This window comes from Nocardia sp. NPDC019323 (genome assembly GCF_044389845.1).
Taxonomy (GTDB): domain Bacteria; phylum Actinomycetota; class Actinomycetes; order Mycobacteriales; family Mycobacteriaceae; genus Nocardia; species Nocardia implantans.
On sequence record NZ_JBIRYN010000001.1, the window covers coordinates 716,095 to 827,464 of the forward strand.

The window sequence follows — 111,370 nt, forward strand, 5'->3', positions numbered from 1 at the left end:
ACCCGCACGACAACCCCTCTCGCAGACACGAACAATTGTTCGAGAGTCTAGCGGAGGCTTCGCCTTTCACCCTCCAGCGACACAGCCCGGGCTATGCGCCGACGACCGTCGCCTCCCGCGCGGCGCCGGCAATCCCAGCAACTCCGGACGGCTCGCGCGCGCCGCCCAGTGCCGCGCGGGATCGGCCACCATGCGCCGCGCCGTCAGATCCAGCAAGCCGCTGACGGTGGTCACCGTCGCGGCGACCACGCCGTCGGCGCGGGTCAGCACGTGCTCGACCCGGTAGGTCTTGCCCTCCCCCCACTGCCAGGCGCACGACACGTCCACGACGTCGCCACCGCGTAGTTCGCGCTGGAAACGCAGCACGGTCTCGAGGTTGACCGGGCCGAGGCCGGACGCGATCAGGTCCTCGACCGACACACCCGCCGCCTGCACACAGGCGAAACGCGCGTGATCGGCGTATTGGTGATAGGCCGCGCCGGTGACGTGCAACTGGGAATCCAGATCGGACACCCGGACTTCGATGCGGGTACTGAACGACACGCGCCGACTATGCCGGCGGGCACCGACAAGTTTCGCCCACCGGCGACGCGGCCGCCGGAGCCGAGGTGTCAGAGCCCGGAGACCTGCCGCGCGAACGCACCGTGCGCCCGCTCGTCGAAAAGGACGAACCGCACCTGCGAGACCTCCGTCTCGGTCGCGCGAACGGTTTCCACGGCGATCCGCGCCCCGTCGTCCATCGGCCAGCCGAAGATTCCGGTCGAGATCGCCGGGAACGCGACCGTGCGCGCCCCCAATTCGTCCGCGACACGAAGGGATTCGCGATAACAGGAGGCCAGCAGCGCGGAGCGGTCCTCGGTGTCCGACCACACCGGCCCGACGGTGTGGATCACCCACCGCGCGGGAAGCCGACCCGCCGTGGTCGCCACCGCCGCTCCGGTGGGCAGTCCCCTGCCGTAGTGCGACGCCCGCAATCGCCGGCATTCCGCCAGGATCTCCGGGCCGCCGCGCCGGTGGATCGCTCCGTCGACTCCCCCGCCGCCGAGCAGCGACGAGTTGGCCGCGTTGACCACCGCGTCGACCTCCTGTTCGGTGATGTCACCGCGCACCAGCATGAGTTCGACCATGGTCGCATTCTGCCTCGCACGCCACGCCGACGCCGAGGACCCCGCGCCGACGTCTCCGGCGCCACCGCAGGTTTCCCCGGCAGGCCCGGGGGCCGAACCAGCAGCACACCTTTCATCACGGGATCTCCCTGCTGCACGGCTGGCTGCCGGTGACCGTCGCGCTCTTGGCCGCGCCGATCATGCTGGTCGCCGTCGCCCGGCGCGGGAGACGATGGTGGCTGATCCAGCTGCCGCTCTGCGTCGTGGTCGGCGTCGCGGCGGCGCCGGCGGCCGAGTGGTACGTGGCCGACGAGGGATTCGCGTGTTCCCTGCCATGGCCGGCCGGTCGCGTGGGCCTGCCCGCGCCGGCCGCCGACTGAACGCCGGCCCGCGAGCGCACCGGCGTTCAGTTCGCCGCCAGGTCGGCTCGCGTGCGGAACGTGCGCCGATAGACCTGCGGTGACACGCCGATCGCGGCGGCCAGGTGTTGACGCAACGAGGTCCCGGTGGCGAACCCGACCTCGCCCGCGATGCGATCGACGGTCAAGTCGGTGGTCTCCAGCAGATGTCTGGCGCGGAAGACGCGCTGCTGGATCAGCCAGCGTCCCGGGCTCATGCCGACCTCGTCGCGGAAACGCCGGGCGAAGGTGCGCTTGCTCATCCGGGCGCGCACGGCCAGTTCGTCGACGGTCAGCGGATGACTGAGGTTCTCCAGTGCCCACTGCCTGGCCGCGGCGGTCCCGGCCGAGGTCTGCGGCGGCACGGGTTGCTCGATGTACTGCGCTTGACCGCCATCGCGCCACGGCGGTACGACGCAGCGGCGCGCGACCGCGTTCGCAACGGCACTGCCGTGATCGCGTCGCACCAGATGCAGGCACAGGTCGAGTCCCGCCGCCGCGCCGGCCGAGGTGAGGACGTCGCCGTCGTCCACATAGAGCACGTCCGGGTCGAGACGCACCCGCGGAAAGGCGCGCCGGAACAAACCGGCCTGATTCCAATGCGTGGTGGCCGGTCTCCCGTCGAGCAGGCCCACGGCCGCGGCGATGAAGGCGCCGGTGCAGATCGCGACGATCCTCGCCTGCTCCGGAATCCGCGCCAACGCGTCGAGCACCGGCTGCGGCAGCGTGCCGGTGACCGCCGTCGTGATGTCGCAGGCGGGCAGCACCACGGTGTCGGCGTCGCACAAGGCGCGGCTGTCGTGGGCCACCGCGATGTCGAAGTCGGCGGCGCTGCGCACCGGACGACCGTCCACCGTGCAGGTGATCACCTCGTATCTACCTGCGGCACTGCCGAAGACGCGATTCGGGATACCCAGTTCGAAGGGGTAGACCCCTTCCAACGCCAGCACCACCACCCGATGGGGCGCGGTCGAAGTCATGGCACGATCATATCGAAGAATGGCAATCGTGCCATTTTCTTCGCCGCCGGGTCCCGGCAGGCTGACAGCCGTGACCGAAATCGACAGCACCGCGACCATGCGCGCGATCAGCCAGCAGACCCTTGGCGGACCCGAGGTGCTCACCGAAGTGAAACTGCCGCAGCCGGTGGCAGGCCCCGGCCAGATCCTCGTCCGGGTCCGCGCCGCCGGACTCAACCCGACCGATTGGCGCCACCGCGCCACCGCCGGACTTTTCCTCCCCGAACCGCCGTTCGTCCTCGGCTGGGACGTCTCCGGCGAGGTCGCGGCCACCGGCATCGGCGTGACCCTCTTCCGCCCGGGCGACGAGGTGTTCGGCATGCTCCCGTATCCGCACGGCCACGGCGCCTGCGCCGAATACGTCGTCGGTCCTGCGCGTGCTTTCGCCCCCAAACCGGCCACGCTCGACCACACCCAGGCCGCGGCGATCCCGCTCGCGGCGCTCACCGCATGGCAGGCGCTGGTCGACACCGCCGGGCTCGGCGCAGGACAGCGCGTCCTGATCCACGCGGCGGCGGGCGGCGTCGGCCACTTCGCGGTCCAGATCGCCAAAGCGCGCGGGGCGTACGTCATCGGCACCGCCAGCGCGCCGAACCACGCGTTCCTGCGCGGCATCGGCGCCGACGAGGTGATCGACTATCGCGACACCGACGTCGCCGAGGCCGTGCGCGACGTCGACGTGGTGCTCGACTCGATCGACGACGACAACAGCATCCGGTCGCTGCGCACCCTGCGGCCCGGCGGGCTGCTGGTGACGCTGCGGGCCTTCGGCGCGGTCGACTTGGCCGCCGAGGCGGAGGCGCTGGGCGTGCGTGCGATCCGGATGCTGGTGGAACACGATCACTCCGGCATGCTCGCCCTCGCCGGACTGGTCGAATCCGGCGCGCTGCGCCCGACGATCGCCCGGTCGTTCCCGCTGTCGGCGGCCGCCGAGGCACACGCGCTGGGCGACACCGGGCGAACCGTCGGCAAATTGGTACTCACTGTCCCATGAAATGTGCCACGATCAGGGCGTTCGCGCTTCTACCATCCGAGGATGAGCAAAGGCGCAAAAGCAGTCCTCGAAGGCGGGCCGCAAGATCTGCCCGCGCGCATCGTCCCGATCACCCCGCCGGGGGTGGAATTGAAGGTGCCGTTCCGCGGCGGATACGAGCACTTCAAGGTCACCCAGCGGGAACAGGACACGCCCGAAGGGCGGCTGCGCGTGTACGAGTGGTGCGATCGCACCAGGATCGCGGAGTGAGTCCGGCCCCACCTTCCCGGCGGCGGTGAAGCGCCGACCGGAAGGTGGCGGCGCGATCGCCGAACTACTCGAGGCGGCCCGTGCATGGACCGGCCGCCCCGATTTCGCGCACCATCATCCCGCGGTGCGGGGATGCCGCGCGAGGTGGACCGCTCAGTCCTCGAGTTCGGCGAGCACGTCGTCCGGGATGTCGACGTTGGTGTAGACGTTCTGCACGTCGTCGCTGTCTTCGAGGGCGTCGACGAGCTTGATCACCTTGCGGGCGCCGTCGAGGTCCACCGCGACCGACACCGACGGCTGGAAACCGGACTCGGCGGAGTCGTAGTCGATGCCCGCGCTCTGCAGGGCGGTGCGCACCGCGATGAGATCGCCGGGCTCGCTGATGATTTCGAACGAATCACCGAGATCGTTGACCTCCTCGGCGCCCGCGTCGAGCACGGCCAGCAACACGTCGTCCTCGGACAGGCCGTTCTTCTCCAGGGTGACGATGCCCTTGCGATGGAACAGGTAGGCCACCGAGCCCGGGTCGGCCATATTGCCGCCGTTGCGCGTCATCGCGACCCTGACCTCGCCCGCGGCCCGGTTGCGATTGTCGGTGAGGCATTCGATCAGCACCGCGACGCCGTTGGGGCCGTAACCCTCGTACATGATCGTCTGCCAGTCGGCGCCGCCGGCTTCCTCGCCGCCGCCGCGCTTGCGGGCGCGCTCGATGTTGTCGTTGGGTACCGACGACTTCTTCGCCTTCTGGATGGCGTCGTACAAGGTCGGGTTGCCATCCGGGTCACCGCCACCGGTCCGGGCCGCCACCTCGATGTTCTTGATCAACTTCGCGAACAGCTTGCCGCGCTTCGCGTCGATCGCAGCCTTCTTGTGCTTGGTGGTGGCCCATTTGGAGTGGCCGCTCATTCCCTACTTCCTTCAGGTCGGTGGCACGTCTGGTCGTGTGTACGGTACCGGCACGGCCGGGCGGACAACTTCCCCAGCCTACTCGGGCCGCCGCCGCGGCCGTGCAGAGCGGCCCCGACTACGCGGCGGCCGAGCGGACCATCTCCACGAACATGTCGTGCACCCGCAGATCACCGGTGACCTCGGGATGGAACGACGTCGCCAGCACGTTGCCCTGCCGCACCGCGACGATCCGGCCCGCGGCGGGACCGTCCGGCACGGTGGCCAGCACGTCGACGCCCGCGCCTGCCCGCTCGACCCAGGGCGCGCGGATGAACACCGCGCGCACCGGCCCTCCGGCCAGCCCGGCGAACGGCAGGTCGGTTTCGAACGAGTCGACCTGACGGCCGAACGCGTTGCGCCGCACCGTCATATCGATGCCGGACAGATGCTCGGCGTCCGGGCGGGTGTCGAGCACCTCCGAGGCGAGCAGGATCATGCCCGCACAGGAACCGAACGCGGGCATGCCGTCGCGCAGGCGCGCGCGCAGCGGCTCCAGCAGTTCGAAGACCTGCAGCAGCTTGCTGATCGCGGTCGACTCGCCGCCGGGCAGTACGAGCGCGTCCACGGCCGCGAGTTCCGCCTCCCGCCGGACCAGCACGGGTTCGGCGCCGCATTGCGCGAGTGCGGCGACGTGCTCCCGGACGTCGCCTTGCAACGCGAGCACGCCGATCGTGGGACGGGACTGCTTCTGTCCGGCGCCCGCGGCGGGTGCGGCGACCGAGGTAGCGTTCACGCCGGAAAGTTTACGAGCCCTGCCGATGTGGGCCCGCTCACGGTCGGCTGCGTGCTGGTTCAGTCCCGCAGCGTGCGGATGAGGCCTTCCTGCACCACGGCCGCGACGAGCGTGCCCTCGCGGGTGAAGATTTTGCCGCCGGTCAGTCCACGGCCGAAGGCGGCCGACGGCGAGGACTGGTCGTAGAGCAGCCATTCGTCGGCGCGGAAGGGGCGCAGAAACCACATCGCGTGGTCGAGCGAGGCGTTCTGGGTCGGCTCGTCGGGATGGATGACCTTCGAGGAACCCAGCAGCGTCATGTCGCTCATGTAGGCGAGGGTGCACACGTGCACCAGCGGGTCGTCGGGTAGCAGGTGCCGGTAGCGGAACCACACCTGCTGCTGGGAGACCACGCCTTCGCGGCGGGAGACGTTCTCCTGCGGGACCATGCGGATGTCCCAGTGCTCCCACTCGCGCATCGCCCACAGGCGTTCGGGGGACATCGTGGTGCTGGCGTCGGGCAGATCGTCCGGCATCGGGACATCGGGCATGACGTCCTGATGCTCGGGGCCCTCGTCACCGACGTGGAACGACGCCGACATGGTGAAGATCGCGGCGCCGTCCTGGATGCCGGTCACCCGCCTGGTGCAGAACGACCGCCCGTCCCGGATGCGTTCGACCTGGTAGACCGTCGGCTCCTGCGGATTGCCCGGACGCAGGAAGTATCCGTGCAGCGAGTGCACCTGGAATCGCGGTTCCACCGTCCGGACCGCGGACACGAGCGCCTGGCCGGCAACCTGGCCGCCGAACGTGCGCTGCAGCTGGGTCTTGGTGGACGCGCCACGGAAGATGTCCCGCTCCAGCCGCTCTATCTCCAGCGCCTCTTCGATTGTCGCCATGCGCTGAGATTATCCCGGCCGCTGCCCGCGGCGCCGCTCGGCCGCCGGTGAACGCCCGGCAACGCCCACACCGCACCGGCCGTGACGCTTTTGCTGAGATGGACGAGTGCCGCGCTTCCTGCCCATCACCCCCGACGCTCTCGTCGAGCAGGTGATCCAGCCTGTGCTGTCCACGACGTCGCACACGGTGATCACCGTCGACGGGGCGGATGCCGCCCAGCCGGTGGCCCTCGCGGAGCGGATCACCGAGGCGCTGCGCGCGGCCGGCCGATCGGCCGACGTGGTCTCCGTGCACGACTACGTGCGGCCTGCGTCCCTGCGCATGGAGTTCGGCCGCACCGATGAGATGTCCTATCGCACCGCGTGGTTCGACTACGCCGCGCTGCGCCGGGAAGTGGTGGACGCGCTGCGCGAGCACGGCCGGTGGCTGCCCGCGCTGTGGGACGAAGCGACCGACCGCTCCGCACGCGCCGCGATCCGCACGGCGCCACCCGCCACCACCATCGTGGTCGCGGGCCCGATGCTCGCAGGCCGCCATATCGACCCCGATCTGAGCCTCCGGCTGGACCTGTCCGAGGCCGCGCTCCGCCGCCGCACCCCGGCCGACGCGCAGTGGACCGTTCCCGCCCTGCTGCGCCACGATGCCGAGAACCCATGTACACCGACATTCTTCGTGCGGTGGGACCATCCCGATCGCCCGGCGCTGCGGGTCGGTGAGGACCGGGCGGACTGAGTTCCGCCCGTCCTTGCCGATTCCCGTTCGTCACGGTGCGGGATGTTTCTCGGGCCTTCTCATGTTTTGATGCGCATAGTCGCGTACCTATATGTGTGTCTCGACCACCGTCGCCCCGCGATCAGACCAACCGATGCCCGCCGTCCACGTGCAGGACCGTGCCGGTGATGAAGGGATTGCGCATCACGCCCAGCATCGCCTGCGCGATGTCGGAAGGGCGGCCGATGCGGCCGACGGGCAGTCGCGCGGCGAGCTGCTGATGACGTTCGGTTTTCGCGGGCCCGGCGATGGCGTCCCAGATCGGTGTGTCGACCCACCCCGGCGAGACCACGTTGACGCGGACCGGGCCGAGTTCGAGGGCCAGCGCGTAGGCCAGCGAGGCGAGGGCGCCGTTGACGGCCGCCACCATGGCGCCGCCCGGGGCGGGGCGATAGGCCGCGATGCCGGAAGTGAACGTCAGCGAGCCGCCGGGGGCCACCCGGGCGTGTTTGGCCAGCAGCATGGGCCCGATCAACTTGGCCGAGACGAGGTTTCGCGCCAGATCGGCGTCGAACCGGTCCAGCTGCTGATAGGCGCCGGTGACGTCGGCGGCGGTGGTGACGACATGATCGGCCGGTTCCGATCCGGCGAACAAGCGCTCGAGGTCGGCTTCGCGGGTGATGTCCGCGACGACCGAGCGCACCGTGCCCGGTCCCCCGGACAGAGTGCGCTCGGCCGCGGCCAGTCGTTCGGCGGAACGGCCCGCGATGGTGACCTGTGCGCCTTCGTCGATCAGCGACGCGGCCAGCGCCAGTCCCATGCCGGAGCCGCCGCCGACGATGACGACGCGTTCGGGTGTTGTACTGCTTGCTGTCATGACTCCACCCGACCATCGCCATGGTCGGGTGTCCATGTCGCGCTGCCGAATACGCCTTAGGCTCGGCCTAACATCGCGGGTCCGTGGACCGATTCGGCCCAAGGATCTCGGTGGACGGCCACCGCGAAGCGACCCGTCAGGCGGCGCAAGCCGGGGATTGCTGGTTCAGGTTGGCCAGCGCCTGGCAGGCCCAGGCCTTCTGGACCTTCCACTTGCCGTCTTCGAGGACGAACGGAACGTCGACCTGGTTCGGCTGCCCGTTGATGGTGAACGTGGCCTGGGCGGTGACAGTGTCACCGAAGGCCGTCACACCCGTTACCACTGCCGTGGCGTTGGCCTGCTGAAACGCCTGGGCCAAGCGGTTGGGCAGGCTCGGGTCGGCCTGGATGCCCTGCACGAGGTCGAGCTTCTCCTCGTTCGGCACCGAGGGGTCGAGCGCGCGCTGCAGGTTGGCGTTGAGTTCCTCTTTGGTGGGCGGGGCGGGTACGTTCGCGGTCGCCGACGCGGCGGCGGTGGTGGTGTGGCTGGAGCTGTGCGAGTCGCTCTTGTCGTCGCTGCCGCAGGCGGCCAGGCTCAGGGCGGCCGCAAGGGCCAGGCCCGCCGCTGCGATGCGTCCGGTCTCGAGAAGCTTCAACTGTTCGTCCTTTGCACTCGGATCGATCCGACGGTGGTGGGGCGCGATGTGGCCGGGGGGCCATCGAATGGCGAAGCTACTGAGCGTGATTGTGAGAACCATGAGACGACCTTCTGGCCGCCGTAAGAAGTGAACCTAGCATCGGAAGCGTCCCCGGCGGGCTCATTCCGGCGACAGTTCGGCCGTCAGTGCCGTGAGCAGCGCCGCCACGGCCGGATCGCGCACCGTGGCGCGCCAGGCGATCGCATAGGTCACCATCAGGGGCGCACCCCGCAACGGCCGCCAAACCAGACCGGGCAGTCCGTCAGCGCGCGCGGAGCTGAGCCCGATCGCGTCGGGGCGCGACGGCAGCACGGCCAGCATCTGGGCATGCCCCATCGCGCTGTCGCTGAGCCGTACCGCGGCGCCGTGGCCCGCGAGCGTCCGCAACAGCGAATCATGCAGCCCCGCAGCGGATTCCCGGGCGAACAAGATCAATTCCTGCCCGCTCAGCTCGGTGGGGTCCAGCGGCATGGCACCGGCGAGGGGATGCCGCTCGGACATCACGACGCCCAGTTCCTCGCGGGCCACCGGACGTTGCGCGAAGCGGTCGGGCAGGTCCACCGGGGCGCGCACCAAGGCGAGATCGACTTCGTCGTCGTCGAGAAAGCGAACCTGGTCGGCGGTGGTCCCCCCGGTGAGCACCATCCGCGCGCCGGGCAGCGCCGCGGCGAGCAGACTACCGATACGGGTGGGCAGCCAGGGCGGGACGCCGTTGAGCAGTCCCAGGCGCAGTACCGGGGCGCCTCCTACGGCGGCACGCCTGGTCGCGCGCATCGCCTCGTCCATCGCGCGCAGAACGTCGCGGCCGGAACGCAGCAGCACCGCGCCCGCGGGCGTCAATTCCACCCGCGGCTCCCGGACCAGCAGGGGACCGCCCACCTCCCGTTCCAGCACCTTGATCTGCTGGCTGAGCGTCGGCGTCGAGATGAACAATCGCTGCGCGGCCCGGCGGAAGTGCAATTCCTCCGCCAGAACCACGAAGTACCGCAACTGCCGCAACTCCACGCGGCAGACGCTACCGGCCGCGGATCACCAGCCGCGCTCGGCCAGGCGATGCGGCTGGGCGATCTCCTCGACGTTGATGCCGACCATGGCCTCACCCAGACCACGCGACACCTTCGCCAGCACATCCGGATCGTCGTAGAAGGTGGTGGCCTTGACGATGGCGGCGGCGCGCTGCGCCGGGTTGCCGGACTTGAAGATGCCCGACCCCACGAACACGCCCTCGGCCCCGAGCTGCATCATCATCGCGGCGTCGGCCGGAGTGGCGATGCCGCCCGCGGTGAACAGCACGACAGGCAGCTTGCCCGTCTCGGCGATCTCACGGACCAGCTCGTAGGGCGCCTGCAGCTCCTTGGCGGCGACGAACAGCTCGTCCTCGGGCAGGGACGACAGCCTGCGGATCTCCTGGCGGATCTTGCGCATGTGCGTGGTCGCGTTGGACACGTCACCGGTGCCCGCCTCGCCCTTGGACCGAATCATGGCCGCGCCCTCGGTGATCCGGCGCAGCGCCTCGCCGAGGTTGGTGGCGCCGCAGACGAACGGCACGGTGAAGTTCCACTTGTCGATGTGGTTGGCGTAGTCGGCGGGGGTGAGCACCTCGGACTCATCGATGTAGTCGACGCCGAGGCTCTGCAGGATCTGCGCCTCCACGAAGTGGCCGATGCGGGCCTTCGCCATGACCGGGATGGAGACCGCGTTGATGATGCCGTCGATCATGTCCGGGTCGCTCATCCGGGAGACACCGCCCTGGGCCCGGATGTCGGCGGGGACGCGCTCCAGCGCCATCACCGCGACCGCACCGGCGTCCTCGGCGATCTTGGCCTGCTCCGGCGTGACGACGTCCATGATCACCCCGCCCTTGAGCATCTCGGCCATGCCGCGCTTCACGCGGGCGGTACCGACGGTCTGGGTGGTCTCGGGGGTGGTCACAGCAAACTCCTCCAGGCATCGCGCCAATCGATCACTCGCATTCGAACGCCACGATTCTAGGTGGCCGCAAAAGGCCACCTGATAGCCAGTTGGAGCGCACTGGCCTGGTGCGATCCCGGTACGGACGCTTTACGCCGGGAAGGCTCGGCTGCCCAGCCGTCCCGGCGCCGCACCGGCCTTCCCGGTCCGCGCCCGGCGTCCGATCACAGCGGGCCGACCACCAGCAATTGCGCCCAGTACTCCGCGGCCGCGGGGCCGATCAGCGGCAACAGGAAATCGAACAGCAGGTACGACATGAATCAACTACCTCCACGACCGAACAGGAACAGCACCGCCGACGGCGGGACCACGACACCGAAATCACATGCGTCCCTGACATCGATACCCTCCGGCGCCCTGGATCATCGCGACGCTATCACGATCGTGAAGCACATCACATTCGTTCCCGGACCGGTCAGCGGATGGAGCGGACCTCCGGATCGCCGGTCCCCGACGCCGCCTCGGCCGCTCCGGCCAGCAGCTCGTCCAGGTGATACGGGTAGACCGTTTCGCCGGAGCGGTCCAGCGCGACGATGTCGGCGGCGGTGCACCATTTGTGCCCGGTGATGGAGCGGCGTTCGATGAGGGTCCGATTCGCCGCGTGCGGTTGGAATCCCCGCGTGCGCAGCGCGAAGAACAGCTCTTCGGAGCGGATCAGCTCACCGTCGAACGGAAAGACCGCGACCCGCCGCCAGATCGGGCCACGCAGGTCGGCCGGGTCCGCGCGATACCCGGTCTCTTCGTACAGTTCCCGGACCGCCGCCGCGCGCAGGGTCTCCCCCGGCTCGACGCCGCCGCCGACGGTGAACCAGAACGACACCTCGGGCGTCTTCGGATCGTTCCCGCGCATCAGCAGGGTCCGGTCGTTCTCGTCGAACAGCACGACACGGGCAGTGGTACGGATGGTGTCCACCGCGAGACCCGTGGACGCGGCGGGTGTCGCGCGCTCGGTGATCTCGAAGTAGGACGGTAAGGGGGCGGTACCCCCGAGGTGCAGCATGCGGACCGGGCGGCGCGTGCGCAGCGCCAGCGTGTCGCGCACGGCGTCGTTGTGGAAGCGGCGGGCGATCAGCACCCTGGCCTCGGCGTCGGCCAGCTCGGCGACCAGTTGCGGGCGCAGCGTGCCGATGTCGACCGCCGACAGCGCCGTGGACAACCGGTTCTCCACCGTCTCCCGCTCGGCGCGGCCCGCGCGCTCGGCCCGGTCCGCCAGCGCCGCCAGTTGAGCGGCCTGCTCCGCCATGGCCGGATCGGACACCGGACCCGCGATCGCCATCGCGACCGACCTGGCCACCACCGCGCGCCGCGCCAGCGCCGCGTCGAGCGCCTGCCAGGACTGGTCGGAGCGCACGTGCAGCCGGTCGAGCCGGTTGGCGGTGGAATACGCCCACAAGCCGATCGCGACGACCACAGCGGCGATCAGCGCGAGGACGAGAACGGTGGTCGCGGAGAAGGTGATCATCCTGCGGCCCGCACTCTCATGTCGCCCACGGTCACCGTCTCGTAGACGCGCAGGATCTGTTCGGCCACCACCGGCCAGTCGTACTCGCCGACGACCTGGGTGGCGGTACGCACCAAAGCCTCTCGGCGCACTTCGTCGGTGAGCACGGTGTGCAGCGCGGCGGCCAGGGCCGCGGAGTCGCCGACCGGGACCAGCATGCCCGCCGTTCCGTCCCGCAGCACCCGGCGGAAGGCGTCCAGTTCGCTGGCCACGACCGCGGTGCCCGCCGCCATCGCCTCGATCAGGATGATGCCGAAGCTCTCGCCGCCCAGGTTCGGCGCGACATACACGTCCGCGCTCCGCATCGCCGAAGCCTTCTCCTCGTCGGACACCTGCCCGAGGAAGCGCAGATGGCCGGCCAGCTCGCCGGCTTCGCGGCGCAACCGGTCCTCCTCGCCGCGGCCGACGATCAGGATCTCGACGTCGGGGTGCTCGCGCACCAGTTCGGGCAGCGCGCCGAGCAGCACCTGCATGCCCTTGCGCGGCTCGTCGTAGCGCCCCAGGAACAGCACCGTCCCGCCGGGCCGCGGATAGCCCGGCAGCATCGGCGCGCGAGCGAAGGCCGGGACGTCGACACCGTTGGGAATCTCGACGGCGTCCGAGCCGAGCGCTTCGACCTGCCAGCGGCGCGCGAGTTCGGACACCGCGATACGACCGAGGATCTTCTCGTGATACGGCCGCAGCACCCCCTGAAAAGTACTGAGCACCAGGGATTTCGTCGTCGAGGTGTGGAAGGTCGCCACGATCGGGCCCTCGGCGATCTTCAGCGCGAGCATGGACAGGCTGGGCGCGTTCGGCTCGTGGATGTGCAGCACGTCGAAGTCGTTGCCGTCGATCCATCGGCGAATCCTGGTGTAGGCCATGGGCCCGAACGACAGTCGCGCCACCGACCCGTTGTACGGGATGGCCACCGCGCGCCCCGCCGACACCACGAATTCCGGCAGTGGAGTGCCCTCCGAGGCGGGCGCCAGAACACTCACCTTGTGCCCGCGTTCGATGAGCACCCGCGCCAGTTCGACCACATGCGCCTGCACCCCACCGGGGACGTCGAACGAATAGGGGCAGACCATGCCGATCTTCATGGCGATACGTCTCCCTGCTCGGCTTTGATGCTCGCCTGCGCGGCGCCGATTCTGGCACGCCGCTGCGGCGAGAGATCGCTCTCCCACAATGGTTGCAGCATGTGCCAATCCGCGGGGTGCTCGGCGATATTCGCCGCGAAACGGTCGGCGAGCGCCTGGGTGGCCGCGGCCACGCCACCGGAAATATCCAGCGGCGCTTCGGTTTTCAGTCCCCAGTTCTCGCGGCCGTCGGCGTCCACCTCGAACCACGCGTGCACCGGCAGCAACGCCGCGCCGGTCTCGATGGCGAGTTTCGCCGCGCCCGCGGGCATCCAGGTGCGCTCACCGAAGAAGTCCACGGGCACACCCTTGCCGGTGAGGTCGCGTTCGCCCATCAGGCACACGATCTTGTTCTGCCGTAGGCGGTCGGCCAACCGGCCGAACGGCGGCTGCTCGCCGCCGGTCAGCGGGAACACCTCGAAGCCGAGGCTCTCCCGGTAGGCGACGAACCGCTCGAACAGCGACTCCGGCTTCAACCGCTCGGCGACGGTGGTGAAGCCGCCGTAGTGCTGCACCAGCCAGACGCCCGCCATGTCCCAGTTGCCGGAGTGCGGCAGCACCAGGATCACGCCCCGGCCGTTCGCGAGCCCGGCATCCAGGTGCTCGAGCCCGCCGACGTAGTAGTCGATCGCGGTGTGGTCCATCGTGGGCAGCCGGAACGCCTCCCGCCAATACCGTGCGTAGGAGCGCATACTGGCGACGATCAGTTCGTCGGGCACATCGGCGGGAAGGACGCCGAGCACGCGCGCCAGATTGCGCCGCAACTGGTCCGGCGCGCCGCCCGCGTGGAATTCCCGATTGGCGCGCCGGGCGATCCGGTCGGCGCCCCACTCGAACAGCCGCCGCGCCGTCGGCTCCGGCAGCGCACGCACCACCCGCCAGCCCGCCGCGTATCCGGCGGCGCCGAGTTGTTCCCCGATCGTCATCCCCGCTCCCGAGCCGCTGGTCCGCACGTGATCGTCGCGAATACCCGGGCGCCACCGTCGATCGGTTCGCGCCCGGCACCGAGTGCGGTCACGACGGAAGTCCCGAAGTGCCTGCGCTGCCCGCGCCGGGTCGCTGCACCTGCGCGGCCGGGATCACGGTGCGCGCCCCGGGCGAGTTGCGCACGGCCAGCACACGCTGCACCACGGTGACGATGCTCAGCACGGCGAGAATCCACATGGCCACATGCACGGCGTAGGTGAGCCACTCGATGCCCCAGTAGCCGCCGATCCCGGTGAGTCCGGCGCCAACCAGCACGATGATCAGCCGGTCCGGCCGCTCGATGATGCCGCCGTCCGCGGACAGGCCGCTGGCCTCGGCACGCGCCTTGGCATAGGAGATCACCTGCGAGGTCACCAGGACGACGAGCGTCGCGGCGAACAACGGCCTGTGCTGCTCGTGGTACACCGCCCACCAGGCCAGCCCGCCGAAGATGGCGCCGTCGGCCAGCCGGTCACAGGTGGCGTCCAGCACCGCGCCGTATTTCGTGCCACCGCCACGCGCCCGCGCCATCGCCCCGTCGAGCATGTCGAACATGACGAACAACCAGATCACCATGGTTCCCCAGAACAGGTGTCCGGTCGGGAAGAGGGTGACGGCGGCGAGGATGGAGGCGGTGGTGCCGATCAGCGTCATGCTGTCCGGTGTCAATCCGGTGGCGACGAGCGCGCGGCCCAGCGGAGCCGTCGCCTTGGCGAACGTCTCGCGGCCGAAGAAACTCAGCACGGCCGATCCGCTCGGTCGCTCATCTACGCCTCCTTCCAGGCCGCCGACAGCAGCGCCCTGGTCTCCCGCAGCAGTTGCGGCATCACCTTCGCCCCGCCGATGACCGTGATGAAGTTCGCGTCGCCGCCCCAGCGCGGGACGATGTGCTGGTGCAGGTGGTCGGCCAGCGATCCGCCTGCCACCCCGCCGAGATTCAGCCCCACGTTGAAGCCGTGCGGTCGGGACACCTTCTTCATCACCCGGATCGCCTGCTGGGTGAACGCCATCAGCTCGGCGCTCTCCGCCTCGGTGAGGTCCTCCAGGTTCGCCACCTTGCGGTACGGCACCACCATCATGTGTCCCGGGTTGTACGGGTACAGGTTCAGCACCGCGTACACCAGCTCACCCCTGGCGACGACCAATCCGTCCTCGTCCGACATCTTCGGGATGTCGGTGAAGGGATGGCCGGTCGAATCCTTGGGACCCGTGGCCGCCTCGGCGATGTAGGACATGCGATACGGCGTCCACAAGCGCAGCAGCCGATCCGGTTCCCCGGCGCCGGTGTCCACGATGCTGCCCGGATCGGCCGAGGCCGCGGTCCCGTCCAGATCCGCCAGCCCCTCCGGCACCGTCCGCTCGGTCATGCCCCACCCTTGTTCGCTGCTCGGATCTCGAAACCGTCGGCCGTCGGCGAGGCGTTCTCCCGATGGGCGATCCACTCGACGACGGTGGCCACCGCGTCGTCGACGGGCACGCCGTTGACCTGGGTGCCGTCGCGGAAGCGGAAGCTCACGGCGTTCGCGTTCACGTCGCGCTCACCGGCCAGCAGCATGAACGGCACCTTCTGGGCGGTGTTGTTGAAGATCTTCTTCTGCATCCGGTCGTCGCTGCGGTCCACCTGCGCACGGACGCCCTCGTCGCGCAACCGCTCGATCACCCCGTCCAGATGCGGCGCGAAAGCCTCCGCGACCGGAATGCCGACGACCTGCACCGGCGACAGCCAGGCCGGGAACGCGCCCGCGTAGTGCTCGGTGAGCACACCGAAGAAGCGCTCGATCGAGCCGAACAGCGCGCGGTGGATCATGACCGGCCGCTGCTTGGTGCCGTCGGAGGCGGTGTACTCCAGGTCGAAGCGCTCGGGCAGGTTGAAGTCCAGTTGGATGGTCGACATCTGCCAGGTGCGGCCGAGCGCGTCCTTGGCTTGCACGGAGATCTTCGGGCCGTAGAAGGCGGCGCCGCCCGGATCCGGCACCAGCTCCAGGCCGGAGGCCGAGGCGACCTTGGACAAGGTCTCGGTGGCCTCCTCCCAGATCTCGTCGGAACCGACGAACTTCTTCGGGTCCTTGGTGGACAGCTCGAGGTAGAAGTCGTCGAGGCCGTAGTCCTTCAGCAGGTCGAGCACGAACCGCAGCGTGTCGGTCAGTTCGCCGTGCATCTGCTCTTTGGTGCAGTAGATGTGCGCGTCGTCCTGGGTCATGCCGCGCACTCGGGTCAGGCCGTGCACCACGCCGGACTTCTCGTACCGGTAGACCGAGCCGAACTCGAACAGTCGCAGCGGAAGCTCCCGGTACGACCGGCCGCGGGCGCGGAAGATCAGGTTGTGCATCGGGCAGTTCATCGGCTTGACGTAGTAGTCCTGGCCGGGCTTGCGGACGGTGCCGTCCTCGTTGAACTCCGCGTCCAGGTGCATCGCCGGGAACATGCCGTCGCGATACCAGTCCAGGTGGCCGGAGACTTCGAACAAATGGCCCTTGGTGATGTGCGGGGTGTTGACGAACTCGTAGCCGGCCGCGACATGCCTGCGACGCGAGTACTCCTCCAGCTCCTTGCGGATGATGCCGCCCTTGGGGTGGAACACCGGAAGACCGGAACCGAGCTCGTCGGGGAAGCTGAACAGGTCCAGCTCCAGGCCGAGCTTGCGGTGGTCACGCCGCTCCGCTTCCGCGAGCAGGTGCAGGTGCTCGTCGAGCGCCTCCTGCGACTCCCACGCGGTGCCGTAGATGCGCTGCAAGTCCTCGCGGCTCTGATCGCCGCGCCAGTAGGCGGCCGAGCTGCGGGTCAGTTTGAAGGCCGGGATGAATTTGGTGGTCGGGATGTGCGGGCCGCGGCACAGATCGCCCCAGATCTTCTCGCCGGTGCGCGGATCCAGGTTGTCGTAGATGGTCAGCTCTTTGCCGCCGACCTCCATGACCTCCGGGTCATCGATGCCGGACTTGTCGCTGATCAGCTCCAGTTTGAACGGCTCACCGGCCAGCTCGACCCTGGCCTCGTCCACCTCGACCACCCGGCGGGAGAACCGCTGCGCACCCTTGACGATCTTCTTCATCCGGGATTCCAGCTTGGCCAAGTCCTCCGGGGTGAACGGGCGCTCGACGCGGAAGTCGTAGTAGAACCCGTCCTTGATGTAGGGGCCGATGCCCAGCTTGGCCTCGGGGAATTCCTGCTGCACCGCCTGGGCGAGCACATGCGCGGCGGAGTGCCGGATGACGTTGCGGCCGTCGGGGGTGTTCGCCGCGACCGGCTCCACTTCGACGTCCTTGTCCGGAGTCCAGGACAGGTCTTTGAGCTCGCCGTCGGCCCGGACGACGACCACGGTGTCGGGCCCCTTGGTGGGCAACCCCGCCTCGCGCACCGCGGCGCCCGCCGTCGTCCCGGCCGGCACCCGGACGAGGGCGACTGGGCTGATGGCGGCTGAGGTGGTCACGGCTGCGCTCTCCTTGGCGTTTCGTGTGCGGGCGGAGGCCCGCTGGATGGTGGCCGACCGCATGTTCGTCCGGCGCGACCATGCTACTGTCCCGCCGCTTCGGCCCGTCCCTCCGGGTTTTGCGCCGTAGCGGCCGGGTGGCGATCGGGTTCCCGGTGGGCGCGCCGCGGTGCCGCGCGGCGGGCGGTCAGCCTTCGGCGGCCAGGTCCGCCAGCAGTGCGATGCGTTCGGCGGCCGGGCGTTTCGGGCAGCTGGTGCACATGTCGCAGCCCGGGACCTCGAACACCAGGCAGCAGGAGATGCGCCGCACGAAGGTGCGTCCGCCGATCTCCACGAAACGCGGAACCGGAAGTTTGCCGCCGATCGCGGCGGCCAGCCGCGCGCCCGCCTCCGGCGACCCGGCGTCCAGGGCGCGGTTGCCGATCGCGTCGGCCACGATCGCCCACAACGCGGGGACCCCCGCGCTCGAGACCCGGGCCACCGGTGGGATGACGGTCGCCAGCGTCTCGTGCAGCGCCGCCGCGCTTCCGGCGGCCCGGCCGCCGTCCGCCGGGATGCGCACCCGTTCGATGCCGCCGTCGGGGCGCACTTCGCACTCCAGCCGCTCCAGCGTGGCTTCGGGGGCCTCCTCGTCGTGCGCGTACGCCCGCGCGATCTGCTCCACCAGCGCGGACGCGACCATGCACCACCACAGCGTGCCCGCGATGCGCAGCGACGTGGTCCCCCAGGAATGGCCCATCTCCGCGATGCGCGCGGCCAGCCATTCCGGTCGGGTGAGCATGCGCCCGGGAACGGTGGTCACCGTTACAGGGGGCTGCGCAGCCATTCCCATTCGACTCCGATCCAACTACCCACAAGCCCGAAGGTTCCCAACACCCACAGCGTCGCCACCACCAGCGCGGCGGTGGCGACCGCCCCGGCCACCTGCACGACGCGGCCCTGCCGCGAGTACCAGTCCATCAATTGCCGGTACCGGTCCCGCAGCCAGGTCAAAACTCTGCGCGCCCAAGCGAATTCCGTGGCGAGGATACCCAATCCGGCGAACACGATCGCCCAGCCGGGACCGGGATAGGGGATCGCGAGCACGCCTGCCGCGAGCACGGCCACACCGACCACCGCGACCACGATGCGGTAGCCGAAGTACAGCGTAGGTCGGCGCTCGAGCCCGGCGCGGAAGGCGCGCCAGCGGGTCGGCCGATCGGTCGAACTCGTCTCCGGGTCTGCGGTCACGCCCCCAGGGTACGAGTGTTCGGCCTATCGGAGCCGCTCCCACGTGCCCGGATACGATGATCCCGCCCCGGGCGGGCTGCCCGGGGCGGGATCATCCATCCCCGTCGGTCAGACGAGTTCGCGAGCGGGCCGCTGGCCCGCGTCATCGATGTGCGCGATGCCGTTCTCGGTCACCTCGACCACGCGGGCGCTGGCGATGTCGAAGAACAGGCCCGACACCTTGACGCCGCGTTCGGCGACCGCCTTGCGCACCGCCGGGTGCCGGTGCAGCAGCTCGAGCTGCACCGCCACGTTCACCATGCTCAGCTGATCGACCTCGCCGAAACCGGCCTCCCGCGCCGCACCGGCCACCGGATGCCCGGCGCGGAAGCGCTCCAGGCTGGGTCGGGCATGGGAGAGCCAGGCGTCCACGCCGGGAACCTTCGCGCCGGTGTGCAACGCCGTCATCGCACCGCAGGACGAATGCCCGCAGACCACGATCGAGCGGACGTTCAGCTGTTCGAGCGCGAACACCAGCGCGGCCTCCACCGAGGCGTCACCGTCGGCGGGTGCGAGATTGCCCACGTTGCGCACGGTGAACAGGTCCCCCGGGCCGCTGTTGGTGATGATGTTCGGCACGATCCGCGAGTCCGAGCAGGTCAGGAAGAACGAATCCGGGTCCTGCTTGTCGCGCAGCTCGTCCAGGTGCGGCCGGACGACGTGCGCGTGGCTGCGGTGGTAGGCCGCGACGCCCGCCGCCACCGGGTTCTCGTGCCGCTCGTCATGCCGCCAAGGGCCGAGGATCTCGTCCCAGACCGAGCGCGCGAAGCTACGCGCGGGCGGCTTGGCCGCGGCGTGGGCCATCCTGGCGCCGCCGATCTCCACGAAATCGACGCAGCCGCCGTTGTTCACCTGCTGGCGGGCGAATTCCTCGATGGCCTCGAAAGCGGCGTGATCGAGGAAGTCGACGGTCATCTCCACCGTGACATCGGCTCCCGGCGGGATCTTCGCCAACTGCGCCGACAGCTTCGGCAACGCGAGGAAGGTGGCCGAACCGTCGATGGTGACCAACCAGCGCTGGGTGCCGGGGAGCTGGTCGGCCTTGATCGCCACGCGGACCACCCGCCACAGCAGCAGGCCGAACGCGAGGCCCAGACCGATCAGCACGCCCTCGAGCAGGTTCGCGAACACCACGCCGAGCACCGTCACCGCGTAGATCAGGAGGTCGCCGGTCCGCCGAGCCAGTTTGATGTGGGCCAGCTTCACCAGCTGGATGCCGATGACGATGAGCAGACCGGCCAGCGCGGCCTTCGGGATCTGCTCCACCACCGAGACCAGCGCCACCGAGAACACCAGCACCCAGACGCCGTGCAGGATCGCGGAGGCGCGGCTGTGCGCGCCCGCCTGCACGTTGGTGGCGCTGCGGACGATCACGCCGGTGACCGGCAGGCCGCCGAGCAGGCCCGACAGCACGTTCGCCGAGCCCTGGCCGATCAGCTCCCGGTCGAAGTCGGTGCGCTTGCGCGAGTGCATCTTGTCCACGGCCACCGCCGACAGCAGGCTCTCCACGCTGGCGATCAGCGCGATGGTGAGGATGGCCAGCGCCAGACCCGACCAGTCGCCGCGCGGCAGAGCGGGCAGGCCGATGGCGTCGAACAGCGATCCGTTGAGCACGATGCGCTCGGCGTTCAGCGGCAACACCAGCGACAACACGGTGCCCACCAGCACCGCGACCAACGGGCCCGGCACGACCCTGATGCGCGCGGGCAGGTACTTCCAGCCGAGCATGATCGCGATCACGACCGCGCCGATCAGCGTGCCGCCGCCCTCCAGCGACAGCAGCTGTCCCGGCAGTTCGATGATGTTGCGCCAGGCCGAGCTGTGCGAGGAACCGCCGAGCAGCACATGGATCTGCTGCAGGGCGATGGTGATGCCGATACCGGCGAGCATGGCGTGCACCACCACGGGCGCGACGGCGAGCGCCGCCCTGGCCACGCGGCTGAGGCCGAGCAGGATTTGCAGCACGCCGGCCGCGAAGACGATGAAACACGTGGTACGCCAACCGAATTGGTTGATCGTCTCGGCGACCACGACGGTGAGGCCCGCGGCGGGGCCGCTGACCTGCAGGACCGAGCCGCCGAGCGATCCGACGACGATGCCGCCGATCACGGCGGCGATGAGCCCGGCGGCGACAGGGGCTCCGGAAGCGATCGCGATGCCGAGCGAAAGCGGCAGAGCGACAAGGAAAACCACGATCGAAGAGGGCACGTCGTGGCGGAGGATATCGGTGAAGCGGTCGGACAACTGTCCGGAACTGCGGCCCGATCCCGCCGGTGCGGGCATGGACGGTGGCGGGGCTAAATCTTGATCGATAGCCATGACTCTCCTTCGCCGACTCGGCTGTCTCGCCGAGGTCGGTTGACGATCAACATGTCCAGCAGGGCACAAGACCGCGAACCGGCATCTCGCGGTGAAGCAGTCCCGACGCAGCGATGAGTCGAGATGTAAACGAGTGCAAGTGTATTGGTAAAGACTTAGCAAAGCCTGAGAAGTTCGCGGATTGTGTGTCATTCCCCACTGCCCTGCTGTCGCCGATCATCGTGATCCACCCCACAAGCCCGTTCAGACGGGCTCCGGCGCGATCCGGCGGCGGGGTTCGTCGCCGAACTCCGCGATGCCGTCCACCATGATCTCGATCACCCGCGCCGTGGCGAGGTCGAAGAACAGACCCGACACCGCCACGCCCCGCTGCTCGATAGCCCGGCGCACGACCGGGTGCGCGTGCAACGTCTCCAGCTGCACCGCGACGTTCACCATGCCCAGTTGGTCCACCGGCCCGAATCCCGCCTCGGCCGCCGCGGCGGCCACCGGATGTCCGAGCCGGTAGCGCTCCAGGCTCGGCCGCGCGTGCTCCAGCCAGTCGCCGAGCCCGGCCCCTGCCATGACCTCGCGGTGCAGCGCCTCCATCGCACCGCAGCCGGAGTGACCGCACACCACGACCGCGCGCACGTCCAGCCGCTCGAGCGCGTAGCTCAGCGCCGCCTCCACCGAGACGTCCCCACCGCGCGTCGGCACCAGGTTGCCCACATTGCGCACGGTGAACAGGTCGCCGGGGCCGCTGTTGGTGATGACGTTCGGCACGATCCTGGCGTCCGCGCAGGTGAGGAAGAACGAGTCGGCGGCGTGCCGATGCCGCAACCTGTCCAGATGCGGGCGCAGCAGGTGGGCGTGGCCGCGGTGGTAGGCGGCGATGCCTGCCGCGATGCGGTTGTCCCGGTCGCCCGTGGGCCGCCACGGGCCGATGACCTGCTCGACGACCTGCCTGAAGTGCCCGCGTTCGGGCGGTCCGGCCAATGTGGTGCTCATCCGTTCGCCACCGAGTTCGGCGAATTCGACCGTGCCGCCGCCGGTTTCGCGCTCGCGAGCCCACTCGGTGAGGAACTCGTGCGTGGCGTGGTCCAGGAAGTCGACGGCCATCTCGACGGTCACATCGGCGTCGGCCGGCACCTTCGCCAGCTCCGCGGTGAGCTTCGGCAAGGCCAGGAAGGTGCAGGTGCCGTCGATGGCGACCACCCAGCGACGCGAACCGGGAACCGGCGCCGCGACGATCATCACGCGCACCACCCGCCACAGCAGCAGCGCGAATGCCAGCACCAGACCGATCAGCATGCCCTGCAGCAGATTCAGGAACACCACGCCCAGCACCGTCGCCAGGTAGACGTACACCTCACCGGCCCGCCGGGCCAGCCGGATGTGCGCCAGCTTGATCAGCTGCACACCGACGAAGATGAGCAATCCGGCCAGCGCGGCGGTCGGGATCTGGCGCACGAGTCCGGCGAGGGCCACCGCGAACAGCAGGATCCACACCCCGTGCAGCACGGTCGCCGCCCGGCTGCGCGCGCCCGCGTTCGCGTTGGTGATGCTGCGCACGATGACGGCCGCGATCGGCAGGCCGCCGAGCAAGCCGGACACGACGTTGGCCGACCCCTGCCCGATCAGCTCCCGGTCGAAATCGGTGCGGTGCCCCGGCCGCATCTTGTCCACCGCGACGGCCGACAGCAGGCTCTCGATGCTGGCGATGAGGGCGATCGTGACCATGGTCGTGGCGATGGCCGTCAGGCCGCCGGAGGGGATGGCGGGCAGGCCCAAGGAGTCCGGCAACGAGCCGTCCAGCACGAGGCGTTCGACGTGCGTGGGCAGCACGAACGCCAGCAGGGTGGCGGTGACCACCGCGACGAGCGGTCCGGGGATCACGCGTATCCGCCCCGGCACGAAGCGCCACGCGATCAAGATGACGATGACGACCAGGCCGGCACACAGGTCGCCTGCGCGCACCGACAGCAGCTGCCTCGGCAGCTCGGCCAGCGCGGCGAACGACGAACTCAGCGAGTTGCCGCCGAGCAGCACGTGTACCTGTTGCAGCGCGATCACCACGCCGATGCCCGCCAGCATCCCGTGCACGACCACCGGTGCGATGGCAAGCGCGGCCCGCGCGACGCGACTGAGCCCGAAGAGGATCTGCAGCACGCCCGCGCCGACGGTGATGAAGCACGTTGCGGCCCAGCCGAATTGGTGCACGCTCGCGGCGACGACCACGGTGAGGCTCGCGGTGGGCCCGCTGACCTGGATCGAGGAACCGCCGAGCAGCCCGGCCACCACACCGCCCACGGCGGCGGCGATCAGGCCGGCGGCCACCGGAGCGCCGGAGGCCACCGCCACACCGAGCGAGAGAGGAAGCGCGACGAGGAAGACCACGATCGAAGCGGGCAGATCGGCACGTCCGATACTGGTCAGACGACCGGCAATGCCTGCGTGCGGCGACGTCCGTGGTGCGGAATCGGTGTCGGTGGACATATTTTCTCCTTCGCCGGGTGGACCCGGTTCATCGGTCAAACATGTTCTTGGCATCGAAAGCGAGCAGCGGGCGAAGCTCGGGCCTTCATTCGGTCGAGTGAAGCGCGACCCGTGAAGCGGTGGTCGAGATGGTTGGTGGAAACGATAGTAAAGAGTTCACAAAGCGTGTGAAAAGGTTTCCGATCCGGCTGACCGCAACCGCTACCATAATGTGACTCAGGTCACAGCGCAACACGGTATGCCGCCAACCGGCCGGAAGGCAGCCCGATCATCGCCGCACGACGTCGAAGAGCAACCCCTCGATAGTGACGCCCGGCGCGAACGAGAACGCCACACCCGTCGAGATCGGCTTGTTCACGGCGGTCTCACCGGCGATGCGTTCCAGCACGAAGATCAGCGAGACGCTCGACATGTTTCCGTACCGGCCGAGAACCTTCCAGCTCGCCGAGGCGGCTTCCGGCGGAAGGCCCAGCGATCGCGCGGATTCGAGCAAGATCTTCGGGCCACCCGGATGGATCGCCCACACATCGATGTCCTGCTGCCGTAATCGGTTGCGGCGCAGCACGTCAGCGACCACAGGAGCGACGCCGTTGTAGATGTATCGAGGGACGTTCTCGGACAGCTCGCACGTGATGCCGTCGTGATTGACGCCGACCGCGATGCCGTCTTCGGTGGCCTCGAACAGGTGGGTGAAGGTGTCCCGCAGGACGATCATCCCGGGTTCGGCCCGTTCCGTGCCGCGTTTCGCTCCGATGACGACCGCGCCGCAACCGTCTCCGAACAAACTGTGGGTCACCGCGTCGCCGATGTCCCGGACGGGGACGGCATGCACCGAGTTGAGCTCGATGCACAGGACCATCGCCTTCTTGCCGGGGTTGGCCCGGACGAAATCGGAGGCGGCGCGGATTCCGTTCATCGCCGCAGCGCAGCCCATGAAGTTGACGACCAGGCGCGCGACCGACCGAGGCAGTCCGAGATTGTCCACGACCGCGACATCGACGCCGGGCGCGATGACGCCGGTGCTCGTCGCGAACACCAGGAGCCCGAGGTCGGCCGGATCGGTTCCGTCGAGCGCGCGCCGCGCCACGTCGACGGCCAGTGGAACGGCGTGGCGGTAGAACAAGCGCATGCGATCCTGGATCGTCGCCGGTTCGCCGTTCGGGGCATGGATCCGAGGGTCCAGCGGGTCGACCGCGAAGCGCCTGCTGCCGATCATGGTCTTGCGAAAGATCCGCCTGACCTGGGCCTGCCGCGCCGGATCGGTGAATTGCCCGGCCATCCACTCCGCCGCGACGGCCTGGTCGAGAACCAGACCGGGCGTACCGGTGGCAATTGCTTCGATGACGGGTACGGCCGGCGGAATCGCGTACTCGCGCGCGTGCGCAGCCCCGTGAATGCGAGGTGCCTGGTCGAGAACGATGGACATAGCCGTTTTTCCTCACTCGAGCGATGGAGAATGGGTCCTCCAATCGTCGAAGAGCTAACACTCGGCAACCAGACACCCCAGGGGTAGGGATCCCCCACCCCACAACTCCGCGACAGGATTCCGTGGCACACGCGGCCGAAGACGGCCCGACTCGAGCCGGAACGACCGGAAAGACAAAAAATCCCCCCGACCAGGTAATTCGTCGAGGGGATGAAGTGGTCCCAGCTGGGATCGAACCAGCGACCTTCCGCGTGTGAGGCGGACGCTCTCCCGCTGAGCTATGAGACCTGACGGGCTTCCGAAGGCTCGCGAGGCGCCCTCCGGACGAGACGAAACATTAGCACGCGGCACCGGCGGTTCACCAAATCGCCCTCCGGACAGGGGTCGTTCAGCGCGGAACCACCGGCCGGGGCAGCCATTCCGCACGGTCGCGCTGTGGCGGTATGTCCGGTCGTTCCCGGTCGCCGACTGGACGCGCTTCGGGGATCGCGGGGACGACCGACGTCTCTGCTCCCCCACCCACCACAGAGGCCACGGGTGTCACAGTCGGCCACCTTCCGGATTTCTGCCGTTCTACCAGCGGATTTGTACCTTTCACCGAGCGTCGGCTAATGTTCTGTCTCGCACCACGGAGGCCGGAAACGAGCCCCGGGGAGGCAGAATGCGGATGTAGCGCAGCTGGTAGCGCATCACCTTGCCAAGGTGAGGGTCGCGGGTTCGAATCCCGTCATCCGCTCGAGAGGTAGGGCCAGGCAACTTTACGCCGTCCCCCTTTGCGCGGTGGAGTGGCCGAGTGGTGAGGCAACGGCCTGCAAAGCCGTGCACACGGGTTCGATTCCCGTCTCCACCTCGCGCGATTAGCTCAGCGGGAGAGCGCTTCCCTGACACGGAAGAGGTCACTGGTTCAATCCCAGTATCGCGCACCACCGTCTCACAACTCGGGCCCGGTTCTCACCGGGCCTTTGTTGTATTCCGGGACGGGGAGCGGGCGTCCCCTTCCCCGACCTTCCTGCAGCTGACCGATCGGCGTGCCTGCCGCGCCGCATCGGCGATTTGCCCGAGCTGACCATCGTTGCCGTGGCAAGGACTGCGGCGGGTGTCGGTAGGTGCGGATACGCTGTGGCGCACAGTGCCGGAGCCGAGTCAGGGGGTTGTCGCGTGACGATCAGTGCGGAGGTCGCGCGAGGTGCGGCGCCGGATGACGACGATCCCGAGTCGCTCGACCTGCGCGAGGACATCTCGTTCGAACTCGAAGAGGTCAACGAGGTGCTCGGCGAGTTGATCGCGCTGCGCGCCGACCGGAAGGCCAAGGACGGCGACCTGCTGACGGCTCGGCTGGGGGTCGGCGGCGAGAAGCCCGAGACGCTGGCCCGCATCGGCGCTCGCTACGACCTCTCCCGCGACCGGGTGCGCCAACTGCACACCAAAGCGGTCGGGCAGATGATCCGGATGGCGCAGCTGTCCGGGCATCGCGCCGCCGCCGTGCTGTCCGCGCGCTATCCGCTCGACGCCATGGACCGGCAGCTGACGCGGGCGCTGCTGGTGGAGACGTACGCGACCGACACCGATATCGCCGCGACCGAGCTGTCCTACCTCAAGCTGCGGCTGGCCGGGCACGCGGCCGAGGACGCCAAGCGGATCGCCGGTTTCGTCACCCAGCGCATCGCGGCGTGGCAGAAGAAGACCAACCGGCGCCTGGCGAAACTGCACGACGCCGAGCCGCGCGCGACGAGTCAGCTGAATCCCTGGCTGGGCCAGGTCGACTGGCCACGCGCCGGCGCGGCGGCGTCGATCCCGGCCGCCTCAGCGCGCACCGTGGACAGCGACGACGACGGACGCGGACGCTTCTACCTGGACAAAGTCGGTCGCGACGTACCGTTCGACTCCGGTTTGGAAGCCAGGCTGCTGTGGATTCTCAACGCCAGCGACCTGGTCGAGACCTTCCTGGAACAACCCGCGGCGGTCGTCTACGAGCTCGACGGCGCGCAGCGGGTGCACTACCCGAGCATCGTCGCGCGGCTCACCGACGGCCGCACGGTGCTGATCGACGTCGCGCCACTGGGCCATGTCGGCTTTCACGTCAACGTCGTGAAGTCCGCCGCCGCTCGGGCGCACGCGCACGCCAACGGCTGGGGCTGGCTGGTCTGGACGGGCAGCCGCATCGGCATCCCCGATCTCCTCGCACGCCCTGTCGACACCGCCGCCGAACGGATGCTGCGCGACCTCGTCGAGCGCGGCCCCGTGCAGTGGGCCGCGCTCGGCGAGGTACGCGCGAAGACCGGCCTGGAACTGCTGGACTTCCTCGCGCTGGTGCTGCGTCACCGATGGCGGTGGGACCGAGCGCCGTTCCGGCTCAGCGCACCACCATCGCCGCCGCCAGGAACGTGACGATCAGCAGCATCGCGCAGATGGTGATCAGCTGCCAGCGGCCGATGGTCACCTCCAGCTTCGCGATGGTGTTGCGCAGGGCCTTGTCGAGCCGGTCGTGATCGGCGATGGTGCGCTGAGCGGAGGCCAGGGCGTCGGCCCGTTCCTGCGCGGCCTGCTCCGCGCGCTCCAACCGCGTGGTGAGCTTCAGCAGGTGTTTCTGCTTGTCCCGCAGCGCCTTCCGGGTCACCGCCAGCGACGTGCGCTGGTTGACCAGCTCCTGGCGTTGCCGGGCGATGACCGTGGCCTGCGTCTTCGTGTGGTACTCCCAGTCGGTCACCGTGGCCCAGCCTCCCGTCTTCTCATCCCGATAGCCCCAGACGTACTCACCGCGTACCCAGCCCGCGATGAACTCGCGCAATTCGACCGGCTCGCGCCGCGGCGCCGCCATCGCGTGCTCGGTGTCCAGCACGCCGGTGACCGCGCGGTAGTCACAGGCGGCGGGCGCGAAGTCCGCGATGCCCAGAGCATGCAGGTACGGCACCCAGTAGCCGGGCGGGCACAGCCACAACACATCCGTACAGCCCTCGGCGCGTAACCGCTCGGTGTGCTCCTGGGCGAGTCCACGCTCCAGCGGTCCGCTGCGCACCTCGATCGCGTAGACACGGTCGCCTTTGCGCCAGACCACATCCACCGGCAAAGTCCCGATACGCCCATCCACTTCGGCTTCGTCGGCTCCGTAGGCGAGCAGCCTGCCGCACAACCAGTACTTGAGCCGCCGCATATCCCACTGGGCGGCGGAACATTCCGGACACCCACAGGCGTAACCGCGCTTCGATCCACGGACCCGGCCCGGAGCCTCTCCGATACCCAACTCGGCGAGCATCGCTCGGCGCCCGCAGGCGATCTCCGCCCGCTGCTTCGTTCTCACGCGACCACTCCCCTGCACAAACCACCGCAGGCCCGGCGACCTACGCCATAGATCAAGAGTGCGTCAGACTCGGCTACCTCGCCAGCCCCGTTCACCCCGCGCTCGGGTGTGCCACCCAGGTGGCCGGTCCGCGGAATCGGCGTTGTTCTCTGCGGCACAAGGACTTTCATCATGCCACGGATTGATGACCGGCACTGCGGGAACGATGGATTGACAGTTGCCGCCATCCCGCGACGCGCCCGGTGTCCCGGCCGCGCGGCAACCGGCGCGCGCTTCGCGGCGCCGGAGCGTGGACTCGCGGGGGAGGCGATTCCGGCGGATAATGACCGATCAGATGCGCCGGCCCGGTTCCGGACAAACCGGGTCGCCGCGTAATCCGCCCGCAGGGGGCCGATTCCGGGGGCCTAGGCTGCTTCGATCAGGTCATGGGTCGGCGCACCACCGAATCTTCGCGAGCCGCGGATGTCCAACTGGCGGATAGAATCGTCCGGCCGAGTGCGAGCTGGGCCGATACGGGGAAGTGGGTACTGGATGGAGCACGGTCAGCAGACCGGCGAGTCGATCGGCGCGATGTTGGCGAGTATCGCGTCGGCTCTCCGAGAGGTCAGTGAGAAGCTCGACGCGGTGGCGGCCCGGATCGATGGTGCGCAGCCCGTGGCGAGCGAACCGAGCGTCGAGGGGCGGTTGGCCAAGCTCGAGGCGTGGGCTTTCCGTGCCGGACAAGACATCTCGGGCCTCGATGCCAGGGTGGAGCGCCTGGAATCCGAGGACGACCCGGCGCGGGAGGATCGGCGAACGGCCGCCCAACGCCCGCTACCCCGGGCAGCCGCGGGCCGATCGAACGCGCGCCGGGCGGAGCCCGAGGGCGAATCGGCGGCGCAGAAGAGCGATTCCGGTGAACCGGCCGGTGGCAGGAACGGCGCGCGCCTCCAGGGCACACCGCGCGAGCCGGTGCACGCGGCCGCTGAACCGGGTTCGGCCGCGCAGACGAGCTTCACCCCGCCGCGCGAGCCAACGCTCGATCCGAGCGCCACGGCCGCGCAGAGCCTGACCGCGCCCCGCGACCCGGCATCGAGCTTCACCGCCCCGCCCGCGCGTGAGCCGGCTTTCACCGCTCCGGTCCAGCGGGAGCCCACATCGTCGTTCACCGCGCCGACCCCGCGCGACCCGGGCACGGAACGGCAGGAGGGGTTCACCGCCCCGCGCGAACCCGCCACCCCGTACGCCTCCGGTGAGAACGCCGCATACGAGAGCATCGTCGCCTCCGCATCCGCCCACACCGGCTCGGAGAACGGGACGGCTCCCGACGCGGGCGCCGGACCGGCCGGAGCGCATCGCGCCGGGGACGACGACCGCACCCCGGTCGAGAACACGCACGTGGACAAGCTGCAAGCCATGCTGGACGAACTCAAGCGCACGGCGGCGGCTCCGCTGAGCCGCTCCGACGTCTTCGGGCCCACACCGGGTGAATCGACCACGAACGGATATCAGTCCGAGCGCACCGAGGCGCAGCGCAGGCCCGCCGACTACCGGCTGTCCAGCCCGCCCCCGCTGTCCTGAAGCACCTTGGCCGGTCGCCGCTTCGGCGGACCCGCCGCCGCGAACGCACGCAGCAGGGTCTGCTGGACGAGATCGCGCAGCCAGCGATGGCCCCCGTCGGCGGTGTTGCGTGGATGCCACGCCATCCCGATGGCGACCTCGGGCAACGGCAGGGGTATCTCGAACGCGCGCAAGCCGATCGCGGGTAGCGTGGCGGCGCTCAGCAGGGCGGGCGCGGGGCACACCAGATCGCTGCCGCGCACCGCGAACAGCGCGCTGGTCAGCGTCGGCACGGTGGCCACCACCCGCCGGGTGCGGCCGTGCAGGGCGAGGCGGTCGTCGATCGGTCCGTGCGAACGTCCGGCGCGCGAGATGCTCAGGTGCGGCGCGGCGGCGTACGCGGCGACGGTGACGCGATCGGTGACCAGCGGATGGTCGGCGGCGGCGACTCCGATCACGCGATCGGTGAGCACTCGGCGCACGGTGGTCTCCGGATCGGTGTGATCGATCGGGCCGACCTCGAGGTCGACGCGTCCATCCCGCAGTGCGCCGGTGCCCTCGACGTTGTCGGGCAGGAAGCGCAGCGTCACGCCCGGCGCTCGGGCGCGCACCGCGGACAGCAGGGGCCCGGCCAGCTCGGTGAGCACCATGTCGTCCGCCTGCACCGCGAACGTCCGGCGCAGCGCCGCCGGGTCGAGATCCGCGCGCGGCGTCAGCAGCGCGCGTCCCTGCTCGACCAGCGTGCTGACCTCGTAACGCAATTCCAGCGCGCGGGGCGTCGGCACCAGATTGCGACCGGCGCGGACGAGCAGTGGGTCGCCGAGCACGTCGCGGAGTTTCGCGAGCGTCCGGCTCATCGCGGGCGGCGAGGTGTGTAGGCGCTCCGCGGCCAGGGTGACGCTGTTGGTGTCCAGCAGTGCGTCGAGGGCCACGAGGAGATTCATGTCCAGCGCTTCCACCCTTGGATTATCGCCAACGCAAACCGCGGCTCCCCGCATTGCGCACGCGATAACCGGGGCGAGTCCGCGCCGAATGTGCGCCGCCGGGTGATCATCGACGGAACGGCCCCTGATCGAGGAGGTCCCCCGCCGCGGGTGGGTCACCGTCGCGAGCACCCGACCCGCTGGTGAGCAGGGGAAACGGCCTTGGACACGTCGGCTGCGGAGCCGCCGGACGGTCGTTGTCGAGACATCAGGCATCGCCGGGGACAGGACGGCCGACGGACGGCCCGGCACGATTTGCCGAACGTCATCCGCCGATTCGGCAGTCGATGCAAGTGTGCGCAGACAGTCGCCGAGCCGCGCCCGGCCGGGCCGCGCAAGCCGATCTCGCGGTGGCCCGCCGTGGGTTGCCGCTCCATGACGCGGATCTGACGCCGGTATCGGAGAGATCGCCACCCGGCGGGTCCTCGGCGCGCGAGACTCCAGCAGCCCGTTCCGAACCAGCCCATCCGGAAGCGGCCGGGCCGCCATCGGAACGGCCCGGAAGTCCTCAGTGGCTGACCCGGCCGCTGTCACCCTCGTACGGAAGCAGCTCCGCTTCGATCGGCTCCGGCGGGGTTGCCACCGGCCTTTGCCCTGATTTGCGACGACCGGCCAATCCCCGGTAGGACTCCGGTCTGATCCGGCGGAACACCTGGGCCGCGCGCGTGTGCAGCGGCAGCCGCCACTTCAGGTCGGCGAGCATCTCATCGATGTTCTGGATGGAGAACGGGACGACCGACGTGCCGTGCGCATGGTGGCCGTGCGTGCGTTCCTCCATCCAGCGCAGGCGGGCGTCGATCTCCTCCCGCATTTCGTCGGTGGGCGGCAGAACGAGCCCGCCGGTGAGCAGTGCAACGGTCCAATGCGCGGCGACCTCGGCGTTCAGTGTGCTGATCGCCGAGGAGTTGTAGCCGGCGAAGGTCAGATTGGGGACCTCCAACGGCAGGATGTTGCGGTGCAGGCGGAAGTTGCCGCGCTCGTCGGTCAGCCTGCGCTGGATGTACGGCGTGAGGAAGGGCACCCGCTGCTGGAAACCGGTCGCGCAGATCACGACGTCGGCCTGCAGCACCTGTCCGGTGGACAGCCGGACCCCGGGCGCCGACTTCTGGCCGCCGCCCAGCTCGGAGATCGTGGTGTCCCGGTGCACCGTGATGCGCCCGTTGGCGACCTGCTCGTAGAAGCCTTCGCTGACCAGGCTGACGGTGCTCTCGGCGATCTGCTCGAACCGCCCGCCGGGCACCAGGCCGAGTTCGCGCAGGTTCGAGTGCTTGGTGACCAGTTCCTGGATCAGATCGAAGTTGCTGATCCGCACCGACTCGCCGGGGCCGTCCAGGAACCGGTCCATCCAGCGCGCCCGCGGATGGTGGAAGTGGGCCTCGCCGAAGCGGGTCAGCATCAGCCGCTCGTAGTCGATCACCCGCGCCAGCTTGCGCGGCATCTTCCACAACAGCCGCCGGGCCACCACGGAGGTGGACGCCGCGACCTCGCTCACCGCGGTGGCGATGTCACAGGCGGACTTGCCGTAGCCGACCACGACGACCGACTTGCCGCGCACCGACTCCAGATCGGTGAACTCCGAGGAATGGCACAACTGCCCGCCCGCGGCGCGGAACCAGTCGGCGCCGTGGTACTCCGGCATCGCCGGGTCGCTGAAGACACCGTTGGCGATCACCAGGTGGTCATAGGAGGCCCGATGGATTCCGCTCTCATCGCGAATTTCCAGCAACCAGCCGCTGTCCACTGGGTCGGCGGCGACCACCTCGGTGCGCAACCGCAGGTGCTCGGTCAGCCCGAAGTGTTCGGCGTAGGCGGCCAGATAGGCCTGCATGTGCTGTCCGTCGAGGACCCGCGGGTAGTCGGCGGGCATCGGGAAGTCGGAGAAGTGATACGTGTCCTTGGAGTTCTGCGTCTGCAGTCCCGGGTATCGCCGGGTCGCGCTCCACACACCACCGACATCGGGTGCACGGTCGAATACCTCGACCGGAAAACCCGCCTGTTTCAGCACTTTCGCGCAGGCGAGACCTGCGATACCCGCACCGACGATCCCGACGCGGCTTCCGCTTGTCATGCGCAGGAGATTACGTCGCCAGCGGCGCACAGCAAAGTCGGTCGACCGAATCCGCTCTTCAGCGCACCGCGGGCGTACCCACCGCAACGACGGGGAGCTCGAGCAGCCCGCGGATCAGGATGCTCTCTCGCCAGCGCAGGTCCGCGTCGTCGAACGCGGGGCGCAGCAGCGGATAGCGCCCGACCAGCCGGGTCAGCGCGATCCTGGCCTCCAGCCTGGCCAGGGCCGCCCCCAGGCAGTAGTGGATGCCGTGGCCGAAGGCCAAATGGCCGTTCGCGCCGCGGTCCGGGTCGAACGCCGCGGGCGCGGCGAAGTGCCGTTCGTCACGGTTGGCCGACGCCACCGAGACCAGCACCAGCTCCCCTGCCGGAATGACGTCGCCGCCCAGGTGGACCGGCGCGGTGGTGTAGCGCAGCGTCGCCACGTTGACCGGGCCGTTGTGGCGCAGCGTCTCCTCCACCAGCGGTGTGACGCCGGCCGGGTCCTCGCGCAGGGCCTGGTAGCGGTCCGGATCGGCCAGCAGTGCCAGCACGGCGTTGCCGATCAGGTTCACCGTGGTCTCGTGGCCCGCGACCAGGATCAGGAAGGCCATGGAGATCAGCTCGTCATGGCTGAGCCGGTCTCCGTCCTCGGTGGCGGGCAGCAGCTGGGAGATCAGATCCTCGCCCGGTGTCTCCGCGCGCCGCCGCGCGATCAGTTCGTCGAAGTAGGCGACGATGGCGTCGGTCGCGGCGCGCATGCCCTCCGGGGTGGACAGGGGGGAGTCGACCACGGCCGCCGACCACTCCCGGAAGCGGGCGCGGTCCTCGACCGGCACGCCGAGCAGTTCGCAGATCACCGTGATCGGCAGCGGGAACGCGTACTCCGCGAGCAGGTCGACCGGACCCGCACCCGCCGCACGGTCGATCGCGTCGAGCAGATCGTCCGCGATCGCCACGATCCGGGGGGCGATGGCCTCCATCCGGGCGGGCGCGAACGCCGGGGTGACGAGTTTGCGCAGCCGCGCGTGCCGCGGCGGGTCCGAGTTCAGCAGATGGTGGCTCAGGCGCTGGTTGACCGCGGTGAGGCCGCTGTCGCCCGCCGCTGAGCGCCGGGCATCGACGCCCAGGGGAGCGTGCGGATCCTTGCGGACATCGGGATGGCGAAGCACCTCCTTGGCGGCGTCGTAGTCGACGACCAGCCAGGCGCGAACACCGGTGCGCAACCGGATCCGATGCACCGGCCCCTCGGCCCGCAACTGCTGGTAGAAGGCATACGGCGTGCGAAAGAAATCCGCGGGCAGCTCTCTCATCCGTTCGATTCCCCCTTGGTTCGCGAGTGTCGTTGCGGCCCTTCGATGGTGACACCGATCACGGATGGCGGCCAGCCGCGCGACCGAACCCGTTCGCGCGATAGGCGTTCGCCCCGCCGTCGCGGCCCGGCACGCATCGTCGTCCGCTTCGGGCTACCCTGCACCGATGAGTTCGATCGCGCCGGTCCTGCGGCGTGCCCGGATCGCCAACTCGTTCGCGTTCGGCGCACAGGGTTTCTTCCTCGCCGTCGTGCTGACCGAATTGCCTCAGCAGAAGCAGCGTTTCGGGCTCTCGGACGGGATGATCGCGGTCTCGGTGGTGCTGATCTCGTTGCTGGCCGGTGGCGGCAGCGTCCTGGCGGAACGGCTGGCGCTGCGCTGGTCCAGCCGCGCGGCGGTGCGGATCGGGCTGCTGCTCGTGGCCGTCACCGGCTCGGCGGCGGCGTTCGCGCCGGACACGCCGCTGCTGGTGGCCGCGCTCGGCTGCTATGGGATCGCGGTCGGCATCGTGGACGCGAGCACCAACATGCAGGCGGTCTTCATCCAGCACGGGTACGGGACGTTCATCCTGTCGTCGTTCTATGCCGTGTGGAGCGCCGGAACGATAGCCGGGGCACTGTTCGTCTCCGGGTGTGAGGCGCTGGAGGTGACGCTGCGCGAATCGCTGCTCGCGGCCGCGGCGATCGTGTTGCTGCTCGGCTGGGCGCTCGGACGTGGGCTGCTCGGCGTGCGGGACGCGGAGACCGGTCCCGCCGAGACCACCGCGCCCGGCTCCATCGTCGCGCTGCGCGCGTATCTCGGGATCGGGATCGCGATGGCGTTCGTCTTCGCCGTCGACCTCGCGGTGGGCAACTGGTCGGCCCTGTACCTCACCGACGACCTGCTCGCCGGTTCGGCGACCGCGGCGCTCGCCTACGCCGCCTACCAGGGGGCGTCGCTGGCCGCTCGGATGGCCGGTGATTCGCTGGTGCGCCGTTTCGGTCCGCGTGGTGTGGTGCGGGCGGCGGCGGGCACGGGCGTCCTCGGCCTGGCGCTGGTGGTGGTCGCGCCGAGTCCGGCGGTCGCGATCGCCGGCTTCCTGGTCGCGGGCGCGGGCCTGCCCGTGATCGCGCCGCTGTGTTTCAGCGCGGCCGGACAACTCGCGACCGGACGGGAACTGGACGCGCTCATCGCCCGTCTCAACCTGTTCAACTACGCGGGGACGCTGCTCGGCGGCGGTGTGGTCGGCGTGGTCGCGGCGAGCGCCGGGCACCGTGTGGGCTTCGTGGTCCCGCTGCTCTTCGCCGGAGCCCTGATCGCGCTCTCCCACGTCTTCCGCTCCCATCGGGTCGCGAGCGCGCCCGCCTCACTCCGTCCACAGAAGCAGCCGACGGAGTTCGGCCCCGCCGACGGGTAGGTCACGCCCGGCATCGCCCGTTGCGGTCGGTGTCCCGGCACGGCGATCAGCGGAGAGGTCCGTCCAGCGGATGGGCCAGGAAGAACTCCCACATGATCCGGTCGGCGCTGATGGAGGTTGTGGTGGCGCCGACCAGAGGCGCGGGCGATACCACGGACGGATTGCCGGGCCAGGTGTGCCCACCGTCGATGATCGAGTAGAACTCGACGGCGCCCGTGGCCGGGCACGGGTAGCTCGACAGCGTCACGTCGGCAGCGATCTGCCGCTGCACCGGCTCGCCAGCGCAACCGTTGCGGCGCGCCCAGGCCGCCGCCTGCGCCGGGATGCTCTCCGGGCCCGGCCCCTGGATCACCGGTCGGCCGGTACCTGCGTCCGGCTGCACCACCGAACCCGAGCCGTCCGGGGACGGCAGGAACCGAGCGTTCGGCCCCGCGCCGCCGGTGTAGGCGATGATCGGGTCCGCGGTGCCGTGGAAGGCGATCACGGGCACGGGACGTTCGGTGCGGCACCACGGGAAATCCTGCAGGCCGGCCACCGGGGCTATCGCCGCGATCCGGTCCGACAGCTGACATGCCAGCGAGGACGTGGTGAAGGCGCCCATCGACAGGCCGGTGACGTAGATCCGGCGCCGGTCGACGCACAGCGAAGACTCGACGTGCGAGATCAGGTCGGACAGATAGGCGATGTCGGCGCTGCCCTCGCCGAAATCCCACCGGGGCAAGCCCGGTTGCTCGAGCTGCGGGGTGATCGTCACGAAGCGCTCGGCGGCGCCGAGCGAACTGATCCCGCTGCCGGCCCGCTCGAGTTCCGCCGGCTCGAGGTAACCGTGCAGATCGAACACCACGGGTATCGGCCTCCCCGTCTCGGTGACGGGGAGGTCTTGGATGTACGTGCCCGCTCTGTCTCCGGCGGCGAATCGCAGGGTCGATCGCCCCGGTCCGGCGGCGGGCGCCGCGCAGCCGGCGGAGGCGACGGGGTCGGACGATGCCGCCTGTTCGTCCGCCCCTGCCGTGCCCGCGCTAGACGCGAGCGTGGAGGCTGTCGCGACAGCAGCCGCGATGGCGCGCACGCCGATCCTCCGCCGAGACGCACCGGGAGCGCGCCCCGCCCGTGCGACGAAGTAGATAACCATGTTCCGAAGCATGAGAAGCATATTTACATCCGATTGAAGACCGTGTCGGCCTTTCGGATCGATCCGCTGGTGACGCCTGCGCGAGTTCCGCCGTCGGCGTCCGCGCGAAGTCCTCGGCATGCGGAGCATGACATTCTCCGTCGCTCGTATGCTCTGATGGAGCCATGAGCGACCTCCCAGTCATCGTCGAGCGGGCCGGGCTCTGGGACGCGGAAGCGCTCAGTGACGTCGCGGCGGCAACCTTTCCGCTCGCGTGCCCGCCCGGGGCGACGCCCGACGACATCGAAATCTTCATCGGCGAGATGCTGTCGAGCGAGCGGTTCGGCGAATACCTGAGCGATCCGGACCGGATCGTGCTCAAGGCGGTCGTGGACGGCGACATCGTCGGCTACGCGATGCTGGTCACGGGCGTCCCTGCGCCGGTAGAGCCGGCCGAGCCGAGCCCGATGGCGGAGATCAGCAAGATGTACGTTTTGCCCGGCCGGCACGGCAGCGGAGTGTCCACCGCACTGATGAACGCCGCGCTGGACCGGGCGCGCGCCGCGGGCTGTCAGGGCGTCTGGCTGGGGGTCAACCAGGAGAACGTCCGCGCTCGGCGCTTCTACGCCAAACACGGCTTCACCGAGGTCGGCACCCGGACGTTCACCGTCGGCAACCAGGTGCATCACGACTACGTGCTGCGCCTGGTCTTCTAGCGCAGGAAGTCGACGAGCGCGGTGTGGAACGCCGGATTCACCACCGCCATCAGGTGATCGCCCGGCACGACGGCGAGCGCGCCGTTCGGCAGGGCGGCGGCGAGTCGCTCCGGTTCGGCGGCGAAGGGGTCGTCCTCGCCGGCCAGCACCAGCGCGGGCACGGTGATGTCCGCCAGCGTCTCGATGGGACGATCGTCCAGGCCGGTCGCCACGGCGTGGATGGCAGCCACGTCGGCATGGACCGCGTCGGCGAGCACCCGGAACATCTTCGCGGTCGGCGACGCTCCCGCGCCGTCTCCGGTCATCGCGGCCTGCAGATCGGGTAGGTCGATCACGCGGCGATCGACGCCGCCGCAGTCCAGCACCCCCGATCCGATGCCGCCGACGGCCAGCCGACGCACCCGCTGGTCGGCGGCGGCCACCAGCAGCGAGATCACCCCGCCCATCGAGTACCCCACCTGCACGACTTCCTCGAAACCCAGCTCGTCGTAGAGCGCGCGCACATCGCGCGCCATGGCCTGCCACGAGTACTTCGCCGGGTCGTGCGGCTTGCCGGAACGACCGTGGCCGCGCGCGTCCAGCGACACCACGGTGTGCCCGGCGGCCTGCAAGGCGGCGACCACCCCGGTGCTCATCCAGTTCGCGTTGGTGTCCGCGACCACCCCGTGCTGCAGGACGACCGGGACGCCCTCGCCCTCCCACACCCGGTAATTGAGTTCCAGGCCGTCCCATGTCTCAAACTTCGCCATGCCGGGATCGTAATGCACGGCGCGGCCCCGGACCGCCGAAGCGGACATTCGGTGCGGACGCCGCGCTCAGCCCAGCAGGCGTGCCCGCAAGGCGGCGATATCGCCGTCGGTGAGCCCCAGGCCGTCCCGGACATAGGCGTCGAAACTTCCGTAGCTCCGGTCGACCTGGTCGAAGGCGGCGTCGAGCCAGGCTCCCTGGACGCCGTTGAGCGGGTCGTGCTCGCTCGCGTGGCGAAAACGGTTGGACAGCAGATAGTCCTCGGTGACCGTGGCTCGATCGACGCCGAGCAGCGTGAGCAGCACCGCGGCCGTCCAGCCGGTGCGGTCCTTGCCCGCGGTGCAGTGGAACAGCACCGCGCCGTCGGCGCCGATGATGTCGCGCAGCACGGAAGCGAACGCCTCGTCGGCGCCCGGTGCGGTGATGAACGCCCGGTAGAGCCCGTCGCCTCCGGTGAGGGTGGTGGCGACGACCTCCGGCGAAGCCTGGCCGATCACGTCGGCCCAGTGCGCCGTCGCGCCCGCGGGGACCCGATCCGGCCCGAGCGCGCGTTCGTAGACCGTGCGCAGGTCGTGCACGGACCGCACCCGGCGGTCGGTCAGCGCGGCCAGATCCTCCGGCGTCGCGTTGTTCAGCTGCCCGGTCCGATACACGAGACCGGTGCGCACGGTCCTGCCGTCGGTCGTGCGATACCCGCCGATGTCCCTGGCGTTCTGCACCCCTTGCAAGTGCAGGGAGGGATCGGCGACGACGGCCGCGGGCGGGTCGGCCTGCGCGATGGCGGATACCGGCCCGAAGGCGACCGCCAGGCCGGCCGCCATCGCGACCGGGGCGCGGAAACGAGTGGCCATTCGGCTGCTCCTGTCATCGGGACTGCACGGCTTGCTTACTCGTAGACCGGATCGGCCTTGGTCAGGCCGCGACCTCGAATCGCGACAGCGCGAGCAAACGGGAGATGGCGCGCAGGTACTTCTTGCGGTAGCCGCCCTCGAGCATCTCGGCGGAGAAGATCTCGTCGAGCTTCGCGCCGGATACCGTCACCGGCACGCTCGCGTCGTAGAGCCGGTCGGCCAGCACCACGATGCGCAGCGCCACGGCCTGATCGGTGACCGGATGAACGCCGGAGACGAACACCGACGACACCCCGGAGATGAGCGCGCCGTACTTCGACGGATGCAGGGTGCTGAGGTGCTTCAGCAGCGCGTCGAACTCGTCGAGCGTGGAACCCGGCGTGCTCGCCGCCCGTTCGGCCAGCACCTCGGGGGCGGTCGGCTCCGGCGCAGGCGGCAGGTCGCGGTGGCGGTAGTCGGGACCGTCCACGCGCACCGCCTCGAAGATGGCGCCCAGCTTCTTGATCTCGCGCATGAAATCCTGTGCCGCGAAACGTCCTTCCCCGAGCTGCCCCGGCAACGTGTTCGACGTGGCCGCGATCGAGACACCGGCCGCCGACAGCTCGGTCAGCAGGCGCGAGACCAGCATGGTGTCGCCGGGATCGTCGAGTTCGAACTCGTCGATGCACAGCACGCTGTTGCCCGACAGCCGTTCCAGGGCGTTGGCGAAGCCGAGCGCGCCGACCAGGTTGGTCAGCTCGCCGAACGTGCCGAACGACTTGGGCGCGGGCGAGCTGTGGAAGATCGAGGCCAGCAGGTGGGTCTTGCCCACGCCGAACCCGCCGTCCAGGTACAGGCCCGCGCCGCTGACCTGCTTCTTCTTGCCGAACAGGCTCTTCTTGCGCGCGGCCTTGCTGATCTTGGCGACCTGCCCGGCGAACTCCTCGGCCTTGCTCACCGCGGCCGCCTGGCTCGGTTCCTTCGGATCGGGGATGTAGGAGGCGAAGCTCACCTCGTCGAACATGGGCGGCGGCACCATCTGGGCGACGAGCTGATCGGCCGGGACCTCCGGGTGACGATCGACGAGGCGTTCTTGCATGGACGAAGCCTAAAGACGTGGTGAGATCTGATTTCATGCAGCGTAGCCAGAATGCGATCCAGCTCACAGCGCTCGGCCCGGACGACCTCGCGGGAATGTACGCGTTCCCCGCCGCGCTCGACGCGCCTTATGTCCGCGCCAATTTCGTCTCCAGCATCGACGGCGCCGCCACCAGCGGCAACCTGACCGAAGGGCTCGGCACGCCCGCCGACCGGACGGTGTTCATGTTGCTGCGCGAACTGGCGGAGGTGATCGTGGTCGGCGCGGGCACGGCGCGCGCGGAGAACTACGGCGGGGCGCGCACCGACCCGGCGCGGCGCCGCGCGTTCCACGAGCGCGGGATCGGCGGGCATCCCGACGGCGCGCCGCCGCCGATCGCCGTGGTGACCGCGAGCGCGGCGATCGACCCCGGCGCGCGTCTGTTCACCGATACCCGGGTGCCGCCGCTGATCATCACCACGGCCACCGCGCCCGCCGACCGCAAGCAGCGATTGGCGGACGCGGGCGCCGAGGTGATCGAAGCGGGTGACATCGCGGTGACACCGGCGGGCCTGCTGCGGGTGCTCACCGAGCGCGGCCTGCTGCGGGTGCTCACCGAGGGCGGCCCGCACCTGTTCGGCGAACTGCTGGAGGCCGACGTGGTCGACGAGCTGTGCCTGACCACGGCGCCGCTGCTGGTCGGCGGCGCGGCGCGGCGAATCTCGCTGTCCGCGCACGAGTTCCGCGTCCGCATGACGCGCGCGCACGTGCTGCTGGACGACGACGGCACGATGCTCACCCGGTGGGCCCGTCGATGAAAGAACCGCCCGAACCTGGCAGGCTGTAGCAATGCGCTGGACTCGGGCCGCCGTGCTTGCCGCCACCCTCTCGATCGTGACCGCAGGTTGCGGCGCGGGACCGTCGGATCGTCCCGGCGTCGCGGTGCAGCGTCCTCCGGTCGCGGGCACCGCGACCACCTCCGCCGCGCCCGCTCCCCCGCCGAACGCCGAGCTGCCCAGAACCGACCTCAGCTGGCGCGAGTGCACCCAGCCCACGTTGGATCAGCTCGGACTCGGCCCAGCGCCGGCCGGGCTGGTGCTCGACTGCGCCGAATACTCCACCCCGATCGACTCGACGGGCGCGGTGCTTGGCAGCTTCCGCGCCGGCGCGTTGCGGGCCAGGCTGGCGCAGACCCCGGCCGACGCGCCGCCGCTGGTGCTCACCTCGGGTTCGGATCGCTCCTCGTCCGCCACCCTGGCCGGGCTGGCCGCAGGCCCGGCCTCGGCACTGCTGGCCGCGCGACCGATCGTCGCGGTGGACCGGCGCGGCATCGGCAGCTCGCAGCCGATCGACTGCCTGCCGCCGGAGATCCGCCGCGGCCTGGCCGACAACGCCCAGTCCGGGCCCGGCGCGGGCGACGCGGTGGCGCGGATGACGAAGCTGAGCCAGGACGGCACCATCGCCTGCCGCGACTTCCTGCAGCCCTACGAAGGCACCTTCGACGCGCCGCACGCCGCCGACGACATCGAGCAGTTGCGCAGGCAGTGGCAGGTGGACCACATCGCGCTGCTCGGCACGGGCAACGGCGCGAAGGTCGCGCTCAGTTACGCCCGCAAGTACGGCGACCACGTCGCCCGGCTCGTGCTCGACTCCCCCGAGCCGGTCGGCACCGATGCCGTCACCCGCGCCGAACAGGCCGTGCAGGGCGCCGAGGCCGCGCTGACGGCGTTCGCGCAGCGCTGTGTCGGCGTCGGGTGCTCGCTGGGGGCCGATCCGCGCGCCGCCGTCACCGATCTGGTGAACCGGGCCGCGACCGGCGAATTGGGCGACATCTCGGCGAACGCGTTGCTGACCGCGGTGTCGGGCTTCCTCGGCAGCCCGCGCGCCGACCAGGCCACCCGGGTCACCGAGCTGTCCGACGCGCTGGCCGCGGCCGGACGCGGCGACCGAGGACCGCTGAACACCCTGATCACCCGGGAGGCCGCGGCCACCGAGAGCGACGGCCAGTTCGTCAACCGGTGCACCGATACGCAGCTGCCGCCAACGCCGGACAAAGCCAACGAGCTCGCGGGCACATGGGCGGGCAAGTACCCCGTCTTCGGCAAAGCCGCGGCCATCGCGCTGATGGAATGCGCGGCCTGGCCGGTGTCGGCTGCGCCCGCGCTGCCGGAAAAGCTGGGTATTCCGGTGCTCGTGCTGGGCGGGGTCGCCGATCCGGTTGTCGGCAACGGCGGTCAGTCGTCGGTGACCGGCGCGATCGGTTCGGCGGGCGCCAGGCACGCGGCGGTGTCGTGGCAGGGCTTCGGGCATCCGGTGTCCACGCATTCCGGCTGCGCGCAGCGGGCGGTGCTCGACTATCTGAAGGATGGCAAACTTCCCGCAGACGGTACCGCCTGCCCGGCGTAGCCCGGCGGGAAGAGCCGCTCGAGCGGCGCGCCGGGCAGGTCCGGCCAACCACCGGTAACCCGTCCGGTGTACCGTGCCCCAGTGTTCCTTCGACAGCTCGAGCCCCGGACCGCTCGCACCACCGCCGAGGTGATCAAGTTCGCACTCTGGCCCCTTGCGGTCATGACCGTGCTGAACCGGGTTTTCATCAAGGCTGTCAACGGCTTCATCACCGACGACTACAAGCCGGTTTACCAGGCGTCCTTCGACTTCCTGAACGGACGGCCGGTCTACACCGCCAACTTCGACTCGGTGGACCCGCACTACCTGTACCCGCCCAGCGGCACCCTGCTGATCGCGCCGATCGCGGCGATCGACTACGAGAAGTCGCGCTGGCTGTTCATCGCCCTGAACGCGATCGCGATCCTCATCGCCTGGTATCTGCTGCTGCGGCTGTTCCGGTACACGCTGAACTCGGTCGCCGCGCCCGCGCTGTTGCTGGCGATGTTCTCCTCCGAGACCGTGATCAACACGCTGGTGTTCACCAACGTCAACGGCTGCGTGCTGCTGGCGGAGCTGATCTTCATCCACCTGCTGCTGAAACGACGCGACCTGTGGGCGGGCGCCGCGCTCGGATTGAGTATCGCGGTCAAACCGACGCTGGCTCCCTTGCTGTTGATCGCGCTCGCGCGGAGGCAGTGGAAGGTGTTCGTGACGGCGCTCGGCGTGCCGCTGGCGATGAACGCGATCGCCTGGCCGCTGGTGAAGGACCCGGAGAAGTTCATCACCCGCACCCTGCCCTACCTCTTCGAATCCCGCGACTACTTCAACAGCGCGATCGTCGGCAACGGCGAGTACTACGGACTGCCACCGTGGTTGACCTGGGGCATGCGCATGGTCCTCGGCGTGCTCGTGCTGATCTCGCTGTGGTTGCTGTATCGCTACTACCGCGAGGACGAACTGTTCTTCGTCTGCACCGCCTCCGGTGTGCTGCTGACGGCCTTTTTCCTGCTCAGCTCGCTGGGGCAGATGTACTACTCGATGATGCTGTTCCCCTTCCTTATGACCGTGGTGCTGCGCAATTCGGTGTTGCGCAACTGGCCGGCCTGGCTGGCGATCTTCGGGTTCATGAGCTACGACAAGTGGCTGTCGGATCGCTGGCAGCACATCGGTCGCAACCTGGAGTACCTGCGCATCACCTTCGGCTGGGGCCTGCTGCTCATCGTCGTGTTCTGCGTGCTGGGCGACCGCTATCTGGCCGCACGGCGGGCGGGCAGGCTGCCGTTCGGGATCGATCCCGCGTGGATGAGTTCCGCACCGGACCCGCGCGGTGAAGAACCGCAGCCGCCGGTCCCCGCGGCCGTCCCGGCCGGAACCCCCGGACCGCAGAACGGTCCGGCGCCCGCGGAGCAGAATCGTATTAGCGTGGAGCCATGAGTTCCGAAGCCGATACGTCCCTGCCCGCGCCGCGCATCCAGCTCTCGCCGCAGGAATGGCGATCGAAGCTGAACCCCGAGGAGTACGCGGTGCTGCGCGAGGCCGCCACCGAGCGGCCGTTCACCGGCGAGTACACCGACACCAAGACCGAAGGCGTCTACGTGTGCCGGGCCTGCGGCACCGAACTGTTCCGCAGCACCGAGAAGTTCGACTCGCACTGCGGCTGGCCGTCGTTCTTCGATCCGGCGGCGTCCGACGCGGTGATCCTCCGCTCGGACGACTCGCTCGGCATGCACCGGGTCGAAGTGCTGTGCGCGAATTGCCACAGCCACCTCGGCCACGTGTTCGAGGGCGAGGGGTACAACACGCCCACCGACAAGCGCTACTGCATCAACTCCATCGCCCTGCGACTGCACCCCTCGGACAGCGCAGCGGAGTAACCAGCCCGACGCTCACCGGCAGCGTACGAAGCCCCGGCGCTGGGCGCATGCCCCGAAAACTCTGGGCAAGCGTTTGCCTGCGCCGAGGCGGGACGCGTCAGGGCAGGGCGGCGATCAGCTTCTCGATCTCCACGCGAGGACCGGTGAAGAACGGGATCTCTTCGCGCACGTGCCTGCGGGCGTCGGTGGCCCGCAGGTCGCGCATCAAATCCACGATCCGGTGCAATTCCGGCGCCTCGAAGGCCAGGATCCACTCGTAGTCGCCGAGCGCGAACGAACTGACCGTGTTCGCCCGCACATCCGGGTAGCCGCGCGCCGCCTTACCGTGCTCGGCCAGCATCCGGCGGCGCTCGTCGTCGGGCAGCAGGTACCACTCGTAGGACCGGACGAACGGGTACACGCAGATGTAGGCGCCCGGCTCCTCACCGGCCAGGAACGCCGGAATGTGGCTCTTGTTGAACTCGGCGGGACGGTGCAGCGCCACGTTGCTCCAGACCGGCGCACTGGCCCGGCCCAGTTCGGTGGTGCGGCGGAAGTCGGCGTAGGCGGCTTGCAGGTCCTCGACGCGCTCGGCGTGCGTCCAGATCATGAAGTCGGCGTCGGCGCGCATCCCGGCCACGTCGTAGACGCCGCGGACCACGACCTCGCGGTCGGCCAGACCGTCGAAGAACGCCGTGGCCTCCTTGGTCGCCGCGTCCCGGTCCTCGCCCAGCACTCCTGGCTGCACCTGGAAGACCGAGAACATCAGGTAGCGAATGGTGGAGTTGAGAGCCTGATAGTCGAGTCGCGCCATAGCACTATCGTGCCACTCGCTCGGGAGCGCCCGCGTCGCCGGGCGTGAACTGCTCGATGTGCACGCGGGCGTCGGGGATGTCGAGGGCGCGCAGTTGGCGTCGCATATCGCGCAGGAACCCGGTCGGGCCGCAGACATAGACGTCGGCGTCCTCCGGCATGGCCAGCACCGAGAGGTCGGCCCGGCCGTGCCGAGCGCCCGCGGTCTGTTCCTCGTACCAGATCTCGACCTCGGCCTGCTCGAGCCGGGCGGTGAGCTCCGAGAGCCGATCGCGCAGCGGGTGGGTGCGCGGCGCGCGGTCGGCGTGCACGATCAGCGTGCGACGGCATGGAGCATGGGCGGCGAGATAATCCAGAACGCCGATCGTCGGGGTCACACCGATGCCCGCGGAGATCAGCACCATTGGCGTCTGCGCCGCGGTATCGAGGACGACGTCACCGAACGGAAGGGTGACCTGCAGCGGATCGCCAGGGCGTAGGTGCTCGTGCAGCCAGGAGGACACCTCGCCCTCGGGGCAACCGCCGGCCGCGTCGACCCGCTTGACGGCGAACGACAACGCGCCGTCGCGCGGCCTGCCCACCAGGGTGTACTGACGCAACTGGCGCGCACCGTCGGGCAGCCGCACACCGACCGAAACGTACTGGCCGGGCGCGAATCCCGGCAGCTCCACGCTCGGGTCCGCGGATTCGACGGTGAAGACCGCGACGCCGGAGGGGTCGTCCCGGCGGGTCACGACGCGGGCATCCCGGAACACATCGCCGGAATCCACACCCGCCTCGGCGTAGAGCCCTTTCTCCTGGTCCATGAGCGTGTCGGCCATCATCCAATAGACCCGATCCCACGCCGCCGCGACCGCGTCGTCGACCACGTCGGCGCCGAGCACTTCCACGATGGCCGCGAACAGATTCTCGTGCACGATCCGGTACTGCTGCGGAGTCACCCCGAGCGAGGCGTGCTTGTGCGCGATGCGCGACAGCATCGTGGCCGGGTGCGGCAGCGCGGGGTCGACCAGGTAGGCGGCGAAGGTGGCGATGGACGCGGCCAGCGCCCGCTGCTGACTGCCCTGTGCCTGATTGCCCCGGTTGAACGTGTCGCGCAGCAGCTGCGGGTGCGCGCCGAACATGGTGCGGTAGAACACGGTCGTGATGCGATCGATGTTCGCCGCCACCAGCGGCAGGGTCGCGCGGACGACCTCGGCGTGCCGCGGTTCGAGTTCCGGTTCGGCGCGGACAACGCTGTCCAGGTTCATGAAACTTCCTTCATCTCAGGGGTGACGCCCGCCGTGGAGCGGACGAGTAAATGCAGCAACCCGGTCGCCTGCGAGGTGACCAATTCCTCTATCGAATAGCGGTCGAGTTCGGTATAGAAGGCTTTCTTGGCGTCGGCGAGAATTCGACGCAGCTTGCACGCGCCGACCAACGGACACGGATCAGGTTCTCCGCACTCCACCACGTCGCGGTCGCCTTCCAATTCCCGGACGAGCGCACCGACCGACACCGCGCGCCCGGCCGCGGTGATGAACAATCCGCCGGACCGTCCGCGGTGCGCCTCGACGAGGCCCAGCTCGACCAAGCGCGAAACGGATTTGGCCACATGCTTTTCCGATGCGCCGACCTGTCGCGCGATCAGTTTTGTGGTGACCCGGGAATTGTTCTCGTCCTCCACCGCGAGCCGCATGATGGTGCGCAAGCCGATATCGGTGAAGTGCGAGAGCTGCATGGTTATCACGCTACCGGCGAATTCCGCCGATCCCGCACGTCTGACGAGTGTGCTTAATTACGCCGATTCGTGCGTAATTTCAGTGCGTTGCGCACGAATCGACTAGGACCGTCGAAAATCGGCCCGATCGGGGCGACGCGGCAATTGCGCGATCGGTATCGCATCGCGCTTGCGCGAGGACCACCGACAAGTGGGGCGGACCGGTCAGCGTGCGGCGCCCGCGCCGACCTCGGTCGCGATGCGTTGCGCGGCGGCCGTGCCGGACGCGACGCAGGCGGGCACGCCGACGCCGTGCAGGTACGCGCCTGCCACCGCGAGCCCGTCCAGCGACGTGACCTCGGCTTCGACGGCCGCGATGCGGGCCGGATGGCCGGGCGCGTACTGGGCGAGGCCACCCGGCCAACGCTGGACGACGGCCGCGACCGGCTCGATCGCGGCCCCGGTGACGGTGGCCAGATCCGCGGTGGCGGCGGCGACGAGATCGGAGTCGGGCCACGAGAGTGGTGAGTCGTCGCCGAACTTGCCGAAAGAGACGCGCACGAGCGCCGTCTCACGGTGCGCGAGATGGGTCCATTTGCGGCTGGAGAGCGTAAAGGCTTTGGCGCGCAACGGCTCTCCGGTGGCCACCAGGATGCCGGAGTTGCGCGGCAGAGCGGTCGCGCGGGGCAGCGCCAGCGCGACCACGGCCGAGGATGAGAGTTCGACGCCCGCCAGTTCCGCCGACGCGACCGGGGCGACGGCGGCGAGCAGGCGAGCGGTCACCGGCGCCGGGGTGGCGAGCACCACCGCGTCGACGGCGCCGATCGGATCGACCACCCAGCCGCGCAGCCCCCTGGCCAGACGCGTTGCGGGCGTCGCGGTCACGAACCGCGCCCCGGAGCGTTCGGCGAGTGCTTCCAGCAGCACCCGGTACCCGTCCCGGATACCACCGAAGACCGGAGCGTTCGACGGGGGCGGCAGCGCGGCGCCGACGGCGGAGCTGAGGCTGGGCGCGCCGTTGTCCAGCGCGGCGGCCAGGGTGGGCAGCGCGGCGCGCACCCCGATGGAGCGGGAGCTGCCCGCGTACACGCCGCCGAGCAGCGGGTCGACGCTGCGCTCGGCGACTTGCGGGCCGAAGCGGTCGGCGACCAGGCGGTAGACGTCGGTGTCGGAGCCGGGCTCCCAGACCAGTGGCCGGTCGGGTTCTGCGGCGATCCGGGTCAGCGTCTCGGCGTCGACCAGTCCGCGCATCGATTCCGCGTTCGCCGGGATACCCATCAAGGTCCCCTCCGGCAGCGGATGCGCTGTCCCGGCGGACCACACCAGCGGCCGCAGCCCCGCGGGGGTCACCAGCTGCGACTCGAGCCCGAGTTCGCGTAGCAGCGCGGGCACCTCCGGCCGCCGCCCGACGAACGCCTCCGCGCCGAGATCCAGTGGCTCCCCGGCCAGTTCACCGGTGTAGAGGATGCCGCCGACCCGTTCGGCGCGATCGAGCACCAGCATGTCGGCATCCGGCCCGAGCAGTGTCCGCAACCGATACGCGGCCACCAGCCCGCTGATCCCACCGCCGACCACCGCGATACGCATGCCTCGACCGTATCGCGTGCCGCGAGGTGACCGCTGGACGGTGGGCGCCCGGATGACTCGGAACACACCTGTGCCCGGCCTCGCGCCCGCCCCGTCGACCGCTGGGCGGCCTGTCGGTTCCCCGGCTTACAGCTCGTGAACGAGTTCCACCAAGGCCGTCAGCACGCCGGGATCGGTCTCCGGAAGCACCCCGTGGCCCAGGTTGAAGATGTGCCCGGTGGCGCCGAGGGTGATCGCCTCGTCCGCTTCCCGCGCGATCCGCCGGGCCTGCTCCTCGATCGCCTGCGGACCGGCGAACAGCACGGCGGGATCGAGGTTGCCCTGCAACGCTTTTCCCGGACCGACGCGGCGGACGGCCTCGGTCAGCGGCACCCGCCAATCGACGCCGACCACGTCGGCGCCCGCCTCGCTCATGGCGCCGAGCAACTCACCGGTTCCCACCCCGAAGTGGATGCGCGGCACGCCCGCCTCGGCGATCTCGGCGAACACCCGCTCCGAATGCGGGAGCACGAAGCTGCGGTAGTCGGCCAGCGAGAGCGCGCCGGCCCAGGAGTCGAACAGCTGCACCGCGTCCACGCCCGCCGCCAGCTGGGCCTGCAGGAACGCGATGGTGATGTCGGTGAGCACGCCGAGCAGCTCGTGCCAGGTCCGCGGATCGGCGTACATCATCGCCTTGGTGCGCTCGTGGTTCTTGCTCGGACCGCCCTCGACCAGGTAGGAGGCCAGGGTGAACGGCGCGCCCGCGAACCCGATCAGCGGCGTCTCCCCCAACGCGTCGATCAGCAGGCGCACGCCGTCGGTGACCGCGCCGACCTCCTCGGGTCGCAGCCGGGGCAGCGCGCGCACGTCGTCGACCGTCCGCACGGGCGCGGCGACCACCGGCCCCACGCCGGGCACGATGTCCAGATCGATGCCCGCCGCCTTCAGCGGAACGACGATGTCGGAGAACAAGATCGCCGCGTCGACCCCGTGCCTGCGGATCGGCTGCAACGTGATCTCGCACACCAGCTCGGGGTCGAAGCAGGACTCGAGCATCCCGATGCCCGCACGCACCTCGCGGTACTCGGGCAGCGAGCGTCCGGCCTGGCGCATGAACCACACCGGACGCCTGCTGGGCGTCGTGCCGGTGGCGGCGGCCAGGAACGGGGCATCGGTCAACCGGCGGCGGGTATGAGTGCTCATCACGGCTATCGTATGCGGGCCCGCGCGAGGGAGCGGACGCGGAGGCGGCAGCGATGACCGCGCGGACGCCGCAGGGCCCGTAGCGGCGCGCCTCCGACTGCGCCGGGTGCACAAGGTCTACCGTCAGCATTCGTGACACCGCTCGACTTCCGCGACGGCGCCGCACCGACCGAAGGACCTCATGGCGAGCCAGCTCAGTTTCGCGCCGCGGTCGAGGCGATGGGCACCGCTACCGTGCACCCTCGGATCGAGCTCGCGCCCATCCGGCCGCCGCAACGACTCGCCCCGTTCTCCTACGCGATCGGCGCGGAGGTCGCACATCCGGAAACCCCTGTCGTACCGGCCGATTCCGAAGGCGACGCGTTCGGCAGACTGATCCTGCTGCACGACCCGGACGGCGACGACACCTGGCACGGCACCCTGCGCCTGGTCGCCTACATCCAGGCCGACATCGACGCCGCACTCGCGACCGATCCCCTGCTGCCCGAGGTGGCGTGGAGCTGGCTGGTGGACGCGCTGGAGTCGCGCACCGAGCCGTTCACCGCGCTCGGCGGCACGGTGACCTCGACCAGCTCGGTGCGCTACGGGGACATCGCAGGCCCGCCGCGCGCCCATCAGCTCGAGATCCGCGCCTCGTGGACGCCGGTCACCACCGACATGCGCCCGCATCTGGAGGCGTTCTGCGAGGTGCTGGCCTACGCGGCGGGGCTGCCGCCCGCAGGGGTGACCCAGCTGCAGATCAGGCCCGGCCTGTCCGGCGACCATCCCTGAGCGCGCCGCTCGCATGCGGTGACCTGCGCCGCAGCCGCCTGTACCCGATCCGGCGGGCCCTTGGCGCCCGATGCACCGACACACTTATGCGCCGATAGGACGGCGGCGCGGTTGCGTCGGCACGTAAAGTTCAACACCATGTCCGTACCAGACGAATTCGAACCCTCGGCCGCGACGCCGCTGCTCGCGCCGGTGGAGGGGGTGCCACCGGTACTGGACACCGCCGCCGAGATCGGCGCGGCCGCCGCCCGGCTGGCCGCGGGCACCGGCCCGCTGGCCGTGGACGCCGAGCGCGCCTCCGGGTTCCGCTATTCGGCGCGCGCGTATCTGATCCAGCTGCGCCGGGCCGGCGCAGGCACGTTCCTCATCGACCCGATCCCGGTCACCGACGCCCTCGGCCCGCTGGCCGAGGCGATCAACGGACTGGAGTGGGTCCTGCACTCCGCGGACCAGGATCTGCCCGGCCTGGCCGAACTGGGCTTGCGCCCGGCCCGGCTGTTCGACACCGAGCTGGGCGGACGCCTGGCGGGCTTCGAACGCGTCGGGCTCGCCGCGATGGTGGAGCGGCTGCTGGGCCGTGCGCTGCGCAAGGGACACGGGGCGGCCGACTGGTCCACCCGGCCGCTGCCCGCCGACTGGCTGAACTACGCCGCCCTGGACGTCGAATTGCTGCTCGAACTGCGCGACGCCGTGGCCGCCGCGCTCGACGAGCAGGGCAAGACGGATTGGGCGGCACAGGAATTCGAGCACATTCGCACCTTGGACCCGCCCGCGCCGAAGGCCGAGCGGTGGCGGCGCACCTCGGGCATCCACACACTGCGCCGCACCAGGCAACTGGCGGTGGTGCGCGAGCTGTGGACCGCGCGGGACGCGCTGGCCCGCGCCCGCGACGTGGCGCCCGCCCGCATCCTCCCCGACTCGGCGATCATCGCCGCGGCGGCCGCGGAACCCCGATCCATCGCGCAGTTGCGCACGCTTCCGGTGTTCGGCGGGCCGCGTCAGCGCCGGTACTCCCGCGAATGGCTCGCCGCGATCGAGCGCGGCCGCACCTTGCCCGACAGCGACCTGCCGCCGCTCACCCAGCCGTTCGACGGCCCGCCGCCGGTCAACCGCTGGGAGCGCCGCGACCCGGCCGCGGCGGCGCGCCTGACCCGGGCCCGAGCAGCCATGGCCGAGTTGTCGGCGCAGTACTCGATCCCGGTGGAGAATCTGCTCGCGCCAGACCTGGTCCGCCGCCTGTGCTGGGACGGATTGCCCGACTACGAGTCGGTCGAGCCCTCCGCCGTCGACGGATTCCTGAAGTCCGGCGGCGCCCGGCCGTGGCAGCGGGAACTGGACGTCCCGCGATTGACCGCGGCGTTGCCGCCTGCGCGCTAGCGCCCGATGCTCGCCCGCGTCAGCGAGCGGCCAGCCACCCGCTGATCCGCCGGGCGATGTCCGGGCCGGTGAGGCCGAGTCCTGCGTGCACCTCACCGCGCGAGGCATGGTCCAGGAACTGTTGCGGCACACCGAGATCGCGGGTCGGGATGTCGAGCCCGGAGTTGCGCAGGCGGGCCGACACCGTGGAGCCGATACCGCCGTGCAGGCCGCCGTCTTCCAGCGTGACCACCAGCCGGTAGTTCTCCGCGAGCTTCAGCAGGGTGTCGGAGACCGGCAGCACCCAGCGCGGGTCGATGACCGTGACCGAGACGCCTTCGGCATCCAGCAGCTGCGCCGCCTCCAGCGCGGTGCCTGCGAACGAGCCGACCGCGACGAGCAGCACGTCGCCGTGCACCGCCTGCACCGAGCCGCCGTCCGGCTCGGCCATCCGGAGCACATCGATGCCGTCCAGCCGTTCCACCGCGGAAATGTCCTCGGCGACACTGCCTTTCGGGAACCGCAGCGCCGTGGGCCCGTCGTTGACGGCCAGCGCCTCGGCCAGTTCCTCCCGCAACGTCGCGGCGTCGCGCGGAGCGGCGACCCGGATGCCGGGGATGATCCCGAGGACCGACAGATCCCACATGCCGTTGTGGCTGGCGCCGTCGGAGCCGGTGATGCCCGCACGGTCCAGCACCACGGTGACCGGCTGCTTGAGCAGCGCCACGTCCATCAGCAACTGGTCGAAAGCGCGGTTGAGGAAGGTCGAGTAGATCGCGACCACCGGATGCATGCCGCCGAGCGCCAGCCCCGCCGCGGAGGCCATGGCGTGCTGTTCGGCGATGCCGACGTCGAACATCCGGTCGGGAAAGCGCTCGCCGAACGCCGCCAGTCCGGTGGGGCCAGGCATCGCCGCGGTGATGGCGACGATGTCGGCGCGACGCTCGGCGTGCGCGATCAACTCCTCGGAGAACACCGAGGTCCATCCGCGCGCCTTCGGACCGCCGACCGGGACGCCGGTGAGCGGGTCGATGGGGTCGCAGGCGTGCATCTGGTCGGCGACGTGGTTCTCGGCGGGCGCGTAACCGCGGCCCTTCTGCGTCACGGCGTGCACCACGACGGGGCCGCCGAAGTCCTTGGCCCGGCGCAGCGCGGCCTCCAGCGCGACGACGTCGTGGCCGTCCACCGGCCCGACGTACTTCAGGCCGAGATCACTGAACAGTTCCTGCGGGCTTACCGCGTCCTTGATGCCCGCCTTGACCGCGTGCACCATCGAGTACGCCGATTCGCCCACCCGGGGGATGGCCTTGAGGATGCGCTTGCCCGTGTCCAGGGCGTGCTCGTAGGCGGGCTGGGTGCGCAGCGCCGTCAACCGCTCGGCCAGGCCGCCGATGGTGGGTGCGTAGGAGCGGCCGTTGTCGTTGACCACGACGACCACGGGGCGGTCGGAGGCGGCGATGTTGTTCAGCGCCTCCCAGCACATGCCGCCGGTGAGCGCGCCGTCGCCGACGATCGCGACCACGTGCCGGTCCTGGCCGCTGAGCGCGAACGCCTTCGCCAGACCGTCGGCGTACGACAGCGCCGCCGAGGCGTGCGAGGACTCCACCCAGTCGTGGGCGCTCTCGGCCCGGCTCGGGTAGCCGGACAGGCCGCCCTGCTTGCGCAGCGAGTCGAATTGATCTTTGCGCCCGGTCAGGATCTTGTGCACGTAGGCTTGGTGTCCGGTGTCGAAGATCAGCGGGTCGGCCGGCGAGTCGAAGATCCGGTGCAGGGCGATGGTGAGTTCGACCACACCGAGGTTCGGACCGAGGTGCCCGCCGGTCGCGGCGACTTTGCGCACCAGGAACTCGCGGATCTCCTCCGCCAGCTCGCGTACCTGCGGCACGGTCAGCCTGCGCAGATCATCGGGCGTGTCGACCCGGGAAAGCACTCCCACCTGAACTAGCTCCCTCCGGATAGCGCATCTGATCCGATCAGTCTACGGAGCGGCGGCCGGTGCTCCCGCACGAGAACGATCACACCGACCGGCATGGCGTCGAAATGTGAGCCTCGACATACGGTACCCGGCCCAGAGTGACAGGGCGATCCGGCCCGAGCAACTCTCGCGCGCAATCGAACCGGGGCAGCGGCACGATCCGCCACGAGCGTGCGCACCGGCTGCCCAGCTGTCGGCCGGTTCGCCCGAGCCTTCGCGCAGACCGGCGCGAATGATCCCGGCCCCGGCGCGACCACTGAGCGGGCACGATGGTGCGGTACGGATCGACCGCGACCGACGAGGAGAGCTCCGTGGACGACAACACCGATTCGCGTGCGGGCACCGTCACCACCTACGGGCACGGCGTCGCCCGCGCCGTGCCCGACCTCATGCGGGTGACGATCTCGGTCGAATCGCGCGCGAGCAAGGTCGCGCTCGCCTACCGCCGGGCCGGTGAGCGGGTGGCCGCGATCACGCGATCGCTGCGCTCCGACGGCGTCGCCGGCGTGGACATCGCCACCAGCGGACTGTCGGTACAGACCGAGACGGTGTGGACCGAGGGACAGGGCAACCGCGTCACGGGGTACCTCGCGAGCACGTCGCTGACGGTCGCTTTGCGCGATATCGGCCATGATGCCGACCCCGGCCCCGGCACGGTCATCGCCGACTGCGTCGAGGCGGGCGGTGACGATGTCCGCCTCGGCGGTCTGGTCCTCGCCTTCGCCGATCAGGAATCCCTGCTCACCCGGGCCCGCGATGCCGCGTGGGACGACGCCGTCGCCAAGGCCGAGCAGTACGCCCGGCGGGCGCGGCGCTCGCTCGGAGAGGTGGTCGAGATCACCGAGGACACCGCCGCCGCGCCGCCGGTGCCGCGCGCGCAGTCCCTGTCGGCCCCGATGGAGGCCTACCGCGCCGTCGCCGTCCCGGTGGAGCGGGGCGAGAGCGAGATCCGCGCGGACCTGCGCGTCACGTGGCGACTGGCCTGACAGCTGCTGTTTCCGCCGCGCCGCGGTCCGCCAGGAACTCCAGCCGATTGCCCACCCCGTCGCGGGTGTGGAACCGCCGCCGCCCCGGAATCTCCGCCGGATCGGCCCAGACGACCGGATAGCCGGCCGCGGCGACCGCGGCAGCGACGGCGTCGATGTCCACCACGAACGCCGGATGCGCTTTGGCGGCCGGGCGGAAATCGGCTTCCACACCGATGTGCAGTTCGCCGTCCGGGCCACCGCGGCCGGGGACGCGGAACCAGCAACCGCCCCTGGCGGCGAGCAGCGGCGGCTTCGGGAGTTCGGCCCATCCGAGCACTCCGGTGTAGAAGGCGCGCTGCCGGTCTTCCGCACCTGCGGGACAGCACAATTGGACGTGATGGATCATGCTTCCATCGTGCCCGAGGCCGGGTTCACGAACCGTGACCCAGACCTCGCACCAGCAGGGTGACCGTGTCCGCTCCGGCGTGCCGATCCTTCGAGATCTCCTGGTACTCCGGCGAATCGGCCCAGGCGCGGAAGGACGGCTCGTCCGGGAAGGAGATCAGCACCACCTTCTCGCGATCGGTGACGCCCTCGATGGTCTGCGGGGACTCGTCGGCGGCCAGCAGTGTCCCGTTGTAGCGGACGAAGACGTCCAGGAAGCGTGCCTGGTAGCGGTCGTAGGCGGCGCGATCGGTGAACTTCAGTTGCGCAATTGCGTACACGGTCATGGCTGTGACTCTAATTGGACGGTCCGGCGGCCCCGCACCGGTTCGGCGGCGCCCCGCGCGAATTCACCGCTGCGCCGGGCCCGGCGTGCCTATATTGAGGTCGTCACCGTCCAGGAGGTCGCATGTCGTTCGTGCTCATCGACAAACCACGGCCCCATATCGCCCTGGTGACGCTGAACCGGCCCGAACGGATGAACGCGATGGCGTTCGACGTGATGATCCCGCTGCGCGAGGCGCTGGAGCGGGTGCGCGCCGACAACGACGTCCGGGTCGTCGTGCTGACCGGCGCGGGACACGGTTTCTGTTCCGGAGCCGACCTCACCAGCGCGGGAAAGGTGCCGAACGTCGACGGGCTCACCGTCACCAGTGTCGCGCGCCGGTCGATGGATCTGCTCAACGACGTGCTGATCGCGCTGCGGCGGATGCACCAGCCGGTGATCGCCGCGGTCAACGGCGCGGCCATCGGCGGCGGGCTCTGCCTGGCCGTCGGCGCCGATATCCGCATCGCCGCCGAGGACGCGTACTTCCGCGCCGCCGGCATCAACAACGGCCTCACCTCGGCCGAACTGGGTCTCAGTTATCTGCTGCCCCGTGCGGTCGGCGCGTCGAGGGCATTCGAGATCATGCTGTCCGGCCGCGACGTCGACGCCACCGAAGCCGAGCGCATCGGTCTGGTCTCCCGCGCCGTCGCGGCGGCGAAACTGCTGGACACCTGCTACGACCTTGCCGAACGCATCATCGGCTTCAGCCGGGTCGGCACCGAGCTCACCAAGCGCATGCTGTGGAGCGGCATGGAGGCGGGCGGCTTCGAATCGCACATGCAACACGAGGGCACTGCGCAGCTGTACGTGCGCCTGACCACCGGCAATTTCGACGAGGCGATCCGCGCCCGCCGGGACCGCAGACCCCCGGTCTACGAGGACTGACCGCTCAGCGCTCCAGCAACGCGAGGCATTCCACGTGGTGCGTCGCGGGGAAGGCGTCGAAGGCGCGCAGGTCGGCGAGCCGGTAACCCGCCGCCCGGTACAGGCCGAGATCGCGGGCGAACGCGGCGGGATCGCAGCCGACGTGGACGATCCGCCTCGGACCGCTGGCGGTGACCGCGCCGATCACCTCCTTGCCCGCGCCCGCGCGCGGTGGATCGAGCACCACGACGTCCGGGGCGGCCGCGCCGACGTGCTCGAGCACCCAGCGCTCCACCCGCTGTGCCCGCAGTTCCACCCAGGGCAGGTCGCGCAACGCGGCGGCGCCGTCGGCGACGGCGGGACGGGCCGATTCCACCGCGAGCACCACACCGGTGCGCCCGGCCTGTTCGGCGAGGCGTGCGGCGAACACCCCGGCGCCACTGTAGAGGTCCCACGCGCGCCCGCCGGGCCCGAGTTGCGACCACTCCGCGATCAAATCCGAATAACGTTGCGCCGCACCGCGATGCGCTTGCCAGAAGCCCGTCGCGGCGACCTCCCAGCGCCGCCCGGCCACGTACTCGACCGCGCGCCCGCTGCCCTCGAACACCCACTCCTCACGCGCCGCGTGCGCCGCCGCACGTCGCGCGGACGCCGCGCGCCGGTCGTCGCGGCCTGCGGACTCCGCGGCGGACCGGTCTCCCCCGCGCCGATCCCGCCCGTGCGGACGGTCGCGTCGACCTCCGCCGCGCCGATCCCGGCCACCCGGCTCCGATCGCCGCCCGCTTCCGCCGGGGCCGCGCCGATCCCCGCCGCGACCGCCCGGTTCGGCATCCGCGGCGGGCGCCAGCTCGACGACGTGCCGGATCCCGTCCCCGTCCACCGCGATCACCAGATCGGCGCCGGGCGTCCATCGCCGCTGCGCGAGCCCCTCCAGCGCTCCCGTGACCGGTTGCGGGCAGCGCAGATCCGGGATCACGTCGGTGCTGCGATAGCGGTGCACCCCGGCACGTCCGTGCGCGTCGACCGCGAGGCGCACGCGGGTACGCCATCCGCCGCCCACGTCGCCGGGCCCGATGGACTCCACCACCACGTCGCGCTCGATCCCGGCCACCCGCCGCAACTGCTCGGCCACCACCGCGGCCTTCAGCGCGCGTTGGGCCTGCGGCGTGGCGAAGGAGAAATCGCAGCAGCCCGCGCCGCCGGGACCGGACACCGGACAGGTGGCAGGCACCCGATCCGCGGACGCCTCCAACACTTCGACCGCGTCGGCGCGGAAGAACGAACCGCCGCGATCCTCGGTGACCCGCGCCCGCACCAGCTCGCCGGGCAACCCGTGCCGGACGAACACCACACGTCCCTCGTACCGTGCGACACAGAACCCGCCGTGACCCGGCGGCCCGAGCCGCACCTCGAACGTGCCGGTCCGCCGATCGCTCATCCCGAATGCTCCGCGGACGTCATGTCCGATCCTCGTACCCGCGCCGCACCGCGCCGGGAGCGTTCACCACGCCCGGGGTGCGCGCCCGCGCCGACGAACTCAGCTGCCACGGCACGCTGGTCACCATCACGCCCGGCTCGAACAGCAGCCTGCCCTTCAAGCGCAGGGCGCTCTGGTTGTGCAGCACCTGTTCCCACCAGTGGCCCACCACGTACTCGGGGATGAACACGGTCACCACGTCGCGCGGGGCGTCTTTGCGCACGCGCTTCACATAGTCCAGCACCGGCTTGGTGATCTCGCGATAGGGCGATTCGATCACCTTGAGCGGCACCGTGATGTCGCTGTTCTCCCACTCCCGCACCAGCGCCCTGGTGTCGGCCTCGTCGACGTTCACCGTGACCGCCTCCAGCGTGTCGGGGCGGCTGGCGCGCGCGTAGGCGAGAGCGCGGCGCGTCGGCAGATGCAGCCGGGACACGAGCACGATGGAGTGCGAGCGGCTGGGCAGCACACCGTCCCACTCGTGCTCGTCCAGCTCGCGGGCGACCGAATCGTAGTGCCTGCGAATCAGTTTCATCACGACGAAGATCGCCACCATGGTGAAGATGGCGATGTAGGCGCCCGCGAAGAACTTGGTGATCAGCACGATCACCAGCACCGCTCCGGTCGCGCTCAGACCGACCGCGTTGATCACCCGCGAGCGCTTCATCCGCGCGCGCTGCGCCGGGTCGGCCTCGGTGCGCAGCAAACGGGTCCAGTGCCGCAGCATGCCGGTCTGACTGAGCACGAACGAGACGAACACGCCGACGATGTACAGCTGGATCAGCTTGGTCACCTCGGCGCCGAACAGCACCACGAACGCGATCGCCGCGCCGGACAGGAACAGGATGCCGTTGCTGAAGGCCAGCCGGTCGCCTCTGGTGTGCAGCTGGCGCGGCAGGTAGCGGTCCTGCGCCAGGATCGAGCCGAGCACGGGGAATCCGTTGAACGCGGTGTTCGCGGCGAGCACTAGGATCAGCGCGGTCACCGTCGTGATGAAGAAGAAGCCGAGCGGGAAACCCTCGAACACGGTCTCGGCCAGCTGCGCGATCAGCGTCTTCTGGTGATAGTCCGACGGTGCGCCGGTCAGGTCGGCGACGTCGTGCGCGTACACCACCCCGATCTTCTGGGCGAGGATGATGATGCCCATCAGCAGGACGATCGCGATCGTGCCGAGCATCAGCAGGGTGGTGGCGGCATTGCGCGACTTGGGTTTGCGGAACGCCGGCACGCCGTTGCTGATCGCCTCCACGCCGGTCAGCGCGGCGCAGCCGGAAGAGAACGACCGCGCGATGAGGAAGGCGAACGCCAGCCCGTAGAGATGCTCGTGCTCGGCGATCAGGCCGAAGCCCGCCGATTCGGCCCGCAGGTCGTCCCCGAGCACGAAGATCCGGAACAGACCCCAGCCCAGCATGATGAACATGCCGATGATGAACGCGTAGGTCGGAATCGCGAACGCCGTGCCCGACTCCCGCACACCGCGCAGATTGATCGCGGTCAGCAGCGCGATGGCCACGACGGCGAACAGCACCTTGTGCGTCGCGACGAATGGAATGGCCGAGCCGATGTTGGACGCGGCCGATGAGATCGACACCGCGACGGTGAGCACGTAGTCGACCAGCAGCGCGCTGCCGACGGTCAGGCCCGCGTTGGGCCCCAGGTTGGTGGTCGCCACCTCGTAATCGCCGCCGCCGGACGGGTAGGCGTGAACGTTCTGCCGGTAACTGGCCACCACGACAGCCATGACGAACGCGACGGCCAATCCGACCCAGGGGGCGTACAGGTAGGCCGCGACCCCGGCGGCCGAGAGCACGAGGAAGATCTCTTCGGGGGCGTAGGCGACCGATGACATCGCATCGGATGCGAACACCGGGAGCGCGATTCGCTTCGGCAACAGCGTGTGGCCCAGCGAGTCGCTACGGAAAGGCCTGCCCAGCAGCACTCGCTTCGCTGCCGTCGTCAACTTGGACACTGGAGCGAGCATAGGCCCCCGCACGGGGGATCGCGCGCGTGGCTCGCAGGTTTGCTCGCCGGCTGGAGGGGGAACGTGGCCGGTGGAATCATTCGACGGGTAGCGTTCGACCGAACAATGAAGCAGACCGAACACCACGGTTCCAGGAACGAGGTTGCACGGTGTACGTAGTGATCATGGGGTGCGGGCGCGTCGGCTCGTCGCTGGCCCACGCCCTGGTCCGCGTAGGTCACGAAGTCACCGTGATCGACCGGGACCCCAGTTCCTTCCTACGCCTCGGATCCGACTTTCCCGGCGAGCGCGTGACCGGTGTCGGATTCGATCGAGATGTGCTGATCAAGGCCGGGATCGAGCGGGCGGACGCGTTCGCGGCGGTGTCCTCCGGCGACAACTCGAACATCATCTCCGCCCGGGTCGCCAGGGAGATGTTCGGCGTCGAGCGCGTGGTGGCCCGCATCTACGACGCCAAGCGCGCCGCGGTCTACGAACGCCTCGGCATCCCCACCATCGCCACGGTCCCGTGGACCACCGACCGCTTCCTGCGCGCGCTCGTCGGCGACACCGGCACCACCACTTGGCGCGACCCCACCGGAACGGTTGCCGTGACCCAGCTGACGCTGCACGAAGAGTGGTATGGCCGCACCGTGCGCGATCTGGAGCAAACCGTCGCGGCCAGGGTCGCGTTCATCATCCGGTTCGGCCAAGCGCTGCTGCCCGACAGCAAGACCATCGTCCAGGCCGACGACATCGTGTATGTGGCCGCGGCTTCCGGCGCCGTGGGCGAGGCCGTCGCCTTGGCCGGAAAGCCCCCAGCGAGCGAGGACTGAATATGAAAGTGGCCATCGCCGGAGCAGGCGCCGTCGGCCGATCCATCGCCAGGGAGCTCCTGCGCGGCGGGCATCGGGTCATGCTGCTGGAGCGTGCGCTCGAGCACATCGACTCCGACGCGATTCCCGACGCGGTCTGGGTGCACGCCGACGCGTGCGAACTCGCGCTGTTGGAGCAGGCCGGTCTGGAGACCTACGAGGTGGTCATCGCGGCCACCGGTGACGACAAGGCGAACCTGGTGCACAGCCTGCTGGCCAAAACCGAGTTCGGGGTACGCCGGGTAGTGGCGCGGGTGAACGATCCGCGCAACGAATGGCTGTTCGACGGTTCCTGGGGGGTCGACGTCGCGGTGTCCACACCCCGGCTGCTCGCCTCGCTGGTCGAGGAGGCGGTGTCGGTCGGAGATCTGGTGCGGCTGATGACGCTGCGCCAGGGCCAGGCGAATCTGGTCGAGATGACGCTGCCCGCCGACACCGCGCTGGCCGGCAAACCGGTGCGCACGCTCACGCTGCCGCGCGACGCCGCGCTGGTGACCATCCTGCGCGGCGGGCGCGTGATCGTGCCGCAGCCGGACGACGCGCTGGAAGGCGACGACGAACTGCTGTTCGTGACTTCGGTGGAGGCCGAGGAAGACCTCCGGCTGGAACTCGCCAACCACGGCATCAGACCGTAACTCCCCGTGACACGGCCGGACGCGCATGCTCGGCGCGGCGCTGCCGGAACCCCTACGCGGCCACCTTCAGCTGTGCGCGCAGCTTGTTCAGCGCGCGGTGCTGCATCACCCGGACCACGCCGGGGCTGGTGCCGATGGCCTCGGCGGTCTGCGCCGCGGACCAGCCCAGCATGATGCGCATCACCAGCACCTCACGGTGCGCGGGGGCCAGTACCTGCATGAGTTCTCTTGTGGCGTCGCGCCGTTCGGAGGCCAGCGCCCACTCCTCCGGCCCCGCGGCGGAGGACGCGTGGTCCGGAACGTCGGCCACCGGGTAGGCCGGGTGCTGCTGTGAGCGGCGGAACGCGTCGGCGACCTTGTTGGCCGCGATGCCGTAGACGAAGGCCAGGAACGATTTGCCCTGGTCACGGTAGCGCGGGATGGCGTTGACGGTGGCCAGCAGGACCTCCTGCACCACGTCGTCGGCGGTGACCTGCAGATGGGCGGTGTTGCCGAGACGCGCGCCGCAGTAACGCCGCACCAGCGGATGGACGATCCGGATGATCTCCGCGACCGCCCGGCGATCGCCTTCGGCCGCCGGACCGATCAGCTTGTCCAGCTCGGCCGAGATCCGCCTGCTCTCCGAGAGCGCGGAGTTGTGGGCGACGGGCAGCGCCGTGGTGTTGTGCTCGGTAGTCACGTCCGAGTCCTTTCTCGCCGATCAGTGCGTGTTTTCCTACGCATAGATCGTCTGATGAACTCGGAAGGGCGACCAGTCACCCCAGGGTGGGGAAGCACCCACCTCGGCGGTGGGTATCTCACCACCCCTGTGGTTTTCGCCGGAGGGCGGTGGAGGGTTAACGCTCAGCCGGTTCGGTGGCGCGCACCGTCTTGGCGGGCAGGTGGCCGGCCCGGCGCACGGCCCAGATCGTGACGGCCAGCGCCACCGCGGTCAGCGGCCAGCCCATCGCGATGCGGGCGAAGGCGAGCCAGCCGGTGCGGTCGGTGTCGTAGAGTTCCGACTGCACCAGATAGCGCGCCCCGAACACCAGAATCCACGTGGTGGTGGCGAGGTCGTAGAGACGCACCGAGCGCGGATCGGACCGCCAATCGGAGCCGTGGCCGTTGAGCACACCCCAGATCACGCCGACCAGCGGCCTGCGGACCAGGATGGACGCGAGGAACACCCCGGCGTAGACGAGGCTGGTGTAGATCCCGAAGAGAAAGAAGCCTTTCGCCTCGCCCATCCGGTAGGCGATGAAGGCGCAGATGCCGACGCCGAAGAAGCCCGAGATGGCGGGCTGCAGGGGATCGCGCCGCACCAGACGCCACAGGAGGATGGCGGCGGCCACCCCGAGGGCCGACCAGATCGCGGCGGCCAGCCCGGCGAAGCTGTTCACGGGAACGAACACGACTACGGGGAGCGTCGAGTAGATCAGGCCGCTGAAGCCGCCCAGTTGTTCGAGGAGGGTCTGTTCGGCACGTTCCTCGTCACGGTCGGGCGAGTCGAGCCCGGTGCGGTCGTCCGATCCTGCGTTGTCGTTGCTCGAAGGCATACGTCAGCTGTTCCCGCGCAATTCGTAGTAGGGGTTGAAGATCACTTTGCGACCGTCGCGGTCGCCGACCCGGCCACGGACGAGGATGCGCCTGCCCGGCTCGATGCCCGGAATGCGCCTGCGCCCGATCCAGACCAGCGTGATCGCGTCGGTGCCGTCGAAGAACTCGGCCTGGACGCTGGCGCCCGCCGACTTGGGACACGCTTCGACACTGCGGAGCCTACCGAGCATGGTGGCCTCGTCACCACGCCGACACTCCGACGCGCGGCATGCTCCCGAGGCTTCGGATGTCTCGGCCAGCTCTTCGGCATCCAGCTGATCGATGTCTTCGGTCAGCCTGCGGCCCAGACGTCGAAAATACCCTGAGGCTGCGGATGACATTGTGCACGCTCTCCTGCATAGAGCAGATGGCGTGGGTCGCACACCATCGTGAGGGATCCGATCCGCACGGCCCGCTGTGGCCGTACAACGCCACTGTAGATGGGCAGGGCCACCCCCGCTACGCTCGGACCGATGTTCGACTCCCCACACCCCGCTCGCGTCGCGGCGCTGCCCGGCACCGGGTCCGACGCCGATTTCGCCCGGCGCGCCTTCGGGCCCGCGTGCGCCGCACGCGGCCTGGATTTCGTCGCGGTGGAGCCCGACCCGCGCCGGGTGGTTGCGAGCTGCCGAGCAGCGCTGGAGGAGGCAGCGGATGCGGGGCCGGTGCTGGTGGCGGGCATCTCGCTCGGCGCGGCGATCGCGCTGGAGTGGGCCGCGGAGCACCCGGAACGCGTCGTCGGGGTCGTGGCGGCGCTGCCCGCCTGGACCGGGCCCGACACCGCAGCCTGCCCCGCGACGCTGAGCGCGGCGGCCACCGCGGCGCAGCTGCGCGCCGACGGTCTGGCCGCGGTCATCGACCGGATGCGGACGAGCAGTCCCCGCTGGCTGGCGGACGCGCTGACCCGATCCTGGCGGGCGCAGTGGCCGGATCTGCCGCGGGCGCTTGAGGAGGCCGCGGACTACAAGTGGCCCGATGCCGAGTTGCTGTCGGCTTTCCAGCCGCCGCTGGCGGTGGTCACCGCGGTCGACGACCCGGTGCACCCGCGCGCGGTCGCCGAGGAGTGGGCGGCGCTGGCCCCGCGCTCGCACCTGCACCGGATCACCCTGGACGAACTCGGCGCCGATCCCGCGATCCTGGGGCACGCGGGTATCGGCGCCTTCGACTGAGATCGCCTGCTCAGTTCAGGCCGAGTTGCTGCATGGCAGAGCCGTCCGCGCCCCGGCGCGGGCCCTGCGGCAGCCGCGGCACCACCGGTTGCGCACCGGTCTGCGCCGCCACCTGCGCGGCCATCGCCTGCTGCTGGGCTTCCACCTGCTGCTGATGGGCGGCGGCGAGTTGCTCGGCCAGCTGCTGCGGCAACACCACCGGCAGCGGGTCCCGCACCGGCAGCGGGTCCTCGCCACGCCGCACCACCGTCTCGCTCAGGATCGCCCGCGCCGCCTTCACCAGCGGGCTGCCGTCGTTCGCCGCGCCCGAGGGGCCCGCCGCGACCAGCCGCACCATCCAGCGATAGCCGTCCACGCCGATGAAACGCAGGTCGGCGCCTTCGGTCAAAGCCAGCAACTCCCGGCCCCACGGCCCGTTCTCGACCGAGACCCTGGCGCCGTCCTTGCGCAGCGAGTCGGCGAGATCCGCGGCGACCAGCCGCCACTGCCCTGATGTCTTGGGCGCGGCGTAGGCGGCGACGGTGATGCGGCCGTGCTCGGTGGCCAGGTGCACCGCCTGCGGCTGCCCCTCCGGGGTCATCTCGACCTGCAGTTGACCGCCCGGCGGGACCGGCAGCAGCACCGACCCGAGATCCAGCCGCTGCTCGGACACCGAATCCAGCAGGTCGGCGACCTCGTCGTAGTCGTACGGACCCGGCTTGCCGTGCGGCCGGGCGACGTCGAGATCCACCCCCTCGTACGAGCGTTCGTCGGTGGGGGCGTCGTCGTAGAAATCGTCGTCGTACGCGCCCTCGTAGGCGGACTCGTAGTCGGCGTAATCGTCCGCCTCGTCGTACCGGTCGTCCGCGGCCCGGCTCGACTTCTTTCGCTTTCCGAACATTCCCGTCATGCCTCCTCGCCGGTAGCCCGGCCCGCCCCGTTCGTCCACGCGGTCAGGCTCGCGTGACCGCCGCTGGAGCCATAGCCGCCCGCACCCCTGGTCGTCTCGTCGAGCGAGTCGACCTCGACGAAATCCACCAGCTCCACCCGCTGCACCAGCAGTTGCGCGATCCGGTCACCGCGCCGCAACTCGACCGGCGTGCGCGGGTCGTGATTGATCAGGCACACCTTGATCTCACCCCGGTATCCCGCGTCGACCGTGCCGGGGGTGTTCACCACCGACAGCCCGGTCTTCGCGGCCAGACCCGAGCGCGGATGGATCAGGCCGACGGTGCCGACCGGTAGCGCTACGGCGACGCCGGTGCCGACCAGCACCCGCTCCCCCGGCTCCAGGACGACGTCCTGCGTGGTGCACAGATCCACGCCCGCGTCGCCCGCATGGGCGCGCGTTGGCACGGGTATGCCGGGGTCCAGCCGCAGCAAGGGTATGGGTGAAAGTGCGCTCACGTTGGACGAGCCTACGCGTAGGCTGTCTGCCCTCGTGACTTAGTGTTGACTCGTGTCGGACCAGCCCAACCCCATGCCAGCGGACCAGAAAGCGCAGCCAGCCCACCGGTACCGGGAGCGCCTGTGGGTGCCGCTGTGGTGGTGGCCGGTGGCGTTCGCCATCACCGGATTGCTCGCGGCGGAGATCCACATGGGCGCGCCGGGCTTGCGTGCGTGGCTGCCCTACGTGCTGCTGTTCCCCGTGCCGGTCTGGGTGCTGTTGTGGCTGAGCCGCCACCGCGTCGAAGTGGCGCCGGACGCGAACGGCACACCGGAGTTGCGCGCGGATCGCGCACATCTACCGGTGAATTTCGTCGCCCGCGCGGCCGCTGTCGCCCCCACCGCGAAAAGCGCGGCGCTGGGTCGCCAGCTCGACCCCGCCGCCTATGTCCAGCATCGACCCTGGGTCGGGCCGATGGTCTTGCTCGTGCTCGACGACCCGGACGATCCGACGCCGTACTGGCTGGTCAGTACGCGGCGGCCCGAACGGGTCCTCGCCGCGCTCGGTCTACCGAGCGCGGGCTGACACTCTGTTCGATCTCGTCGAGATCAGGCGGCGCAATCCATGCAGATCATCTGGCCGCCCTTCTCACTGGCCAGCCTGCTCCGGTGATGAACCAGGAAACAGCTGGAACAGGTGAACTCGTCGGCCTGCTTCGGGATCACCCGAACCGTCAGCACTTCCTCGGACAGGTCGGCGCCGGGAAGCTCGAACGACTCCGCGGTATCGGATTCGTCGATATCCACGACGGCGGACTGTGCCTCGTTACGACGAGCCTTCAGCTCCTCCAGCGAATCCTCCGACACATCGTCGGATTCGGTGCGCCTCGGTGCGTCATAGTCGGTTGCCATGTCGTCTTCCCCTCGTCCTAACTCCGTGTATCCCGGACCGGTCCGCTCACACCCGATTCCTGCCGGAATCGCCGCGACCGGTACCGCCCCGCCGGTGGTGCACGTCACACGTACACCGGTCGCCTATCAGGGCGGATCATGCCGATCCACTCCGGATAGCGCTGGGTAAACGCAGGACATGCCCTTCTTGTTCCCGCGACCGACCACTGATTCCGCACCGGTGATTCGATCTGGGCCGCCAGACAATAGCGGACGCCGGAGCAAAAGTCGCAATCAAAACACAGCCGAGTCGAAAAAGAGGGGCAATCGACACCTTCTGGGGAACGCACCGAGACCTTGCGTCGCGGCCCCGCCACATTTCCGTACAGTGTGCTGGTGGTTTCACTGATCACCGAAGGCACCGCGACGGATTCGCAAGGTCGGCCGTTCGTGCGCCGCCGCCCCCAGCCCTGGCTCATCATGCTCGGCGTTCTCGCTCTGATCTGCGGGATCGTCTGGATCAAAGCCCTCACCACGCACGACACCGATCACACCGCGATGGCGTGCAACTCGCCGAGCCCGGCCTCGGATCCCGGTGCGGCGCAACCGACTCCGCTCGGTCAGCGGGTCGGCGCCGGCCGCCTGCAGGACGTGGAACCCGCACCGCTGGCCGCGAGCAAGGTGCGCGTGCTGAACGCGAACAACCAACGCGGACAGGCCGCGCACGTCGCCGCCCAGCTCGGCGACCTCGGCTTCGCGAGCGCTCCCGGAACGCAATACGGCAACGATTCGGTATACGTCAACGGCGACTTGGAATGCACCGGGCAGATCCGCTTCGGCGTCAACGGCCGCCCGGCCGCCGCCTCCGTGCAGCTGGTCGCGCCGTGCGCCGAGCTGATCGAGGATCAGCGCGGCGACGACACCGTCGATCTCGTGCTCGGCTCGCTGTTCCGGGACATCCGTCCCAGCAACGACGCCGAGGAAGTGCTGCGTTCGCTCAAGAACCCGGCGCCGGGCAACTCCACATCCATCGATATCAAGCTGCTCGACGCGGCACGGAAAGCACGCTGCTGATCAGCGGTCCGGAATCGGCTCGGTAGCGCCGATCCGGGCCAGCAGCTCGCCCAGTTCGTCGGCGATGCCGGGCGCGGCGGCCACCACCAGGTCGCCGTCGGCGCCCGGCGCCGTCGCGGGCGGCAGCGTCAGCCGCGCGCCCGCCTCGGCGGCGATCAGCGCGCCTGCGCCCCAATCCCAGGCGTTGAGGCCGTGCTCGTAATAGGCGTCGACGCGGCCAGCGGCGACATGACACAGATCCAGCGCCGCCGCGCCGAAACGGCGGATGTCGCGCACGTGCGGCAGCACCTGCGCGACCAGCTCCGCCTGCCTGCTCCTGCGGTGCCTGCCGTAGGCGAATCCGGTGGCGACCAGGGACATCGCCACCGACTCGACGGGCGTGCAGCGCAAATGCTCCACCACGCCGTCGGCGTCGACACGCAGCGCGCCCAGACCGAGCCCGGCGCTGTAGGTGGCCGCCCGCGCGACGTCGACCACGGCGCCCGCCACCGGCCTGCCGCCGCGCAGCGCGGCCACCGACACGGCGTAGCCCGGCACGCCGTAGAGGAAATTGACGGTGCCGTCGATCGGATCGACCACCCAGTGGACGGTGTCGGCACTCGCGTCGTCGATGCTGCCGCCGCCTTCCTCGCCGAGGATCGGGTCGCCCGGGCGCTGTTCGGCGAGCAATTTTCGGATGAGCTCTTCGGTCTCGGTGTCCACGATGGTCACCGGGTCGGTCTCGTGGCTCTTGGACTGCACCGCGCCTTCGGCGTGCGCGCCCGCGGGCCCGAACACCTCGGGACGGCGGGCGCGGACATGGGCGGCGGCCGTCTCGGCGATGTCGACCGCGACGCGGCGCAGGTCGGCTTCGTCGCCACGCGCGACGATCGAGACGAACGAGTCGGCGGTGTAGTCGGACACTGGCGATGAGGTTTCCGGCACGCCCTTTATCGCATCACACATCCTCGCCGAACGCCCAGCCTCGTGGTCCCATTACTCTTGTCGTGCACGACACAGCGCCGTCGTCGGGCATCCCGTCGCAACGCCCGCCGTGGCGTCCCGGGCCCCGTGCAGCGCTGTCATCACATCGGCCAGCACAGGGAAACGAGGGGTTAGTCATGTCCGCTCGGGGGCACGCATTCGGCATCGACATCGGCGGCAGCGGCGTCAAAGGCGCCACGGTCGATCTGGACACCGGCGAGTTGGTCCACGAGCGCATCAAGATCGCGACGCCGCATCCTGCGACTCCGTTCGCCGTGGCCGAGGCGGTGGCCGAACTGGTCGAGAAAGCCCAGTGGACCGGGCCGGTCGGCATCACCCTGCCCGCGGTGGTGCTCGGCGGCGTGGCCCGTACCGCGGCGAACATCGACAAGTCCTGGATCGGCACCGACGCGCGGGCGCTGTTCTCGGCCGCGCTCGGCGGCCGTCCGGTCACCGTGCTCAACGACGCGGACGCCGCGGGCATGGCCGAGGACCACTTCGGCGCGGCGCGCAATTTCGCGGGCCTGGTCATGCTGCTGACCTTCGGCACCGGCATCGGCTCGGCGTTGCTCTACCACGGCACGCTGGTGCCCAACACCGAACTGGGCCACCTGGAGGTCAAGGGCATGGAGAGCGAGCATCGCGCGGCGGCCTCGATCAAAGAACGCGACGACCTGAGTTACGAGCAATGGGCAGCGCAGGTCAGCCTGGTGCTGACGACGCTGGAGAACCTGTTCTTCCCGGTGGTCTTCGTCGCGGGCGGTGGCATCAGCAGGGACTCCGAGAAGTGGATTCCCCTGCTCACCAACCGGACGCCGGTCATACCGGCCCGCCTGCGCAACACGGCCGGCATCGTCGGCGCCGCCATGGCCATCGCGGGGGGCGTCGCGCCGTGAGGCGCGCGGGTACCGCGAGGATGCCGTTCCAGGCATCGTGCCGTAGGTACCCTGGTTAGATCGTTACAATGGAACGTGCCCGGCGCAGCCGGAGAAACCCCGACCGGCCCTCCGCCGGTGAAACCCGACAGATCGCTCCGCCGGAACACCACTCTGGCGTGACGCCGCACGAGACCGTCACGAAAGGGCGTACGTGGTAGCCACGAATACCCGTCAGACCGCCGAATCGGCCGATGCCGACTCCGCAGATGTAACCGCAGCACGGCCGGTCCGTAAGGCTGCCGCGAAGAAGGCTCCGGCGAAGAAGGCCGCCGCCAAGAAGGCGCCTGCCAAGAAGGCCGCCAAGGCGGCCAAGGCTCCCGCGAAGAAGGCCGCCACCAAGAAGGTCGGTCCGGACGGCGAGCCCGGCGCCGAGGAGACGCTCGAGGACGAGTCGCTCGATCTGGACGATCTCGGCGATCTGGAAGTCTCCGAGGAGGATCTCACCGAGGGCGACGATCTGGTCGACGTCGCCGAGGACGCCGAGACCGAGGAAGCCGAGGGCGAGGAGTCCGACGAGCCGAGCGCGGCCGACAAGGCCTCCGGCGATTTCGTCTGGGACGAAGAGGAATCCGAGGCGCTGCGCCAGGCCCGCAAGGACGCCGAACTCACCGCGTCGGCCGACTCGGTGCGCGCCTACCTCAAGCAGATCGGCAAGGTCGCGCTGCTCAACGCCGAGGAGGAGGTCGAACTCGCCAAGCGGATCGAGGCCGGTCTCTACGCCGCGGAGAAGGTGCGCGAGTTCGCCGAGCAGGGCGAGAAGCTGCCGGTCGCGATGCGCCGCGACTACAACTGGATCGTCCGCGACGGCAACCGGGCCAAGAACCACCTGCTGGAGGCCAACCTGCGCCTGGTCGTCTCGCTGGCCAAGCGCTACACCGGCCGCGGCATGGCGTTCCTGGACCTGATCCAGGAGGGCAACCTGGGTCTGATCCGCGCGGTGGAGAAGTTCGACTACACCAAGGGCTACAAGTTCTCCACGTACGCCACCTGGTGGATCCGGCAGGCCATCACCCGCGCCATGGCCGACCAGGCCCGCACCATCCGCATCCCGGTGCACATGGTGGAGGTCATCAACAAGCTCGGGCGCATCCAGCGCGAGCTGCTCCAGGATCTCGGCCGCGAGCCGACGCCGGAGGAGCTGGCCAAGGAAATGGACATCACGCCGGAGAAGGTGCTGGAGATCCAGCAGTACGCGCGTGAGCCCATCTCGCTGGACCAGACCATCGGCGACGAGGGCGACAGCCAGCTCGGCGACTTCATCGAGGACTCCGAGGCCGTGGTCGCGGTGGACGCGGTGAGCTTCACGCTGCTGCAGGATCAGCTGCAGTCGGTGCTGGAGACGCTGTCGGAGCGGGAGGCGGGCGTGGTCCGGCTGCGCTTCGGCCTCACCGACGGTCAGCCGCGCACCCTCGACGAGATCGGCCAGGTCTACGGCGTCACCCGCGAACGGATCCGTCAGATCGAGTCCAAGACCATGAGCAAGCTGCGCCACCCCAGCCGCTCCCAGGTCCTGCGCGACTACCTCGACTAGATCGCCTCCGCCTCGACGCCCGCATCCGTCGTCCGCTCGATTCGTCCAGCGGCCGGCGAATGCGGGCGTCGCGCTTTCCGGCGTGCGGCCCCCGGATGTGCTGGCAACGTCCTTCCCTTAGCACGCCTACTGGCTGACGCATGTCGATTCCCCTTGCGCTGCAGTGCGTTCCGCTCGCGTCCCGGACTTCGCCGAGGATCGACGCCGACCTGCCAGGTCCGGTAGTTTCGGCTCAGGTCTCAGGGGATGATCATCGCCGTGCAGACGTTTCCGCGCGGTGCGCCGCGGCGGGATCACGGCGGCCGACACACCTGCCCAAGGGGTGACCGGAGGCGGTGTTCTGCCCTTCTCGCCATGCAGCTCGCTCCTGTGCGGTTCTCCTGACATCGCGGCTGTGCGGTGCGCCGGAGCGGGATGCCCTGAAGCGTGAAACGGCCGTCATGGTCGCGCACACCGACCCGTGACACAGCGCACACCGGCGCCTGCCGCCGCCCCTGCGCCCCGCCCGGCAGACTTGCGGGGTGGTTGCCTCGACCTCGACTCCGAGCTGGCTCCGGTCACCGTGGACGCGGACGGTCGACCTGCGCGCCGAGTTGCGCGACGGTTCGGCCTGGCTGCGGCGTCCCGGGCTGCCGCGGCGGCTGCTGCCCTCGATCCGCGCGCATCTGGGGGCAGCGCCCGCCAGCACCGCTTACGCGTTCACGCTGTTCGTCACGTGGTGGACGCTTCGCGGGGTCGGTGACTCGGTCGAGCGCCGACTGATCTTCTCCGCGTCGACCAACCTCTACAACATGCGGCACAACCCGGTGCAGGTGCTGGTCGCCTCGGCGTTCTGGACCGACGGCGGATTTCCCTGGGCGACCATCGCCGGGTTCCTGGTCGTCATGGCGTATGCCGAACGCTGGCTGGGCACCGCGCGCTGGATCCTGCTGTTCGCCACCGGGCACATCGGAGCGACGCTGCTGACCGTCACCGGCATCTCCCACGCCATCGACCGCGGCCTCATCCCGCTGCGGGTGGCGGTCGCCGCGGATGTCGGGACCAGCTACGGTTTCTCGGCCGTACTGGCGGCGCTGGCTTTCCGCTTCCGCGGCAAGGCGCGGCTGGTGTGGGCGTGCGCGCTCCTCGCGGCGCTCGGGGTGGCGCTGTGGGTCGAGCCGACGTTCACCGACTACGGCCATCTCTGCGCCGCCGTGATCGGGCTGGCGGTCGGCGCGATCGCGAGCCTGCTCTGGCGGCGGCTGGAGCGGACCGCCGCCCGTCGAGCCAGCGTGGTCGAGGACTGATCAGGAGACCTGGGGTGCGGGGCGGCCGCGGTTCTGCAGCACCCCGACCACGGGCTCGACCACCCGCGCCGCGATCGGGCCGAGCACCGCCATCAGCAGGACGTAGGTCGAGGCGAGCGCGGTGAGCTGACCGTCCATCGCGCCCGCGCTCACGGCGAGTCCCGCGATGACGATGGAGAATTCGCCCCGTGCCACCAGCGCAGCGCCCGTCCGGGCCCGGCCCATCCGCCGGATGCCCTCGCGCGCGGCGGCCCACCAGCCGGTCGCCACCTTCGTCACGACCGTGACCGCCGCCAGCGCGATCGCCCAGCCCAGCACCGGCGGGATCGCTCGCAGGTCGGTGTTCAACCCGAAGGCCACGAAGAAGATGGCCGCGAACAGGTCGCGCAGCGGTTCGAGCATCTTCGCCGCCGCGTGCGCGGTCGAGCCGGAGATCGCGATGCCCAGCAGGAACGCTCCGACCGCCGCCGACACGCTCAGCGCCGAGGAGACGCCTGCCACCAGCAGGGCCGCGCCGAGCAGCGTGAGCAGAAAGACCTCACGGTCGGCGCTGTCCACGATCGCCGAGACGTACCGCCCGTAGCGCAGGGCCACCAAGAGCACCAGCGTGATGGTGATCAGCGCCACCGTAAGGGCACGCAACCCGCTGATCCAGCTGAGCCCGGCCAGCACCGTGGTGAGAATCGGCAGGTACACCGCCATCGCCAGGTCCTCGAAAACGAGGATGGACAGGATCACCGGTGTCTCCCGGTTGCCCAGGCGCCCGAGGTCGTCGAGGACTTTCGCCACGATGCCCGAGGACGAGATGTAGGTGACCCCCGCCATCGTGATCGCGCCGTCGAGACCCCAGCCGAGCATCAGCGCCACCACCGCCCCGGGCGAGGCGTTGACCACGATGTCCACCACACCGGCCGCCCACGAGCGGCGCAGGCCGGTGACCAGCTCCGCCGCCGTGTACTCCAAGCCGAGCAGCAACAGCAGCAGCACCACGCCGATCTCGCCGGCGATATGACCGAAGTCGTGGGCGGCCCGCAGTTCGATGAGCCCTCCCTGGCCGAAGGCGACACCACCGAGCAGGTACAGCGGGATGGGCGACATGCCGATCCGGCCCGCTACACGCCCCAGCATGCCGAGAACGAAAAGAACCGCTCCGAGCTCGATCAGGGCGAGCGCGGTGTCCGTCACGGCTCAGCCGTGCGTCAATATCTTCGCGGCGGCATCCAAGCCCTCCGGGGTGCCGACGACCACGAGCAGGTCACCCGCGGTGAAGGTGAAATCGGGGCCGGGCGAGGGATGCAATTGCCCGGCCCGCATGACGGCCACGATGGAGGCCTTCGTGCGCGTGCGCATCTCGGTCTCGCCGAGGGTGCGCCCGTCGTAGGGCGAATCGTCCCCGATCGGGAGCTGGCGCGTGGTGATCCCGGGCATGTCGCGGTGGTCGTCGTTGAGCTTGGCGACCAGCTGCGGCGCGCCGAGGAGGTTGGCCAGCACCGCCGCCTCATCGGTGGTCAGGGGGATCTGCGCGGCACAGGCGTCGGGATCGTCCAGCTTGGAGACGATCAGGTCGATATCACCGTCGCGGTGGGCGACCACGCCGATTCGGCGACCGGAACGCACTTCGAAGTCCTTCCGGACACCGATGCCGGGTAGTGCGGTGACGTCGACGTTCACGCCTCCAGATTAACCGGATCACCCCCTCGGCGAACGGATCGGTCATCACTTCGGCCGATGGCGCGTCGCGGACGCTGTGCTGTGATGGAGGGCGTGCGGCGGTGGGCGGATGTGCCGGAGCGGATGCGGGACGCGCTGGGCGCGGTGATCGCGTTCGCCGGCGGCGCGGCGCTGTATCTCGCCGGTCTGTCCACCATGACCGAGCGGGGCGAGCACGTGTCGTTGTGGGTGCGGTGCGGTGTGCTGGCCGTGCTGTGCCTGGCGACCTCCTGCCGGCGCCGGACGCCGGTCGCGGCCATGGTGGCCGGCTTGGTCCCGCTGGCCGTCGACATCCGGCTGGGCGCCACGGTGCCGGTGTGGATCGTCTACGCCGACCTGATCTACGCGGCCGTGCTGTACGCCGGGCGCAGGGCGTCGCGGATCACGGCGCTGGCGTGGTCGGCGCTCTGCGCCGTCGTGGTGGCGCTGACCATGGCGCTGACCGGCGACCTGCGCGCGGTCGCGGTGGCGCTGGTGGCGGTGTTCGGTTTCGTCGCGACGCCGATCTGGTGGGCGAACTCGGTGCGCACGCACAAGGAGGTCGCGCACGCCGAGCGCACTCGCGCCGAGGCGCTGACCTTGGTCGCCGAACTCGACCGCCGCGCGGCCGTCGCCGACGAGCGCACCACGATGGCGCGTGACCTGCACGACGTGATCGCCGGGCATCTGTCGGCCATCGCCTTGCACTCGGAGGCGGCGCTCGGCGTACTGGCCCGCCCGGACGCCGACCCGGCGGTGGCCGGGATCGTGCGCGCCATCCGCGCCAACAGCGTCAGCGCGCTGGAGGAGATGCGCACCATGATCGGATTGCTGCGCAGCGACGACGGCGCCGCGGAGGTGGCCGCGCCGCGCACCCTCGCGCAGTTGCCGATCCTGGTGGACGCCGCGCGCGCGGCGGGGATCTCGGTACGGGTCCACGAAGCACTCGACGCCACCACGCTGCCCAGCGCGGTCGACCAGGCCGCCTATCGCATCGTCCAGGAGGCTTTGACCAACGCCATGAAACACGCTCCGGGACAAGAGGTCTCGATCGACGTGCGCACCGGGGAGCAGATGCTGACCATATCCGTCCGAAACCGGACCGCGCCCGCGCGGCCGTCCCGGTCCGTGGCTCGCGCCGGGCGCCGCGGCTTGGTGAACATGCGCGAGCGGGCCGCGGCGCTCGGCGGAAGTCTGCGCGCGGGAAACGATGCCGGCCATTGGGAAGTGCTGGCCACCCTGCCGCTCGGAAGCGCGGGCCCCGCATGACGATTCGTGTGGTGATCGCCGACGACCACGCCGCGATCCGTGCCGGCCTGCGGATGATCCTGGACGTGGAGCACGATATCGACGTGGTCGGCGAGGCCGCCGACGGCGATGTCGCGGTGGCGCAGGCCAAAGCGCTACGGCCGCAGGTGGTGCTGATGGACGTGCGCATGCCGGGAGTGGACGGGATCACCGCCACCGAGCGGATCACCGCGGACGGCCTGGCGCAGGTGCTGATCCTGACCACGTTCGACCTGGACGAGTACGTCTTTCGCGCACTGCGGGCGGGCGCTTCGGGGTTCGTGCTGAAATCCACGTCGGGCCGGGCGCTGGTCGAGGCGGTGCGCGCGGTCGCGGCGGGGGACGGCGTGCTGGCTCCGGAGGTGACGCGGGCGGTGATCTCGGCGTTCGCCGCGTCGAATCACGCTGCGGTGCAGTCGGCTCCTCCGGGGCTCGGCGAACTCACCGAACGGGAACGCGAAGTGCTCGATTGCCTCGGCGACGGTCTGTCCAACGCGCAGATCGCGGGCCGGCTGTTCATCGGTGAGACGACCGTCAAGACGCACGTCTCCCGGGTGCTGGCGAAACTCGGTGTGCGGTCGCGGGTTCAGGCCGCCATCGTGGCGCGTGAGCTCCGCGACCGGTAGTCACGCCGGGAGCGGGGCGAATGTCCCGTCCGCTTCGGGCAGGTACTCCGCGACCCCGGTGACCGCGCCCACCGGCAAAGGGCCGTACAGGTGGGGGAAGAGCATCGACTCCGGATCGGTCGGGACCCCCGGCTCCCATTTGATCGGTGACCCGACGCGGCGGGAGTCGATCCGCAGCAGCACCAGATCGCGCCGCCCCGCGAACAAGCGATTCGCGGGCAGGTGCACCTGCTGCGGCGAGGAGAGATGGATGAACCCCGCTTCGGCGAGTGAGGGGGCACGGTACTCCCCTGTTTGCCGCGCGGAAAGCCATTCATCCAAAGTGCATAGGTGAACCAGCGTGTGAGTGTCACAGGTCACGGGTAATCTCCCGGTAGACAACTTAATCGGTCGATCGAGGTTGTGATGCAGCACACATCGGCGGCAGGACCTGTGGCGTTCGCCCGTAGCGAAATCCCTGGTCGTGTTATCGAAAACACACTGCTTCATCCGCGGGAACAAAGTCCCCCGTCCCGAACGTCTGACAGAGTAGTCAATACCCCTGCTGGGAAGTAGCGGTAGCGAGCTCGTGGTGAGTGACCACGGGCCCCACACCAGGTGAACGGTCGTCGGGACCGGGAGCCAGGACGGAGGAGTCATGCCAGGAACCCTGACAAGCACCCCACTGACCGCGGTCGATCGTTGCGACCGCTGCGGGGCGGCAGCCCGAGTGCGCGCCGTACTGCCCGCGGGTGGAGAGTTGCTCTTCTGCCAGCACCACGCGAACGAACACATGGATCGGCTGCGTGAGCTGGACGCCGTGATCGACACGGAGTCCGCTCCCGCGCTCTGATCTGCTCCTCGCGTCCTGACACAACAGCATCGGACAACAGAACACCGTTTCCACCGGCAGCGGGCGACCCACAGGTCGCCCGCTGCTCATGCGTCCGGCGGCGATCGGTCCGCGCCGAGGATGCCGTCCAGCAGCCTGGCCAGGCCGTATTCGAACGCGCCGTCCGGGTCGGCGGGCGCCTGGTACAGCTCGCCCACCGCCGCACCGACGCGTGCGGCCAGCGGGAACCGGCTCGGCGGCATCACCTCGGCCAGCAGCGGCCCGTGCACTTCCCACCAGCGCGCGTCGCTCATGCGCGCGGTCTCCCGAGCGGCCGCCACCGCCATGCGCGCGTTTCCGGTGGCGAACTCCGACAGCACGGCGATGGCCCGGTCCATCGCCACGTCGGGCAAGCCGAGCCCGTCGATCGCGGCCAGCTGGCGTTCGTACCGACGCATCCGTCCCGGCCCGAGCACGAGCCGCCACGGCGACACCTCGAGCAGCCAGGGATGCGCGAGGAGTTCCGCCCGGATCTGACGGGCCACGGCGGCGAGGCGCTCCCGCGGCGGCAGATCCGCGGGAATGGGAGCGTCCTCCTCGGCCACCGCGTCGACCATGAGCGCCGTCAACGCCTCCTTGCTCGGCACGTAGGTGTAGAGACTCATCGGCCGCAGCCCCAGCTCGGCGGCGACCGTGCGGATGGAGACCTTCTCGTAGCCGTGCCGGTCGGCGAGCGCGACCGCCGCCGCGACCACCGCGTCCACACTGACCGTCTGTTTCGGTCCACGCCCCGCCGGACGCGGCGGAAGTTCGTGCCGCCACAGCAAGCTCATCAGCCGCTGGGCCTCGTCGGAGGTGACGTCGTCGCTCACTGGCTCCTCGGAACCTATCCGGTACGGTGGGCGTTACACTACTCCGTACACCATACGTTGATTTGAGGGGTGGATCCTGTTCAGCACACAGGTCACTTATCTACCGGATCGGCACATGTTCGCGCTCTGGACCTGGCTCGGACACACTCCCGGGCCCGCTCCGACCGGCCCGGGTGACCGCGAGACCATCGCGCTGGCCGCCCCGATCGGCGTGGACGGAGCCCTCGAGGTCGTCGACGTGGACGCCGCCTTGGTGGATCCCGAGACCTTCGCCGGCTCGCGTCTCGAACACCCGGGAGAGTCGGTCCTGGCCTGGCAGCGGGTGATGCGTTCCGTGCTCGCCGACCCTGCCTGCGAACCGCAGGCCCCGGACTCCGATGCCTTGCCCATCGCCGCGCACGCCGTTCCCGACGCCTCCGGCACGGCCGTCGTCTCCGCACAGCGGGCGCTGGGCGTCCTGCGCGACACCGAGGCGGTCGCCGCGGACTTGCGGACCACGTTGAAGGCCCGGCTGCGGCCTTACCAGGCCCGCGGTGTCGGCTGGCTGCGCGAAACGGTGGCCGCCCACGGCGGGGCGGTGCTCGCCGACGAGATGGGCCTCGGCAAGACCGTGCAGACCATCGGCTTCCTGCTCGACCGGGCCGAGGCCGGTCCCCAGCTGGTGGTGTGCCCCACCTCGCTGGTCGGCAACTGGGCCCATGAGATCGGCCGGTTCGCGCCGGGGCTGCGCGCGGTCGTGTGGCGCGGCGGAGCCGTCGACGCCGACGCCGACGCCGCGACGATCGTCATCGCCGGTTACCCGACGCTGCGTCTGCACGGGCAGCTGCTGTCGCGGCGGAGCTGGGCGACGGCGGTGTTCGACGAGGCGCAGGCGCTGAAGAATCCCCGCACCCAGGTCGCGAAGGCGGCGCGCGCGATCGACGCGGCCGCGACGGTCGCGTTGACCGGCACGCCGGTGGAGAACCATCTGGAGGAGCTGTGGGCCCTGCTGCACCTGGTGGCGCCGCGGTTGTTCGGGCACCGGACGCAGTTCCGGCGGCGCTTCGTGCGGCCGATCCACGAGGGTTCGGCCGCCGCCGCGGCGCGGTTGCGCGACACCATCGAACCGGTGGTGCTGGCCCGCACGAAGCGTCAGGTCGCCGCCGCACTGCCCGCGAAGATCCACAGCGACCTGCTCTGCGACCTCACCCCCGAACAGGAACTGCTCTACGACCAGCTGCTCGACAAGGCCGTCGACGACGGCTTCGGCACGGGCATCGAGCGCCACGGCCGGGTGCTGGCCGCGCTGACGGCCCTCAAGCAGGTGTGCAACCATCCCGGGCTGATCACCGGCGAGCTCGACGAGCTGGCAGGCCGGTCCGGGAAACTCGACCTGTGCACCGACATCATCGCCGCCAACCTCGAAACCGCAAGCCCGACATTGATCTTCACGCAGTACCGGCAGACCGGTGAGCTGCTGGTGCGGCATCTCGCCGAGCGGTTCGGTGTGCGCGCGCCGTTCTTCCACGGCGGGCTCTCGCAGGCCGAGCGCGCCGAGATCGTCACCGGCTTCCAGGCCGAGGACGGGCCGCCGGTGCTGGTGCTCAGCCTGCGCGCGGCAGGCACCGGACTCACGCTGACCCGCGCCGCCGACGTCGTCCATTTCGATCGCTGGTGGAACCCGGCGGTGGAGGCGCAGGCCTCCGACCGAGTGCACCGGATCGGCCAGACCCGCACGGTCACCGTCACCACGCTCACCTCGACCACCACCGTGGAGGAGCACATCGCGGGCATGCACGGCCGCAAGGCGGCGCTGCGCGACCTCGCCGACGCGGCGGGCATCGCGGCGCTGGCCGCGCTGGACGACGCCCAGCTGATCGAGATCCTGCGCCGCAAGAGGGAGAACTGATGGCGGACAACGAATTCGGCTACACGGCATGGGGCATGGACTGGGTGCGGCTGGCCGAGCCGCTGCACCAGACCCGGCCGGACCCGCTGCTGCCCCGCGCCCGCAGCATCGCGCGCAACAACGGCGTGCAGGCCACCGTCGAGGGAGGCGAGGTGCGGGCCACCATCCACCGGGGTGGTCAGGCGTCGGTGACGCAGGTGGAGGTGGCCCCGCTGTCCCGGCAGACCATCAGCGCGATCGCCGCGGTCGTGACGGAACCGGCCATGCCCACCGACGACATGCATCGCGCGATCAGCGCGGCCGGGATCGCGCTCGCGCCCGTGCTCGCGGGGACCGACTGTTCGTGCACGGCGCGCAAGACACGGTGCGTGCACGTCTTGGCCGTCTTCTACGAGATGGCGCGGCGAGTCGACGAGGACCCCCGCCTCGGCTTGGCGATCCAGGGGTATTTCGCCATGGCGCCGGGGAATTCGGACGAGCCCGCACCGGCGACGCGATGGACGCCGATCAGCGCGCTCGACCCTCGTCGCTTCTTCACCACGACGCCGCGCTGAACCGCAGGACGGCCTCGGGACCCGCAGGGCCCGGCTCACTCCGGCTTCCTGGCCCGGAAGCGGAAACTGCTTGCGCCGGAATCGATCTCGACATCGGTGAAGCCGACGCGGCGCAGTCGGTCGGCGGCGGTCTCCGGCGGCACGGGCACGCAGGTGTCCCCGAGGTGTATGAGCCGGAACATCCGGCCGTCGAGCCCGTCGCTGCCCGCGAACACCCCGCCGGGGCGCAACACCCGCAGGGCTTCGGCGAACAACGCGTCCTGCCTGCCGGGCGAGGGCACGTGGTGCAGCATGGTGAAGCAGACCACCGAATCGAATCGTTCTTCAGGCAAAGGCATGTCCGCGCCGTCGCCGTCGATCACCGTCATCGACCGGCCGTGCCGGTCGCGCAGCCGCGCGGCCAGCGCCGGATCGATCTCGACGCCGGTGAGCGCCGAGGTCCTGGCCAGCAGCGCGGCGACGTTGGCGCCGTAGCCGGGGCCGATCTCCAGGGTGTCGGCGCCGAGGTCGAGACCGGACAGCGCCCACGGCACGATGCGCGTCGCACTGGCCTTCTCCCACATCGAGGAGCGGCACAGCAATCGGTGAAGTGTGTTCATCGCCATTCCTGTGACGCTAGGGACGGACCGCGCCTGGCACGACAGGCTACGGTGACACGTTGTGTCGCAGAACGGCCATGCCGTGGTCCATCCCGCTCCCACCGGCGCGACCGCCATGGTGTTCGGGATCGGGGTGCTGCCCGCGGGGCACTGGTTCGAATGGCATGAGCATCCGCAACACCAGATCGCCTGGGCGTCTCGCGGCGTCCTCGCGGTCGAGGTGGGCGACAACCGCTGGGTCTTACCCCCGACCAGAGCACTGTGGGTTCCCGCGGGCACCGCGCACCGCACCGGCACCTGCGACGGCGCGGCGATGCGCGGCATCTTCCTGGACCCCGGCCGGTGCCCGCTCGATTTCGGCGCGCCGACCATGTTGCGCGTGACCCGGCTCCTGCACGAGCTGTTCGATCTGCTCACCACGGCCGACCCCACCCCGCAGCGGCGAGCGCGTGCCGAGGCGGTGGTCTTCGATCTGCTCGAGCCCGTGTCGGTGATCCCGATCGGCGCGCATCCGCCCACCGATCCCCGGGCGCGGCAGGTGGCCGACGCGCTCGCCGCCGATCCGGCCGATCCGCGCACATTGGCCGAGTTCGCCGCCCACGTCGCCGCCAGCCCGCGCACGCTGGCGCGGTTGTTCGTGGCCGAGACGGGTCTGGGCTTCGGCCAGTGGCGCACCCAGATCCGGCTGGCGGCTTCGCTGCCGCTGCTCGCCGCGGGCATGCCGATCGCGCGGATCGCGGGCCGGGTCGGTTACGCGACGCCCAGCGCGTACGTCGCGGCTTTCCGGCGGGCGGTCGGGGTACCGCCGGGGCGGTATTTCACCGGTTGATCAGGCGTTGGTGCCGCTGTCCACGGTGAGGAACGCGCCGGTCACGCTGCGGCCGGACGGCCCGGCGAGGAAGGCGACCGTGGCCGCGACATCGTCGGCGGCGCCGAAGCGGCCGAGCGCGGTGAGGTCGCGCTGCCGCTGCGCGTGCGCGCCGTCGACCGGATTCATATCGGTGTCGGTGGAGCCCGGCTGCACGAGATTCACAGTGATCGCACGCGGGCCCAGCTCACGCGCCAGCGCCTTGGTGAAGCCGTTGAGGGCGGACTTGCTGAGGTTGTAGAGCGTCACGCCGTCGAACGGGGCGTGATCGGTCAGGTTGGTTCCGATGCTGATGATCCGCCCGCCGTCGGTCATGTGCGCGACCGCGGCCTGCGCGGCGACGAACGCCGCACGTGCGTGCACGGCGAGCGCGTTGTCGACCTCCGCGACGGTGAATTCCGCGAACGGCTTCGCCGGGAAGATCCCCGCGTTGTTGACCAGGATGTCCAGTCCGCCGAGTGCGGACGCCGCGTGGTCCACCGCCGCCCGCACGGCGGTGGCGTCGGCGCTGTCGGCCCGGATCGCGACGGCTCGGCGCCCGAGCCCCTCCACCTCCCCGACCACCGTCTTCGCCTGCTCTTCGGCGTGCTGGTAGGTCAGCGCCACGTCCGCGCCCGCAGCGGCGAGGCGGCGCGCGATCGCAGCGCCTATCCCGCGACTGCCCCCGGTGACCAGCGCGACCTTGCCCGTCAGCTCCGCCATCGGTACTCCTCCAATTTTTGTGTCGATCAGTACATAAATAGCCAAGCGCATTCGCCGCGGCGATGTCAAGGGGTATATTTAACGATCGACACAGAAAGGTCGGGCATGGCTGAACGGGGACGACCGCGCGCTTTCGATCGTGCCGAGGCGTTGCGCCGCGCCATGGAGGTGTTCTGGGAGCACGGCTACGAGGGCGCGTCGATGAGCGACCTCACCGACGCGATGGGAATCAACTCACCCAGCCTGTACGCCGCGTTCGGCGGCAAGGAGGCACTGTTCCGCGCGGCCGTCGAACTCTACGGGCACACCGACGGCGGCCACACCGCCCGCGCGCTGCGTGAGGAACCCACCGCGCGGGCGGCCGTCGAGGCGATGCTGCGGGACAACGCGGCCGCCTACACCGAAGCGAACAAGCCGCACGGGTGCATGGTGGTGCTCGCGGGTTCCACCTACACCACCCGCAACACCGGCATTCGCGACTTCCTGATCGACAAGCGCCGCGAGACCACCGAAGACATCCGGCGACGGCTCGAGCGCGGCGTCGCCGAGGGCGATCTGCCGCCGCGCACCGACACCGCGGCGCTCGCCGGTTTCTACACCACGGTCCTCTACGGCCTGTCCATCCAGGCGCGAGACGGCGCGTCGCTGGCGGAACTCACGGCGTCCATCGACTGCGCCATGGCCGCCTGGCCCGTCCCCGCCCGCTGACGACTACTTGCGGCGCAGCGCGGCGATGCGCTCACCGAGTTGCTCCGCGGTGGCCAACGCGGTCGGCGGCCCGCCGCACTCGCGGCGCAACTCACCGTGGATCACCCCGTGCGGCTTGCCGGTGCGATGGTGATGCATCGCCACCAGGCTGTTGAGTTCACGCCGCAGCTCGCCGAGCCGATCGGCGGTGGCGACCCGCTCCGCGGCGCCCGCCACCTGCGGGCCGGGATCGGGGACGGGCGTGCTGCGCTCGGCGACCTGCTTGGCCTGCCGCTCACGCAACAGCGCGCGCATCTGCTCGGCGTCTAGCAGGCCGGGAATGCCCAGGTAGTCGGCTTCCTCATCGCTTCCGGCGAAGGTCGCGGTGCCGAAGGATGAGCCGTCGTAGATCACCTGGTCGAGCTCGGCGTCGGCGGCCAGCGCGACAAAGGACTTCTCCTGCTCGCCGGGCTCGTCCTGCTGCTTGTTCGCGTCGATGAGCAGCTCGTCGTCCAAGCCGTTCTTCTCCCGGTGCGGCTTGCCGATGACGTGGTCGCGCTGCAGTTCCAGTTGCGCGGCCAGATCCAGCAGCACCGGCACCGAGGGCAGGAACACGGTCGCGGTCTCGCCGGACCGACGGGCGCGCACGAAACGCCCGATCGCCTGCGCGAAATACAGCGGCGTGGAAGCGCTGGTCGCGTACACGCCGACGGCGAGGCGCGGCACGTCGACGCCCTCGGACACCATGCGGACCGCGACCATCCAGGGCTGAGTGCTGTTGCTGAACTCGGCGATGCGATTGGAGGACGCCGGGTCGTCGGACAGCACCAGCGCCGGCTTCTCACCCGAGATGTGTTCCAGCAGTTCGGCGTAGTCGCGGGCACGGTCCTGGTCGGTGGCGATCACCAGGCCGCCCGCGTCGGGCATGCCGGAAGCGCGCTTCTGGCGCAGCCTGATGTCGGCCGCGCGCAGCACCGCGGAGATCCAGTCGCCGGCCGGGTCGAGCGCGGTCCGCCAAGCGCGCGCGGTCTGCTCGGCGTTCAGCGGCTCGCCTAGGCGGGCGGAGTACTCCTCGCCCGCGCTGTCGCGCCAGTGCGCCTCGCCCGAGTAGGCCAGGAAGACCACCGGCCGCACCACGCCATCGGCGAGCGCCTCGGCGTAACCATAGGTGTGGTCGGCGCGGGACTTCGGGAATCCGGACTCGTCGGGTTCGTAGACGACGAACGGAATCTGGCTGTCGTCGCTGCGGAACGGGGTACCGGTCAGGGCGAGGCGGCGGGTGGCGTCGGCGAACGCCTCGGCGGTGGCCTCCCCCCAGCTCTTGGCGTCTCCCGCGTGGTGGATCTCGTCGAGGATGACCAGTGTCCTGCGATTCTCGGTGCGCACGCGGTGGCGCGAGGGATGCGCGGCGACCTGCGCGTAGGTGACCACGACACCGTGATAGTCCCCCGAGGTGCCGCCGGTGGAGTTGGAGAACCGCGAGTCGAGGGCGATCCCGGCGCGCGCCGCCGACTGTGCCCACTGGTGCTTGAGATGTTCGGTGGGCGCCACCACGGTGATCTGGTCCACGGTGCGGTCGGCCAGCAGTTCGGCGGCCACGCGCAGCGCGAAGGTGGTCTTGCCCGCCCCCGGGGTCGCCACGGCGAGGAAGTCCCGCGGTTTGGTGGCCAGATACTTCGTCAGCGCACGTCGCTGCCAGGCGCGCAGGGAACCACCGGAGGCGGTGGTCACCGCTTTGGAATCGCCCGGCGTCTCTGCTTCTCCCGCCACAGCGGCGCCACCCGACCCAGTCACGCAGACGACCCTAGCGGCCCGGCACGGCGTGTCGCCAAACCGACGCGGCGGGCGCGATGGGCATCACACGGCCACCAGCCAGGACGCTGGAAGTTCACCCGGCGCCCACCGACACATCGCGCACACCCGATGCCGATCGCCGAAGTGCGCGATGCTGTAAGGACGATGACCGAGCACCACGCCCTCCCGGGCGACCCGCCGCGGACCGACGCACCGCCGACGCGCGCCGTCGCCGTGCGCTCGCCCACGTGGGCCGACCGCGCGAGCGCACGGGCCACGCGGGTGAGCAGGCGGGCCGCGGCGCTGAGCATGCGGGTGGCGGAGAAGGCCTGGGCCGACTCCATCTTCGCCAAGTCGGCCGCCGCGGCGTTCTGGCAGACGCTGTCGCTGGCGCCGCTGTTGCTCGGCCTGCTCGGCAGTCTCGGCTACGTCGGGGGCTGGTTCGGCCCGGACACGGTGCAGATCGTCGAGTCCAAGATCATCGCGTTCAGCCGGGATCTGTTCAGCGCGAACGTGGTGACCGATCTCATCGAGCCCACGGTGCAGGACGTCCTCGGGCGCGGGCGCGGCGCGGTGGTGTCGGTGGGCTTCGTACTGTCGCTGTGGGCCGGATCGTCGGCGATGGCGACCTTCGTGGACTCGATCGTGGAGGCCCACGATCAGCAGGACGCGCGGCACCCGGTATGGCAGCGCATCTTCGCCCTGTTGCTGTACGTGCTGTTCCTGGCGGCGTCGGTGTTCATCCTGCCGCTGGTGGCGCTCGGGCCGACGCTGATCGGGCGGGTGCTGCCGACCGCTTGGCGGGCGACCGGACTGCAACTGCTGGACTTCTTCTACTACCCGGGCGTCGGCCTGCTGCTGATCGTCGGGCTCACCACCCTGTACAAGCTGGCACTGCACACCTCGTTGCCCTGGCACCGGCTCTTCGGCGGCGCACTGGTGGCCGGCGTGTTCTTCATGGCGGCCAGCGAAGTGCTGCGCCGCTACCTGTCCTGGGTCAGCCGCACCGGCGTCACCTACGGCGCGCTGGCGACGCCGATCGCGTTCCTGCTGTTCACGTTCTTCCTGGGCTTCGCGGTGATCCTGGGCGCGGAGTTCAACGCGGCGGTGCAGGAGTTCTGGCCCGCCCGCGCGACGCGCATGGAGCAGGTCAAGGAGTGGATCGCCAATCAGGTGCGCGGAGAGAGCGGAACCGACGCGGACACCGCGGAGCGGGACGAGGCCGCGCCGGATCCGGACGACACGGACCCCGACGGCCGCCGCGCCGTGCTCGACCTGCGCGCGGCGCGGTCCTCGTCCGGCGAGTAGCGCTTCGCCTCAGTCGCCCTTGCGTAGGCCGTCGTAGACCTTCTTGCACTCCGGGCACACCGGAGAGCCGGGCTTGGGCGAGCGGGTCACCGGGAAGACCTCTCCGCACAGCGCGACCACGTGGGTGCCGAGCACGGCGCTCTCGGCGATCTTGTCCTTCTTCACGTAGTGGAAGAACTTCGGGGTGTCGTCGCCCGTCGTCTCGTCGGTCGTCGTATCCGGGCGAACCATGGTGTCGGTGCTCACGCACTCCATGATGCCGCATCCCGCGACAACCTCGCTGACCACGGTGTCACCCGGGAGACGACCACGATTGCGAACCCGGTGAGCCGACCTCGGTATCGCCTCGAGCGCACCACCGAGAAGCGGGAACGGGCCTCGGTATCGCATCGAGCGACACCATCGCAAAACCGGAAAACGACCTCGGCATGTGCGCGGGCGGACCCCGAGTGGAAGACTCGGGGTATGCAGCAGAACGGCGATTCCTCATCCGCCGACGGCCGCGACCGCGAAGAGCACCCCGACGTGACGATGCCGACGCAGCCCCGCCGTTCCTCCGGATACTTCCCAGGCAGTGACGACAAGCATCCCGCGTTGATCACCGAGGCGGCGCCCTCACTGGACGACCAGCACCGGGCCCGGGTGCGCCGGTACACCATCATCATGGCGTTCCGCATACCGTGCCTGGTCCTGGCCGCGATCGCATACAGCGCGTTCGGCAACCCGCTGCTGTCCATCCTGATCATCGCCGCGTCGATTCCGCTGCCCTGGATCGCGGTGCTGATCGCCAACGACCGTCCGCCGCGCCGCAAGGACGAGCCGAGCCGGTGGGACCGTCCGCGCACGGCCATCGAGTCGCGCCCGCACAACGCCATCGACGGCTGAACCCGCCGGGAGCGGATCACCCCGCCGCGGCCTGCGTCCTGCGGATGACCGCCGACATCACGGCGGCCGCGGCGCACAGACCGCCCGCCAGGTACCAGGCGAGGTCGTAGCCGCCCTGCAGGTCGCGGATGAGGCCCGCGCCGGTGGCCGCCACCGCCGCGCCGATCTGGTGCGAGGCGAACACCCAGCCGAAGGCGACCGGGCCGTCGGCGCCGAACAGTTCACGGCACAGCACGACCGTCGGAGGCACCGTGGCCACCCAGTCCAAGCCGTAGAAGACGATGAACACCCACAGGCTCGGCTGCGTGTCCGGACCCAGCAGCGCGGGCAGGATCAGCAGCGACAGGCCACGCAACGTGTAGTAGCCGATCAACAGGTAGCGCGGATCGATCCGGTCGGTCAGCCAGCCCGAGGCGATGGTGCCCGCCACGTCGAAGATGCCGACGAGGGCCAGCAGGCTCGCCGCGGTGGTCGGCGGCATGCCGTGATCGTGCGCGGCGCTGACGAAGTGGGTACCGACCAGCCCGTTGGTGGACGCGCCGCACACCGCGAACCCGCCGGCCAGCAACCAGAAACCGGGACGGCGCGCGATCGCGGCGAGCACCGTGAGCGCCCGCGACGCGCCGGCGGCGGCGGGCACGCGCAGACCCGCCGTGCTGTCCGGTTCGGCGCCGTAGGCGCGCACGCCGAGGTCGCTGGGGTAGTCCCGGATGAACAGCAGCACCAGCGGCGCCACGGCCAGCGCGGCGCCCGCGACGATCAGCGACGGCACCCGCCAGCCGTGGGCGTGCGCCAGCGCGGACACCAGCGGGAGGAAGACCAGTTGCCCGGTCGCGCCCGCGGCGGTGAGCACACCGGTGACCAGACCGCGCTGCCGCACGAACCACCGTCCGGTGATCGTGGCGACGAACGGCATCGACATCGACCCGACGCCGATACCGACCAGCAGCCCCCAGGTCAGCACGAGATGCCACGGCCGGGACATGAACACCGTCAGCCCGCTGCCCGCGGCGACCAGCAGCAGCGCGCACGCCACCACCCTGCGAATGCCGAAGCGGTCCATCAGCGCGGCGGCGAATGGCGAGATCAGGCCGTAGAGCAGCAGATTCAGTGAGACGGCCGTCCCGATGGTCCCGTGCGACCAGCCGAACTCCTCGTGCAGCGGGTCCATCAGCACGCTGGGCACGGAGCGGAACCCGGCCGCGCCGAGCAGGGCGACGAAGCCGACGGCCGCGACCAGCCACGCCGGGTGCAACCGCAGGCGCGGCGGGGAATCGAGCGAAACAGGGGGCGGCGTCTGCAGTTCGGTCACCCGACGAGCGTGCCCGAACTATGCGTCCGCAACGAGTGGCTGAAATGCCACTTAGCATCAAATTCGCGCCAAACTCGGGGGCGCGGGTATTTTCTCGACAAGCCGGGCACGTGTACCTAGGGTCGCATGCAGCCTCGCTCACCATGATCACCGGACACGCGGGCGACGAGACAGGAGTGCACATGATTCGGTGGATCTGGGTCTTCCTGGACCGCCCGGCGCAGCGTTTCGACGACTGCGCGAAGTTCTGGTCCACGGTCACCGGCACCGAGCTCTCCCCTCGGCGCGGTGCGAACGACGAGTTCCTCACCTTGTTGCCGGACCCGGCGCTGTTCGCCGCGGCGAGCGTCAAGATGCAAGCGGTGACCGGTCTCGGCGGAGTGCACCTGGACCTGGACGTCGACGACATCCCGTCCGCCGTGCGCACCGCGCTCGACCTGGGAGCGGAACTGGTCGCCAACCATCCCGACTACGCCGTGCTGCGCTCCCCCGGCGGCCAGACGTTCTGCCTGACGCCAAGCGGCCGCGCGACGAGCACGCCCGCGCCCGCCGTGCGGGCTCCCGACGGCACGCTGTCGCGCTTGGATCAGGTGTGCCTGGACATCGGCCCCGACGACCACGAGGTCGAGACCCGCTTCTGGAAGCTGCTGACCGGGTGGTCCTACCAGCAGGGCAGGCGGCCGGAGTTCGCGCGGCTGCGCAGCGCGGAGCGCCAGTTGCCCGCGCAGCTGCTGTTGCAGCGCCTCGGCGAGAACCGCCCGACCAGCGCGCATGTCGATCTGGCTGCCGAGGATGTGGAAGCCACCGCCGCGTGGCACGAGTCGCTCGGCGCGACCGTGGTGGAACGCCACGAGCACTGGATCGTCCTGAGCGACCCCGGCGACGCGCTGTACTGCGTCACCGGACGCGACCCCAGCGGCGTCTGACCCAGTCTCCGGCGGCCACGGAGTCATCGCGGCGCCGTGACACAGCGGGCGTCCGACTCGCGTCCGGCGGTCGCGGTGGCAGAGTACCGGTGTGCCTACGAACCGATCGATGACCACCGGATCGCTGCTCACCGCCTTGTGCCCGGATCTGCGGACCGCGCTCGTGCGGGCGGGCTACGACGCCGACACCCTGCTCGCGGTGCTCGGCGACGCACACGCGGCACTGGGCCGGTCGGAGCCCGTGCCCGTGCGCAGGGCGGCCCGCGCGGCCGGCGAGCTCGGCACCCTCATCCGCCTGTTGCTGCTCGGCGACGCGCTGCCGGAGCGGGAGGTGGCCGTCGCGCTGGCACCCGTGGACATCGACCGCGCGGTCGCCGCCGGCCTGCTGGAGCGCGACGGCGACGAAGTGCGTGCGGCGCTCGACCTGCGGCCGCTGGACGCGGGCGCGGGGACGCGGTGGGTCCTGTCCGACCTCGACGACTCGATGCGGCGGCGCACGCTGACCGAGGATCACGTCCTCGGCGTCGGCCACGCCTCCCTCTCGCTGCTGCGCGCCACGCCCACCCGGCCGGTGGGCACGGTGCTCGACCTCGGCACCGGGTGCGGCGTGCAGGCGGTGCACGCCGCCTCCTACGCGCGGCGGGTGACCGCCACCGACGTCAACCCCCGCGCGTTGTGGCTGGCCGAGGCCACCGCGGCGCTCAACGAGCTGGACATCGAGCTGGTGGAGGGCTCCTGGTTCGAACCGGTGCGGGGCAGGCGCTTCGACCAAGTGGTGGCGAATCCGCCCTTCGTGGTGGGTCCGGGCCGGGTCGAGCACACCTATCGCGATTCCGGTCTCGCGCTCGATGGCGCGAGCGAGTTGGTCATCTCGCAGGCCGCCGACCTGCTCGCCCCCGGCGGCACCGCCGCGATGCTCGCCGCGTGGGTCCATGTCGACGGCGAGGATTGGCGCGCACGTGTCTCGTCCTGGTTGCCCGCGCACGGTGTGGACGCCTGGGTGGTGCAACGCGATGTGGCCGACCCGGCCCTGTACGTGGGCACCTGGCTGCGCGACGCGGGCGCCGACCCGCGCGATCCCGCCGCGCAGGCCCGCGCGGAGCGCTGGCTGGACGCCTTCGAGGCCGCCGACGTGGCGGGGATCGGATTCGGATTCGTCTACCTGCGCGCCATCGACGGCCCGACCGAACTGCTCGCCGAGGACCTCACCCACGGCTTCGACGATCCGCTCGGGGCGGAGGCCATCCGGTACTTCGAGCGCTCGGCCTGGTTGCGAGCCGTCGCCGGTGACGAAAATCTCGCCTTGTCTTCGCGTTTCGCCGTGGACCCGGCGACCGCGCTGGAGCGGGTGTACCTGCACGGCGCCGAGGGGTGGGCGCCCGAGGTGGCGCGGCTGCATCGCGGTGACGGCCCCCGCTGGCAGCACGAAGTGGATGAGACCACGATCTCGCTGCTGGCGGGAATGCGTCCCGAAGGCCTGCCGTTGTACGAGCTGATCGAACTGCTGGCGCTCGCCCACGGATCCGACGAGGTGGGCGCCGAGTTCGCCGCCGACGCGTTGTCCGTGGTCACCGGGCTGGTACGGCACGGATTGATCAAGCCCGTGTGAGGCAACGGCAGCCGCGCGCCGGCCGGTGCAGGTCCTGGCCGGGGATCGTCCCCGCGCTGCGGCGCTTCTCAGGAACTTCTCAGACGAGAGGGGCGAAAACCGCTGATCAGAGCGGTTTATGCCAGCCGTAACGGGGAACTTTCTCCCTGTCGGGTCCGTTTATCGGAGTGAGACACCACCGACAGGAGGCAAGTCATGACAAGCCCCGCCACCACTCGTGTGCGCACCAGCGATTCGGACCTCGACGCTCAGAGCCCTGCCGCCGACCTGGTACGTGTGTACCTGAACGGGATCGGCCGCACCGCACTGCTCACCGCTGCCGACGAGGTCGAGCTGGCCAAGCGCATCGAGGCGGGCCTCTACGCGCAGTACCTGCTGGAGACCGGCAAGCGACTGTCCGCGTCCCGCAAGCGTGATCTGGCGATCATCGTGCGCGACGGCCAGGCCGCCCGGTCGCATCTGCTCGAAGCCAACCTGCGCCTTGTTGTCTCGCTCGCCAAGCGGTACACCGGCCGCGGCATGCCGCTGCTGGACCTGATCCAAGAGGGCAACCTCGGGTTGATCCGGGCCATGGAGAAGTTCGACTACGCCAAGGGCTTCAAGTTCTCCACCTACGCCACCTGGTGGATCCGGCAGGCCATCACGCGCGGCATGGCCGATCAGAGTCGCACCATCCGCCTGCCCGTCCACCTCGTCGAGCAGGTGAACAAGCTGGCCAGGATCAAGCGCGAACTGCATCAGCAGCTGGGCCGCGAGGCCACCGACGAGGAACTGGCCACCGAATCCGGCATTCCGGTCGACAAGATCTCCGATCTGCTCGACCACAGCCGCGACCCGGTGAGCCTGGACATGCCGGTCGGCAACGACGAAGAGGCCCCGCTGGGCGATTTCATCGAAGACTCCGAGGCCACCTCGGCCGAGTCCGCGGTCATCGCCGGCCTGCTGCACCACGATGTGCGCAGCGTGCTCGCCACCCTCGACGAGCGCGAACAGCAGGTCATCCGGTTGCGTTTCGGCTTGGACGACGGCCAGCCGCGCACGTTGGACCAGATCGGCAAGCTCTTCGGTCTCTCCCGCGAGCGGGTGCGTCAGATCGAACGTGAAGTCATGGCGAAGCTGCGCAAGGGCGAGCGGGCCGACCGGCTCCGCGCTTACGCCAGCTGACCGTCCGGCGCCGGCCGTCTCGAGACAGCGCCGGCGTTCGGCTCGGTGACCCTTCCGCCGGGGTCACCTTCCCGCGCCGACCGGTATGCGCGCGTGCCCGTCCCCTCCGGGCGTCGCGCGAGCCGGTCGGCGGTGTCGTATCCCCCGCTTACATCCTTCTCGGCCTCAGCTCTGGTCCACCGCGATGTCGTATTTCACGGTGTCGCCCTCGACGGAGGTCACCGTCAGCAGCACACCGAGGGTGTCCCCGCCCGCGGTGAGCGTGCAACGCATGGTGGTTCCCTCTTTGCCGGTGAGATCGCCGGGGCAGTCGATCGCGTCGGGTTCCTGACCGACCTTCTCGCTGAGCGAGTTCTTGACCGACTTCTCCAAGTCGGCCTCCTGGACTTTCGGAGTGCCGACGCTGACGGAACACGCGGTGAGCGCCGCCGCGAGCAGCGACAAGAGGGCAACACTGCGAATCTTCATGGCGAGCAGGCCTTTCTTTCGGACGAACGTGCCATCCTTCAGATCGCGGCATCGGCGATCGCCCGTTATCGAACCGCTCCGCTGTGACGTGTGCGAGCCGATGTCGCACCCGCGCCATACTCGGGGCAGTTCGCCCGGTCGATCCCCAGGCTCAACCCAGTCGGCGCGGACCGGTGTCGAAACGGCTGGGCTCCGGACCGATACGGGCGCGCGCGTAGAGGATCTCCGCGGAGGTCGGCGAGGCCAGCACCGGATCGAAGGCCAGTTCCCGCATCTCCGGCAGGTCGTCGAACAGGGCCGAAATGCGCTGCGCCAGTTCGGCGAGCGCGGCTTTGTCCACGCGCGGGCTCGCCGGAGTGCCCGACAGCAACGGCGCGGCCCGCGGCGCGTCGATCAGGGCCGTCGCCTCATCGGCGGTCAACGGCAGCGCGCGGTAGGCGCGGTCGCCGAGCAACTCGATGATCAGGCCTGACAGGCCGAATTCGATCACCGAGCCGAACGACGGGTCGTCCTGCACGCGCAGGATGCAGCCGACGCCTTTGGTGGCCATCCTCTGGATATGCAGCACCGGATCACCGCACAGCTCCGCCAGATCCGCGTATCCCTGCCGGACCGCTTCCGGTCGCCACAGATCGAGGCGGACGCCGGTGAGATCCGGTCTTCGCCGCCACAATTCACCCGTCGCCTTGGCCGCTACCGGATAGCCGAGTTCTTCCGCGGCCGCCACCGCCTCCTCCGCGCTGCGCACCTCGCGGAACTCGACGACCGAAATGCCGTAGCAGGCGAGCAGTTCCACCGTCTCCAGATCGGTGAGCCGGCGACCGCCCGAGCCGGCCATCCAGCCGGCAACCAATCGGCGCGCGCGGTCGGTGTCGATGCCTTCCGGACGCACCACCGGCGAGACCGGCTTGGTTCGCCACTCGGCGTATCGCCGCACCCTGGCCAGCGCCCGGGCCGCGCGTTCCGGATCCGGATACGACGGGATGGAACCGTGCGCCGCCGTGGCGCCGGGACCGCGCACCGCGAGCAGGTTCGGAATGCCCTGCTCGGCGACGAACGTGGTGAGAATCGGCTTCGTCGCCTCGGGCACCGCAGCGGCCGCCGCCCGGATCGCGTCGGCGAATCCCGCGGTCGGCAGCGGCACCGGAGGGGCGAAAACGACGATCACGGCGTCTGTCTCGTCCGAGCGCAGCGCCGCGACCAAGGCGTCCAGATACGCGCCCGGCGTCGCCTGCGGGCCGAGGTTGATCGGCTCACCGACCTCGAGGCCTTCCCCCTGGGCCGCGTCGACGGCAAGCCAGTTCAGCGCCGTGCTGTTGCCGACCACCGTCAGCCGCGAGCCGCGCGGCAACGGCTGATAGCCGAGCAGAGCGGCGCAGTCGAACAGTTCGGAGATCGAGTCGACCTGGACGATTCCGGCCTGGGCGAACAGGTCCCGCACGATCGAACGATCCATGTCCCCCGCGGGCTGGGCGACCGAGCGGCCGCTGCTCACCGCGACGATCGGCTTCGTCCGTGCCACCCGGCGCGCGATCCGGGAGAACTTGCGTGGATTGCCGAAACTTTCCAGGTACAGCAGCACCACATCGGTGTCCGGGTCGCTGTCCCAGTACTGCAACAGGTCGTTACCGGAGACGTCGGCGCGGTTTCCAGCCGATACGAATGTCGACAAACCGAGATTGCGGGCAGCGGCCTCCCCCAGAATGGCCGCGCCCAACGGCCCGGACTGGCAGAAGAATCCGATTCGTCCGCGACCGGGCAACACCGTGGCGAGCGTCGCGTTCATGGCGACCGCCGGGTCGGTGTTCGCGATGCCGAGCGCGCTCGGCCCGACCACACGCATGCCGTGACCACGAGCGGCCGCCACGAGTTCGCGTTCGGCCGCCAGCCCCTGTTCACCGGTCTCGCCGAAGCCCGCGGTGAGCACCACGAGTCCTTTGACGCCCTTGGCCATACAGTCGTCGAGCACCGACCCGATCGCCGCGGGCGGCACCGCCACCACGGCGAGATCGACCTCGTCGGGAATCTCCCTGACCGTCGCGTATGCCCGTACCCCGCGCACCGACTTGCGGTTCGGGTTCACCGGGAACACCGGCCCCTGGAACAGGCCCGACAGCAGATTCGCCAGCACCGCCCCGCCGACCCGCCCGGTCGCGGGGGTGGCGCCGATCACCGCCACCGACCGCGGCGTGAGCAGGTTGCCCACGCTGCGCGCCTCCGACGCCCGTTCGCGCGAATCGCGCACCGACAGCAGGGCTTCGGTGGGGTCGATGGCGAACTCGAGATGCAGGACCGACCCGTCCCGGCTGCGCTCGACCTGATAGCCCGCGTCCCGGAAGACCGTCACCATCACGGTGTTCTCCGCGAGCACCTCGGCGACGAAGGTCTCGATCTTGTTCTCGGCGGCGGCGCCGGCCAGATGCTCCAGCAGGATCGAGCCGAGCCCGCGGCCTTGATGGCCGTCCGCGACCACGAACGCGACCTCCGCCGCCCGCGGTCCGTCCCGTTCCAGCAGTTCGTAGCGGCCCACCGCCACGATCGCCTCGCCCAGTTCCAGCACCAGGCCGACCCGGTCGTGATAGTCGACATGGGTGGTGCGATACAGGTCCTTCGGCGAGATGCGCGGATACGGCCCGAAATACCGCAGATACCTCGTGCGATCCGACAGCGCCCCGTGGAACTCCTGCAGCCGCTCGGCATCGTCGGGAATGATCGGGCGCAGCCGGACGACCCCACCGTCGGAGGCGAGCACGTCGGCGAACCAGTGTTGCGGCGGCGGGGGCGGGGCGGCGGGAGTGTCCGCGGTATCGGGGAAGTCAGTCACGAGGATCCTCCGGGTCCAGACCCAGCAACCCGAAAGTCGCTCGGCGGGTGGCCAGCACGGCCGTGTCGACGGCACGCTGGGCGCGATCGACCCGCGCGTCACCGGTCTCACCGGTACCGCCGGGGCCGTCCCATGGACGGTAGGCGACGTCACCGCCGTCGCCCATGGTGAGGGGCGGGTCCGCCCTCGGCGCCGCCGCGCGGATCATGTCGCTCCAGTCCGGTGGGATCGCCGTCGCGGGGTCGATGGTGCGGTCCAGCGCGGTGGCCAGCAGGTGGGTCCAGGCCCGCGGCACCACCCGGACCAATCCGTATCCGCCACCGCCTACGGCCAGCCAGCGGCCCTCGGCATAACGGTCGGCCAGCTCGCGCATGGCGCGGAAGGCCGCGCGCTGTCCGTCGACGGTCAGTTCCAGGTCGGCCAGCGGATCTTCGCGATGGCTGTCCACCCCGCACTGGCTGACCACGATCTGCGGGCCGAACGCGGCTACCGCGCCCGGGACCACGGCGTGGAAACCGCGCAGCCACTGCGCGTCCCGGGTACCGGGCAACAACGGCAGGTTGATCGAGGTGCCCTCCGCCGCGCCCACGCCCGTCTCCTCCGGCCAACCGGTGTTGGGCCACAGGGTGGCCGGATGCTGGTGCAGCGAGATGGTCAGCACCCGCGGGTCGGCGTAGAAGGCCCGTTGCACGCCGTCGCCGTGGTGCACGTCCACGTCGATGTAGGCGATGCGGTCGAATCCGTGGTCGAGCAGCCAGGAAATGGCCACCGCCGGATCGTTGTACACGCAGAAGCCCGCCGCCGAATCGGCCATGGCGTGATGCATGCCACCGCCGATGCTCACCGCTCGCGTGGCGCGGCCCTCGGCGATCTCCCTCGCCGCGGCGAGGGTGCCACCGACGATGGTGGACGCGGCCTGGTGCATGCGGGGGAACACCGGATTGTCCGGGGAACCGAGGCCGTAGGGCGGCGCGGCGGGCGAACCCATCGGCGGCACGGCGCGTTCGACCGCGTCGAGGTAGTCGGGGGTGTGGATGCGCAGCAGATCCTGACGGTCGGCCGCGGCGGGTTCGAGCACTTCGACGCCGTCGAGCAAGCCGAGACTCGCCGCCAGCGCCATGGTGAACTTCAGCCGCGCCGGCTGCATCGGGTGCTCCGGAGTCCAGCGATAATCCAGGAACCGCTCGCTCCAGACGACGGTTCCGGTGCGGCTCGTTCCGAGCGGAATCGGCGCCCGAGGTTCGCCGCGCGGTGCAGTGGCCATGATCGCAACGCTAGCGGGAAGCAAGGAACCCCGCGAAACGTTCCTATGCAGTACAAATACAAGAAAGTACGCTCACGGCCGCCTGCCGTGCGCCGATCGGGTTCCCGCGATGTCGCCGGAGGTGTCGTGCGCAGCGTGGAGCGGCACGATCCGGCACACGGGGGTGCCGTCGTGCGTGGGTAGAATTCGTGCCGACGAAGGGGTAACAGGTGAAGGATCTGGTCGACACCACGGAGATGTATCTCCGTACCATCTACGACCTCGAGGAGGAGGGCGTGGTGCCCCTGCGCGCCCGGATCGCCGAGCGCCTCGAACAGAGTGGTCCCACCGTGAGCCAGACCGTCGCGCGCATGGAACGTGACGGTCTGCTGCTGGTCGCCGGCGACCGTCATCTGGAGCTGACCGAGAAGGGGCGCAGCATGGCCGTCGCGGTCATGCGCAAGCACCGGCTGGCCGAACGGCTTCTCGTCGACATCATCGGCCTGGACTGGCAGAACGTGCACGCGGAGGCCTGTCGCTGGGAGCACGTGATGAGCGAGGACGTCGAGCGACGTCTGGTCGAGGTGCTCAACCACCCCACCACCTCCCCGTACGGCAACCCCATCCCCGGCCTGGACGAACTGGGCATCATTCCGCCGGTGACCGCCGACGAGACGCTGCTGCGCCTGTCCGACCTGCCGCACGGCCAGCGGCACGCCGTCGTCGTGCGCAGGCTCGCCGAGCACATCCAGACCGACCCGGAGGTCATCGGCCGCCTGCGCGAGGCGGGCGTGGTGCCCGACGCCCGCGTCACGGTGGAGACGAAGCAGGGTTCGGTGATCATCACCGTGCCCGGCCACGACGGCTTCGAACTGCCCGACGAGATGGCGCACGCCGTTCAGGTGAAGCTGGCCTGACCCATGAAACTTCTCGTCACGGGTGGCGCAGGTTACGTCGGCGGCGTCTGCGCGAAGGTCCTGCTGGAATCCGGCCACGACGTGGTCGTGGTCGACGATCTGTCCACCGGTAATGCCGACGGTGTGCCATCCGGCGCCCGGTTCGTGCAGGGCGACGTGGCCGTCGCCGCGCCCGAACTGCTGGCCGCAGAACCCTTCGACGGCGTGCTGCATTTCGCGGCGCAGTCGCTGGTCGGCGAGTCGGTGCAGCAGCCGGAGAAGTACTGGCACGGCAATGTCGTGAAGACCTTCGAACTGCTGGAGGCGATGCGGCGCACGGGAACGCCGCGACTGGTCTTCTCCTCCACCGCCGCGGTCTACGGGGAGCCGGAGCGGGTGCCGATCACCGAAGACGCCCCGACGCGCCCGACCAATCCGTACGGCGCGTCGAAGCTGGCCATGGACCATGCCATCACCTCCTACGCGGTCGCGCACGGGCTGGCGGCGACCAGCCTGCGCTACTTCAACGTCGCGGGCGCTTATGGCGGCCTCGGTGAGAACCGTGTCGTGGAAACACATCTCATCCCGCTGGTTCTGCAGGTGGCGGCCGGGCATCGCAAGGCGATCTCGGTTTTCGGCACCGATTGGCCCACCGCCGACGGCACCGCGGTTCGCGACTACATCCACATCCGCGACCTCGCTCAGGCCCATCTGCTGGCTCTGGCGACCGCGGAGCCGGGCGCCCATCGGATCTACAACCTCGGCAGCGGCACCGGATTCTCGGTTCGCGAGGTGATCTCGGCGTGCGAGCGCGTCACCGGGCTGCCGATCGCCGCGCAGGACGCGCCCCGCCGTCCCGGCGACCCGGCGACGCTCATCGCGTCCAGCGAACGGGCCATCGCCGAACTCGGCTGGCGGCCCGAGCACAACGATCTCGACGAGATCGTCACCGACGCCTGGGCGTTTCTGCGATCGCTCGGCTCCCGCGCGCACAGCGCGAAATAATCCGCGTACTGCCCGAGTCGGCCCCGCACCGACTCGGGCCGCCGCGACGACATGAGCGCTCCGGAGCCGCAGCGCCCGACGTTCGGACGTAACGCTGCGCGCCGCCACCGCCTCGGTGTCGCGGGCCTGCATATCCGGCTTCACGGTGTCGGTTCCTCGAGATCGACACCGAGCCCAGCGGCGGTTCGGTAGCCGCTGTGCGCGAGGCGACGCAATTGTTCCGGGCGCATGCCCAACCGCAGCGAGGTATCGAGCAGCATCGCCATCGGATGTCCCGGATCCGCCTCCAGCGCGGCTTCCAGCGCGATGCCGGCCAACGGTCCGTCGCCGCGGACGTAAGCGCTGTAGCCGAGCAGGGCGGCGGCCTCGGCCCGATCCGTGCCGGTCAGCGCGCGGGTCAGCGCCGCCCACACCGCCTCCGCGGCGGCGGCGTTGTCGCCGACGGCCAAGGCGAACATCGTGTCGCGCACCGTCCGATCACGCAGGGCTGCGGCGATGTTCGCGAGTTCGGGCGCCAACAGCGCGGCGCCGGATGCGGTGTTGGCGATCTGCCACAGCACATGGTCCAGCGCTTGCCTGCTGTATCCGATCGGATCGCCACGACGCGCGGCGCGCGCATAGCGTTCGCCCGCGCGCGCGAGCGCGTCCGTCAGGTGCGCCGCCACCTCGGCGCGCGCGAGCGGGTCCGGCGCGACCAGATCGGTGAGCTCGGCACGCGAACCGCGGATCGGCCTGCCGTCCAGCACGTGGGTCAGGGTCACCAGGGAAGCCGCAGGATCCCGCAGCACCCCGCGCCGCTGCGGTCCCGCCAAGGACCACCAGCGCTGACCGGCGGCGATCGCGCGCACCGCCCAGACTCCCGCGAGCGCGATATCGCACGCCGCGAGCCGCCTGCCGAGCGAGCCGACCAGCACGTCGAAGCGCCCGGTCGCGCACTCCGACCGATCGGCGCCCGGCTCGACGGCGCGTTCGTCGACGACGACGGCCATGACCTCGGCCGCTTGGTCGTGCGCGCAGATCCGCGCGACCGCGGCCGCCAGCGTCGCACCGCGCACACGCCTGCCGCCGGGTGAATCCAGATCGAACCGCACCGCCGCGTCGACCGTCGCACCGCCGGACGCGGCGGGCCGCAGGACGAGCACGACCACCGACCGTTCCGGGGTGAAGCCGAGCATCGCCGGTACCGCGGCGATCAACTCCGCCGGATCGTCCACGCACACAACGTGATCCGGAACACCGTGAAACTGCGGCGGATCTTCACGGCAACGGGTGTGCCGCGCTCGTCCCCCGAGGTTCCACGCACCTGGTCCGTGCGCCGGCGGGCGCGAAAGCGGGTGCGGCGCGCCGATAGCGGCGGGCACGGCGCCCGGCACCGCGTCGGAAGAATCGCGGCCGGGTGGATGGCCGAGGCCTGAGTCCGGCGGCGATTCCTCACCCGTGCCGGTATGTCCGGCATCGACGGGCTCGGGGGTTCGAAACGGGTTCGCGGAAGTCGTCATGCATCGACCATGCGACTCGGCGGCTGCCGGTCGTCGGCGCCGACCTGGCGATTCCGCCGCCCTGGGGAGACCGCTTCGCGCTGTGCACGAATCGACCGAACACAACGGCGGACCGGTGACCCGTGTCGGAGGCTCCTGCTATCGTGCCGTCGCTACTTTTCGCGCACTTTGCGCACCGCGGTGGCGAACAGAGCGTCCAGCGCCGCGGTATCCGGTTCGCCGTCGGCGAACGACATGTAGGTCACCGAGATTCGCACGTCCCCCTTCTGCGCGACGTGGGTGCGCATGGATTGGGTCAGCCTGGCGCCACCCGACTCCGGTCGCACGGTTCTGCGCAGTGAAAGGGCGTCGTCGGCCTCGATCTGCGGCGGCGAGGCCGGCTCGGACGTCACGGTGGTGGCGGCGCCCGCCCGGTTCACCCGCACCGATCCGCACTGCTCCAGCCGGGCGCGCAGGGTGGCCAACGGCTCGCCGGTGCGAGTCAATTCGACGGTCAGCGTGGCGCGCGTCGCGTCGTCGGTGCCGACCGCCATCGCCGTGTGATCGGGCCCGAAGTCCTGCTGCGGCGGCACGCAGCGGCTGGGCTGGACATTCGCGCCGCGGCCCATGCCGTCCAGGTCACCCGCCGCCTGGGCCACCGCCTCCTGGGGCAGCACCACCGCCGTGTACGGCGCGGGGAACTGGCCCGGATCCGGCAGCAGAGTCGGCAGTTCGGCGCTCACGTGCCGGGTCACCGCGGTGGGCGCCCACGAGACGGGGCGCCCCGGCACCGTCGACCCGCATCCTGCGAGCAGCATCGCGAACACGACGGGCGCCACCCGGCCCAGCCGCACGCGCCTCGAATCCGCCACGGTCACACCCCCACTGTGCCGTACTCCCCGGGTCCGGTCGGCGATGCCACGCCGCCGGGCCGGGAATGCGCGGCCCACCGATGCTGTTGGCTCGGAGTGAGGGTCGGTGTCCGGCCGTGCGCGGTGGCCGCCACGGTATGGGGGACAATGGACACGGTCCCCGGTTCGGACGACTGCTCGTCTAGCGCCACCAGCAGTGGCGAACGATCGAGCAGGCAACCACACTGGCGCGTGAGGCACATGTCCGGGCCGCAGGAGCCGCGCAGGAAGGAGTACGCGATGGACTACGAGTCGCGAATGTACGAATTGGAGTTCCCCGCTCCGCAGCTGTCGTCCGCCGACGGCGCGGGCCCGGTCCTGGTGCACGGGCTGGAAGGTTTCACCGACGCAGGGCATGCGGTGCGGCTGGCGACCACGCACCTGCGCGAAAGTCTGGAAAGCGAGCTGGTCGCCTCGTTCGACGTGGACGAGCTGCTGGACTACCGGTCGCGGCGTCCGCTCATGACGTTCAAGACCGATCATTTTTCCGATTACGCCGAGCCGGAACTCAACCTCTGGGCACTGCGCGACACCGCGGGGACGCCGTTCCTGTTGCTCGCGGGCCTGGAGCCGGACCTACGCTGGGAGAAGTTCACCACCGCGGTGCGGCTGCTCGCCGAACAGCTGGGGGTGCGGCGCAGCATCGGCCTCAGCGCCATTCCCATGGCGATTCCGCACACCCGCCCGCTGGGCGTGACCGCGCACTCCTCCAACCGCGACCTGATCTCCGAGCACCAGCGGTGGCCGGGCGAGCTCCAGGTTCCCGGCAGCGCGTCGTCGCTGCTGGAATTCCGCATGGCGCAGCACGGTCACGAGTCGGTCGGCTTCTCGGTGCACGTGCCGCACTACCTGGCGCAGACCGCCTATCCGGAGGCCGCGCAGACACTGCTGGAGAACGTCGCCGACAACGCGGGCCTGGAGTTCCCGCTGGCCGCGCTCGGCGAGGCCGCCGCCAGGGTGCGCGAACAGGTCAACGAGCACATCGCGGGCAACGTCGAGGTGGAGACCGTCGTGCACGCGCTGGAGCGGCAGTACGACAGCTTCGTCACCGCCCAGGAGCGGCAGTCGAGCCTGCTGGTGGGTGACGGCGAGCTGCCCAGCGGCGACGAACTCGGCGCCGAGTTCGAGCGTTTCCTCGCCGAGCAGAGCCGCTATCAGGGCGACGACGAGGGCGATCAGGACTGACCCGGCCCGGCCGCCGGATCCGGATCGCCCCTGCACGCGTGCCCGCGGACGAGGCCGTAGGGTGGTCGGAGTGGATCTGACCGAACTGCTCGACATCCCGGGGACCGACGCCGACGCGCTCTACGAGTCGTTCGGCATGTGGGCCGCCGAGCAGGGCACCCCGCTCTACCCCGCGCAGGACGAGGCGCTGCTCGAGTTGGCGTCCGGATCCAACGTCATCCTCGCCACGCCAACCGGTTCCGGTAAGTCACTCGTCGCGGTCGGCGCGCATCTGTTCGCCCTCACCCAGGGACGGCGCACTTATTACACGGCCCCGATCAAGGCCCTGGTGAGCGAGAAGTTCTTCGCTCTCTGCGATGTCTTCGGGGCCGAACGCGTCGGTATGGTCACCGGCGACGCGGCGGTCAACCCGGAGGCGCCGATCATCTGCGCCACGGCGGAGATCCTGGCCAACCTGGCGCTGCGCGAGGGGGCCGACGCGGATGTGGGCCAAGTCGTGATGGACGAATTCCACTTCTATGCCGACCCCGATCGGGGATGGGCCTGGCAGGTCCCGCTGCTGGAGCTTCCCCGCGCCCAGTTCCTGCTCATGTCGGCCACCCTCGGGGAGGTCGATTTCTTCGCCCGTGATTTGGAGCGCAGGACCGGCCGCTCCACCGCGATCGTCGCGGGCACCGAGCGCCCCGTGCCCCTGACCTTCTCCTACGCGCGCACCCCCATCACCGAGACGCTCGAAGAGCTGGTCACCACCCACCAGGCCCCGGTGTACGTCGTGCATTTCACCCAGGCCGCCGCGCTCGAGCGCGCGCAGGCGCTGACGAGCGTGAATTTCGCGACGCGCGCCGAGAAGGACGCGATCGCCGAGGCGCTGGGCGAGTTCCGGTTCGCCGCCGGTTTCGGCAAGACGCTGTCGCGGCTGATCCGGCACGGCATCGGCGTGCATCACGCGGGCATGCTGCCGAAGTACCGGCGGCTGGTGGAGCGCTTGGCCCAGGACGGCCTGTTGAAGGTGGTCTGCGGCACCGACACCCTCGGCGTCGGCATCAACGTGCCCATCCGAACGGTGCTGCTCACGGGGCTGACCAAGTTCGACGGCGTGCGCACCCGCAGGCTCAAGGCGCGCGAGTTCCACCAGATCGCCGGCCGCGCGGGCCGGGCGGGTTACGACACCATGGGCACCGTCGTCGTGCAGGCTCCCGAGCACGAGGTGGAGAACACCCGCCTGCTGGCCAAGGCGGGCGACGATCCCAAGAAGCAGCGCAAGGTGCAGCGGCGCAAACCGCCGGAAGGCTTCGTCTCCTGGAGCGAGGAGACCTTCGACCGCTTGGTCGCCGCGCAGCCCGAGCCGATGGTGTCGCGTTTCACGGTCACCAACGCCATGCTGCTGAACGTGATCGCCCGGCCGGGGAACTGCTTCACCGCTATGCGCCATCTGCTCGAGGACAACCACGAGCCGCGTCCCGCCCAGCGCAAGCACATTCTGCGCGCCATCCGGCTGTATCGCGCGCTGCGTGATGCGGGGGTGGTGCAGCAACTGCCGGAACCCGACGCGCAGGGCCGTCGCGCCCGCCTCACCGTCGACCTGCAGCGCGACTTCGCCCTCGATCAGCCGCTGTCGCCGTTCGCACTGGCCGCGCTGGACCTGCTGGACAAACAGTCCCCGAGTTATACCCTCGACGTGGTGTCGCTCATCGAATCCACGCTGGAGGATCCGCGCCAGCTGCTGATGGCCCAGCAGCACAAGGCGCGCGGCGAGGCGATCGCCGAGATGAAGGCCGACGGCATCGACTACGACGAGCGCATGGAGCTGCTCGAAGAGGTGACCTGGCCCAAGCCGCTGGCCGAGCTGATCGAACCGGCCTACGAGACCTACCGCGCCGGTCATCCCTGGGTCTCCGAGTTCGCGCCCGCGCCGAAATCGGTGGTGCGCGACATGATCGAGCGCGCCATGACCTTCGCCGAGCTGATCTCCTTCTACGAGCTGGCCCGCTCCGAGGGCGTGGTGCTGCGCTACCTCGCCGACGCCTATCGCGCGCTGCGGCGCACCGTGCCGGAGTCGGCCCGCACCGAGGAGCTCGACGACATCACCGAGTGGCTCGGCGAGCTTGTGCGGCAAGTCGATTCGAGCCTGCTCGACGAGTGGGAGCAACTGACCAACCCGGGCGCGGAGACCGACGCCGACCAGATCGCGTTCGGCGCCGAGACCGTCCGCCCGATCTCGGCGAACGAACGCGCCTTCCGGGTGATGGTGCGCAACGCGATGTTCCGGCGGGTCGAACTGGCGGCGCTGCGGCGCTGGGACGAGCTGGCCGGACTCGGCCCCGGCCCGGACTGGCCGGAAGCGCTCGCGGACTACTACGCGGAATACGAGCGCATCGGCACGGGCCCCGACGCGAGGGGCCCGCAACTGTTCCAAGTGGAACGAAGACCCGGATTCTGGCACGTGCGGCAGGTGCTGGACGACCCGGCGGGCGACCACGGCTGGTCGATCGACGCGGTGGTCGATCTCGCCGAGTCCGACGCCGCGGGCGAGGTCGTCTTCGACGACGTCACCGTGTCCGCCGGCTGAGCCCGCACCGCGTACCGGCCCCCTGTCCCCGCAGGTCAGCGGCTTCTTCGTACCGGAAGGACGGGGTTGCGCGATCAGGTGGCGAATCCAGGTTTCGACGGATTCGTTTCTGGGTAGAGGCCGCTGATACTCTCTCCCCCGCTGCCGAAGCGAAAGATCAACTATGCCCGAATCGCCGTACCTTGTCATCCATCCCGAGCGGGTCCGCCGGAATTACCGCGCGCTCGAGGCCGCCCTGTCCCCTGGCACGGGCGCGCGGACGAGGATCCGTTTCGCCGTGAAGGCGAGCCCTGTGCCGGAGATCGTGTGCCTGCTCGACGAGGAAGGCGCGGAATTCGACGTCGCCAGCATCGGTGAGATCGACCTGTGCCTCGGGCTGGGCGTGGCGCCGGAGCGGCTGTGCTACGGCAACCCGATCAAGAAGGCCGCGCACATCGCCCGCGCCTACGCCATCGGGGTGCGCCGTTTCGCCTTCGACACCGAGGACGACCTGCTGCGCATCGCCGAGCACGCGCCGGGCTCGGAGGTGGAGTGCCGGTTCCTCGCCTCGGCCCCGGAGTCGCGTACCCCGTTCGGCACGAAGTTCGGCTGCAGTCCCGGCGAGGCGTTCCGGCTGCTGGTCCGGGCCAGGGATCTGGGCCTCGTGGTCGCAGGGCCGTACTTCCACGTCGGCTCGCAGCAACTGGACCCCACCGCGTGGCGGATCGGCATCGAACAGGCGGGCCGGATCGCCGAGGCGCTGGCCGACAAGGACATCTCGGTCGGCTCGGTGAACATCGGCGGCGGATTGCCGATCTCCTACGCCGACCCGGCGCCCGCGCTGGATGAGATCGCCGCGGTGGTCAACCACGCCGCGGCCGAATTCCTTTCCGGGAGCACCGGATTGGTCGTCGAACCGGGCCGGGCGCTGGTCGGTTCGGCGGGCACGATTCACGCCGAGGTCGTCGGCGTCCGCACCGCGCCGGACGGCAGGCGCTGGGTATATCTCGACATCGGCCGCTACAACGGCATGGCCGAGACCGAGAACGAGTACATCGCCTACCGGTTCGTCACGGATCGGGACGGCGACCCCGTCGACGAGGCGGTGGTGGCCGGTCCGACCTGCGACGGCGACGATGTACTGTATCAACGCACGCGAGTCCTCCTACCGACCACGTTGCGAGCCGGTGATCGCGTTCGAATCCTCGACACCGGCGCCTATACCGCGAGTTATTCGTCGGTGTCCTTCAATGGTTTTCCGCCCTTGACCGTTCATGTCTCGGGCGCTGAGCGAGAGTGAGTTTGCCCATGACGGCGGAATTCACCGGTTGGCATGTGCTGGCCGAGTTCGGTGGTGTCGACGCAGCCCTCTGCGACGATCTCGAACGACTCGAATCGGCGTTGCGTGAGTCTCTGATCGCGGCGGGCGTCACCATCTGCGATGTCGTACACAAGAAGTTCGAACCGCAGGGGGTGACCGTCCTCGCGCTGTTGTCGGAGTCCCACGCCTCGATTCACACTTATCCGGAGTCCGGCGACATCTTCGTCGACGTCTTCACCTGCGGCAGCATCGGCGCCGGCGCCTCCAAGGCGGTCGAGCTACTGCGAGACGCGTTGGCGCCCAAGGATGTTCGCATGCAGGTCATCCGCAGGGGACACGGCGGTCAGCGGATCGAGGAGCCGGTGGGGGCGGGCCTGACCCGCATCTGGGATCTGCACGAGGTGATCGTCGACACCAACACCCCCTTCCAGCACATGGTCATCGCGCGGACCGAGCAGGGCATCAGTCTGTTCTCCGACGACGACCGCCAGTCCACCGAGTTCTCCCAGCTCACCTACCACGAGGCGATGATGGTGCCCGCCTTCGTGCTGGCCGAGAAGCTGGACAAGGTGCTGATCATCGGCTCCGGCGAAGGCGTGGCCAGCCAGATGTCGGTCGCCGCGGGCGCCACCCTCGTCGATCATGTGGACATCGACCAGCTCGAGGTCGAGTTGTGCGCCGAGCACCTGCCCTACGGCTACACCAGCGACGAACTGGCCGCCGCCGTCAAGGGCGAGGGCCCGATCAAGGTGCACTACGCCGACGGCTGGGATTTCCTGGCCGAGGCCGAGCGCGCGGGCACCCGCTACGACGTCGTCGTGATCGACCTGCCGGACGAGCGCGTCGAGGACGCGCAGCACAACCGCCTCTACGAGGCGGAGTTCCTGTCGCGATGTCGTGCACTGCTCGCACCCGGCGGCGTGCTGTGCGCCCAGGCCGGCTGCGCGACCATGTGGCGCAACGAGACGCTGAAGCGGTCCTGGCAGCGTTTCCACGAGCAGTTCGGCACCGTGGTGCACTACGGCAGCGACGAGCACGAATGGTCGTTCCTGTTCGGCCTGGTCGACCGGATCGACGACCCGGTGGGCGGGATGACCGATCGCCTGGCCCGGCTGCCCTACAAGCCCGAGACCATCGACGCCAGGGCGCTGGTGCGCGGCGCCATCGAACCGCACGCGCTGCGGGTCCAGTGACGCCCGAATGCGCCGGCTCCGGATCCCGGGACCGGCGCATTCGCTACAGCGGTGTCGCGAGACACGCGGCGACCGTCGTCATGACGGCACGGTAGGTCAGGACGGCGACGACCGCTGCTGCTCGCGCCACTGTTCGACGTCGACCCCGCCGACGCCCCAGTTCGACAGCGCGACTTCATCGATCACGACGTAAGTGCTCGCGGGCGATTTGCCGAGCACGTCGTGCAGCAGATCCGTGACACCCTTGATCAGGCGCGCCTTCTGCTCGCGGGTCACGCCTTCGTCGGTGACTTTGATGTTGACGTAAGGCATTTCAGGCCGCCCTTCCAGAGATGAACCCGCCGTCGACGGGGAGGATGTGTCCGGTGGTGAAGGCCGCGTCGGCGAGATACAACACCGCGGCCGTCGTTTCGGCGACTTCGCCGATGCGGTTCAACAGGGCGAGCCTGCCCGATGCCCGCTCGTCGCCGTCGCCGAACAGCGGCGTGCGGATGATGCCGGGCGCGACCGCGTTGACCCGGATGCCGTCGGCGGCGAGTTCGGCGGCCAGAGCGGTGGTCAGCGCGTGGATACCGCCTTTGCTGACCAAGGCCGCGGAGGCGGGCAACCCGGCGAGGGCGTGATCGATCAGCACGGTGCCGATGTTCACGATGCTACCGCCGCCGGCTCGGGTGAGAAACTGCCGCACCACGGCCTGCGTGGTGAAGTAGGTGCCTTTGAGGTTGCCGGTCAGATACACGTCCAGGTCCTGCTCGGTGACCTCGACGAACGGTTTGGCTCCGAAGACGCCCGCGTTGTTGACCAGCACGTCCACACCGCCGAACCGCTCCACCGCGACGCGCACCAAGGCCGCTCCGGTCGCGGCGCCGATATCGCCCGGCACCGCGGCCACTTGCTCCGGCGCACCGAGTTCGGCGGCCACCCGGGTCAGTTTGTCCGCGTCTCGGCCGTTGAGCACGACGTTGTCGCCGCGTGCCACGAACGCCCGCGCGATATCGCGCCCGATCCCGCTGGAGGAACCGGTCACGATGACGGTCTTCGCCATAGTCATCCCTTCTTCTATACGACCGGTCGTCTTGGAACAGGCAGCCGAAGACGCCGGACAGTCGTTGCGCCCGGATTCAGGGCAGGAAATAGTCGCCCAGCAGGCGATCGAGACACTTGCGCAGCGGCGTGAGGGTGCGCTCCATCTTCATCCTGATCACCGCCCCTTCCCAGGATTCGAGCAGCAGATCGGCCAGTTCGACCGCCTCGATATCGGCACGGATCATGCCGAGGCGCTGGCCCTGCGCGAGTTGCTCGGCGACGCGATCGCGCCAGGCCAGCCACGCCGCCGACAGCGATTCCCGCAGCAGCTCACTGCCTTCCAGCTCGCCCCCGAGATTCGCGATGAGACAACCGCCGGTGAAATCGGCCGCGACGAAGTCGTCCATCAGCCGCCCGAAGAATGCCAGCAATCCGCTCACCGGGTCCGGCGCCGAACCGAACGCCTCGGTGAGATTTCGCTGCACGCACACGGAGTGATGCTCGATGATGGCGCGGCCGAAGCTCTCCTTGCTGTCGAAGTAGTTGTAGAACGAGCCCTTCGGCACACCCACCTTGTCCAGGATCTGTTTGATCCCGGTGCCGTGATAGCCGTTCGTCAGGAACCCGGCGGCCCCTTCTTCGACCAGAAGTCGCCGGGTGTCCTCGCTGCGTCGCGGTCGCGCCATGCGCTGAATATACGACCGGTCGTCTTGGAATTGCAACAGCTGTGCGTCATGCTCCAGGGTCCGACCACCCGGGTCCGGCCGTATCGGAGAAGCTCGCAGGCTCCTGCCGCCACCGGGCGGACCGGGCGGTGAAACCCGCGAGATGCTCGGCGGCGAAGCGGTCCCGCTCCCAGTCCGCCGGGTCGGCCGCCACCGTCCAGACGTAGGTCCACACCGGCACCTTCCGGCCATCGACGCGCACCCGGCGCAGGTCGTATTCGTCGTCTTCGAACGCGTCGAGGATGGCCCACTCCGTCGCGGTGAGGCCGCTCAGCACGGCGCCGCGGGCGCGCCCGTGCGCCGCGGAGACCAGTCCCGGATACAGCCGCCGCGGCAGCGTGGCAGCGCGCCAGCCGGTCAGCTCGGCTGGTTCGAGCGACGGCACCCGCCCGAGCAGCGCCGTCAGCACTTCGGGAAATTGCAGCGTTCCGTAGACGAACAGCGCGTGATCCGGCCCGAACAGGCGGGCCAGCCGCCCCGCTCCCAGCGCCGCTGATGCCAATTCGCCTCCCCTCTCGTCGCGGTCCCGTGCTCCCCGCACCGCTACATCGGCCGCTGGGCACGAATGATGGCGGCCAGGTATTCGTAGTCGTCGGCGCGGGCGCTGGACGCGCGGAAGACCAAGCCGATGGTGCGGCCGGGGGCGGGCGCGGAGAAGTGCGCCACGTCCAGCGTGGCGCGGGCGGTCTCCGTGGCGACGGCCATCTGCGGGATCAGCGTGACGCCGAGCCCGCCCGCCACACACTGGACCACGGTGGACAGGGACGCGGCCCTGGTGTCGCCGACGGCGGCCGGATGCACGTCGGCCGAACGGCATGCCTCCAAGGTCTGATCGCGCAGGCAGTGCCCCTCGTCGAGCAGCAGCAGCGGCTGGGCGTCCAGTACCGACGCCGCGAGGTCGCCGCGCCCGGCCAGTTCGTGGCCGCGCGGGGTGACCAGCACGAATTCCTCCGAGTACAAAGGGATCTCGACCAGGCCCGGCATCTCGGTCGGCACCGCGAGCAGGGCGACGTCCAGCACGCCGGTGCGCAGCCCGTCCAGCAGACGGGCGGTCTGGTCCTCGATGATCTGCGGTCGCAGCTCGGGCAGCCGCTTGCGCAGCTCCGGCAGCAACCCGGGCAGCACATACGGGGCGACCGTCGGGATGATGCCCATCCGCAGCGTGCCGCCGAGCCCGTCGCCGGTGGCCGAGGCGACGAAACGGTCCGCGGCCTCCAGCGTGGCCATTGCCTTGGGCAGCAACCGCATCCCCGCCGCGGTCACCAGCACGCGCCGGGTGCTGCGTTCGATCAGCTGGAGCCCGAGCCCGTGTTCCAGGGCGGCGAGCGCCTGCGATAGCGTGGGCTGACTCACACCGAGCCGCGCAGCCGCGGTGCCGAAATGGCGATATTCCGCGATCGCCACGAACGCACGCAGCTGTGACAGGGTGGGCTGATAAGTCTGATCAGTCACACCTATCAGTGTAGTGCGACTGATCACCTTTACCTTTTACCGCCCCTTGGGCAAGATCGCCCATGAGCTTTTCACCGGCGGTGTGAGTGCTGGGTCCGAGTCGGTGGCTCTTCCGGCCGCAACGGTCCCGCAATACCGCAGAACACAGTTGGCAAACAAATGACGAGGAGATGAGCATGGCCCTGCTGACCATCGGCGACCAATTCCCGGCATACAACCTCACCGCGGTCATCGGCGGTGACCTGTCGAAGGTCGACGCTCAGCAGCCCGACGACTACTTCACCCGGATCACCAGCGACGATCACGCGGGCAAGTGGCGGATCGTCTTCTTCTGGCCGAAGGACTTCACCTTCGTGTGCCCGACGGAGATCGCCGCGTTCGGCAAGCTCAACGACGAATTCGAAGACCGGGACGCCGTCGTGCTCGGCGCGTCGGTGGACAACGAGTTCGTGCACTTCCAGTGGCGCGCGCAGCACGAGGACCTCAAGACCCTCCCCTTCCCCATGCTTTCGGACCTCAAGCGCGAACTGGCCACGGCCACCGGCGTTCTGAACGCCGACGGCGTCGCCGACCGCGCCACCTTCATCATCGACCCGAACAACGAGATCCAGTTCGTCTCCGTCACCGCGGGTTCGGTGGGCCGCAACGTCGACGAGGTGCTGCGCGTGCTCGACGCCCTGCAGTCCGACGAGCTGTGCGCCTGCAACTGGAAGAAGGGCGACCCCACCATCGACGCGGGCGAGCTCCTGGCCGCCAGCGTCTGAAATCCCCGGCGTCTCCGAGCCTTCGGATACACCCACCCCATACCACTAGAACCGACCTGGTCCCCGCGGGGACCGCTTCGAGTAGAGGAATCGCCGAATGAGCATTGAGAACCTGAAGAACTCCCTTCCCGAGTACGCCAAGGACCTCAAGCTCAACTTGTCATCCATCGCGCGCACCACGGTGCTGAACGAACAGCAGCTGTGGGGCACCCTGCTCGCGTCGGCGGCCGCGACCCGGTCGACGACCACGCTGCGCGAGATCGCCGAGGAAGCCGCCGACGTGCTGTCGGCGGAGGCGTACAACGCCGCGCTCGGCGCCGCCTCGATCATGGGCATGAACAACGTGTTCTACCGGGGCAAGGCATTCCTCGGCGGTCGCTACGACGACCTGCGGGCCGGGCTGCGCATGCAGATCATCGGCACGCCGGGCGTCGACAAGGCGGACTTCGAGCTGTGGTCGTTCGCGGTCTCCTCGATCAACGGCTGCGCCCACTGCCTCGAGGCGCACGAGCACACACTGCGCGAAGCGGGCGTGTCCCGCGAAGTGATCTTCGAATCGCTGCGCGCCGCCGCCATCGTGGCCGGTGTCGGCCAGGCAGTTCAGTCGACCGAGGCACTCAGCGCGGCCGCGATCTGATTTCGCCGGGAAAAAGGCCCTTGT

110 protein-coding genes and 4 tRNA genes (1 of these 114 cut by a window edge) are annotated in these 111,370 nt (G+C 69.9%); 47 read left to right on the top strand and 67 right to left on the bottom strand.

Features of this window, described 5'->3' with window-relative positions:
* The 3 genes from ruvC to ACH49X_RS03305 all read right to left on the bottom strand — a co-directional run.
* Positions 1–8 carry the beginning of a crossover junction endodeoxyribonuclease RuvC gene (ruvC, locus tag ACH49X_RS03295; protein WP_195082404.1) on the bottom strand. Its footprint begins 562 nt before the window's first position, so the window shows 8 of its 570 coding nt (coding positions 1–8); the start codon lies at positions 6–8; its stop codon lies off the left edge, out of view.
* 58 nt (positions 9–66) lie between these two features.
* Positions 67–543 (bottom strand): acyl-CoA thioesterase, encoded by a 477-nt coding sequence (locus ACH49X_RS03300; RefSeq protein WP_357206739.1) that lies wholly within the window; start codon positions 541–543, stop codon positions 67–69.
* A 68-nt stretch (positions 544–611) separates the two neighbouring features.
* Positions 612–1,127: an O-acetyl-ADP-ribose deacetylase gene (locus ACH49X_RS03305; protein WP_357107904.1), complete on the bottom strand. Its 516-nt coding sequence runs from the start codon at positions 1,125–1,127 to the stop codon at positions 612–614.
* Between the two features lie 149 nt (positions 1,128–1,276).
* Here ACH49X_RS03305 and ACH49X_RS03310 point away from each other — a divergent pair, with 149 nt between their 5' ends.
* The gene (locus ACH49X_RS03310; RefSeq protein ID WP_195082274.1) at positions 1,277–1,486 is read left to right on the top strand and encodes a hypothetical protein; all 210 of its coding nucleotides are present in this window, start codon (positions 1,277–1,279) and stop codon (positions 1,484–1,486) included.
* Between the two features lie 26 nt (positions 1,487–1,512).
* Here ACH49X_RS03310 and ACH49X_RS03315 read toward each other — a convergent pair whose 3' ends face one another.
* Entirely contained in the window at positions 1,513–2,484 is a 972-nt protein-coding gene (locus ACH49X_RS03315) for a helix-turn-helix domain-containing protein (RefSeq protein ID WP_357206741.1), read from the bottom strand.
* Between the two features lie 97 nt (positions 2,485–2,581).
* Between ACH49X_RS03315 and ACH49X_RS03320 the strand changes: the two genes are divergently transcribed.
* Entirely contained in the window at positions 2,582–3,517 is a 936-nt protein-coding gene (locus ACH49X_RS03320; RefSeq protein ID WP_357108122.1) for an NADP-dependent oxidoreductase, read from the top strand.
* Between the two features lie 42 nt (positions 3,518–3,559).
* Positions 3,560–3,766 (top strand): DUF5988 family protein, encoded by a 207-nt coding sequence (locus ACH49X_RS03325; protein WP_195082272.1) that lies wholly within the window; start codon positions 3,560–3,562, stop codon positions 3,764–3,766.
* A gap of 153 nt (positions 3,767–3,919) precedes the next feature.
* Here the strand turns inward: ACH49X_RS03325 and ACH49X_RS03330 are convergent, their stop codons facing one another.
* The 3 genes from ACH49X_RS03330 to ACH49X_RS03340 all read right to left on the bottom strand — a co-directional run bounded on the left by ACH49X_RS03330 (position 3,920) and on the right by ACH49X_RS03340 (position 6,325).
* Entirely contained in the window at positions 3,920–4,672 is a 753-nt protein-coding gene (locus tag ACH49X_RS03330) for a YebC/PmpR family DNA-binding transcriptional regulator (protein WP_357206743.1), read from the bottom strand.
* A gap of 118 nt (positions 4,673–4,790) precedes the next feature.
* Positions 4,791–5,447, bottom strand: a complete 657-nt coding sequence (gene pdxT, locus ACH49X_RS03335) for a pyridoxal 5'-phosphate synthase glutaminase subunit PdxT (protein ID WP_357206745.1) — start codon at positions 5,445–5,447, stop codon at positions 4,791–4,793.
* A gap of 59 nt (positions 5,448–5,506) precedes the next feature.
* Entirely contained in the window at positions 5,507–6,325 is an 819-nt protein-coding gene (locus ACH49X_RS03340; RefSeq protein ID WP_357206747.1) for an acyl-CoA thioesterase II, read from the bottom strand.
* 106 nt (positions 6,326–6,431) lie between these two features.
* On the opposite strand from ACH49X_RS03340, the gene ACH49X_RS03345 reads away from it, so the two are divergent.
* A complete protein-coding gene (locus ACH49X_RS03345; RefSeq protein ID WP_195082268.1) occupies positions 6,432–7,058 on the top strand; it encodes a hypothetical protein in 627 nt (208 codons plus the stop codon).
* A 121-nt stretch (positions 7,059–7,179) separates the two neighbouring features.
* On the opposite strand, the gene ACH49X_RS03350 is transcribed toward ACH49X_RS03345, so the two are convergent.
* From ACH49X_RS03350 to ACH49X_RS03425, 16 genes are all read right to left on the bottom strand, one after another.
* Entirely contained in the window at positions 7,180–7,914 is a 735-nt protein-coding gene (locus ACH49X_RS03350; protein WP_357107916.1) for an SDR family oxidoreductase, read from the bottom strand.
* Between the two features lie 136 nt (positions 7,915–8,050).
* Positions 8,051–8,548 carry a hypothetical protein gene (locus ACH49X_RS03355; RefSeq protein ID WP_357107919.1) on the bottom strand — a complete coding sequence of 166 codons (498 nt, stop codon included), beginning with the start codon at positions 8,546–8,548 and terminating at the stop codon, positions 8,051–8,053.
* Between the two features lie 162 nt (positions 8,549–8,710).
* Entirely contained in the window at positions 8,711–9,595 is an 885-nt protein-coding gene (locus ACH49X_RS03360) for a LysR family transcriptional regulator (RefSeq protein ID WP_195082265.1), read from the bottom strand.
* A 24-nt stretch (positions 9,596–9,619) separates the two neighbouring features.
* Complete coding sequence (gene pdxS, locus ACH49X_RS03365; RefSeq protein ID WP_195042546.1) at positions 9,620–10,522, bottom strand: pyridoxal 5'-phosphate synthase lyase subunit PdxS; 903 nt, start codon at positions 10,520–10,522, stop codon at positions 9,620–9,622.
* Between the two features lie 454 nt (positions 10,523–10,976).
* Complete coding sequence (locus ACH49X_RS03370; RefSeq protein WP_195082402.1) at positions 10,977–12,020, bottom strand: NUDIX domain-containing protein; 1,044 nt, start codon at positions 12,018–12,020, stop codon at positions 10,977–10,979.
* Positions 12,020–13,144, bottom strand: a complete 1,125-nt coding sequence (locus tag ACH49X_RS03375; protein WP_357206749.1) for a glycosyltransferase family 4 protein — start codon at positions 13,142–13,144, stop codon at positions 12,020–12,022. The genes ACH49X_RS03370 and ACH49X_RS03375 overlap by 1 nt, the downstream gene beginning before the upstream one ends.
* Positions 13,141–14,109: a phosphatidylinositol mannoside acyltransferase gene (locus tag ACH49X_RS03380; RefSeq protein WP_195082263.1), complete on the bottom strand. Its 969-nt coding sequence runs from the start codon at positions 14,107–14,109 to the stop codon at positions 13,141–13,143. Before ACH49X_RS03380 ends, ACH49X_RS03375 begins: the two co-directional genes overlap by 4 nt.
* Positions 14,110–14,197: 88 nt before the next feature.
* Positions 14,198–14,893: a phosphatidylinositol phosphate synthase gene (gene pgsA / locus ACH49X_RS03385; RefSeq protein ID WP_195082262.1), complete on the bottom strand. Its 696-nt coding sequence runs from the start codon at positions 14,891–14,893 to the stop codon at positions 14,198–14,200.
* A gap of 23 nt (positions 14,894–14,916) precedes the next feature.
* On the bottom strand, positions 14,917–15,516 hold the full coding sequence (locus tag ACH49X_RS03390; protein WP_067809841.1) for an HIT domain-containing protein: 600 nt from the start codon (positions 15,514–15,516) through the stop codon (positions 14,917–14,919).
* The gene (gene thrS / locus ACH49X_RS03395) at positions 15,513–17,576 is read right to left on the bottom strand and encodes a threonine--tRNA ligase (protein ID WP_195082261.1); all 2,064 of its coding nucleotides are present in this window, start codon (positions 17,574–17,576) and stop codon (positions 15,513–15,515) included. Before thrS ends, ACH49X_RS03390 begins: the two co-directional genes overlap by 4 nt.
* Positions 17,577–17,763: 187 nt before the next feature.
* Positions 17,764–18,378, bottom strand: a complete 615-nt coding sequence (locus tag ACH49X_RS03400) for a (2Fe-2S)-binding protein (protein ID WP_323124421.1) — start codon at positions 18,376–18,378, stop codon at positions 17,764–17,766.
* A gap of 2 nt (positions 18,379–18,380) precedes the next feature.
* Positions 18,381–18,806 (bottom strand): TIGR02611 family protein, encoded by a 426-nt coding sequence (locus ACH49X_RS03405; RefSeq protein ID WP_195082259.1) that lies wholly within the window; start codon positions 18,804–18,806, stop codon positions 18,381–18,383.
* Positions 18,807–18,914: 108 nt separating this feature from the next.
* Complete coding sequence (locus tag ACH49X_RS03410) at positions 18,915–21,164, bottom strand: bifunctional SulP family inorganic anion transporter/carbonic anhydrase (protein ID WP_195082258.1); 2,250 nt, start codon at positions 21,162–21,164, stop codon at positions 18,915–18,917.
* Between the two features lie 243 nt (positions 21,165–21,407).
* Positions 21,408–23,639: a SulP family inorganic anion transporter gene (locus tag ACH49X_RS03415; protein ID WP_195082257.1), complete on the bottom strand. Its 2,232-nt coding sequence runs from the start codon at positions 23,637–23,639 to the stop codon at positions 21,408–21,410.
* A 268-nt stretch (positions 23,640–23,907) separates the two neighbouring features.
* Positions 23,908–25,065, bottom strand: a complete 1,158-nt coding sequence (locus tag ACH49X_RS03420) for a 3-oxoacyl-[acyl-carrier-protein] synthase III C-terminal domain-containing protein (RefSeq protein WP_357107926.1) — start codon at positions 25,063–25,065, stop codon at positions 23,908–23,910.
* Positions 25,066–25,281: 216 nt separating this feature from the next.
* Positions 25,282–25,353: transfer RNA gene (locus ACH49X_RS03425), tRNA-Val, on the bottom strand.
* A 375-nt stretch (positions 25,354–25,728) separates the two neighbouring features.
* Here ACH49X_RS03425 and ACH49X_RS03430 point away from each other — a divergent pair.
* The 4 genes from ACH49X_RS03430 (at position 25,729) to ACH49X_RS03445 (ending at position 27,453) form a co-directional block, all read left to right on the top strand.
* Positions 25,729–25,801 (top strand) — tRNA-Gly (locus ACH49X_RS03430).
* Between the two features lie 43 nt (positions 25,802–25,844).
* Positions 25,845–25,915 (top strand) — tRNA-Cys (locus tag ACH49X_RS03435).
* A 1-nt stretch (position 25,916) separates the two neighbouring features.
* A tRNA-Val gene (locus ACH49X_RS03440) sits at positions 25,917–25,991 on the top strand.
* A gap of 232 nt (positions 25,992–26,223) precedes the next feature.
* A complete protein-coding gene (locus ACH49X_RS03445; protein WP_323124422.1) occupies positions 26,224–27,453 on the top strand; it encodes a sigma factor-like helix-turn-helix DNA-binding protein in 1,230 nt (409 codons plus the stop codon).
* Here the strand turns inward: ACH49X_RS03445 and ACH49X_RS03450 are convergent.
* Positions 27,419–28,363, bottom strand: a complete 945-nt coding sequence (locus ACH49X_RS03450) for a hypothetical protein (protein WP_323124423.1) — start codon at positions 28,361–28,363, stop codon at positions 27,419–27,421. The genes ACH49X_RS03445 and ACH49X_RS03450 overlap by 35 nt on opposite strands.
* Positions 28,364–28,894: 531 nt before the next feature.
* On the opposite strand from ACH49X_RS03450, the gene ACH49X_RS03455 reads away from it, so the two are divergent.
* Entirely contained in the window at positions 28,895–29,923 is a 1,029-nt protein-coding gene (locus ACH49X_RS03455; protein WP_195082255.1) for a hypothetical protein, read from the top strand.
* Here the strand turns inward: ACH49X_RS03455 and ACH49X_RS03460 are convergent.
* From ACH49X_RS03460 to ACH49X_RS03470, 3 genes are all read right to left on the bottom strand, one after another.
* Entirely contained in the window at positions 29,890–30,852 is a 963-nt protein-coding gene (locus tag ACH49X_RS03460; RefSeq protein ID WP_323124445.1) for a LysR family transcriptional regulator, read from the bottom strand. The two genes, ACH49X_RS03455 and ACH49X_RS03460, sit on opposite strands and share 34 nt — an antisense overlap.
* A 541-nt stretch (positions 30,853–31,393) precedes the next feature.
* Positions 31,394–32,953, bottom strand: coding sequence for an NAD(P)/FAD-dependent oxidoreductase (locus ACH49X_RS03465; protein ID WP_195082253.1), 1,560 nt, complete (start codon positions 32,951–32,953; stop codon positions 31,394–31,396).
* A gap of 58 nt (positions 32,954–33,011) precedes the next feature.
* Positions 33,012–34,244: a cytochrome P450 gene (locus tag ACH49X_RS03470; RefSeq protein ID WP_195082252.1), complete on the bottom strand. Its 1,233-nt coding sequence runs from the start codon at positions 34,242–34,244 to the stop codon at positions 33,012–33,014.
* Positions 34,245–34,410: 166 nt separating this feature from the next.
* Between ACH49X_RS03470 and ACH49X_RS03475 the strand changes: the two genes are divergently transcribed.
* Complete coding sequence (locus tag ACH49X_RS03475; protein WP_357107946.1) at positions 34,411–35,640, top strand: MFS transporter; 1,230 nt, start codon at positions 34,411–34,413, stop codon at positions 35,638–35,640.
* A 46-nt stretch (positions 35,641–35,686) separates the two neighbouring features.
* On the opposite strand, the gene ACH49X_RS03480 is transcribed toward ACH49X_RS03475, so the two are convergent.
* Positions 35,687–36,772, bottom strand: coding sequence for a hypothetical protein (locus ACH49X_RS03480; RefSeq protein WP_357107949.1), 1,086 nt, complete (start codon positions 36,770–36,772; stop codon positions 35,687–35,689).
* Between the two features lie 164 nt (positions 36,773–36,936).
* Here ACH49X_RS03480 and ACH49X_RS03485 point away from each other — a divergent pair, with 164 nt between their 5' ends.
* On the top strand, positions 36,937–37,467 hold the full coding sequence (locus ACH49X_RS03485) for a GNAT family N-acetyltransferase (RefSeq protein WP_357107952.1): 531 nt from the start codon (positions 36,937–36,939) through the stop codon (positions 37,465–37,467).
* Here ACH49X_RS03485 and ACH49X_RS03490 read toward each other — a convergent pair.
* From ACH49X_RS03490 to zapE, 3 genes are all read right to left on the bottom strand, one after another.
* Positions 37,464–38,216 carry an alpha/beta fold hydrolase gene (locus ACH49X_RS03490; protein ID WP_195082247.1) on the bottom strand — a complete coding sequence of 251 codons (753 nt, stop codon included), beginning with the start codon at positions 38,214–38,216 and terminating at the stop codon, positions 37,464–37,466. The two genes, ACH49X_RS03485 and ACH49X_RS03490, sit on opposite strands and share 4 nt — an antisense overlap.
* Positions 38,217–38,282: 66 nt before the next feature.
* Positions 38,283–39,065, bottom strand: a complete 783-nt coding sequence (locus ACH49X_RS03495) for a tyrosine-protein phosphatase (protein WP_357107955.1) — start codon at positions 39,063–39,065, stop codon at positions 38,283–38,285.
* A 61-nt stretch (positions 39,066–39,126) separates the two neighbouring features.
* Positions 39,127–40,143, bottom strand: coding sequence for a cell division protein ZapE (gene zapE, locus ACH49X_RS03500; protein ID WP_195082245.1), 1,017 nt, complete (start codon positions 40,141–40,143; stop codon positions 39,127–39,129).
* Between the two features lie 17 nt (positions 40,144–40,160).
* Here zapE and ACH49X_RS03505 point away from each other — a divergent pair, with 17 nt between their 5' ends.
* The 4 genes from ACH49X_RS03505 (at position 40,161) to msrB (ending at position 44,384) form a co-directional block, all read left to right on the top strand.
* Positions 40,161–40,940 (top strand): pyrimidine reductase family protein, encoded by a 780-nt coding sequence (locus ACH49X_RS03505; RefSeq protein WP_323124424.1) that lies wholly within the window; start codon positions 40,161–40,163, stop codon positions 40,938–40,940.
* Between the two features lie 31 nt (positions 40,941–40,971).
* Positions 40,972–42,528, top strand: a complete 1,557-nt coding sequence (locus ACH49X_RS03510) for an alpha/beta hydrolase (RefSeq protein WP_195082244.1) — start codon at positions 40,972–40,974, stop codon at positions 42,526–42,528.
* An 81-nt stretch (positions 42,529–42,609) separates the two neighbouring features.
* Positions 42,610–43,944 carry a glycosyltransferase family 87 protein gene (locus ACH49X_RS03515; protein WP_357206751.1) on the top strand — a complete coding sequence of 445 codons (1,335 nt, stop codon included), beginning with the start codon at positions 42,610–42,612 and terminating at the stop codon, positions 43,942–43,944.
* Complete coding sequence (gene msrB, locus ACH49X_RS03520) at positions 43,941–44,384, top strand: peptide-methionine (R)-S-oxide reductase MsrB (protein WP_195082243.1); 444 nt, start codon at positions 43,941–43,943, stop codon at positions 44,382–44,384. The genes ACH49X_RS03515 and msrB overlap by 4 nt, the downstream gene beginning before the upstream one ends.
* A gap of 97 nt (positions 44,385–44,481) precedes the next feature.
* Here the strand turns inward: msrB and hemQ are convergent, their stop codons facing one another.
* From hemQ to hemE, 5 genes are all read right to left on the bottom strand, one after another.
* Positions 44,482–45,177, bottom strand: a complete 696-nt coding sequence (hemQ, locus tag ACH49X_RS03525) for a hydrogen peroxide-dependent heme synthase (protein WP_195082242.1) — start codon at positions 45,175–45,177, stop codon at positions 44,482–44,484.
* A gap of 4 nt (positions 45,178–45,181) precedes the next feature.
* Complete coding sequence (locus ACH49X_RS03530; protein WP_357206753.1) at positions 45,182–46,426, bottom strand: globin domain-containing protein; 1,245 nt, start codon at positions 46,424–46,426, stop codon at positions 45,182–45,184.
* Positions 46,423–46,896, bottom strand: a complete 474-nt coding sequence (locus ACH49X_RS03535) for an Rrf2 family transcriptional regulator (protein ID WP_195082240.1) — start codon at positions 46,894–46,896, stop codon at positions 46,423–46,425. The genes ACH49X_RS03530 and ACH49X_RS03535 overlap by 4 nt, the downstream gene beginning before the upstream one ends.
* Before the next feature lie 204 nt (positions 46,897–47,100).
* Positions 47,101–48,462, bottom strand: a complete 1,362-nt coding sequence (locus tag ACH49X_RS03540; protein WP_357206755.1) for a protoporphyrinogen oxidase — start codon at positions 48,460–48,462, stop codon at positions 47,101–47,103.
* Positions 48,463–48,588: 126 nt separating this feature from the next.
* A complete protein-coding gene (hemE, locus tag ACH49X_RS03545) occupies positions 48,589–49,644 on the bottom strand; it encodes a uroporphyrinogen decarboxylase (RefSeq protein ID WP_397068751.1) in 1,056 nt (351 codons plus the stop codon).
* A gap of 132 nt (positions 49,645–49,776) precedes the next feature.
* On the opposite strand from hemE, the gene ACH49X_RS03550 reads away from it, so the two are divergent.
* Entirely contained in the window at positions 49,777–50,415 is a 639-nt protein-coding gene (locus tag ACH49X_RS03550) for a DUF3000 domain-containing protein (protein WP_084823786.1), read from the top strand.
* 138 nt (positions 50,416–50,553) lie between these two features.
* Entirely contained in the window at positions 50,554–51,792 is a 1,239-nt protein-coding gene (locus tag ACH49X_RS03555) for an HRDC domain-containing protein (protein WP_195082238.1), read from the top strand.
* 19 nt (positions 51,793–51,811) lie between these two features.
* On the opposite strand, the gene dxs is transcribed toward ACH49X_RS03555, so the two are convergent.
* Complete coding sequence (gene dxs / locus ACH49X_RS03560; protein WP_195082237.1) at positions 51,812–53,707, bottom strand: 1-deoxy-D-xylulose-5-phosphate synthase; 1,896 nt, start codon at positions 53,705–53,707, stop codon at positions 51,812–51,814.
* A 350-nt stretch (positions 53,708–54,057) separates the two neighbouring features.
* Between dxs and ACH49X_RS03565 the strand changes: the two genes are divergently transcribed.
* Positions 54,058–54,732, top strand: a complete 675-nt coding sequence (locus ACH49X_RS03565; protein WP_323124426.1) for an SIMPL domain-containing protein — start codon at positions 54,058–54,060, stop codon at positions 54,730–54,732.
* On the opposite strand, the gene ACH49X_RS03570 is transcribed toward ACH49X_RS03565, so the two are convergent.
* Both ACH49X_RS03570 and ACH49X_RS03575 read right to left on the bottom strand, forming a co-directional pair.
* Positions 54,713–55,120, bottom strand: a complete 408-nt coding sequence (locus ACH49X_RS03570) for a glyoxalase (protein WP_195082235.1) — start codon at positions 55,118–55,120, stop codon at positions 54,713–54,715. The two genes, ACH49X_RS03565 and ACH49X_RS03570, sit on opposite strands and share 20 nt — an antisense overlap.
* 25 nt (positions 55,121–55,145) lie before the next feature.
* Positions 55,146–55,445 (bottom strand): DUF1330 domain-containing protein, encoded by a 300-nt coding sequence (locus ACH49X_RS03575; protein ID WP_067809898.1) that lies wholly within the window; start codon positions 55,443–55,445, stop codon positions 55,146–55,148.
* A 122-nt stretch (positions 55,446–55,567) separates the two neighbouring features.
* On the opposite strand from ACH49X_RS03575, the gene ACH49X_RS03580 reads away from it, so the two are divergent.
* The gene (locus ACH49X_RS03580) at positions 55,568–56,371 is read left to right on the top strand and encodes an enoyl-CoA hydratase (protein WP_195082233.1); all 804 of its coding nucleotides are present in this window, start codon (positions 55,568–55,570) and stop codon (positions 56,369–56,371) included.
* A gap of 4 nt (positions 56,372–56,375) precedes the next feature.
* Here the strand turns inward: ACH49X_RS03580 and ACH49X_RS03585 are convergent, their stop codons facing one another.
* Positions 56,376–57,788: a TRAM domain-containing protein gene (locus ACH49X_RS03585; RefSeq protein WP_357206757.1), complete on the bottom strand. Its 1,413-nt coding sequence runs from the start codon at positions 57,786–57,788 to the stop codon at positions 56,376–56,378.
* Positions 57,789–57,807: 19 nt separating this feature from the next.
* Positions 57,808–59,796: an APC family permease gene (locus tag ACH49X_RS03590; protein WP_195082231.1), complete on the bottom strand. Its 1,989-nt coding sequence runs from the start codon at positions 59,794–59,796 to the stop codon at positions 57,808–57,810.
* Between the two features lie 161 nt (positions 59,797–59,957).
* Between ACH49X_RS03590 and ACH49X_RS03595 the strand changes: the two genes are divergently transcribed.
* Together ACH49X_RS03595 and ACH49X_RS03600 are read left to right on the top strand one after the other, a co-directional pair.
* Complete coding sequence (locus ACH49X_RS03595) at positions 59,958–60,623, top strand: TrkA family potassium uptake protein (protein WP_195082230.1); 666 nt, start codon at positions 59,958–59,960, stop codon at positions 60,621–60,623.
* 2 nt (positions 60,624–60,625) lie between these two features.
* The gene (locus tag ACH49X_RS03600) at positions 60,626–61,297 is read left to right on the top strand and encodes a TrkA family potassium uptake protein (protein WP_195082229.1); all 672 of its coding nucleotides are present in this window, start codon (positions 60,626–60,628) and stop codon (positions 61,295–61,297) included.
* A gap of 52 nt (positions 61,298–61,349) precedes the next feature.
* Here the strand turns inward: ACH49X_RS03600 and ACH49X_RS03605 are convergent, their stop codons facing one another.
* From ACH49X_RS03605 to ACH49X_RS03615, 3 genes are all read right to left on the bottom strand, one after another.
* Positions 61,350–61,976, bottom strand: coding sequence for a sigma-70 family RNA polymerase sigma factor (locus ACH49X_RS03605; protein WP_323124427.1), 627 nt, complete (start codon positions 61,974–61,976; stop codon positions 61,350–61,352).
* A 157-nt stretch (positions 61,977–62,133) separates the two neighbouring features.
* Positions 62,134–62,832 (bottom strand): DUF3159 domain-containing protein, encoded by a 699-nt coding sequence (locus tag ACH49X_RS03610; RefSeq protein WP_195082228.1) that lies wholly within the window; start codon positions 62,830–62,832, stop codon positions 62,134–62,136.
* Between the two features lie 3 nt (positions 62,833–62,835).
* Complete coding sequence (locus ACH49X_RS03615) at positions 62,836–63,213, bottom strand: OB-fold nucleic acid binding domain-containing protein (RefSeq protein ID WP_067808861.1); 378 nt, start codon at positions 63,211–63,213, stop codon at positions 62,836–62,838.
* A gap of 132 nt (positions 63,214–63,345) precedes the next feature.
* Here ACH49X_RS03615 and ACH49X_RS03620 point away from each other — a divergent pair, with 132 nt between their 5' ends.
* Positions 63,346–64,041, top strand: coding sequence for an alpha/beta hydrolase (locus tag ACH49X_RS03620; RefSeq protein WP_195082227.1), 696 nt, complete (start codon positions 63,346–63,348; stop codon positions 64,039–64,041).
* A 10-nt stretch (positions 64,042–64,051) separates the two neighbouring features.
* On the opposite strand, the gene ACH49X_RS03625 is transcribed toward ACH49X_RS03620, so the two are convergent.
* Positions 64,052–64,921, bottom strand: a complete 870-nt coding sequence (locus ACH49X_RS03625; RefSeq protein ID WP_195082226.1) for a DUF3710 domain-containing protein — start codon at positions 64,919–64,921, stop codon at positions 64,052–64,054.
* A gap of 5 nt (positions 64,922–64,926) precedes the next feature.
* The gene (gene dut / locus ACH49X_RS03630; RefSeq protein ID WP_195082225.1) at positions 64,927–65,427 is read right to left on the bottom strand and encodes a dUTP diphosphatase; all 501 of its coding nucleotides are present in this window, start codon (positions 65,425–65,427) and stop codon (positions 64,927–64,929) included.
* Positions 65,428–65,500: 73 nt separating this feature from the next.
* Here dut and ACH49X_RS03635 point away from each other — a divergent pair, with 73 nt between their 5' ends.
* Positions 65,501–65,992, top strand: coding sequence for a DUF3093 domain-containing protein (locus ACH49X_RS03635; RefSeq protein WP_195082394.1), 492 nt, complete (start codon positions 65,501–65,503; stop codon positions 65,990–65,992).
* Between the two features lie 23 nt (positions 65,993–66,015).
* Here the strand turns inward: ACH49X_RS03635 and ACH49X_RS03640 are convergent, their stop codons facing one another.
* The gene (locus ACH49X_RS03640; RefSeq protein WP_039799153.1) at positions 66,016–66,318 is read right to left on the bottom strand and encodes a DUF4193 domain-containing protein; all 303 of its coding nucleotides are present in this window, start codon (positions 66,316–66,318) and stop codon (positions 66,016–66,018) included.
* 375 nt (positions 66,319–66,693) lie between these two features.
* Here ACH49X_RS03640 and cei point away from each other — a divergent pair, with 375 nt between their 5' ends.
* Positions 66,694–67,371, top strand: a complete 678-nt coding sequence (gene cei / locus ACH49X_RS03645; protein WP_195082224.1) for an envelope integrity protein Cei — start codon at positions 66,694–66,696, stop codon at positions 67,369–67,371.
* On the opposite strand, the gene ACH49X_RS03650 is transcribed toward cei, so the two are convergent.
* On the bottom strand, positions 67,372–68,274 hold the full coding sequence (locus ACH49X_RS03650; protein WP_323124428.1) for an inositol monophosphatase family protein: 903 nt from the start codon (positions 68,272–68,274) through the stop codon (positions 67,372–67,374).
* 197 nt (positions 68,275–68,471) lie between these two features.
* Between ACH49X_RS03650 and ppgK the strand changes: the two genes are divergently transcribed.
* From ppgK to ACH49X_RS03665, 3 genes are all read left to right on the top strand, one after another.
* Positions 68,472–69,230, top strand: a complete 759-nt coding sequence (ppgK, locus tag ACH49X_RS03655) for a polyphosphate--glucose phosphotransferase (RefSeq protein WP_067808872.1) — start codon at positions 68,472–68,474, stop codon at positions 69,228–69,230.
* A gap of 193 nt (positions 69,231–69,423) precedes the next feature.
* Positions 69,424–70,803 carry an RNA polymerase sigma factor gene (locus ACH49X_RS03660; RefSeq protein ID WP_195082222.1) on the top strand — a complete coding sequence of 460 codons (1,380 nt, stop codon included), beginning with the start codon at positions 69,424–69,426 and terminating at the stop codon, positions 70,801–70,803.
* Between the two features lie 521 nt (positions 70,804–71,324).
* Positions 71,325–72,089, top strand: coding sequence for a rhomboid-like protein (locus tag ACH49X_RS03665; protein WP_357206759.1), 765 nt, complete (start codon positions 71,325–71,327; stop codon positions 72,087–72,089).
* Here the strand turns inward: ACH49X_RS03665 and ACH49X_RS03670 are convergent, their stop codons facing one another.
* Together ACH49X_RS03670 and ACH49X_RS03675 are read right to left on the bottom strand one after the other, a co-directional pair.
* Positions 72,090–73,274 carry a cation:proton antiporter gene (locus ACH49X_RS03670; protein WP_195082220.1) on the bottom strand — a complete coding sequence of 395 codons (1,185 nt, stop codon included), beginning with the start codon at positions 73,272–73,274 and terminating at the stop codon, positions 72,090–72,092.
* Positions 73,275–73,277: 3 nt separating this feature from the next.
* Positions 73,278–73,760, bottom strand: coding sequence for a cation:proton antiporter regulatory subunit (locus ACH49X_RS03675; RefSeq protein ID WP_067808878.1), 483 nt, complete (start codon positions 73,758–73,760; stop codon positions 73,278–73,280).
* A gap of 84 nt (positions 73,761–73,844) precedes the next feature.
* On the opposite strand from ACH49X_RS03675, the gene ACH49X_RS03680 reads away from it, so the two are divergent.
* Together ACH49X_RS03680 and ACH49X_RS03685 are read left to right on the top strand one after the other, a co-directional pair.
* Positions 73,845–75,047 (top strand): histidine kinase, encoded by a 1,203-nt coding sequence (locus tag ACH49X_RS03680; RefSeq protein ID WP_357206761.1) that lies wholly within the window; start codon positions 73,845–73,847, stop codon positions 75,045–75,047.
* Positions 75,044–75,691, top strand: coding sequence for a response regulator (locus ACH49X_RS03685; RefSeq protein ID WP_195082219.1), 648 nt, complete (start codon positions 75,044–75,046; stop codon positions 75,689–75,691). The genes ACH49X_RS03680 and ACH49X_RS03685 overlap by 4 nt, the downstream gene beginning before the upstream one ends.
* On the opposite strand, the gene ACH49X_RS03690 is transcribed toward ACH49X_RS03685, so the two are convergent.
* Positions 75,692–76,051: a DUF952 domain-containing protein gene (locus ACH49X_RS03690; protein ID WP_357206762.1), complete on the bottom strand. Its 360-nt coding sequence runs from the start codon at positions 76,049–76,051 to the stop codon at positions 75,692–75,694. It abuts the gene before it with no gap.
* 277 nt (positions 76,052–76,328) lie between these two features.
* On the opposite strand from ACH49X_RS03690, the gene ACH49X_RS03695 reads away from it, so the two are divergent.
* Positions 76,329–76,523, top strand: coding sequence for a hypothetical protein (locus tag ACH49X_RS03695; RefSeq protein WP_036538000.1), 195 nt, complete (start codon positions 76,329–76,331; stop codon positions 76,521–76,523).
* An 86-nt stretch (positions 76,524–76,609) separates the two neighbouring features.
* Here ACH49X_RS03695 and ACH49X_RS03700 read toward each other — a convergent pair whose 3' ends face one another.
* The gene (locus ACH49X_RS03700; protein WP_195082392.1) at positions 76,610–77,335 is read right to left on the bottom strand and encodes a TetR/AcrR family transcriptional regulator; all 726 of its coding nucleotides are present in this window, start codon (positions 77,333–77,335) and stop codon (positions 76,610–76,612) included.
* Positions 77,336–77,489: 154 nt separating this feature from the next.
* On the opposite strand from ACH49X_RS03700, the gene ACH49X_RS03705 reads away from it, so the two are divergent.
* Positions 77,490–79,262, top strand: a complete 1,773-nt coding sequence (locus ACH49X_RS03705) for a DEAD/DEAH box helicase (RefSeq protein WP_357206764.1) — start codon at positions 77,490–77,492, stop codon at positions 79,260–79,262.
* Positions 79,262–79,816, top strand: a complete 555-nt coding sequence (locus ACH49X_RS03710; protein WP_195082216.1) for an SWIM zinc finger family protein — start codon at positions 79,262–79,264, stop codon at positions 79,814–79,816. The genes ACH49X_RS03705 and ACH49X_RS03710 overlap by 1 nt, the downstream gene beginning before the upstream one ends.
* 35 nt (positions 79,817–79,851) lie before the next feature.
* On the opposite strand, the gene ACH49X_RS03715 is transcribed toward ACH49X_RS03710, so the two are convergent.
* Positions 79,852–80,421 (bottom strand): class I SAM-dependent methyltransferase, encoded by a 570-nt coding sequence (locus tag ACH49X_RS03715; protein WP_195082215.1) that lies wholly within the window; start codon positions 80,419–80,421, stop codon positions 79,852–79,854.
* Between the two features lie 55 nt (positions 80,422–80,476).
* Here ACH49X_RS03715 and ACH49X_RS03720 point away from each other — a divergent pair, with 55 nt between their 5' ends.
* On the top strand, positions 80,477–81,244 hold the full coding sequence (locus tag ACH49X_RS03720; protein WP_357206765.1) for a helix-turn-helix transcriptional regulator: 768 nt from the start codon (positions 80,477–80,479) through the stop codon (positions 81,242–81,244).
* On the opposite strand, the gene ACH49X_RS03725 is transcribed toward ACH49X_RS03720, so the two are convergent.
* Positions 81,245–81,985: an SDR family NAD(P)-dependent oxidoreductase gene (locus tag ACH49X_RS03725; RefSeq protein WP_195082214.1), complete on the bottom strand. Its 741-nt coding sequence runs from the start codon at positions 81,983–81,985 to the stop codon at positions 81,245–81,247.
* A gap of 105 nt (positions 81,986–82,090) precedes the next feature.
* Between ACH49X_RS03725 and ACH49X_RS03730 the strand changes: the two genes are divergently transcribed.
* Positions 82,091–82,693: a TetR/AcrR family transcriptional regulator gene (locus ACH49X_RS03730; RefSeq protein ID WP_357206767.1), complete on the top strand. Its 603-nt coding sequence runs from the start codon at positions 82,091–82,093 to the stop codon at positions 82,691–82,693.
* Positions 82,694–82,696: 3 nt separating this feature from the next.
* Here ACH49X_RS03730 and ACH49X_RS03735 read toward each other — a convergent pair whose 3' ends face one another.
* Positions 82,697–84,442 carry a DEAD/DEAH box helicase gene (locus ACH49X_RS03735; RefSeq protein WP_397069153.1) on the bottom strand — a complete coding sequence of 582 codons (1,746 nt, stop codon included), beginning with the start codon at positions 84,440–84,442 and terminating at the stop codon, positions 82,697–82,699.
* Between the two features lie 189 nt (positions 84,443–84,631).
* Here ACH49X_RS03735 and ACH49X_RS03740 point away from each other — a divergent pair, with 189 nt between their 5' ends.
* Positions 84,632–85,774 (top strand): YihY/virulence factor BrkB family protein, encoded by a 1,143-nt coding sequence (locus ACH49X_RS03740; RefSeq protein ID WP_397068768.1) that lies wholly within the window; start codon positions 84,632–84,634, stop codon positions 85,772–85,774.
* A 9-nt stretch (positions 85,775–85,783) separates the two neighbouring features.
* On the opposite strand, the gene ACH49X_RS03745 is transcribed toward ACH49X_RS03740, so the two are convergent.
* The gene (locus ACH49X_RS03745; RefSeq protein WP_039799212.1) at positions 85,784–86,020 is read right to left on the bottom strand and encodes a DUF3039 domain-containing protein; all 237 of its coding nucleotides are present in this window, start codon (positions 86,018–86,020) and stop codon (positions 85,784–85,786) included.
* A gap of 285 nt (positions 86,021–86,305) precedes the next feature.
* Here ACH49X_RS03745 and ACH49X_RS03750 point away from each other — a divergent pair, with 285 nt between their 5' ends.
* Positions 86,306–86,659, top strand: a complete 354-nt coding sequence (locus ACH49X_RS03750) for a DUF3099 domain-containing protein (RefSeq protein ID WP_323124447.1) — start codon at positions 86,306–86,308, stop codon at positions 86,657–86,659.
* 16 nt (positions 86,660–86,675) lie between these two features.
* Here ACH49X_RS03750 and ACH49X_RS03755 read toward each other — a convergent pair whose 3' ends face one another.
* Complete coding sequence (locus ACH49X_RS03755) at positions 86,676–87,971, bottom strand: MFS transporter (protein ID WP_357107993.1); 1,296 nt, start codon at positions 87,969–87,971, stop codon at positions 86,676–86,678.
* Between the two features lie 182 nt (positions 87,972–88,153).
* Here ACH49X_RS03755 and ACH49X_RS03760 point away from each other — a divergent pair, with 182 nt between their 5' ends.
* The 3 genes from ACH49X_RS03760 (at position 88,154) to ACH49X_RS03770 (ending at position 91,670) form a co-directional block, all read left to right on the top strand.
* Positions 88,154–88,897, top strand: a complete 744-nt coding sequence (locus ACH49X_RS03760; protein WP_195082209.1) for a VOC family protein — start codon at positions 88,154–88,156, stop codon at positions 88,895–88,897.
* A gap of 109 nt (positions 88,898–89,006) precedes the next feature.
* Positions 89,007–90,506 carry a methyltransferase gene (locus ACH49X_RS03765; RefSeq protein WP_357206769.1) on the top strand — a complete coding sequence of 500 codons (1,500 nt, stop codon included), beginning with the start codon at positions 89,007–89,009 and terminating at the stop codon, positions 90,504–90,506.
* 195 nt (positions 90,507–90,701) lie between these two features.
* Positions 90,702–91,670 (top strand): sigma-70 family RNA polymerase sigma factor, encoded by a 969-nt coding sequence (locus tag ACH49X_RS03770; RefSeq protein WP_063021056.1) that lies wholly within the window; start codon positions 90,702–90,704, stop codon positions 91,668–91,670.
* Between the two features lie 165 nt (positions 91,671–91,835).
* On the opposite strand, the gene ACH49X_RS03775 is transcribed toward ACH49X_RS03770, so the two are convergent.
* The 3 genes from ACH49X_RS03775 to ACH49X_RS03785 all read right to left on the bottom strand — a co-directional run bounded on the left by ACH49X_RS03775 (position 91,836) and on the right by ACH49X_RS03785 (position 96,226).
* Positions 91,836–92,138, bottom strand: coding sequence for a DUF4333 domain-containing protein (locus tag ACH49X_RS03775; protein WP_195082207.1), 303 nt, complete (start codon positions 92,136–92,138; stop codon positions 91,836–91,838).
* Positions 92,139–92,289: 151 nt separating this feature from the next.
* Positions 92,290–94,962, bottom strand: coding sequence for a GNAT family N-acetyltransferase (locus ACH49X_RS03780; protein ID WP_357108002.1), 2,673 nt, complete (start codon positions 94,960–94,962; stop codon positions 92,290–92,292).
* Positions 94,955–96,226, bottom strand: a complete 1,272-nt coding sequence (locus tag ACH49X_RS03785; RefSeq protein WP_357108005.1) for an acetoin utilization protein AcuC — start codon at positions 96,224–96,226, stop codon at positions 94,955–94,957. Before ACH49X_RS03785 ends, ACH49X_RS03780 begins: the two co-directional genes overlap by 8 nt.
* 209 nt (positions 96,227–96,435) lie before the next feature.
* Here ACH49X_RS03785 and ACH49X_RS03790 point away from each other — a divergent pair, with 209 nt between their 5' ends.
* Entirely contained in the window at positions 96,436–97,122 is a 687-nt protein-coding gene (locus ACH49X_RS03790; protein WP_195082204.1) for a metal-dependent transcriptional regulator, read from the top strand.
* 3 nt (positions 97,123–97,125) lie between these two features.
* A complete protein-coding gene (galE, locus tag ACH49X_RS03795; RefSeq protein WP_195082203.1) occupies positions 97,126–98,106 on the top strand; it encodes a UDP-glucose 4-epimerase GalE in 981 nt (326 codons plus the stop codon).
* A gap of 140 nt (positions 98,107–98,246) precedes the next feature.
* Here the strand turns inward: galE and ACH49X_RS03800 are convergent, their stop codons facing one another.
* Positions 98,247–99,320, bottom strand: coding sequence for a DUF4192 domain-containing protein (locus tag ACH49X_RS03800; RefSeq protein WP_357206771.1), 1,074 nt, complete (start codon positions 99,318–99,320; stop codon positions 98,247–98,249).
* 437 nt (positions 99,321–99,757) lie between these two features.
* Positions 99,758–100,462: a sensor domain-containing protein gene (locus ACH49X_RS03805; protein WP_323124433.1), complete on the bottom strand. Its 705-nt coding sequence runs from the start codon at positions 100,460–100,462 to the stop codon at positions 99,758–99,760.
* A gap of 273 nt (positions 100,463–100,735) precedes the next feature.
* Here ACH49X_RS03805 and ACH49X_RS03810 point away from each other — a divergent pair, with 273 nt between their 5' ends.
* From ACH49X_RS03810 to speD, 4 genes are all read left to right on the top strand, one after another.
* On the top strand, positions 100,736–101,680 hold the full coding sequence (locus tag ACH49X_RS03810; protein ID WP_195082200.1) for a PAC2 family protein: 945 nt from the start codon (positions 100,736–100,738) through the stop codon (positions 101,678–101,680).
* Positions 101,681–101,750: 70 nt separating this feature from the next.
* Complete coding sequence (locus ACH49X_RS03815) at positions 101,751–104,249, top strand: DUF3516 domain-containing protein (RefSeq protein ID WP_357206773.1); 2,499 nt, start codon at positions 101,751–101,753, stop codon at positions 104,247–104,249.
* A 163-nt stretch (positions 104,250–104,412) separates the two neighbouring features.
* Positions 104,413–105,528: a type III PLP-dependent enzyme gene (locus tag ACH49X_RS03820; protein ID WP_357206775.1), complete on the top strand. Its 1,116-nt coding sequence runs from the start codon at positions 104,413–104,415 to the stop codon at positions 105,526–105,528.
* Between the two features lie 8 nt (positions 105,529–105,536).
* Complete coding sequence (gene speD / locus ACH49X_RS03825; RefSeq protein ID WP_195082197.1) at positions 105,537–106,742, top strand: adenosylmethionine decarboxylase; 1,206 nt, start codon at positions 105,537–105,539, stop codon at positions 106,740–106,742.
* Between the two features lie 96 nt (positions 106,743–106,838).
* Here the strand turns inward: speD and ACH49X_RS03830 are convergent, their stop codons facing one another.
* From ACH49X_RS03830 to ACH49X_RS03850, 5 genes are all read right to left on the bottom strand, one after another.
* Complete coding sequence (locus ACH49X_RS03830; protein WP_195082196.1) at positions 106,839–107,054, bottom strand: 4-oxalocrotonate tautomerase family protein; 216 nt, start codon at positions 107,052–107,054, stop codon at positions 106,839–106,841.
* A gap of 1 nt (position 107,055) precedes the next feature.
* Positions 107,056–107,793, bottom strand: coding sequence for an SDR family NAD(P)-dependent oxidoreductase (locus ACH49X_RS03835; RefSeq protein ID WP_195082195.1), 738 nt, complete (start codon positions 107,791–107,793; stop codon positions 107,056–107,058).
* Between the two features lie 70 nt (positions 107,794–107,863).
* Positions 107,864–108,454 (bottom strand): TetR family transcriptional regulator C-terminal domain-containing protein, encoded by a 591-nt coding sequence (locus ACH49X_RS03840; RefSeq protein ID WP_195082194.1) that lies wholly within the window; start codon positions 108,452–108,454, stop codon positions 107,864–107,866.
* A gap of 46 nt (positions 108,455–108,500) precedes the next feature.
* A complete protein-coding gene (locus ACH49X_RS03845; protein ID WP_357206777.1) occupies positions 108,501–108,995 on the bottom strand; it encodes a gamma-glutamylcyclotransferase family protein in 495 nt (164 codons plus the stop codon).
* A 41-nt stretch (positions 108,996–109,036) separates the two neighbouring features.
* Positions 109,037–109,945 (bottom strand): hydrogen peroxide-inducible genes activator, encoded by a 909-nt coding sequence (locus ACH49X_RS03850; protein WP_195082193.1) that lies wholly within the window; start codon positions 109,943–109,945, stop codon positions 109,037–109,039.
* A gap of 176 nt (positions 109,946–110,121) precedes the next feature.
* On the opposite strand from ACH49X_RS03850, the gene ACH49X_RS03855 reads away from it, so the two are divergent.
* Positions 110,122–110,709 (top strand): peroxiredoxin, encoded by a 588-nt coding sequence (locus tag ACH49X_RS03855; RefSeq protein WP_195082192.1) that lies wholly within the window; start codon positions 110,122–110,124, stop codon positions 110,707–110,709.
* 97 nt (positions 110,710–110,806) lie between these two features.
* Entirely contained in the window at positions 110,807–111,346 is a 540-nt protein-coding gene (locus tag ACH49X_RS03860) for a carboxymuconolactone decarboxylase family protein (RefSeq protein WP_067808928.1), read from the top strand.
* Positions 111,347–111,370: the final 24 nt, after the last annotated feature.

Bases quoted from the DNA above. Each gene is read 5' to 3' on its own strand.
- ACH49X_RS03470 (WP_195082252.1), bottom strand. From the start codon at position 34,244: ATGAGAGAGCTGCCCGCGGATTTCTTTCGCACGCCGTATGCCTTCTAC.
- ACH49X_RS03620 (WP_195082227.1), top strand. From the start codon at position 63,346: ATGTTCGACTCCCCACACCCCGCTCGCGTCGCGGCGCTGCCCGGCACC.
- ACH49X_RS03810 (WP_195082200.1), top strand. From the start codon at position 100,736: ATGGACTACGAGTCGCGAATGTACGAATTGGAGTTCCCCGCTCCGCAG.
- ACH49X_RS03575 (WP_067809898.1), bottom strand. From the start codon at position 55,445: ATGACCGTGTACGCAATTGCGCAACTGAAGTTCACCGATCGCGCCGCC.
- ACH49X_RS03785 (WP_357108005.1), bottom strand. From the start codon at position 96,226: ATGGCCACTGCACCGCGCGGCGAACCTCGGGCGCCGATTCCGCTCGGA.
- galE (WP_195082203.1), top strand. From the start codon at position 97,126: ATGAAACTTCTCGTCACGGGTGGCGCAGGTTACGTCGGCGGCGTCTGC.
- ACH49X_RS03555 (WP_195082238.1), top strand. From the start codon at position 50,554: ATGTCCGTACCAGACGAATTCGAACCCTCGGCCGCGACGCCGCTGCTC.
- ACH49X_RS03475 (WP_357107946.1), top strand. From the start codon at position 34,411: ATGAGTTCGATCGCGCCGGTCCTGCGGCGTGCCCGGATCGCCAACTCG.
- msrB (WP_195082243.1), top strand. From the start codon at position 43,941: ATGAGTTCCGAAGCCGATACGTCCCTGCCCGCGCCGCGCATCCAGCTC.
- ACH49X_RS03305 (WP_357107904.1), bottom strand. From the start codon at position 1,127: ATGGTCGAACTCATGCTGGTGCGCGGTGACATCACCGAACAGGAGGTC.
- ACH49X_RS03710 (WP_195082216.1), top strand. From the start codon at position 79,262: ATGGCGGACAACGAATTCGGCTACACGGCATGGGGCATGGACTGGGTG.
- ACH49X_RS03580 (WP_195082233.1), top strand. From the start codon at position 55,568: ATGTCGTTCGTGCTCATCGACAAACCACGGCCCCATATCGCCCTGGTG.
- ACH49X_RS03375 (WP_357206749.1), bottom strand. From the start codon at position 13,144: ATGAAGATCGGCATGGTCTGCCCCTATTCGTTCGACGTCCCCGGTGGG.
- ACH49X_RS03320 (WP_357108122.1), top strand. From the start codon at position 2,582: ATGCGCGCGATCAGCCAGCAGACCCTTGGCGGACCCGAGGTGCTCACC.
- ACH49X_RS03390 (WP_067809841.1), bottom strand. From the start codon at position 15,516: ATGACCGAGCGGACGGTGCCGGAGGGGCTGGCGGATCTGGACGGGACC.
- ACH49X_RS03490 (WP_195082247.1), bottom strand. From the start codon at position 38,216: ATGGCGAAGTTTGAGACATGGGACGGCCTGGAACTCAATTACCGGGTG.
- ACH49X_RS03480 (WP_357107949.1), bottom strand. From the start codon at position 36,772: ATGGTTATCTACTTCGTCGCACGGGCGGGGCGCGCTCCCGGTGCGTCT.
- ACH49X_RS03730 (WP_357206767.1), top strand. From the start codon at position 82,091: ATGGCTGAACGGGGACGACCGCGCGCTTTCGATCGTGCCGAGGCGTTG.
- ACH49X_RS03835 (WP_195082195.1), bottom strand. From the start codon at position 107,793: ATGACTATGGCGAAGACCGTCATCGTGACCGGTTCCTCCAGCGGGATC.
- ACH49X_RS03350 (WP_357107916.1), bottom strand. From the start codon at position 7,914: ATGACAGCAAGCAGTACAACACCCGAACGCGTCGTCATCGTCGGCGGC.
- ACH49X_RS03750 (WP_323124447.1), top strand. From the start codon at position 86,306: ATGCCGACGCAGCCCCGCCGTTCCTCCGGATACTTCCCAGGCAGTGAC.
- ACH49X_RS03725 (WP_195082214.1), bottom strand. From the start codon at position 81,985: ATGGCGGAGCTGACGGGCAAGGTCGCGCTGGTCACCGGGGGCAGTCGC.
- ACH49X_RS03860 (WP_067808928.1), top strand. From the start codon at position 110,807: ATGAGCATTGAGAACCTGAAGAACTCCCTTCCCGAGTACGCCAAGGAC.
- ACH49X_RS03635 (WP_195082394.1), top strand. From the start codon at position 65,501: ATGCCAGCGGACCAGAAAGCGCAGCCAGCCCACCGGTACCGGGAGCGC.
- ppgK (WP_067808872.1), top strand. From the start codon at position 68,472: ATGTCCGCTCGGGGGCACGCATTCGGCATCGACATCGGCGGCAGCGGC.
- ACH49X_RS03685 (WP_195082219.1), top strand. From the start codon at position 75,044: ATGACGATTCGTGTGGTGATCGCCGACGACCACGCCGCGATCCGTGCC.
- zapE (WP_195082245.1), bottom strand. From the start codon at position 40,143: ATGCAAGAACGCCTCGTCGATCGTCACCCGGAGGTCCCGGCCGATCAG.
- ACH49X_RS03770 (WP_063021056.1), top strand. From the start codon at position 90,702: ATGACAAGCCCCGCCACCACTCGTGTGCGCACCAGCGATTCGGACCTC.
- ACH49X_RS03315 (WP_357206741.1), bottom strand. From the start codon at position 2,484: ATGACTTCGACCGCGCCCCATCGGGTGGTGGTGCTGGCGTTGGAAGGG.
- ACH49X_RS03410 (WP_195082258.1), bottom strand. From the start codon at position 21,164: ATGGCTATCGATCAAGATTTAGCCCCGCCACCGTCCATGCCCGCACCG.
- ACH49X_RS03380 (WP_195082263.1), bottom strand. From the start codon at position 14,109: ATGACGATCGGGGAACAACTCGGCGCCGCCGGATACGCGGCGGGCTGG.
- ACH49X_RS03840 (WP_195082194.1), bottom strand. From the start codon at position 108,454: ATGGCGCGACCGCGACGCAGCGAGGACACCCGGCGACTTCTGGTCGAA.
- ACH49X_RS03740 (WP_397068768.1), top strand. From the start codon at position 84,632: ATGACCGAGCACCACGCCCTCCCGGGCGACCCGCCGCGGACCGACGCA.
- ACH49X_RS03585 (WP_357206757.1), bottom strand. From the start codon at position 57,788: ATGAGCGATCGGCGGACCGGCACGTTCGAGGTGCGGCTCGGGCCGCCG.
- ACH49X_RS03695 (WP_036538000.1), top strand. From the start codon at position 76,329: ATGCCAGGAACCCTGACAAGCACCCCACTGACCGCGGTCGATCGTTGC.
- ACH49X_RS03760 (WP_195082209.1), top strand. From the start codon at position 88,154: ATGATTCGGTGGATCTGGGTCTTCCTGGACCGCCCGGCGCAGCGTTTC.
- ACH49X_RS03420 (WP_357107926.1), bottom strand. From the start codon at position 25,065: ATGTCCATCGTTCTCGACCAGGCACCTCGCATTCACGGGGCTGCGCAC.
- ACH49X_RS03775 (WP_195082207.1), bottom strand. From the start codon at position 92,138: ATGAAGATTCGCAGTGTTGCCCTCTTGTCGCTGCTCGCGGCGGCGCTC.
- ACH49X_RS03540 (WP_357206755.1), bottom strand. From the start codon at position 48,462: ATGCGTATCGCGGTGGTCGGCGGTGGGATCAGCGGGCTGGTGGCCGCG.
- hemQ (WP_195082242.1), bottom strand. From the start codon at position 45,177: ATGGCGCGACTCGACTATCAGGCTCTCAACTCCACCATTCGCTACCTG.
- ACH49X_RS03495 (WP_357107955.1), bottom strand. From the start codon at position 39,065: ATGGCCACTCGTTTCCGCGCCCCGGTCGCGATGGCGGCCGGCCTGGCG.
- ACH49X_RS03820 (WP_357206775.1), top strand. From the start codon at position 104,413: ATGCCCGAATCGCCGTACCTTGTCATCCATCCCGAGCGGGTCCGCCGG.
- ACH49X_RS03705 (WP_357206764.1), top strand. From the start codon at position 77,490: ATGTTCGCGCTCTGGACCTGGCTCGGACACACTCCCGGGCCCGCTCCG.
- ACH49X_RS03570 (WP_195082235.1), bottom strand. From the start codon at position 55,120: ATGATCCATCACGTCCAATTGTGCTGTCCCGCAGGTGCGGAAGACCGG.
- ACH49X_RS03680 (WP_357206761.1), top strand. From the start codon at position 73,845: ATGGAGGGCGTGCGGCGGTGGGCGGATGTGCCGGAGCGGATGCGGGAC.
- ACH49X_RS03640 (WP_039799153.1), bottom strand. From the start codon at position 66,318: ATGGCAACCGACTATGACGCACCGAGGCGCACCGAATCCGACGATGTG.
- ACH49X_RS03830 (WP_195082196.1), bottom strand. From the start codon at position 107,054: ATGCCTTACGTCAACATCAAAGTCACCGACGAAGGCGTGACCCGCGAG.
- ACH49X_RS03465 (WP_195082253.1), bottom strand. From the start codon at position 32,953: ATGACAAGCGGAAGCCGCGTCGGGATCGTCGGTGCGGGTATCGCAGGT.
- ACH49X_RS03700 (WP_195082392.1), bottom strand. From the start codon at position 77,335: ATGAGCTTGCTGTGGCGGCACGAACTTCCGCCGCGTCCGGCGGGGCGT.
- ACH49X_RS03325 (WP_195082272.1), top strand. From the start codon at position 3,560: ATGAGCAAAGGCGCAAAAGCAGTCCTCGAAGGCGGGCCGCAAGATCTG.
- ACH49X_RS03765 (WP_357206769.1), top strand. From the start codon at position 89,007: ATGACCACCGGATCGCTGCTCACCGCCTTGTGCCCGGATCTGCGGACC.
- hemE (WP_397068751.1), bottom strand. From the start codon at position 49,644: ATGAGCACTCATACCCGCCGCCGGTTGACCGATGCCCCGTTCCTGGCC.
- ACH49X_RS03615 (WP_067808861.1), bottom strand. From the start codon at position 63,213: ATGTCATCCGCAGCCTCAGGGTATTTTCGACGTCTGGGCCGCAGGCTG.
- ACH49X_RS03610 (WP_195082228.1), bottom strand. From the start codon at position 62,832: ATGCCTTCGAGCAACGACAACGCAGGATCGGACGACCGCACCGGGCTC.
- ACH49X_RS03455 (WP_195082255.1), top strand. From the start codon at position 28,895: ATGGAGCACGGTCAGCAGACCGGCGAGTCGATCGGCGCGATGTTGGCG.
- speD (WP_195082197.1), top strand. From the start codon at position 105,537: ATGACGGCGGAATTCACCGGTTGGCATGTGCTGGCCGAGTTCGGTGGT.
- ACH49X_RS03600 (WP_195082229.1), top strand. From the start codon at position 60,626: ATGAAAGTGGCCATCGCCGGAGCAGGCGCCGTCGGCCGATCCATCGCC.
- ACH49X_RS03855 (WP_195082192.1), top strand. From the start codon at position 110,122: ATGGCCCTGCTGACCATCGGCGACCAATTCCCGGCATACAACCTCACC.
- ACH49X_RS03530 (WP_357206753.1), bottom strand. From the start codon at position 46,426: ATGAACCTGGACAGCGTTGTCCGCGCCGAACCGGAACTCGAACCGCGG.
- ACH49X_RS03715 (WP_195082215.1), bottom strand. From the start codon at position 80,421: ATGGCGATGAACACACTTCACCGATTGCTGTGCCGCTCCTCGATGTGG.
- ACH49X_RS03330 (WP_357206743.1), bottom strand. From the start codon at position 4,672: ATGAGCGGCCACTCCAAATGGGCCACCACCAAGCACAAGAAGGCTGCG.
- ACH49X_RS03415 (WP_195082257.1), bottom strand. From the start codon at position 23,639: ATGTCCACCGACACCGATTCCGCACCACGGACGTCGCCGCACGCAGGC.
- ACH49X_RS03340 (WP_357206747.1), bottom strand. From the start codon at position 6,325: ATGGCGACAATCGAAGAGGCGCTGGAGATAGAGCGGCTGGAGCGGGAC.
- ACH49X_RS03510 (WP_195082244.1), top strand. From the start codon at position 40,972: ATGCGCTGGACTCGGGCCGCCGTGCTTGCCGCCACCCTCTCGATCGTG.
- ACH49X_RS03485 (WP_357107952.1), top strand. From the start codon at position 36,937: ATGAGCGACCTCCCAGTCATCGTCGAGCGGGCCGGGCTCTGGGACGCG.
- ACH49X_RS03535 (WP_195082240.1), bottom strand. From the start codon at position 46,896: ATGCAGCTCTCGCACTTCACCGATATCGGCTTGCGCACCATCATGCGG.
- ACH49X_RS03625 (WP_195082226.1), bottom strand. From the start codon at position 64,921: ATGTTCGGAAAGCGAAAGAAGTCGAGCCGGGCCGCGGACGACCGGTAC.